Origin of the sequence: Geotalea sp. SG265, assembly GCF_022808985.1 — a bacterium.
Lineage (GTDB): Bacteria > Desulfobacterota > Desulfuromonadia > Geobacterales > Geobacteraceae > Geotalea.
The window spans coordinates 1-115,343 of the sequence record NZ_JAKZFT010000006.1; the positions used below are offsets into that span (position 1 = coordinate 1).

Below are 115,343 nucleotides of genomic sequence, written 5' to 3' on the forward strand. Positions count from 1 at the left end.
CAAACTACCAAACTTATTTCCGACTGTCAACAACTTTTTTTACTTCTTTTTTCTTTCAACCTTCTCCGCTCTCGCGGCGAAGTCCAATCTTATATCCTAACTGCTTTTCCCTGTCAAACTATTTTTTCCACCGGCCAATCTTTTTTTCCACTCAATCTACCGGCCCCGTTCAACAGGAGGACGGTTATAGCAGATCGGTTTTGCCCGGTCAACGTTTTTACGATTATTATATCTTAAGGTTCTACGTTTGCTGAAATGGCTCTTCCTACCTTTGCGCTCGCAAGGCCTTAAAGCGATCGAGGCTCAGAATCATCTTGATTCTGAGCCTCGATTGACGCACATGGCAAGCAATTGCAGTCTGACAGAAACGTTAGGATTGGGAAGCCAGGAGCGCCTGTTCCAAGTCCGCGATCAGGTCATTTGCATCTTCGATACCCACCGAGAGACGGATAAAATCCGGCGTGACACCGCTGGCGATTTGCTCCGCTTCGGAAAGCTGCTGGTGAGTTGTAGATGCCGGATGTATGACGAGGGATTTTGCATCCCCAATATTGGCCAGGTGAGAAAGGAGCTTTACGTTGTCGATGAATTTTTTCCCTGCTTCAACCCCACCCTTGATGCCAAAGCCGATAATAGCACCGGCACCTTTCACAAGATACTTGTTCGCTCGCCCGTGATCCTGATGTGAGGCTAGCCCTGGGTAATTCACCCATGCCACATTTGGGTTCTTTTCCAGCCACTCGGCAATCTTCTGGGCATTCTCCACGTGCCGCGGCATGCGTACATGCAATGTTTCAAGCCCCTGGAGAAATTGAAATGCATTAAAGGGAGAAAGGGCGGCACCCATATCCCGGAGGAGCGTCACCCTCATTTTCAATATATATGCGAGGTTTCCCAGCGCCTCCCAGTATTTCAGTCCATGGTAGGATGGATCCGGCTCGGTCAATTCGGGGAATTTTCCGTTGTTCCAGGGGAATTTGCCGCTGTCGACAATGCAGCCGCCGATGCTCGTACCATGACCGCAGATGAATTTGGTCAGAGAGTAGACAGCAATATCCGCCCCATGATCGAACGGCTTGAATAAGTACGGAGTAGTCACAGTGTTATCGATAATGAAGGGAATCCCCGCAGCATGTGCTATGGTGGCAATGGCCTCGAAGTCGTCCACGTTGTTCTTGGGGTTACCTACCGATTCCGTGTAGACCAGGCGCGTTTTTTTATCGATGGCACGGCGCACGTTCTCCGGATCCGAAGAGTCCACGAACTTCACCGTAATGCCGAGCTTTTTTAAGGTGTAATGAAAGAGATTATACGTCCCACCGTATAGATAGTTGGTCGAGACGATATTTTCTCCGGCCTGGGTTATGTTGAGCACAGCATAGGTAATTGCCGCCTGCCCCGAGGCTACGGCCAGGGCGCCGACGCCACCATCCAGCTGGGCCATCCGCTGCTCCAGCACATCAGTGGTTGGATTCATGATCCTGGTGTAGATATTGCCAGGTTCTTTCAGGCCAAAGAGATTGGCGGCATGCTCGGAGCTATTGAATACATAAGATGAAGTCTGATAAATGGGAACCGCCCGGGACAGGGTTGCCGAATCGGGCTTCTGTCCGGCATGGAGGGTAAGCGTATCGAAGTTAAACTTGGTTTCAGGCATTTTCATTCCCCCTTGGTTAATATCACACATTTTTACCATAAAAAGTGTAAACAATAGCAGCAATTTTTAAGCTTATCAGCAATCTCTTTAGTGCAGATTAATCGGCCCCCGTCCATATAACTCCGTCAAAGCCTTGAGCCGCTTCGCCACAGCATCATTCAGCATATCCGAAGACAACCGCCATGACCAGTTTCCTCCAGCCACCCCGGGAATATTCATGCGGGCATCACTGCCCAGACCGAGCACGTCTTGAAGTGGAAAAACAGCCAAGACTGCCACGGAAGCCAGCGTGGCTCGTACAAAATCCCAGCTGATATTATCAGCCCCAATATTAAGATAGGCGAGGATATCCTGTTTTCCCTTCTCTTTAAGTGTGGCAAACCAGCCGGCAGTGGTGTCGTTGTCATGGGTACCAGTATAGACAACGCAGTTCTGCACATGATTGTGGGGAAGATAGGGATTCGCTGGACCTGAACCGAAGGCGAACTGTAGTATTTTCATGCCGGGGAAACCGAACTTATCCCGAAGCGCCTCAACCTCCGGCGTTATGACCCCCAAGTCTTCGGCTATGAGCGCCACATTTCCCAATTGGCTCTTCAACGCATTGAAGATTGCCTCCCCAGGTCCGGGCACCCAACGGCCGTTCATGGCCGTCTTTTCCCCGGCGGGGACTTCCCAGTAGGCCTCGAAGCCACGGAAGTGGTCAATCCTGACCCTGTCGTACAGAGATAAGTCGTTCCGTACCCGGGCCACCCACCAACTGAAGTCCTCGTCAGCAATCCGTTGCCAATTGTAGAGGGGATTACCCCACAACTGGCCGGTTTTGCTGAAGTAATCCGGAGGGACCCCCGCCACAACCGTCGGCCTCCCCTTTTCGTCCAGGTGAAACAGGTGCGGGTTTGCCCAGACGTCAGTCGAATCGAAGGCGACGAAAATAGGCATATCGCCGATGACCTCAATACCCTTGCTGTTGGCGTATCCTTTGAGACGTTGCCACTGGCGGGAAAACTGCCACTGCATGTACTTTTGCTCGCCGATGGCGCTTCCGAGCTTTTCCGAATATGCAGCCATGGATTCGGACCTGCGCAGAGCGATGTCTTCCGGCCAGTCGCACCAGCTTTTGCCGGGAAAGTGCTCTTTAAGCGCCATGAACAGTGCGTAGTCGTGTAGCCAGAAGGTCGTGTCGCAGAAATGCCAGAATTCTTCCATGCGCTGCCGATCTGCTGCGGCGAAAAAGTTGCCGGCAGCCTTTCGGAGCAGAGCGGTTTTGTATGGTTGCACGAGGCCGTAGTCTACGCGCCCGGACGGCAGGTCGATCTTCAGGTCCCCGGGGCCCACATCACCATCATCGGCCAGCGTTTCCAGTGAGATCAGCAGCGGATTTCCGGCAAAGGCAGAGTAGCAGGAATAGGGTGAATTACCATAGGCCGTCGGTCCCAAGGGTAATATCTGCCAGAGAGTCTGTCCTGCATGGTGGAGGAAATCGACGAATGCGTAAGCTTCCGCCCCGAAGGCACCGATCCCCCCCGGCCCCGGAAATGAAGAGGGATGAAGCAGAATGCCGCTTTTTCTTGTCCGGTACATTTATACTGCCCCTTGTGTTAATTGAATTGGTGTCAACTATGACACAAAGCTGCTATAATGCAAACTTCACAGTAAGACCAAGCCTTGACACCAATGATTGTGAAAGGATTTGTAAAACATGGAGACGGTCAAGACAGCATTGTTCGAAACTCTGATGGAAAGCGCGGTTCCGAACGAATCAGGCGGGTTCACCTTCACCCTGGAAGGGAAAAGCTATAAGATCAAGGATACCCTGGAAATATCCAAGATAGCCCAGGATCACGGCTATATCATCATCTACTGAACAGACCCGAGGAGTTGGTCTACCTGGTGTCCATCAAGAGATTCCGCCTCAAGTAGCGCATCGGCCAGGACCTCCAGCTTTTTTATGTTGGCGGAAACCAGCTCCTCGGCCTTCAATTCAGCCTCCCTAATTATGGCAGCTATCTCCTGATCTATAAGCCAAGCCATCTGTTCCGAAAAGGATTTCTCCTCCGCCAGTTTGCGCCCCAGAAAGGGGTGCTCTTCCCCACGGCTGTAGATCACGGCACCGATCTTTTCGCTCATGCCCCACTGGCAGACCATCTTTTCCGCAAGCTGGGTCACTACTTTCAAGTCGCTCTGGGCACCGGTCGAGAGATCATCGAAGACAAGCCGCTCGGCCACCCGCCCCCCCAAGGCGACGCAGAGCCTGTTGGTCAGATAGGTTTTCGGATAGTGATAGCGATCATCCTCGGGCAGTTGCTGGGTTAGCCCCAGGGCCATACCGTGGGGAACGATCGTCACCTTGTGTACCGGGTCGGTTCCCGGGAGAAGCTTCGCCACCAGGGTGTGCCCCGCTTCATGATAGGCGGTGATCCGCTTCTCGTGCTCCGACATGACGAGCTTCCGCTCCCCCCCCATGAGGATCTTGTCCTTGGCTCTTTCCAGGTCATCCATGGTAACGGTCTTCCAATTCCGCCGAGCCGCCTGGATCGCCCCTTCATTGATGAGATTTTCCAGATCGGCCCCTGTCATGCCGGGGGTACCCCGGGCGATAATGGAAAGATCCACTTGGGGATCCAGCCTGACCTTTCGCGCATGGACCTTCAGAATCTGCTCCCGGTCGCGCAGGTCGGGGCGGTCTATGACCACATGGCGGTCAAAGCGCCCGGGCCTGAGCAGGGCAGGGTCCAGCACGTCGGGACGGTTGGTCGCAGCGATAACAATTACCTCTTCGTGGGGATCGAAACCGTCCATTTCCGAAAGGAGCTGGTTCAGCGTCTGCTCCCGCTCATCATGCCCACCGCCGAAGCCGGCGCCACGGCTTCGCCCCACCGCATCCAGTTCATCGATGAAAATGATGCTCGGCGCCGCCTTTTTTGCATTGCTGAAGAGATCACGCACCCGGCTGGCCCCGACCCCAACGAACATCTCGATGAATTGGGAAGCAGAAATGCTGAAAAAGGCAACGCCTGCCTCCCCCGCCACGGCCCTCGCCAGTAGGGTCTTGCCCGTACCTGGAGGTCCGACGAGAAGGATGCCCTTTGGAACCTTGCCGCCGATGTCCTGGAACAGTTTCGGATTCTTCAGGTAGTCAACCATCTCCTTCAATTCCTGTTTGCTGTTTTCCATGCCGGCCACGTCGTCAAAGGTGACATTGATCCGTTCACCGCTCACATACATCCTGGCACCTGATCGGGCAAAGCCCCCCATCATGGTTCCAGGCCCCTGCCCCTTGACCCCCCGCATCATCAGCCACCAAATCCCGATAATCAGGAGCCACGGGAGAATATAGATGACGACGCTGGCAAAAGAAGATGTCTCAGTCGAAACTGCTGTAACGTCAACCTTCTTTGAGGCAAGCTCAGGCATAAGCGTCGGATCGGTAACGGACGGCAAGACTGTGGTAAAGGCCGAAGCCTGGCGCGTCACCTCTTTTCCCTGGACCTTCTCCACCACGTTCGTTTTGTTGCGGAAAGTTCCCCTGACATTGGAGCCTTTTACAGTGACGCTCTTGATGTTGTCGGCCGCCAGTTCCGCTCTGAAGCGGCTGTAAGAAATGCTATACTCCTGCGTAGTTCCCTGAGTGGAAAAAAGATTGTAGAAAATGTTGAAGAACACCACCAAGGCCAGCATCAGTACTACCGGTTTCCACACAGAAGGCCCCATGTAATACTCCTTGCATTTTCAGTCTACCCGATGATGTTTAGATCGACATTTCGGGCGCTAATTAACAGCTTACCCAGTACTGGCGGTTTTACAAGCAAAACCTGCCTGCCAGACGCGGGTTTCAATCGAGCAGGTACTGTCCGTGGCCGAAGGAAGCGCTTTTCCCCAGGTTAAAATACTGACCGAGCAGCAAAAACGGGTAAAAGCTATCCAATCCCCCTGAAAAGACCACCCTGCCGATGATGCCGCCGAGCCTCCACGCCGCTGGACCATCCTCCCATTCGGCCCAGGCAAGGTTCGATTCTAGGGTTGCGACCAGACAGCTTCGTTCTGCCAGCAATTTAAAATCGCAGTCCATTTCGTCACCACCATAATAGTAGACAAGGGAGGAGACCCTTCTGAACAGAGCCCTGATGAATGTGGAAAACGAAAGCTCGTGCAGGGGATGACCCTGACGCAGCAACAGCAGCGGGGTTATGAAACGCACCAGAACGCATTCGGAAACCTGTCGGCTCCTGCTAATTTCTTCTGCCGAGAAGAGAAACAGGTGATCCTGATGCATTTCCCCCCGATGCTCCATGAGCAGATAGCGGTTCCCCTGGTAGTCCACCGATTCCGCTTTCACCGGGACGGCAAAATCAACACAGGCAGCGGAAAAGGCCTCTATGAAATGCCTGTAATGCTCAGCGGCAGGACCGATCAGCACCATTTCCAGTTCGAAGGATGTCCCTCTGTTGGAGGAAGGATGTATAATGGGAAAATGAAAAACAAAGGGAAAGGAAGGTTTCTGATATCTTTTCAGGGCAGCAGGATCGACAGCCAAAGACTGGGATAAAATCCGATCGTACAGGCAATCTTCGCCATTACGGCAGCCGCTGCAGCTTGATCTACCACAGTCGATACTCCGCCGGAAGGCGCTATCAAAGCGATTCTTCAGGTTAAAGAAGATATACGGCGAGCGAACATTTTTTTGCAGCCGCAGGGTAAGGATTATTTTTGCAAATGTCAAAGCCATGGTTGCACCTGTCTTTTGTGGTTTGCATCCAAAACAGCGCATCCTCCGAAAAATTGTCAATCTTAACCATTGGTTTAAATGCAAAAAGGGCGGATCCCGAGGGGTCCGCCCTTTTTTTTGGTAAACCGATACTTGCTACTTGAACTGGGCTTTCAGATATTCCCTGTTCAGCCGTGCGATGAATTTCACATCGATGCCCTTAGGGCAGGCAGCCTGGCACTCGTAGTGATTGGAGCAGTTGCCGAAACCACATGCCTGCATGGTCTCAACCATGTTCTTAACGCGGGCAGCAGCTTCAACCTGGCCCTGTGGCAGGGCAGCCAACTGGGCCACTTTGGCTGAGGTAAAGAGCATTGCCGAGCTGTTGGGGCAGGCGGCAGCGCAGGCGCCGCAGCCGATGCACTCGGCAGCGTCCATGGCGTAATCCGCATCCTGCTTGGGAATGGGAAGCGTATTGCCGTCGGGTACGCCGCCGGTGTGACATGAGGTATAACCACCAGCCTGGATGATGGTGTCGTAAGCGCTACGGTCAACAACCAGGTCCTTGATGATCGGGAATGCAGTAGCACGCCACGGTTCAATGAAGATGGTATCGCCGTCCTTGAATTTACGCATGTGCAACTGACAAACGGTGGTCCGCTCCTGGCCGCCATGGGGCACGCCGTTGATCACCTGGGAGCACATGCCGCAGATACCTTCGCGACAGTCGTGATCGAAGACGATCGGCTCTTTGCCTGACTTGATCAGGTCTTCGTTGACCACGTCGATCATCTCCAGGAAAGAGTGGTGTTCGGTTATTCCTTTGGCGGTGTAGGTTTCGAACTTCCCGGGGTCGTTGGGCCCCTTCTGCCGCCAGACATTGAGAGTCAGAGTCATGGTTTTGTGTTCGCTCATTATTTATAACTCCTTACCGCAAGATGTACGTTCTCGAACTTGAGTGGCTCCTTGTGCAACTCAGGAGTCTTGCCGTCCCCTTTGTATTCCCAGGCGCCGACATAGCAGTAGTTCTCGTCGTCACGCTGTGCCTCACCGTCCGAGGTCTGGAATTCAGTCCGGAAGTGGCCACCGCAGGACTCGTTGCGGTGGTGAGCGTCACGGCAGAGCAGTTCGCCGAATTCGAGGAAATCGGCAGTGCGGCCTGCATTCTCCAGATCCTGGTTCAGGTCAGCACCGGTACCGGTAACCTTGACGTTTTTCCAGAATTCTTCGCGCAGCGCCGGGATCTTCTTGAGGTTTTCTTCGAGAGATTCCTTGGAGCGGGCCATGCCACAGTTTTCCCACATGAGGGAACCAAGCTCGCGCATGAACTCGGAAACCGTCTTCTTGCCGTTGACGGACAGAAGCTTCTTGGAGTAGTTCTGCACCTCTTCGATGGACTTCTTGAATTCGGCATTGTCGGTGGTGATGCCGGAAGGCTTGACTGTCGCTAAATAGCCACCGATGGTGTAAGGAATGACGAAGTAACCATCAGCCAGACCTTGCATGAGAGCGGAAGCACCGAGGCGGTTTGCTCCGTGAACGGAGAAGTTTGCCTCACCCAGGACGAAGAGGCCGGGGATGTTACTCATGAGGTTGTAGTCTACCCAGAGACCACCCATGGAGTAGTGGGGAGCCGGATACATACGCATCGGCCGCTTGTAAGCGTTCTCATCGGTGATCTTTTCGTACATCTCGAAGAGGTTGCCGTAACGCTCCTTGATGGTGTGCTCGCCAACACGCTTGATAGCGGAGGAGAAATCCAGGTAGACACCGCGGCCGCCTGGACCGACGCCACGGCCGTCGTCGCACTGTTCCTTTGCAGCACGGGAGGCGATATCACGGGGAGCGAGGTTACCGAAGGAAGGATATTTACGCTCCAGGTAGTAATCGCGATCCTCTTCGGCAATTTCGTTCGGATGTTTGCCAAGGTCTTCCTTCTTCTTCGGAACCCAGCAACGGCCGTCGTTACGGAGCGACTCGGACATGAGAGTCAGTTTGGACTGGTAATCGCCCGCCTGGGGAATACAGGTGGGGTGGATCTGGGTGTAGCAGGGGTTGGCAAAGAATGCCCCTTTTTTGTATGCTTTCCAGTTTGCCGTGACTGAACAGCCCATGGCATTGGTGGAAAGATAGAAGACGTTGACATAACCGCCGGTGGCGAGACAGACGGCATCGGCAGCATAGGACTCAAGCTCGCCAGAAATCAGGTTGCGGCAGGTGATGCCCTTGGCAACGCCATCGACCACAACCAGGTCCAGCATCTCGCGACGGGTAAACATTTTCACCGTGCCCGCCTTGATCTGGCGGGAAAGGGCTGAGTAAGCGCCGAGAAGGAGCTGCTGGCCCGTTTGGCCACGGGCATAGAAGGTACGGGAAACCTGCGCGCCACCGAAGGAACGGTTATCCAGGTAGCCGGCGTAGTCGCGGGCAAAAGGTACGCCCTGGGCAACACACTGGTCGATGATGTTGTTGGAAACCTGGGCCAGACGCCAGACGTCTGCCTCACGGGCACGGAAATCGCCCCCCTTGATGGTGTCGTAAAAGAGACGATAGATGGAGTCGCCGTCGTTGGGGTATGCCTTGGCGGCGTTGATACCACCCTGGGCAGCGATGGAGTGTGCCCGACGCGGTGAATCCTGGTAGCAGAAAGCCTGAACGTTGTAACCCAGCTCGCCGAGAGTAGCTGCGGCAGCACCACCGGCAAGACCGGTACCGACTACAATGATGTTGTATTTTCTCTTGTTGGCGGGGTTGACCAGCTTCAGATCAAAGCGGTGCTTGTCCCATGTTTTTTCAATCGGTCCTTGCGGACATTTTCCGTCGAGTATCACTATGAACCCCCTAAAGTTTCAATAATCCGGTTATGATGACCAGTGGAATGGAAACGTACCCAACGAGCAGAAGGCCGGATACGACCTTGCCGACAGCGCCGAAGCAAGGACGGGTCTTGTCGTTGTTCCAGCCCATGGTCTGCAAGAAGCTCTGAATGCCGTGGCTGAGATGAAGGAACAGCATGACCATGGCAGCAGCATAGATAACGGCGATGAGCCCTTTCTGAAAGCTAAGCACGACCATCTTGAACACGTCAGGTCTCTGCAGTGCATCGAAATTGGCAGCCACTCCGGCAGAGATCTCCGGATTGGTAATATGAAGGGTAAAATGGGCCAAGTGGTAAAGAACAAAGAGAGCGATGAGCAGGCCGGTCCAGATCATGGTCTTGGAGGCGAAGGTCGCCTTCAGGTGCTTCTGCACCGCATAGCTCTTGGTGTTTGCCTTGTTGTTCTCCAAGGTTACCTGGATACCGTAAATGATGTGTATTGCCACCCCGGTCAGCATCACCAACCTGAAAATCCAGACCAGGGGGGGGAGGTCATGAAGATGTTTGGCATATGCATTTATTCCGTCGGCACCAAGAAAAATCGATGAGTTGCCGATGAAATGGACGATGACAAAAATGATCAGTAGCTGACCAGTAATCGACATCAAAATCTTTCTTCCCACAGCGTTTTTAAAAAATTCCATAATTTAGTCCCTTTGAGTGAATTGAAAAAGAGTTACTAAGGGGTACGAGGAACCCTTTTGCCGAGATTGCAGGCTCCCTGCTTCTTGCGGCTGACGGTCGATGCCGAAAGCAAGGATAACCTATGAAGGGGGTGCGCGCCATTCTGTTCCGGTGAGCATACCTACCTCCTTCTAAAAAAATTCATAAAATCAAAAGCTTGAGCAAGTGCAACAGCTACATTAAAATATTATAATAGTTCAGAAATGTATACTGTATACTAAACGTCGTTTTATAAAAAATCAACCAAAATTATCCCCCTTTAACTGCTATTTTTTCTCTGTGACCCGTTGTCCGGTTGCATTTTAGCAGTCATTCTGTTAATTCAATTAGGTACTTAAATTCAGCGGAAGTGACTATATGACAAAATTCAAACTTATCAAAAGAGATTCGGGGACTGGTGCCCGGCGTGGACAGCTGGAAACTCCCCATGGCAGGATAGAAACTCCGATTTTCATGCCTGTCGGCACCCACGCCGCCATGAAAGCCATGACTCCCCAGCAGGTTAAGGAGACAGGCGCCCAGATCATTCTCTCCAACACCTACCACCTGCACCTGCGACCGGGCGAAAACCTGGTGGAAAAAGCAGGCGGGCTGCACCGGTTCATGGCCTGGGACGGGCCGATCCTCACCGATTCTGGCGGATTCCAAGTGTTTTCACTGCCCAACAAGCGTATAACCGATGACGGCGCGTATTTCAAGCATGAAATTACAGGGGAGGAAGTATTTCTCGACCCTGCCAAGGCCATCGCCATCCAGGAGGCCCTGGGCAGCGACATTATCATGGCTTTCGATGAGTGCATCCCCTACCCGTGCGACAAGCGCTATGCCGCCCAGTCCACCAGGAAAACCATCCGCTGGGCCGAGGCATGCAAAAAGGCCCAGACAAGGAAGGACCAGGCACTGTTCGGCATCGTTCAGGGGAGTATCTTTGAAGATCTGCGGGAGATGTGCGCCAAAGAGCTGGTGGCGATGGATTTTCCCGGTTATGCCATCGGCGGAGTTTCGGTGGGTGAAGGTCTGGAACTCCTGAAAAAAGTAGTCGGCATGACCGCACCATTCCTGCCGGAGGACAAGCCGCGCTACCTGATGGGAGTCGGGCTTCCCGAGGATATCCTGGAGAGCGTGGAACGGGGCATGGACATGTTCGATTGCGTTATCCCCACCCGCTACGCCAGAAGCGCCACCCTCTTCACCAACAGGGGAAAGATCCGCCTCACCAACAAGAATTACCGAAGGGATTTCTACCCCATCGATCCCAACTGCAGCTGCTATACCTGCCGCAATTTCACCCGCGCCTATATCCACCATCTCTTCAATGCCAACGAAGTGCTCTCGGCGATCCTTGCCAGCATCCACAATGTTCATTTTTACCTGGAAATGATGGCGGGTATTCGCAAAGCCATTGAGGAAGATTGTTTCGCACAGTACAAGCAGGAATTCCTTGCAAGTTACCTGAAAGGGAAGTAGTAATGAAAAAGCCCGTTTTCACGGGCTTTTTCATCGTGACACCTATCGCCACCGTGCCGCCAGCCCCGGTCGTCCTTGCACCAGCGCATCCCTTTCATCGTCATGGTGTCCCCGGTGGTCACAATCGGAATCCCGGCCGGAGTAGCGGTCCGTGTACCGCATGGGCTCTTCATTGCGGCCATGGCGATAGTACCGGATGCGCTCAAGCCTCTGTCTACGCAGTTCCCATGGGAGATCCCGGTAGCTTTGTGCGGCCCATGGCCCACGGCTGCTGCGAGCCTTAAACCAGTAACCGTCACGGAACAGGTAGTAGCTGTCCCCTATGTAGCACAGATCGTAGGGTACTCCCACGGCGACATAGAACCCCAATTGCTCTGGATAGACGAACCTGGCCCGTTCCACCGCCGGATATTCGATCGTCACCGGCAACAGTACCGGCTCCTGATAGACATACTCATCGACACTCGCTGCCCGGTACCGGTCCCCCAGATGAATATTCAGATCCACCCCCACATTCCCCGCATAAACAGTCGATCCGCTGAAAGCAACAACCATCGCTATTACCTGACTTGCCACAATTTTTTTCATATCTCTCTCCTTGTGCGATAATCGCTTCCTTGTGATCCTAAAATATCCCTGATCGACCCTTGTTTACTACGGACATCTATAGCAATCCGACCCGATGTCGGGTCGATGCGGACATTGCCGCCGACAAGATCAGTCTGAAAATCGGCCGGTTACGACTGCTATTGGAACAATCAGGAAGTAGAACTCTTGCGGCCATAATAACCGCCATGGTATGGTAGGCCGGAAAATGTGAAACGGAGAAACAAGATGAATGAAGGTAAAAAAGGCTTTGACCTGCTAATTGAGATAATGCGGAGGCTGAGGGCGCCCGGTGGTTGTCCCTGGGATGCTGAACAGACCCACGAATCCCTCAAGCGCTACCTGGTTGAAGAATGCTACGAGGTAATTGAGGCCATCGACACGAAAGATCCCGGCAACCTGAAGGAAGAACTGGGAGATCTCATGCTGCAGCCGGTTTTCCACGCAGCAATTGCCGAAGAGCACGGTGAATTCACCATTGAGGATGTGCTGGATACGGTCAACGAAAAGTTGATCCGCCGCCACCCCCATGTATTTGGTGAAGAAGTCATCAAAACCTCTGACGAACAGGTGGCAAACTGGGAACGGATCAAGAAATCAGAAAAGGGGGCAGAGCGGAAATCGGCCCTGTCCGGCATTCCTCCCCATCTCCCCGCCCTGATGAAAGCGCACAAGATCACGGAGAAAGCCGCCCGGGTTGGATTCGACTGGGAGCACACGGACCAGGTCTTTGCAAAGGTACTTGAGGAACTCAATGAATTCCAGGAGACCCTGACCGAGGGAAACCAGGAGCGGATGGAAGCCGAGCTGGGAGACCTGCTTTTCGCCATCGTCAATCTTGGAAGGTTTTTATCCCTGGATACGGAGGAAGCACTGCGTAAGACCATCAACCGTTTTATTCGGCGCTTCAGCCACATAGAAGACACCCTCCATGCAGCGGGGAGGACCTTGCAGGAAGCAAGCCTGGAAGAAATGGATATACTCTGGGAAGAGGCAAAAAGAAAGGAATAAACGGGGTAGAATCGGCAATTGTTTCGAGTTTTCAACGCTGTAACTGATTTTCCACAAAACCTGTGGATAATCTGTTAGTAACTTTGTGGACAAAACCATAAATTCATACTTTTCAAAGCCTTTCTGCAATCTGCATATTTTTTAAGCATAGTATTTACTGAAGTAAATTCAAAGGCTTAAGGGCTAGTTACTCTTTTTTTATGGTGTAAACATTCTGCTGATATTGCCGGGGCTTTTTTTGAGAAATTTATCTATCTGCATGTTTATAACTATAATTAACAAAATCTAATCCAACATTATTACCCGCCCCTTTTTATCGAAGGAAAGTCCTTCCATTTTCAGCAGCATTACCTTCGAGGCAACGCCTCCGGCAGCGGAGTAGCCGGTCATGGCGCCTGAAGCACCGACGACTCGATGACAGGGCACGATGATCGGCAACGGATTTAGGGCCATGGCAGTGCCGACCCCCCGGGCAGCACCCTTGCAGCCGAGCTCCGCAGCAACACGGGCATAAGTTCTGACGCATCCATAGGGGATGTCGCAAACAGCTTCATAGACACGCCTCTGGAAAGGGGTAAATCGACTCATGTCCAGTGCCAGCGGGAAGTCCACACGTTCCCCCGCAAAATATCGCTGCAAGAGGTCTGCAGCCCGCTCCGTCAATTCATTGCCGCACTGCGCCTCGGGATAGAGTTTTTTCAGGTGATTCAGCGTTTCTTCCTCCCCCTGTCGATCAAAAGGGAGAAAGACCTCGACAAGGCCGGCGGCACTGGCAACGACGCCACCCGCGCCAATGGGGGTACTGTACAGCGAGTAAAATGGTGCTGCATCTCTTGTCGGTTCGGGCTTGTTCATCGTTTCAAAACCTTTCGCCGCACGAGAGCGGTTGCCTCACGGGCCTCTTCGCATCGCAGCAGATGGGCGAATAGGTAGTAAAGGCCGATTCCTGCTGCGACCGCACCACCAAGGACAACGATCTTGATCGGCTTGTGCCCGTATCGTGACCAGTCCGTAAGGGTCATGAACCAATAAACGACAAGGGACATGGGAAATGACGCCACGACGGCCTTCCCCCCCGCCACTACGATGCTTTTCCCGCCGAAGGGGCCGATTTTTCTCCGCAAAAACCAGATAAGGAGCGCCATGTTTCCCAGGGCGGACAGGGTGGAGGCCAGCGCCAGGCCGCCATGCCTGAGCGGTCCCATGAGCAGCAGACTGAAGCAAAGGTTGAGAATGAAGGCGATGAAAGCGGTTGCAACCGGTGTACGGGTATCTTTCAGCGCATAAAAGGCAGGCACCAGAACCCTGACCAGGGCCACAAAGGAAAGTCCCAGGGAATAATAGAAAAGGGCGATGCCGCACTGCTCTGCCTTTGCGTAATCGAATGCCCCTCCCATGAAGAGGAGGGAAAAGATGGGGATGGAGCAGAGCATCAGGCCGGCCATGGCAGGAATGGTAATAAAAATGGTCAGTTTGAGACCGAAGGCAAGGGATTCCTTGAGGGCATCCATATCACCTGCCGCCGCCTGTCTGCTCATGGAAGGAAGCACCGCCTGGGCCACCGAAACGGTGAAGATCCCCTGGGGAAACTCGAAGAGCCGCTGGGCGTAATAAAGATAGGACACACTTCCCTGGGGCAGGTAGGATGCCAGGATTGCCCCAACCGTAATATTCAGATAATAGACGCCGACACCGAAGACGGCAGGTCCCATGAGCAAAGCGATTCGGCGCATGGCCGGGTGCCGGAAATCGAAGTGCCAGCGCAAGGGGAAACCCTTTCGGTACAATACCGGCAGTTGGAGGAGCAACTGTAGGGTTCCTCCCAAGAGGACACCTGCAGCCAGGGCGATTATAGGCACCTGAAACTGCCTGTGCAGAAACAGGGCACAGAGGATCATGGACAGGTTGAGGAATACAGTGGATATGGCGGGAGTAAAAAAGTGGCGCAAAGTGTTCAGAATACCCATGCACAGCGCCACCAGGCTGACGAAGAAAATGTAGGGAAACATCAGCCGGTTGAGGAGAATGGTCAATTCCAGTTTTGCCGGTTCTGCCTTGAAGCCGGGAAACATAAGATGGACGATCTGCGGTGAAAAAATAGTGCCGAGAAGGGTAACAGCGGCCATGACTATGGTCAGTGCCGTAAAGCAGACATTTGCCAGCTCCCGTGCCTCCACCTCCCCCTTCTGGGTGTACCATTCGGAAAAAGTCGGGACAAAGGCGGAAGTCAGCGCCCCTTCGGCAAAAAAGCGGCGCAGCATGTTGGGGATTTGGAAGGCGGCAAAAAAGGCGTCGGTGGCAAAACCGGCGCCAAAGAGCCGCGAGACGACCATGTCCCGGACCATGCCCATGATGCGAGAAAGGATGGTGGCAAAGCCGAGGACACCGGCGGCCCGGGCTATGTTTTTCTTTTCGGACATAGCTCCTTTCACCCCTCTGCCTGCAGCCGAAAATACTCATCCCGGCACCAGTTCTCCACCTGCACCATGGCCCGGAATGCTTCGCCAAAGTTGCGGCCTATGGTAAAGACGCCATGGCCGTAGACGATCGCTTTTCCAGGCGCGCCGATAACCGGCGGCACCCTTTTGGCAAGACCGCCGGCGCCGATTTCTCCAGCCACCACCGGGGTATCGCCCAGGAAGCGAACCCTGGGGCAATCCTTCCAGCAGTCCGTTATTTGGCAGCCCTGTTCCTGACAACGCATGCTCATGATCACGGAGAATTTCGGGTGACCGTGGAGTATGACTGCCGTATCGGTTGCCTCATAGATGCGCCGGTGAGCAATTAGTTCGCTGGATGCGGTAATGCCGGTAGTGGAGGAATTGTCCATGGGAACCGGATCGATGCAGCCGGCAAGCTCGTCCAGACTGGCGGCAGTCTGGGAGATGTAGATGATATCCCCGACCCGGGCAGAAATGTTGCCGAAGAAGGAATCCACCAACCCCCGTTCGACGGTGTAGCGTCCAACTCGTGTAATTTCCCCGAAGATTTCCCCGGGCGAGGTGAGCGGCGTTTCGGTAAAGCTCAGCCCATCAGGGGTCAGGGGCTGCAGCCAGTCACGGCGAAAGGCCTCGAAGATTCCGGCCTCTTCCGGTAAGAGGAAGCCCCGGTCAAGTACATCCTGCAGATATTTGACGAAGGTGGAATGGAAAATCGAGGAGTAGTTGATGTAGGCCTGCTCGATGGTGACGGCACCGCTGGCGACAATACCGAGTCCCTCGATGATGATCCCCTTGCGATTGCCGAGCATCCGGGCGATCCGGCCGACTGGGTCGCCCCCCAGTTCGTTCCGGCGCAGAAAAGGGATGTCATGCAGGAAGGTGCGGGTTTCCGTATCATTCGGAAAGATGCGCTCCTCAGATGCCGGAGCCCGGCGCACGAGCAGATCGGCAAAGGGAAGTGCCGGCCGGGCGACCACGAGACCGAGGCAATTGAGACGGGAAAGGACATCTCCCGCAAATGTTGCCAGTGCCCCGTTGCCATCGGTGATCAGCACATCGTCCTGGGCGGCAAAGGCGATCTCCCCGGCAACGGCAGAGCGGTCGGCACGGAGCTTGGCGGCATATTTGGCGATCTGGTCTCTCATGGCAGGTGCCCCAGAAAGTCCCCACCGGCAAATGTCCCCTTCTCGGTCAAACCGCGCATTCGGTAGTATTTCTGCATCTCCTCATCAAACCGCTGCCGGTCGATGGGCGCGATTTCGATGCCTTCGCCGCTGGAGCCGGGTTCACGGTAAAAGCGGGGGGGCAAGAGGTCGTCCTTTGCATCGAAGCCATTGGCGCAGTTGTAGAATCGTTCGGTCAGATAAATTCGCTCCCCTGCTTCTTTCAGGGACTGGGGCGAGTACTCTGCCCCGGTGGCCGCAGAGAGCAATTCCGCATACTCCTCGAGCGTCGCGCCAAAAAAGGAGAATTTGCAGGCGACCAGGGAATCGATGGCGGCATTGGTGTCTTCGGCAACCTTGATGATCCGTGCCTTGCCGGAGAAGGAAAAGCGGTCTGTGGGCACCGGCTTTCTCAGGATCTCATGGGAAATGGGATAGGCACGCAGGTGGCAGCCCCCCCGATTGCTGGTGCAATAGGCAAGGGCCATGCCGTAGGCGCCGCGTGGGTCGTAGGCGGGAAGTTCCAGGGACTTGACCGACATGGAGAGCTCAGGCCTCCCCATGGCCTCCGCCACCCGGCGCGAGCCGAGGGCAAGGAGCGCACCTTCCCCCTTTCCGAAAGCAATAGACTCTAAAAGCGGCGAAAGCTCATCAGCCGCCGGAAACCGGCCGCGGATCTCACCCCAGGCGGCAAGGGTCGCAGCGGCGCTGATGGTGTCCAGGCCAAGCTCATTACAGAGGGTATTCGCCTTGACGATGGCATGGAGATCGGCAATGCCGTTGAGGCCGCCGAAATGGGAAACGGTCTCGTACTCGGGAAGGTGCTCCCCTTCGGGGGTGCTCTTCTTGCACTGGATGGGGCAGCCGTAGCAGCCGTCTTTTTTTGCTCCGCAGGCCTTGCGGATGGCGGGCCCCGAATAGTTGCCTGACTGGGCAAAAAAGGTCCTGCCGAAATTTTCCGTCGGTGCCATCCGCCGCTGGCGCATCAGGTCCACCAGGGCCGGTGTTCCATATTCGCCAATTCCCAGTTCGCCGAAAATGACCGGCGATGCCCGAAAGAGGCGCATCACGTCCTGGCGGGCATGGTCGAAGCGCGCCCGATCGGCGACGGCAGCCTGCCCATCCCCGGCAACGACAATGGCTTTGAGCCGCTTGTTGCCCATCACCGCACCGAGACCACCCCTGCCGACCGAGTTCCCCTCCCCCATCATGATGTTGGCATAGAGGACGCCGTTCTCACCAGCCGGGCCGATACAGGCTGTGCTGCCCCCGGTTTTCAGCGCGGCAGCGGTTTTATGAACGCTCTGCCCCCAGAGATGATCGGCGGGCAGAAGCTCCGCCTTTTCTCCCTCTAGGGAAAGCACCGCCGGTCTGCTGCTCTGACCGGAGATGAACAGGGCATCAAGCCCTGCTGCTTTCAGCTGCCAGGCAAAACGCCCGCCGGCCGAGCAGTCGTATATGGTGCCGGTCAGCGGCGAACGGGAGACGACCGCCAGTCGTGCGGCAGTGGGGGCAGCGGTGCCGCAGAGGGGGCCGACGGCAAAGATCAGCGGCATCTGCGGGTCGAAGGGGTCCAGCCGATAATAGTCCCGCATCAGCCGAACGCCGAGCCCGCGCCCACCCAGATATACATGCAGAAAATCGGGAGGGATATCCTCGCGCCAGCAACGACCTTTCGTGAGGTCAACCTTGAGTATTTTTCCAGTCCAGCCAAACATGCAGAAAACCTGTTCTAAGTTCTATGTTCTAGGTTCTTAGCTTTAACCATCAACCACCGACCATCAACCGGCTACCGCCTCACAGGTATTCCTTAAGTCCACGCCTCTCCAGCTCCTCTACCACCTTTTTCACATCCTGTGCCCGCTCTTTGGGGCAAACGAGGAGGGCATCGGGGGTGTTGACGACGATCAGATCGCGGACACCAATCAGGGCCACCGAGCGGCTATCCCCATAGACCAGACAATCATGGGCATCGACGGAGATGACCTCTTGGGCGTTGATGACCACGTGCCCCAGTTGGTCGGCATCGGCTACCTCGGGAATGGCGCTCCAGCTTCCCACATCGCTCCAGCCGAAATCGGCCGGTATGACCTGGACGTTATCCGCCTTTTCCATTACCCCGAAATCGATGGATTCCCCGGATATTTCTCCGTAGATCGTTTCGATCTGGGGCCGCAGGTCGTTCAGTTCCCAGATGCTCTCCGAGAAAACCAGCTTCGACAGGGAAACGGCCAGGGAGGGCATGAAACTGCTGATCCCGTCAAGGATGGTGCATGCCTTCCAGAGGAACATGCCGCTGTTCCAGAAGAAGTTGCCCGCTTCCAGAAACTCCAGCGCCTTCTCCCGGTTTGGCTTCTCCACGAAGCGCTTGACCGGAAAGGGACCGTGGCCGCGCCAGGCGTTTTCGGCCTCGATATAGCCATACCCAGTCTCCGGCCTGGTGGGGGTAATGCCCAGCGTCACCAGATAGCCGTTCATGGCCGTTTCTCTGCCCTGGCTGAGAATCCGGCAGAATCCCGCCTCGTCGGTGATGTAATGGTCGGCGGGAAGGACCGCCATCACCCCATCGGGGTCGTGGTAGGCGATGATGGACGCAGCCAGGCCGATGGCCGGGGCGGTGTTGCGCCCCAAGGGCTCGGCAATGATGTCCACCGGGACCCCCTTGATATATTCCAGTTGCCGCGATGTCTCGTCGGCCTGCATGACGTTGGTCACGACCAGGATTCGTTTCGGCTTCAGCGGCAGGACCCGTTCCACGGTCCGCTGCAGCATTGATTTGCCGCCGAAGACCGACATCAGCTGTTTCGGTGTTTTTTTTCGCGAAAGGGGCCAGAAACGGGTGCCGGAGCCGCCGGCAAGAATGACGATATACATGGTGAACACTCCTTGAAGAAATGGCGTCCGACGATCCAGCTGCAAAGTCTAGGTGCTTGCCCGGGATATGTCAAGGGTAACGGGAGGACTAGGAGGGGCGCATAACCTTTGCCAGCAGCAGGGCAAGTGGAGCGGCGACAATGCTCAGCATGGCGCCCATTTTTGCGGCCCCCTGCACCGCAGGCTCGATGAAAGCCTCGCCGGCCACAAAAAGGGCAACGGTAAAGCCGATGCCAGCGATGATACCGGCCAGCAGCAGCTCCCTGCGCCCCATCCCTTTAGGCAGCCGGTAACCAACGAGATCGGCGACAGCCCCGAACAAAAAAATGCCCGTTGCTTTGCCCAAGATAAGGGAGCACAGGACAATCCAGGTGACAGATCCGACAGCGGTCAGTTCCACTCCGGCGTTGGCCAGTCCGAACATGAACAGGCCGATATCGACTACCACACGCCAGTCATGCTCGAACCGGGCCAGGGTTGTCAGGTCGCCGGGATCGTCTTCGAAGAGATGCTTTTTTTCCCTTGCTGCATGGGGAAGAAGTGGAATGATGAAGACCAGTGCCAGTGCGGGATGCAGGTGGGCGGTGAAGAGCCCGCTCCAGCTCAGCCCGCCGCCGATGATGACATAGGGCCAGTAGCTCTTGATATTGATCCAGCGGAGGATAAGCGCCAGCAGCACACCGCAGACGGTCAGGAGCAACCAGTGGGGGGCGGTCGGGAAATGCGGATCGGGATAAAAAACGGCGATGATGGCCAGGCCGATGGCATCATCGGCAACGGCAAGCAGCAGGAGAAAAGAAACGACCGGGTGGTTCTTGCCGAAAACGAGGCGGGCGGCCAGCCATGCGAAAGCGATATCAGTCGCCGTGGGAATCCCCCAGCCATGGCGCAGCTCCGGAGAGCCGATAAAGTAGTTGATGATGAAATAGACGGCAATGGGGCCAATGACGCCGCCAAGTGTTGCAAAGAGCGGATTGAGCGCCTTTTTCAGCGGGTTGAGATCTCCCCCCGGATGAAAGCTCTGAGTTATCTCCACTGCCGCAATGGCAAAGAACATCACCATGAAGAGGTCATTGGTTAGGAAATGGACGCTGAGACCTGCTATCGACGGCCCATGGATGAAGGAGTGGTAACCTTCCGGGTCGAGGTTGCTCCAGAACAGTGCTGCGACAACTCCGGCCAGAAGCGGTACCGAGAATTCACGCAGCATGTTGAGACGTTTCTTCACTGGGGTTTCCTTTTGGCAGGCAATGGAAAAGCAGAAGATCAGGGAAGCGTTTCTTCCCCGTTGTCCACACGATGATAGTCATCCTGGAGGCGGATGATGTCGTCTTCGCCCAGATACTCGCCGCTCTGGACTTCGATGATGGTCAGGGGGATGATGCCGGGATTCTCAAGCCGATGGGTGGCCCCCATGGGAATGAAAGTGGACTCATTGATGTTGATGAGCTGCTCCCTGCCGTTGCAGGTGATCTTCGCCGTTCCAGAGACGACGATCCAGTGCTCACTGCGATGGTGATGCATCTGCAGGGAGAGACGCTGACCGGGTTTCACCTCGATCCGTTTGATCTTGTAGCTCTTGTTTTCCTCAAGAACGGTGTAGGTTCCCCATGGACGTTCGCCTCGCTCCATTACAGCCTCCTCAGTTTTAGATAGTTTTTCAGTGCTTCGCGCCACGGCTGGAGTTGAAAGCCGGTGTCGCGGACCAGCTTACCGCAATCAAGGGTCGAATAGAGCGGCCGGGGGGCCGGCCGCCCCAGATCCTTCGTCGCCAAGGGGTTGACTCGCATGTCGATCCCCGATTCGGCGAAGATAGCACGGGCAAACTCGTTCCATGAGCAGAATCCGGTATTGGCAGCATGGTAGATGCCGCGGCAATCCTTTTCCACAAGCGCCCTGATGGCCAGGGCCAGATCAACGGTCCAGGTGGGGGAACCAATCTGATCGTCCACCACCGCCAGTTCCTTTTTCTCCGTGGCCAGCCGCAGCATGGTTTCGACAAAGTTCTTGCCATTTACGCCATAAAGCCATTGAGTCCTGACGATCAGGTAATCGGGATTGAAGCGGGCATTCATCTCCCCCGCCAGCTTAGATTCGCCATAGACACTCAAGGGTCCGGTCGGCTCATCCTCCAGATATGGGCTACCTTTACGTCCGTCAAAGACATAGTCGGTACTCACCTGCACCAGTTTCGCGCCAATTTCGCTGGTGGCCATGGCCAGGTGGGCAACCCCTTCGCCGTTGGCCTGCATGGCCAGATCAGGGTTCGTTTCGCAGCCGTCCACATCCGTATAGGCAGCGGCATTGATGACTATCCTCGGCCTGATGCTAAAAAGCACCTTCTGCACCGATTCCAGTGAAGTAATGTCAACATCCTCCAGATCCACGCCCCTGGCGGCGGAACCGAGCAAGGTCATCAGGTCCTGGCCGAGCATCCCCTTTGCACCGACAACGAGAATCATCAGCGCCCCCCGTACATCTTTTCGTAGTAGTCGCGGTAAGCGCCGGAGGTGACCTTCCCGACCCAGTCCTGATTGGCCAGATACCAGTCGATTGTCTCGGCAATGCCCCGCTCGAAGGTATAGGAGGGGGACCACCCCAGTTCCCGGCGCATCTTCGAGGCGTCGATGGCATATCTGCGGTCATGGCCGGGACGATCCTTGACAAAGGTGATCAGCTGTCGATTTTCCTCCGCCATACGCCCGAGCCTGCTGTCAAGCAGGTCGCAGACAAGATTGACAATGTCGATGTTCTTCCATTCGTTGTTGCCGCCGATATTATAGACCTGTCCGAGTCGGCCGGTTTTCAGCACCGTCTCGATGGCTATGGAATGATCCTTCACATGTAGCCAGTCACGTACGTTGAGCCCGTCCCCGTACACCGGGAGCGGCTTTCTGTTCATGATGTTGTGGATCATGAGCGGAATCAGCTTCTCGGGGAAATGGTAAGGCCCGTAGTTGTTGGAACAGCGCGTGTTGAGGGTGGGAAAACCGTAGGTCTCGTGGTAAGCGCGAACCAGGAGGTCGGCGCCGGTCTTGCTGGCCGAATATGGTGAGTTGGGGGCGAGGGGCGTTTCTTCGGTGAAAAAGCCGGTCTCACCCAGGGAGCCGTAGACTTCGTCGGTGGAAACCTGGAGATAACGGAATTCCGGTACAACCTTTGCCTGCCAGTGTTTGCGGCTCTCTTCCAGGAGCACCTGCGTCCCGAGGACATTGGTGCGGACGAAGATTTCGGGGCCGGTAATGGAACGATCCACGTGGGATTCGGCAGCGAAATGAACTATGGCATCGACCTTTTCCTCGGCAAGCAATCCTGCCACCAGGGAGGCATCGCAGATATCACCCTTGACAAAGCGGTAAGAGCTGTTGTTTTCCACCCCTTTCAGGTTTTCCAGGTTCCCCGCATAGGTGAGCAGGTCAAGGTTTATGACCCGGCAGCCGGGGTTGCCCGCCATGAAACTGTTGATGAAGTTGGAGCCGATGAACCCGGCGCCCCCGGTAACGAGAACGGCACGGGGTAAGAATTTATCCGCCATCATTCCTCCTCAATAAGCTCGGATATATTTAAAATAAAGCCATACTAGAACGTCTTCAGTGGCCCGAGCGCCCCCACCCCGGCCAGGGTGAAGGTCACCATGAATTCCCGGTTGTCGGGCCGGTCGCGGTAGGACAAGGTTACCCCCCAGCATTGGTGCTTGTACTCCAGGGCGTAAATAGACTCGAGAAAGTCCCCCTTGTCGAAGGAATAGCGGGTAGTGTAATTGAAAACAAAGGGTTTTACAAGACCCACGCCGATCCTGCCTTCCAGGTACTCAAGGGAATCACGGGAAAAGCGATAGCCGACCCCGAACCGGTTGCCGTTATCACCTTCGTATCCGCCGGCGAGTATCGTCGAGGAAAAGCTGCCCCGGTAGGTGTTGAAGCGGCTGTCCAGGTCAAGGGATATCCGATCCAGGGGAGACAGCCGCCCTTCCACCCGAAGATCGGTCAAGGGGCGCCCTTCGTCCACGAAGGCCAGGAGATCGCGACGCGAGCCGGATATCTGGTATCCCTGACTGAGCCGCAGGAACATAAGCTCCCGATACAGGGGAGTTCCGTCTGCCTGGACAATTTTTCCCGTGATGTAGTTGGCCAGGGACAGTCCGACCACGTTCTGCCCCACCACCCGGTCATCGTAATCGAAGAAAGGGAGCTTATCCTGGTTCCGCTGCTGAACGAAAGAGTAGGCAACCTCCGGAACCAGCAGATGGCGCACCTTGGGCATTGCATTGAGGCCGGTGTCGAATACCCGGGCAAGGCGGGTCGAGACGGCAAACTCGGCATCGGCAATACCTTTACCATGGACGGCGCTTTCTTCTCCCCCGCCGTAAGCATTGTACAGGCGCTGGCTGAACCCGGCAGAAGCCGACATATCAAGAGAACCGGCCTGAAAATAGGAGGTCAGGGTGGGATGCAGGGTGACTCGCTGTCCCTCGGTCCCCTCTTCGCGATAAAAATTGACGGCATCTGCATAAAGGGAGAAGAAAACAGGACTGCCGCCGATCTTGCGCCGGACGGTGGTAAAGGAGACAGTCGGCAGCTTCTGCAGCGTGCCCTTGTTGCTGGCAGCATCCATATTCTCCACGTAATCCAGCTCAGCCGTCAGCACATGGTCCTGCCAATGCTTTGTCAGCGCAGCTCTCGAATCCAGGTACTGCCGGTTGTATTCTCCGGCATCACTGGCAAAATCCCGGTAAAAATCACGGTCGCTGACCAGATTGATGTCGGACCTGAAGGTAAGAGTGTCGGGGGCGGTATCCACATGCCGCTCAATGAGCTCCCCCCTGAACCGTGATTGGGAGGTGTCGTAAATGCCGTAACCGGAAACGGCCCCTTCCCTCCCCCCTTCAGCCAGATAGCGGTAATCGACCCCCACCCCTACTCCCCGTCTGGTCTGGATGTCCAGATTAATGGTCGCATCCTGGCTCGGAGTCATTGCCCAGTAAAATGGGAGATCGAGGTAGAAACCTTTTTTGGTCGAATTGCCCAGGCGTGGAATGAGCAGGCCCGACTGCCGTTCGGTCTTGGCTGGAAAGACGATGTAGGGGAGATAGAGGAGCGGGATGTTCTTCACGTAGAAAAGCACGTTGCTGCCGGTAGCATATTCCTCCAGGGTAAGATCCAGGCTGCGGGCGGTGAAGTGCCAGCTGGGAGAATCGCCGTCACAGGTGGTGAAGGAACCGCGCTCCATGCGGTAGTCGGCGGTTCCCGTCTTGCTCATGAGGCTGCTGCGGATGTGGAAGTTCGGCTTCTTGAGAAAAAGGTAGCCGTTTGTCACCTCTCCCTGCTGGGTCACCGTATTCAGCCTGACCCGGTCGCCATGGAGCACATCGTCCCCTTTTTCCAGAAGGACATGGCCCTGCGCAACGGCTTCCCCCTCGTCCTCACGGAAAAGTGCCCGGTCCGACAGCAGCGTAACGCCGTCGTACCTGATGCGCACATTGCCCTCGGCTTCAAAGGACGAACTCCGTTCCCCATAGGAGAGGCTGTCAGCCGAAATATGCACCGTGCCCGAAGGTGAAACCTCGGCGGCAACGGCGGAACCAACAAAGGCAGCGAAAAGCGCGATGGTACACAAAAACGCAGAAAGCTTCATAGGGACTCTGACCGGTGAATGGGCTGGCACTTGGCTCTCGTTACTGATCTAGCCACGAAAGGGCTCGAATGGTCGGGAAAGGATGATGGAACGTGCTTCGCCCACGGTAAAAAGGGAGCCACAGACAAGGATCAGGTCCTCAGCACCCGCCATGCTGCAGGCAGTCGTCAGCCCCGCCTCGACGCTCCCCCCATCGCGGGCTGCGACACCCTGTCCGGCGCAGAATTCGGCAAGCTCACTGGAAGGAAGGGCGCGCGGCAACCGGGGAGCCACGGCAATGACCTCATGGGTAAGAGGCAGAATCGGGCCGAGAATGCCGCCCAGGTCTTTGTCTCCCATGACGCCACAGACAAGCAGCAGGCGTCTGTGAGGGATTTCCACAAGCGCCTCTGCTAACGCCCTGCCACCAGCCGGATTATGGGCGCCGTCAAGGAGGATGCGGGGGGATGAGCTAATCAGCTCCATTCGGCCCGGCCACTGAGCCTTTTCCATACCGGCAGTCATGGCCGCCGTCGGCATGGGGAAGTCTCCCTTGCCAAGGACCTCCACTGCGGCCAGCGCCGTCGCCGCATTGAATCGCTGATAGCTGCCCCGAAGCCCAATGGTCACCCCATCCAGCGAAACGGACATTCCCCGGTAGAAAAGCTTGTTCTCTCGCCATTCCCCGTGGAAATCTTCTCCGCAACAATAAAGAGGGCTGTTCAGTTCATGGCAGCGCATCCTGATTTCGGCCGCAGCGGCGGGTTCCTGGCAGGAAATCACCACCGGCCGCGAAGCCTTGACGATACCCGCCTTTTCCCTGGCAATAGCGGCAACGGACGAGCCTAGATATTCGCTGTGATCGAGGGATATGGAGGTGATGACCGAAAGAATGCCCTCCAGGGCATTGGTGGCATCGAAGGTTCCCCCCATACCGGCTTCCATGACGGCCAAATCCACCTGCTGCTCGGCGAAATGGAGGCAGGCCATGGTGGTGACCATTTCGAAGAAGGTTGTCTCCGCCGGTGCCGCCGCCATCACTTTCCGCCCCAAACGGACCACATCCTCCTCGGCAATCTCCCTGCCGTCGACACGGATCCGCTCGGTGAAGCCGATCAGGTGCGGGGAGGTAAAAAGACCGATATGATAGCCCCCCTCCCTGAGGATCGAAGCCATCATGCATGAGGTGGAGCCCTTGCCGTTGGTGCCGGCCACGTGTACGGACTTGAAGGCTGACTGGGGGTTGCCCAGGGACTGCAGCAGGGAGGAAACCCTTTCCAGTCCCGGCCTCATGCCGAAACGGCCAAGGCCGTATATGTGGTCAAGCATCTCCCGGTAAGTCATTGCAGGGCGGAATTATAGGGAAAGCAGGGTGAAAAGTCCACAGATTTAGGGTTTTTATGGAGAGGTGAAACAACGAAAAGCCCCTGTCCTTCACATCTCGGGAAGGCAGGGGCTTTCGCCTCTGAAAGGCCGCTTGCAGCATTTACTGGCGATACAACATCTTCAGTATCTGGGAAAGCTTCTGGCGCATATCCTTGCGCTCGACGATTATGTCGACCATGCCGTGGTCGAGGAGGTACTCGGCCCGCTGGAAACCGGCGGGGAGCTTCTGTCGGATGGTCTGTTCAATGACCCGTGGCCCGGCAAAACCGATCAGTGCCTTGGGTTCGGACATGTTGATATCCCCCAGCATGGCGAAACTAGCGGTAACGCCGCCGGTGGTGGGATCGGTGAGGATGGATATGAAGGGAAGGCCTTTTTCCTTCAGCTTGGCCAGCGCCGCGGAGGTCTTTGCCATCTGCATCAGGGAAAGGATGCTTTCCTGCATCCGTGCCCCCCCCGATGCCGAGATGATGATCACCGGCGTGTGTTTCTCGATGCCCCGCTCCACAGCCCGGGTTATCTTCTCGCCGACAACGCTCCCCATACTCCCCCCCATGAAGGAGAAATCGAAAACGGCAACCTGCAGCGGCGTCCCGTCAATCTTTCCCTCGCCGCAGATGATGGCGTCCTTGGAACCCCCTTTGGCAACGGCTGCGTTAATCCGCTCCTGGTAGCTCTTCGAATCCTTGAAGTTGAGACAATCGACCGATACCATGCCGGCATCGTGTTCGGCAAAGCTGCCTTCGTCCAGCAGGATGGCCAGTCGCTTCCGTGCCGATATGCGAAAATGGAAATTGCATTTGGGACAGACATTGAGGTTGTTCTCGATGTCTTTGGAGATGATGACTTCGCCGCAGCTCTGGCATTTGGTCCAGAGACCTTCCGGAACCCGGACCCTCTTTTTTTCGGTGGTCGCCTGGACCCCGTTGCGTTTACTGAAAAAGCCCATTTTTGCCCTCGTTTATGGTAGCAGCTGCCGGTATGTTTTAATAAGAGTGAAATGTCTAATACCAGAAAGGAACTGCCACGTCAATTGTAAAGGAGACGAAGAAACCAAAGGAGTGAGACGGTCAGGTGCCGGCTCAGGCCGACATGCCTGCCTTAAGGGCAGAAACCATGGAAGACAGCCGGGCATGGAGCTCTTTGCCGTTGAATTCCTCGAACTGTTTCACCAGTGCGCTGCCGACAACGACACCGTCGGCAACAGAAGCAATGGCGCCTGCCTGGGCCGGATCGGAGATGCCGAAGCCAACGACGACGGGCAAGGGTACCCGTCCCCTGATCTTCTGCACTTCGGAAAAGACAGTGTCGGCTACGCTGGACCTGGCACCGGTAACACCGGTAACCGAGACATAGTAGATGAAACCGCTGCCAAGGCGGGCCACCTTCGATATCCGCTCCTCGTCTGAAGTGGGGGTGAGAAGAAAGATGACGGCCAGACCGCTCCTGTCGGCAACGGCCTTGAATTCGGACGCCTCTTCAGGGGGCAGATCGACCAGCAGAACCCCATCCACACCGGCAGCAACGGCATCGGCAATGAATCGCTCGACCCCATACATGAAGATGGGATTGTAATAGCCCATGAGAATGATGGGAATATCGGTTTTTCTGCGCACTGATTTTACTGTGACTAAAATTTTTGGCAGGGTGGTGCCGGCTGCCAGGGCCCGTTCAGAAGACAGCTGAATTGTGGGACCATCGGCCATGGGATCGGAAAAGGGGACACCCAGCTCGATGAGATCGGCACCCGACTTTTCCAGATCGAGAATCAGCGATTCGGTGGTTTCAAGGTCGGGGTCACCCGCGGTGATAAAGGTGACCAGCGCTTTCTTTCCTTTTCCTGCCAGGGCGGCGAAGGTATTGTCGATTCTGCCCATAGTACACTCTCCGGATTACGCGGTTTCTTCCAGTTCCACTATTTCCTCGGCATTCACCTTGAACAGGGACATCTCTTCGCGCAGAACTTCAATCTGGCGGAAGAGACCGGATACAGCCTCATTCATGGCACTGGTTGCCTGCAGGTTGATGTGGGTTGACTGCTGAATATCTTCAACGGCAACGACAATCTGCTCGCTGCCGCGGTTCTGCTCGTCGCAGGCCCGTTTTATCTGTTGGATCATTTCGGTGATGTTTTCCGTGGATTTGGCTATGAAGCCCCCCACTTTGCTCTGCTCACGCGTAGACGAGCGAACCTGCGCCGTAAGGGTCTTCATCTTCTCGACCGCCGTCATGATCAGTTCGCTCCCCTGCCCCTGCTCCCGAGTGGCCTTGGCAATCTGCTCCACCATCTCCGACACCTGCTCCATGGCTTCGCGAATCATCTGGCTTCCCTTTGCCTGTTCCACCGTGGCTCGCGCTATCTCATCCACCTGTTCGGTTGCCTTCTGGACACCACCGACGATCTTTTCCAGCGCTTCGCCCGATTTCTGTGAAAGGAGCTCGCCGTCGGCAATACTCTTTTCCGCCTGCTCCATAGCCTGCACTGCCCGGCGGGTCTCATCCTGGACCGCCTTGATGACCTGGGCAATCTCCCTGGTGGAGCTGCTGGTGCGCTCAGCCAGTTCCTTTATCTCGTCGGCGACAACGGCAAATCCCTTGCCGTGCTCTCCGGCCTGTGCCGCAATAATGGCCGCATTCAATGCCAAGAGATTGGTCTGCTCCGCAACCTCGTCGATAACCGAAAGGATGGCGCCAATGTCGTTCGCCCGCCCGGAAAGGGTGTCGATCACCTCATAGGTAATGCGGGAGGAACGCTTGATCTCATGGATACCCTCGATGGTTGCCCCAACCGCTTCCTTGCCGGTTTCGGCATCCTTACGGACTTCATCGGAAATGGCCGCCGTCTCCATGGCATTCCGCTCGACCTGTTTGATGGTGCTGTCCATCTCCATTACAGAAGAAGCGGTTGTCGTCGCCACATCCAGAAGGGTCACCACCCCGTTGCCGATCTGCTTGACGGATGCGGCCATCTGGGTGATGGAGGAACTGACGTCTTCCACGGAATGGGAAAGGGTTTCCACATTCTGTGCAACCTCCTCGACACTGGCAGCCATTTCCAGGATTGAGGAAGAGCTTTCCGACGCCGAAAGTGAAAGGCTGTCAACCCCCTTGGAAACACCCTTTACGGAGGTATTGATCTGGGAAATCGCCGCGGAAGTGTTGTTGACGCTGTCTGCCTGTATTCTGGCGGAATCGACGACCTTGTGGGAAGATTCGCTGATGGTCCCGGAGATGGAGGTAAGCTCGGCAGCGGACCGATTGACTTTTCCGACGACAATGGAAAGTTTTGCCGCCATCACATTGAAGTCGGCACCCAGCTTTCCAAGCTCGTCGCCGGAATCGACGGTGATCCTGGTAGTCAGATTGCCGTCTGCCCCCTCGTCGAGAGCCTTTGCCATGGCATGTATGCGGGTAACGATGTTCCTCGTGGTCTTGACGCCAAGGAGGATACCGAGAATGACGGCGGCGACGATGACAACCACGAAGGCAATCACTGCGGTTGCCTGTATTTCATGGATCTGCTTGTCCGCCTTGGTCATCTGGCTTCCGACTTCGAGAAGAAGATCATCGGTGTCGGCCTTGGCCTTTTCTATGGCATCATTGATATCTTCCTGGGCAAGCTTGTTGAGCTTGTTGTCTGCCAGGGCAGCCATGGCCGTCTGATCCACCACGCCCGGTCTGACGCCCTTCAGCAGCGCCTCCTTGTGGGCCAGCAGTTCGTCAGCCAGCTTCTCGACCTCTTCCCAGCTGGCAAGAGCTGCCTTGGTCCGCTGTTCAACGACGCTGCCGGGCTTGGCAGCCTTGATGCCCAGCTTTTTATTCCCTTTGAGCATGGTCTCGCACTGACTGCGGAACAGGTCCCGCTTCATGCGATAGTCTTCGGCGTACTCCTCGAATTTCTCCGTTTCGGCGCGAACCATGGCTGCCTGCATAAGGCTCACATGGCAGTATTTCTGCGTCACCCCCATCAGCAGGACCAATTTCTGCTGGCTGGCCAGGTTCTGCATGATGTTCTGGATCTGATCCCCCATCCTTTTCATGCTCCAGGTGCCGAAGGCGCCGGTCAAGGCAACGATCAGGGCCATGATCAGGAAAGAGCCCACCAAGCGATAGCTGAGTTTCATATTTTTCACGTGGAAACCCTCAGATTTCGAAGACTTTGCATCGTACAGGAATGTTTTTATTTTCAGCGTTCGGCTTCGTTGAGCAGGTAGTTCATCAAATCAACGGTTGCCTTGACCTCGGCCTTGTTCATGTTCGAGTCCGGTTTGCGCAGCATCTTGATGCCATATGCCTTGGTGGCATTCCGGTCGAAGATCTGGCCGGAAATAGGCGCAACCCCTGTCTGAATGGCGACAATGGTCCTTTCCAGCGTATGGCACTTCACACACTTCACCCGCATGATCTCATAGTTGGCTTTCATTGCCGACGGAAATCTGGCGGGGTCAAGCCGCATGCTGTCTCCTTTGCCGATTACCTTCAGGCCGGCATGGGCAGCGGTTGTGGAAAGACAGAACAGAACCAGAAGTGAAAGGATCTTTTTCATTGTGCTAATTCCTCCGCATTACTTCGTATTGGTCGTTTTCAGAAGGCGTATGTGACACCGGCAAGTGCTATCCTCGATATGGCCACTGGAGCGTCTTCGTACCGGTATTCGAGGGTCAGCTTGACGTTCTGCAGGGGGGTGTAGGCGACGACAGGCACGTAACGGCGAGTTATGCCCACTCCGTCGTCCTGATATTCGTAACGAAAGAGAAGAGCGGCATTGACCGGGGAGCCCAGGTAGTATTCCGCTTCGGAGCCGATAACGACGGAATCGCGCTCCACGGGGGTAAAGCTGCTGTAATCGGGATTTTCGTCCCAGCCGTGAACGCCACTCACCTTGATCCGCAGCCGTTTATACTGTAGGTCCATGTCCCCCCCGGCACGATAGAAGCGGTTCTGCGCGCCGATGCCCGTATCATCGAAGGTGTTGCGCCCCGCATAACCGAAACCGCCGAACGTCACCGTCAGGTAGTCGAAGATGCTCTCGTTTTCCAGGTCCATCTCAGGCTCCTCACCATGGAAGTCCGTCCCCCCCAGCTTAACCGAAATATGGCCGTACCCTTCTTTGCGATCCTGGCCATCCCGATCGACGATGCCGCCGGCGACGAAGACCCGCTTCCAGAGTATGGCATTGGCCTCAAGAGCGTCCTGACTGGATGTCTGGGTAAAGCGGCTGGGGAATACCCCGGCGACGCTGAAGGACAGGGGCGCCAATGTGGAAGCGGTGGTAATCTTGTTGTTGGACTTCCACAGGTTCAGCCGCGGCTCGAAGCGACCGAACTTGATGTTGAACGGGGTGTCCAGCAGATTTCGCCACTGGATGAACAGCTCATGGAGATCCCTGTCTCTGCCGACACTGTCCTGGGCGTGACTGCTGAGGATAAATGAGGCGTAAAAGCCGGCCTTATCCCTGAACGCGCCGCCGCCGTTGAGGACAAAGGTCCGGGTGGCGAAATCGAACTTGTGATTGTCGGCGGCATCGTTGTTATAGACAATGTTCTGGGTAGCCCTGAAGGAAACGGGAAGAAGCTCGGGAATACCGGCAAGCCAAAGCCCCTCGTTGCCCTGCACCTTCTGTTCAGGAGCTGTTTTCCCGTCCACCTGGCCAGTAGCGGCCTGGGATTTCAGCTGCGCCAGCAGTTCGGGGTCCCCCTCTCCGGAGACCGCGGCGCCGGCGGCAGGCGCAGGTGCTTTAGTCTCGGATTTCTTAACCAGCGGCACATAGCTGTTTCTCTGGAAGGCTTCTCCGTACTCGTTAAGTTCCGGGTATATGGTATGACAGGTGGAACATTCAGTTTTATGCTGACGGCTGAAAGCAGGTATGGCATGGGCACTGTCGACATTCACCAGTACGCATGCTGCTGCAGTCAACAAGAGCAGGGCAATCGCGGCACGGCTTTGCATGTAACATCCTCCTGTCAAATTAAAAACATCAAATTAAACCCATAAAGCTTTTAAACATGCGTCATTTAAACAAAAAATGACGCAACCCACTATTACAATATTGCATCATGTAAGTCAACTGCCGTCCGTGTCCTCTAAGAAATTTATTTACTAAAACAGTTATCTACCTTATATTTTCCCCTGCTTGACAATTAACAGTAACTATAGTGTCGCTTTTTGATTAAAGGAGGCAAATGAATGAGAGTCTTTTATCCTTTAACGCTGCTTTTATTCTCACTGCTGTTTTTCTTGACAGCTTGCGGCAGCGACAATACTGCCAGTCTGACCCAATCGACCTTTGCAGCCTCCGAAAAATGCATCACATGCCACAACGTCTCCCGTGCCGTTTCAAAGGTGACTGGCGCCAAAATCACCGATGAGTGGGCAAGGTCGGCACACGGGGCATTGCATGGGGCAAGCTGCATTGACTGTCACGGCAGCGGCAACGGTCATCCCAGCAACTGCGGGGGGTGCCACGGCGGCTCGACGACCGCGGGTCTCGAATTTCACAATCCAGAGAAAGCCGCCATGTGCTACAAATGCCATGGGCTCTCGCATCCGGAAGACGTTATGCTGATCAACGCACCGCAACATTTTGGCAACATGACCGCAAGCATCAGCAACGTCCGTGGCCGTGCCTCCTACGTCAGCTCCAATTACGTCGGCAACTGCCGTAAATGCCACAATCCCCATGATCCCTCCACTGCCATGAGAAATGGACGGCAATGGGCAAGGAGCGGCCACGGCGACACTGTCGGATCGCCGCGCACTGCATATGATTTCAAGACCAATGGAACTTATCAGCCGGTGAATACAACATTTGATAGGAACTGCGTCCGCTGCCACACCACCACCGGCTATATCAACTTTGTCAGTTCCGGTTTCGCGGTTCAGCAACCGTTTGCCGGCCCCGGTTATCAGGTGGTCCAATACCCCGCAGCTTCAAGCGATAAAACAAAAGAGGTAACCGCCTGCAATGCCTGCCACGACGATGGCAAAGGCAACGCCTATGGCTTTAAACTCAGATCGGTGCCCCAGGTTCATATCTATTACAACTACTCAGGAGCAAGTACCGCCACTAACCCTGGATCAAGAGCTGTTTCCCTTGCCACGGGTCTTCCGGTCAAATTCAATAACAATGTTGTTACTTACCCCAATGCAGGCCCTTCCAACATGTGCATCAGCTGTCACACGGGCAGAGGCTACGGCAACATGATCAAGATTGCAGCTGGAGCACCTTACTTTCTCAACTTCAGCACCGGCACCAGCATCGGCGGCTCACATGCATTCCCCGGTGCCGCCACTTTATTTCAGATAATCGGTTATGAATATGCAGGTCGCGATTATCCGTCAGCTGCGCCCCTCCACAGCCAGGTGGGAATATCGAACACCAATGCTACCGGCAACCTTGGCCCTTGTATTACCTGCCACATGAACAGTACCGAATCCCATTCTTTCAGGCCTGTGGCATTTTCTACCGAGCCCACTGAGACCGACCCCTCAGTGGGTGTAATCGGGAGCATCAGCAGTCAGACCTGTGTCAAGTGCCACACCGGTACCAATGCCTGGACTGCAAGCACGCTCCAGGAAAAGCGTACAGGTTTCCAGGCAGCAATCACCGTACTTTACGCCACGTTCTACAAAAAGGGGGTTGTTGTTTCCAGAACTGCAACAAGCTGGGGGATACCGACAAACTACAACTGGAACAGACTCTACGGCAGCACAAGCGGTCCGGATACGATGGGGGCCTATACCAACTACAACGTCCTGAAAAGCGACTGGGGTGCCTACGCTCACAATGATCGCTACGTCAAGCGCCTCATTTACGACTCCATCGACTGGCTCAATGATGGGGTGCTGAACAACGATGTGGAAGCGGCCATCAACAGCCTCACCGTCGGCAAGAGCCCGTGGAACAGCAGCGTTAATTACTCCGGCGCATCGCTCCTCACGGTACAGCAGAATGCAATCCGATACCTTCTTGGAGGCCCTGGCGGCAGTAGGCCATAGAACTAATTTACAAGCTGAAAAAGCCCGTCTTTCAGGCGGGCTTTTTCTTTTCCGGTTCGATTCCAACTGATCAGGATTGAGCTTTTTTCATCTCCAACTCTTCCCACCGTGCATACTTGCCCGCAAGTTCCTGCTCCAGCTTCGAATAGTCAGCTGAAAGCCCTGAAATTCCCTCTGCTGATTTTGCGTATTCAAGAGGATTCGCCAGTTTTGCCTCAAGAGCGGCCTTATGCTGCTCAAGCTCTTCGATCAACGGCTCCAGCTTCTCCAGTTCGAGCCGCTCCCCAAATGTGAGCCCTTTCTTCTGTTTTACCTGCTCACGGGGAGTAGCCTTGGCCGGCCTGCGCTCATTCCCCTGGGCAGCGCTTTTTTCTTCCAGCCGCGCCTGCTCCTGCATGTCGCGATAATGGCTGTAGTTCCCCTCGTAAAAGACCGCCTTGCCGTTGCCCTCAAAGGCGAGGATGCCGGTGGCGACCTTGTCGAGGAAAAAACGGTCGTGGGTGACCATCAGCACGCAGCCGGGGAAATTGGCCAAGGATTCATCGAGCAGTTGCAGAGTTGGGATATCCAGGTCGTTGGTCGGTTCGTCCAGGATGAGCAGGTTCGCATCCTGCAGCATCAGCCTGGCAAAGATAAGGCGGCTTTTCTCTCCTCCGGAGAGGGTGGCTATTTTACGCCTGCGGTCGGAAGGGGAAAAGAGAAAGTCTTCCAGGTAGCCGATCTTGTGCCGCTTTGTCCCGCCGAGCTGCACATAGTCCCCTTCGCCGAGAAAATCATAAATGGTCTGTTCCGGATCGAGCACCTCCCGTGTCTGGTCGAAATAGGCGATGCGCGTCTTTTTGCCGACAACGACGGAGCCACGGTCGGGATGCTCCTCACCCATGATCATCTTCAGGAGTGTGCTTTTCCCACAGCCGTTGGGGCCGATGATGCCGATCCGGTCTCCCCGTTTCATGAGGAAGGTCAGCTCCGTCAGGAGGGTTCGCGAACCGAAAGATTTGCCCAGGTCATGGAATTCCAGGACCGTTCCGCCGAGGGTCGCGTCGGTGGTGAAGGCAATCCTGCTGTCCTTCACCTGTTGCACCACATTCTTTTCCTGCAGGGCCTCATACCGGTCGATACGCGCCTTCTGCTTGGTGGTTCTGGCCTTGGCTCCCCGCCTGATCCAGGCGGTTTCCACGCGCAGCAGGTTCAAAAGACGTGACCGGGACTGCTCTTCCCGGAGAAGCTGCTCCTCCTTCTGCTCAAGATAACTGGTATAGCCGCCGCTGTATGAGGAGATGGCGCCAGCATCCAGCTCCAGCATCCGGGTGGCCACCTGGTCAAGGAAATACCGGTCGTGGGTTATGAGTACCACTGCGCCGGGATAGTTCTTCAGGTAGTCCTGCAGCCATTGCGTGGTATCGGCATCCAGATGGTTGGTGGGCTCGTCGAGCATGAGCAGATCCGGGCCCTCCAGGAGCAGTTTTGCAAGGGCCACCCGTCGCTTGGTGCCGCCGGACAGCTCCGCAATCCGTTGGCCCGGCTCGGGAAGCTGCAGATGGGTCATCATTTCTCCGACGCGATAATCGGTGTTCCACCCGCCGTGATGCTCGATCCATCCCGACAGCTCCCCCTGCCTCTTCAGCAGGCGTTCCATGTCTGCAGGGCCAGCTGCCATCCGGGCAGACAGCTCGGTGTACTCCGCCATGGCCTGACGGATTTCCCTCAGGCCGCGCTCTATCTCTTCTGCAACGGTCAGCTCGGGATCCAGCAACGGTTCCTGGGAAAGGTAGCCCGTGGTGGCGCCCCGCTTCATGGCGATGGTGCCCCCTTCACGGTCTTCCATCCCCCCGAGGATCATGAGCAGGGTCGATTTACCAGCACCGTTCCTGCCGATCAGACCGATCTTTTCATCTTCTCCAACGGCAAAAGTGACATTATCGATGATTTTTCGGGCACCGAAACTCTTTTCCAGGCCCACCACATCCAATACGTTCATCTTCTTATCTCTCAAAAAACGGTTCACACGTGAATTCTAGGTTACAAAAGGCAGTCGCGGCATCGTCCGTTCACTCTGTCGCCACAGCTGCGGACCTTGCGGTGCCGCCCATATCATAGCGCACGATGCTCGAAGTGGCGGATCACCTTCGCTCAACATACGGCGGGCGTCCGCTCGCCGCTGTAGCTCGTCGCTCACTCCCGATGCCACGACTGCCTTCCCGGAAATGTCTTAAGAACCTCAAAAAAAAGTTGGGCGGACCCTTTCGGACCCGCCCAGCTTAGCACATTCAGGTTGTCGGCGACACCGGATTTCTTTTCCGGCTATGAAGGCCGTTCAACCTTGTATTGTTTTGCGTTTGCTTCTTTGAGCCCCAGCTTGCCCAGCTCGTCGAGGATCTCCCTGCGGAACTGGCGGCGTCTTACCTCGTAGGCATTTGCAGCCGGCCCCACCCCGCAGTATAATTTTTTCGCCCTCACCAAGTCACCCTTGGCCATAGACACCTTGCTCAGCAGTTCCCTAACTGCGGCAGAGGCACATTTTTCATCGTCGGCCATGTCCTCCGGCTCATAGCCATGGCTCTTGGCCCTGCTAGGCATCAATTGCCAGACCCCCAGCGCCCCCTTATGTGAGACGGCCCTCGCCGAAAGGCGATGTTCCCCAGTTTCCGCCAGGGCGATCTCTGCGAGATCCATCGGCATGAATGAAGTCCCAAGTGTTTTCAAGTAGCAAAGTGCGGCCAGCCAGCGCGCCCGCTCCGGACTGGTCCGGCGGGCAAAAGCTGCGGCTATGGCGGGCACCTGGCGTCTTCTTTCTTCCAGGTTTATCCCCTTTTCCATGACCTTGCGAATCTCGCGATCGAGCTCCGTATCTCCACCAACAACAGGCGTTTGTGCCTGGTTTACGTGGGACTTGTCGCACGATACCCCCATGAGAAGCATTGCTGCCATAATCAAAATTGTTTTTTTCATAATAAAGAGTGTCGGTTTTATCAGGCTTTGCCGGCTGGTCCAATGCGACCCTCAGAAGTTCCAGTATCGTTTCCGGCCAAAATCTCCTTTCTTTGGATTTTAGGATTAAGCAACCCTAATTATGAGTGGATTATAATAGATCAGACTTTATTTGCAAGCGGCAATTTTTCATGCCCCATTTAAACGCCAAAAGGACCCGTTCTATGGGTCCTTTTTTCTCTCACCTGTCGTTATGGCAGGGTGCAACCTTATACAATAAAAAATGCTGTTTGCAAAGCAAAAACTGGCTTTATCTTTTAAAATCAGTCACTTACAAGAAACAAACTGCGGTTTACAATGAAACGCCCATAACTCCGGCAACGGTGTGGATATCCTTATCCCCCCTGCCCGAGAGACAGACGACGATGGTCTTTTCCGGTGGAAGCTTCGGCGCCAGTCTCATGACATGGGCAATGGCATGGGATGATTCCAGAGCCGGCAGAATTCCCTCCTCGCGGGTAAGCAGTTTGAACCCCTCCATGGCCTCATCGTCGGTTACCGATACGTATTCCGCACGCCCGGAATCCTTCAACCAGGCATGCTCGGGTCCTACGCCGGGGTAATCGAGCCCGGCGGAAATGGAATGGGCATGGGCTATCTGGCCGAACTCGTCCTGGAGCAGATAGGTCTTGTTGCCATGGAGGACACCGACCGTTCCCGCAGTGAGAGTGGCCGCATGCTTGCCGGTCTCTATGCCGTAGCCTGCCGCTTCGACACCGATCATCTTGACATCGGCATCGTCAATAAAGGGATAAAAGAGGCCGAGAGCATTGCTGCCGCCGCCGACCGCCGCCACCAGGTAGTCGGGCAGCTTCCCTTCCACTTTCAGGTGCTGCTTTTTCGCCTCTCGACCGATGATCGACTGGAAGTCCCGCACCATCTGGGGATAGGGATGGGGACCGGCAACGGTTCCGATTACGTAAAAAGTGCTCTTCACATGGGTCACCCAGTTTCGCATTGCCTCGTTCATGGCGTCCTTGAGGGTGGCGGTTCCAGCCGTAACCGGCGTCACCTTTGCGCCTAGAAGCTTCATGCGGAAGACATTCAGGGATTGCCGCCGGATATCCTCTTCCCCCATGAAGACCTCGCATTCCATGTCGAAGAGGGCGGCGATGGTTGCCGTGGCAACGCCGTGCTGCCCGGCTCCGGTTTCGGCAATGACACGCTTCTTCCCCATGCGTCTGGCCAAAAGCCCCTGGCCGATGGTGTTGTTGACCTTATGGGCGCCCGTGTGATTCAGGTCTTCACGCTTCAGATAGATTTTCGCCCCTCCCAGCTTCCTGGTGAGCTTTTCCGCAAAATAGAGCGGATTGGGCCTCCCCACGTACTGGCGCAGGTAATAGTCGAATTCTTCCTTGAACTTTCGGTCCTTTTTATAATAATTATAAGCCTGCTCCAGTTCGAGCAGGGCCGGCATCAGGGTTTCCGACACGTATCTGCCGCCGAACGGGCCAAAATGACCTTTGTTGTCAGGTAATCTCACACGAACCTCCTGCTACTGGGAATAAGGGCTGCATCATAGCCCCAGAATCGAAAATTTGCAAGAACGGCAACGGGAGTCAGAAAATGGCCGAGAACACAGGATTTCACATCGTGCTGGTGGAACCGGAAATTCCCCCGAACACCGGCAACATTGCCCGCCTCTGCGGAGCAACCGGGACCACACTCCATCTGGTGGGGAAACTGGGCTTTGCCACCGATGATAAAACGCTCAAGAGAGCAGGGCTGGATTACTGGAGTGAAGTGGATATCCGCTACTGGCCCGACCTGGAGACTTTGCAAGCAGCTTACCCCGAGGGGCGGTTCATCTATACCAGCAAGAAGGTGGCGAAGAGCTACGTGAACCTGGCATTTACACCGGGCGATTTCATCGTTTTCGGCAAGGAAACCATGGGACTACCGGAAGAGCTCATCGCCGCAAACCCGGAAACCTCCGTGCGCATTCCCATCTTCGGCAAGGTCCGCAGCCTGAATCTCTCCACCTCCGCAGGCATCGTCCTCTACGAGGCCCTCCGCCAAACCGGCATGTTAGCGGATAAATAAGGAACACGCATGCTGCCCAAAGCCATACTGTTCATGAACCTGGCCCTGATCTTTTACACTTACGCCGTTTTCAGCGGCAGAAAGCAGGGGCTGCACCGCAAGCACTTGCTGGTCTTCGGCATCGGCCTCTTTTTCGATTACCTGGGCACGCGACAGATGAATCTCTTTGCCATGGCCTATGGGAAAGCGCCGCAGTGGCACAATATCACTGGCATCTCGTCTCTCGCAGGCATGGCCTTCCATTTCCTCCTTGCGCTGATCGCCTCTTGCCTGAACCGCGCCGAGGTCATTAACCGCACCTTCCATCGTGTCAGTCTCACCATTTACAGCCTCTGGCTCATGGCCTTCGCCAGCGGCGCCATTTCAGGCATGAGCAGGCTGACCCGACACGAGTGATTCAATACAGGTCAGCTAGCTCGCCTGCCGGCAACAAAAAAGGCGCCACATTGCCTGAGGCGCCTTTTTTTCCCATCTGAACATATTAGCTTATTTCTGATTAATGGCCGACAGCCGCCACTGGTTGTTTCCCACCGGTCTGGTGAAGGTCCAGTATTCCTCGAATTTCACCGGCTCGGTCTTGCTGCCCGATACAACCGCTCCAGTAGCATCGTCGGTGGTGTAGTCCAGAAGGTTGGCGTAGATGAGGGCGGTGATGAAATCCTGGCCCGACTCCTGCCAGACTTCGGCAATTTCCACGGTACGCACGGCAATGTTTTCCAGGCGGTTCACCTGCCTGTCGCGCAAGAGGCGGTCCACATCCTCCTGCAATATCCGTCGCATCTCGTCCGTAAGAATGCCGCCGACCGGTGAAAGGTCCCGGTTCATCCAGGCACCCTGGATCTTGAAGAACATGTCCATAACCCCATCGTTGAAGCGCTGCTCGTCGAAGGAGGGGTCCATCTGCCGGACATGGGAGAGGCCGGTGGCTACCAAGTCGGAAGCTGATTCCTGACCCTGATAGGCACTGGAAATGGGCGTTACCGTTCCCCCCTGATAGCCGGTCTGCCCATATCCTGCCGGGGCAGCCTCACGATTTTTTTTTACAAAGCGGTAGATGAGATAACCGATCCCCGCCAGGAGCAGTATCTCGAACAGGCCGATACCGCCTCCTCCCATGGCTCCGCCGCCGAAGCCAAGGCTCCTGAAGAGCATGCCGCCGAGCATCCCCCCCATGATCCCGCCGGCCATGCCGCGCAGGAAGCCTCCCGCCGGTTGCTGTTGATAGGGTGAAGGATTGTAGGTCCCTCCGACCGGATTTGTGGGCCCGGCCTGGTAAGGGCTAGTCCTGGTAGAGGGACTGGCGGGCAGGGAATAGCTGCGCGATCCGCGGCTCCCCATGGATCGCCCTCCCCCGACTCTGGCATCGGCTGCCGGTTCCATAAAAGTCAGTGTCAAAAGCGAAAGAACTGCCAGGACTGCCATTGTTCTCGCTGTCTTTTTCATGTGTTTACTCCTTTTAGTATCAGCTGTGGTGCTTGCAGGAAATGTTATTTGTTTTTCACCTCGTTGAACCGTTCAACGGCATAGTTCCAGCCCGAAATCACCCCGGCCAGGTCGTTGTCCGCCCTGTTGAGACAGGACAGCACACAGTCGCGGTAGTCTTTCATCCCTTTGGTGTACGTGTCCACGTCCTTGCCTGCCTTCTCCATTTCCTTGGCATCGGCCCGATCGGAAGGGAGCTCCGGTTTCGCAGGCTGTTTGCAGAAGCAGTCTGCTGACGCCAGCCCCGCGGAGAATAACAGCAACAGCAAAATGGTCAGGTTCCGCCACTTCATATAAAATCCTCCATCAGCAAGAATATGCCAGCTTTTCGCGCACGAATTCACCGATGCCGCGAAGCGCACCCCGGATTGCCTCGTCTTTGGGGAGCGTGGCCGACAGGGAGTCGATGTACCCTCGTTCTTCCATTATCCGGAACGAGGTGGGAAAATTCAGGTCGTAGGCCCACGAGAGCTGCAGCAGCTTGAAGTCGTTGAGGGTCTTCAGCATGGAGAGGCTCACCATGCGCCGGTCGTTGACCATCGCCAGCACGTCAGAGGAGTATCCGGGAAGGTCGGAGAATCCCAACCCCACCGCCGAGGCCCGCTCGGCCTCAGGCATGGCATAAAATTCGATGAAGACCCGCCAGATATCCAGCTTGTCCGCATCGCGTATCAACTTGAGAAACAGGGCCTCTTCCCGGTCCAGATTCGGTGGAATCATGAAAACGTTGTGCAGACTGACAGCCTTCAGGACGATCGCCCGCTCCGTTTCCCCGAGGGAGGCCAGGACCTCTTTTTCCCGAAGTATATCGGCCCCAAGGGCAGCATGGTTGATGGAGTCGCTGTCCTTGAAGGTCCGGTAGCGACGATACTGCTCAAAACGCCCCACATCGTGGAATAAGGCGATGATCTCGGCAGTTTCCCGCTCTTTTCTGCTTAAGGATTCGCCATCGGCAATGGAGAGGATATTTTCGCAGACCTTGTGGGTATGGTATTCCTTGAGGGAGATATTGCGCTGTTCCTTTTCATCAGTAAAGGCGAAGGATCGGCAATAGTCGGCAAACCAAGCCCTCAGCGCCAGGATCTCCGGCCGTGCTGCTTCCACCCGGTTCACCGTTTGTTCTGTTCCGACAGTTTCAAGACTACTCATTTCTGCTCTGGCCGTCCAGGTACTTGAAGAATTCCCCCATGACCTTGTCTCCGTCGCCGCACTGATAGGAGACGACATTGCGCAGGTGGGCGAAAGAATCCGCATCGATCTTGCTGAACTTGATGGCGATGCCGCTTTCATCGGTCCTGACAATGGCCCCGGTCGCATTGATGGCGAATTCGGGGTCCGCTCCCCCGAGACGAACGGAAATATCCACAGGGAGATCGTCCGCTAGCTTCTCGGGCGTTTCCAAGTACAGCCCCTGCAGACTGATATTTCTCATATGGCCGGTGATGGTCTTTCCCGCCTGAGTCACCAATACATCTATGGTAAAGTTGACCCGGGAAAAATTGCGGTGGTTCACCATGGTCGACCTCCTTCAGATCCGTCTCGGGCATCTTGGTCAGGAAGTGGAGCTGTGGGTCCCGGAGGATCCTTTTCGAACACAAACACGGTAGCATAACAGTGATGAAAGTTCCACAAGCAATAAAGGAAAACCCCCAGCTGCAACATCGCCCCGTTTTCCGGGTTTGTGGCAGGTGGGGGTCGCTGGCATTTCATCTTGGCATGGGAAGATCAGTCGTCGAAATTTCCCGCCGGCCCTTTGTCTCCGCCGATGGTGGCAGCCCGTTCTATTATCTTGCCCTCGGTCCACCGGGCCGGGTCTTCTATGCGTCCCACTTTCGGTCCCACGTCATAGGAACCGGCCTTGAGGATGGCCTGGATCGCCAGAGGGGCCGTATCCTTAGAGTTGAGGACCTCGGTGATCATTTTGTAGGCGAAGTCTTCCACCCGCTTGGCCATGCGCTCCCGGACCTCTTTCGGCTGGGCCAGCAGCTTGTTTTCGAAGGGGAGGTTGAGGCTCTTGTAATCACCTTTCTTCCACCCTTTTGAATCCGCGTAGGCAACCATCTCGGCCCACATCTCCTCGGTGACCCCTTCACCCTTGACCTTGATGAAGTTGCCGCTCGCATCCAGCTGGGCATTGCCGTAATCGTTCACCTCAAGCCCCCAGGAGATCATCTGCAGCGCCGTGGCAACGTTGGCCTTAGTGGTTGCAGTATTCTTCCCGATCTGGCGCAACCTTTCCGAACTGTTGCCGGAAGTGCCGTGCTGGGCGCCGGAGACCTTGTATTTCTCCAGCGCCTTGTGAATCTCGGCGGTCAGCCCCACCTGGATGCCGGCGTCGCTCGCCTCAAGACCGTGAGTGGTGCCGTTGTTGAGGGCGATCCAGTCGGGAAAGATGTCGTGGGCGTTCAGCCCCTGAATGAGGAAGAGCGCCTCGGGAACCGTGGAAAGCCCCTGGCTCCCCTTGATCTCACCAACCTCTGTCTCAAGACCTGCCCAGGCAGGGATCGAAGGGTTTATGGCGAGGTTGGCCAGCAGGTTCTTGTCGTCGGGGAGATGGGAGGCATCGATGGCAATGGAGGTGATCCCCGCCTCGAACATGGTCGGAACCTCGACTTTGGCCTCGGCAAGATCCTTATCACTCTTGATGCCGTAGTGGTCCGCATGGATGGCGACCGGCACGGTTATGCCCAGCTCGTTGCAGACCGCATCCACCTGACGGGCCATGTTCCAGTAGTTGACAGGGCAATAGGCGGATCGTCCCCCTTCCGATTTGGCAATCTCGATGATTACCGCCGCATTCGCACGCTGGGCCGCTGCCAGGACCCCCCTGATGACGAAATGGTTTCTGCCGTTGGCAGCCAGAGCAATGGCGTTACCCTTGGCCAGCATTGCCCGGTCTATAACCTTGCCGCTCACCAGGAGCGCTTTTGAATTGGGGAACAGCTTTGCCACGTTGGGTGGACGGCCAATCTCCAGTGCTTTTGTAAAATCCGAACCGTTTGCCATATCGCCTCCTTTTAGTGTTATTTAAAGACTTTTATGTAAATAAAAAAATGAGCTTTTTATAGCACGTAACAAGCTTGCGATCAAGGATTAACCGGAATACACACCCTTTGAGACGGGATTGGGGAAGCAATCAGTTAATTAAGCTTTTCATATTTTAGGACCGATAACCAAAATGTCAACCAGCAGTCAACCGTATCACCCAGCGCACATTGCGCCGTATCAGCCAGCGCCGTAATTCATCAAGCAGCAGGATTGCCACTGCAAAAGGCCAGGCTATCAAAAGGTCCCCCACGGGGAGCGACGCAGTGCCGAAAAGCAGATGCAACGGCGGCAACTCGATGATGGACAGCGCCAGGACCAGCGTGAAAAAAATGCCGAGCCACAACCGCGTGTTGGAAAAGAAGCCCTGCTGCAGCAGTGACTGCCGCTGAACCCTTCCGGCAAGGACATTGGCCAACTGGCAGAGGACTATGGCCGCAAAAAAGGCAGCTATTCCCCGCCGGTAGAGCTCCGTTTCCGCCGGCAGTGGCGTTCCGTAATGCCAGCCCCCTGCGAGGAGCACGGTAAAGTAGGCATAGAACCCCGCCGCAGCTTCGATCGTCCCCTTGAAGCCGTAGGCGAGAAAAATGAGCCGGGCATTGACCAGCCGTTCCGACCGGGAGCGGGGGGGAAGCTGCATGATGTCCCGCTCCGACCGTTCTGAGGCAAGGGCAATTGCAGGGAGCATATCGGTTCCCAGGTCTATGGACAGGATCAACATCACCGTCAGCGGCAGGGGAATGCCGAAGAGAAGAAACGCCAGGTAAGGTACCACCTCAGGGACCGCATGGGTGACCGTATAGGCGATGGACTTCTTCAGGTTTTCGAAGATGGTGCGCCCCTCCTTGATGGCCGGAAGCAGGGTGGCGAAATTATCGTCCAAAAGGACCATGTCAGCCGCCTCCCGGGCCACATCCGTCCCCGAAAGCCCCATGGCGACCCCGATGTCCGCCTGCTTCAGCGCCGGCGCGTCATTGACTCCGTCACCGGTTACCGCCACCACATGGCCATGGCGCTGCAGGGCCTGGACGATACGCAGCTTCTGCTCCGGAGAGAGACGGGCAAAGATGACTTCCTTCTCCTCCAGTTCCCAGTCGAGCATGGCATCGCCCATGTCCCTCAGTTCCTTGCCCAGAATCAATTTTGGATTATCGATGGTCACGATGCCGATCATCCGGCCGATAGCCAGGGCGGTAGTCTGGTAATCCCCCGTCAACATGATGATACGGACTCCCGCGGTGCGGATCGCCCGCACCGCATCGGCAACACCAGGGCGTGGCGGGTCGAACATGCCAACAAGGCCGATGAAAATGAAGCCATCCTTCGGCAGATCACCGTTTGTCCAGGTCTCCCGAGTTTCAACCTCGCGATAGGCAAGGAGCAGCACCCGTTCTCCCTTGCCGGCGAACTCCTCGTAAGCCGCAAGATAGGCCTTTCGATGGCTTTCCGTCAGGGGCTGGGGCGATCCATTGATGAGAATGCTGTCGCACAGGGCGATGGCCAGATCCGGTGCCCCCTTCAGGCAGGCAAGCTGTTTCCCCGCGACATTGTTGATAGTCATCATCATCTTTGTGGCAGCGGTAAAGGGCTCCTCATAGAGGCGGGGACAGCTCTGTTGCAGGGAGGTCACGTCATGGAATTTTCTGCAGAACGCCAGCAGCGCCCCCTCGGTCGGATCGCCCAGGTAGCCGCTCCCCTCGTCCTGCTTCAAATGGGCATTGTTACACAGGCTCGCCACCAGCAGGAACTTTTCCAGCTCCTCCTTCTCCAGCTCAGTGTCCACCTCCGTGTGAATACATTCGTTGAGAAAAAGCCTCTTCACCTCCATGCTGTTGCAGGTCAGAGTGCCGGTCTTGTCGGTGCAGATCACCGTAGTGCAGCCGAGGGTCTCCACCGATTCCAGGTTCTTGACCAGTGCTTTGTTTTCCGCCATACGCCGGGCAGCGATGGAAAGGGAGAGGGTGACGGTTGGAAGCAGCCCTTCCGGAACATTGGCGACAATGATGCCGATGGCGAAGATCAATTTGCTCAACAGGGGGTTCTGCAGGATGAATAAACTGACGATAAAGACGCCACAGCCCATGACGACGGCGATGAGGGAAATGATGCGGGTGAAATGGCGAATCTCGTTGCGGATGGGAATCTCCCGCACCGACACTGCCTGGGTCAGGTCAGCGGCACGCCCGATCTGGGTCTTCATGCCCGTGGCAAAAACCAGCGCCCGCCCCTGCCCCGATTGAGCCATGGTCCCGGAAAAAACCGCGTTGCGGCTCTCCAGGAGATGCTTGTCCGTGGGATAAGTCGTCCGCAGCTGCGGTTCGGATTCCCCCGTCAGGGAGGCATTATTCACCTTCAGTTCCGAGACCTCCACCAGGCGGGCATCCGCCGGCACCTGATCCCCTTCCTCCACCAGAATCAGATCGCCCCTGACCAGTTCGGCAGCGGGGATCTGCCTGAGCTCGCCCCCCCGGATGACCTTGGCCATTTGGGGAAGCATGTCCCGGAAGGAGGCCATGATCTGCTCGGCCTTGTGTTGCTGAAAATAACTGAAGGTGCCATTCATCAGCACCACCCCCACCAGGGCGATGGCGATGAAGATATTGCCTTGACCAGGTTGAAGCCATTCGGCGGCAAAGGAGAGTCCTGCGCCGATCCAAAGCAACAGGGCGAAAAGGTTGGTCATCTGCTTGAAAAACTTGACGAGTTCCCCTTCCCGCTTGTGCTGGATCAGGCTATTGGGCCCCTCTTTCTGCAGACGGCGGGCAGCCTCAGCAGGATCGAGCCCCCGTTCGGCGGAGGTGCCAAGCCTGCGGCAAAATTCTTCAATGGCAATCTGGTGCATGAAACCGCTTCCACAACGATAATGAAATCCAGCTCAATTCTACACCCTTATGTCCAATAGTCATGGTACGCGAGTAAAATTCCCTTCTCCTTGCAATAGCTTTCACCGCTCTCTATAATGGGCGCAATTTCCCCAGGAGTTTTGCTTTGCCAAGAACCGTTACCTTTGACCAATCCCTTCTCGACAGTCATTTGCTGGTGGATGTGCGCACCCCGCTGGAGTTCGAGGAAGACCACATCCCCAGCGCCGTCAATGTGCCGCTCCTGTCCAATGACGAGCGGGTAGAGATCGGCACCCTTTACAAGCAGACCGGCCCGAAGGAGGCCCGTATCCGCGGATTGGAGCTGACCGCCCCCCGCTTTCCCGAGCTGGTTGCGGAAATAGGCAGGCTTGCGGCAGGGCGGCCGATCATGGTCTACTGCTGGCGCGGCGGGCTGCGCAGCAAGACCGTCACCTCCATCCTTGATCTGACCGGTTATGATGCCGTTCAACTGCAGGGAGGTTACAAGGTTTACCGCAGCCACGTTCTGGCATATTTCGACGATTTCCAGCCCCCCGCCAGGCTGGTGGTCATCCACGGCATGACCGGCATCGGCAAAACCCCCTTCATCCTTGGCCTCGACCGCAACCATTTTTCCGTCATCGATCTGGAAGGGCTCGCTGCCCACCGGGGCTCCGCCTTCGGCGAGCTGGGGCTCGTCCAGGACCCATCCCAGAAATGGTTCGAAAGCCGGCTCTGGGATGCCCTGCGCAAGGTGCCCGCCGACAAGCCGCTCATCGTTGAAGGGGAAAGCAAGCGGATCGGCCGGCTGTCCCTCCCCGGCAACATGTACGAAGTGATGCAGGAGAGCACCAAGGTCTGGTGCCATGCGTCGCTGGAGACCAGGGTGCAGCGGCTCATCGACGAATATGGCCGGCAGGAGTTCAAGGAAGGGATGGCGGTGGCCCTTGAAAGAATCAGGAAGCGGCTTGGCGGCGACAAATACGCCGAGATTGCAGATTACCTGGAACGGTGGGAACTGCAACCCTTCATGGCCGAGCTGGTGAAGAACTACTACGACAAGGTCTATTACAAGAACCGCGATTGGGTAGAGGACTTCAAACTGTCACTGGAAGATTACCAGGCTGCCGAGGAGGAGTTGAGGGGGTTTCTGGAAATGCGGCCGTCAGAGAGAAAATGACTGTGATAAGAAAAGAAGCTATTCTTATTTCCTTTGTGGCCATTTTGCTCTTCCTTTACTGGATGCCATTCGCCGCCGGGCACCCCTTGGTGGACGGCGCAGCTGGAATGGTCTTCTTCATCTCCCTGCCACTGCTTTCCGCCATCATGCTTTGGCTGGCCAGAAAGCTGTGGCAAGCAAAGCGCAAACGCTAGGGCGAGAAGTGTTGACCCTATTTACCCATCATTGACATATAGTATCATTATTGATACCATTTCGTAACCATGACGAATCTGATGGACATCGTTGAACTGATGCGCACCAATCCTGCCGGGGTTCGCTTTGCCGACCTGTGCAAGGTGTGCGATCATTATTTTGGAGAGGCACGGCAGACAAGCGGTAGCCATCGGGTCTATAAAACCCCTTGGATCGGAGACCCGCGGGTGAACATCCAGAACAGCAAGGGAATGGCAAAGGTCTACCAAGTCAAGCAGGTGCTGAAAGCAATTGAGCGGTTAGAGGTGGAAAATGGGATGTAAAAACGACAAATTTACTTACCGGGTAACATGGTCGGAAGACGATGCAGAATATGTGGGACTTTGCGCCGAGTTTCCCAGCCTGAGCTGGCTTGCCCGGACACCGGAAGCGGCACTGAAAGGAATACGCAAGCTGGTCAGCGATGTCGTTGCCGACATGCTCACAAGCGGAGAAGCGATACCAGAGCCAATTTCCACCAAACATTTCAGCGGCAAATTCATGGTCCGCGTGCCGCCAGAGGTACACCGCCAATTAGCAGTTGAAGCTGCTGAGGCAGGAGTCAGTCTTAATCGCCTGGCCAGTGCCAAGCTCAGTCATTGATTCAGACCCGCCATCACTACCTGTCCAGCAACTCCCGCACCTTCCTGGCCAGCTCGGGGGGTGAAATGGGCTTCATGATCAGTTCGATCTCCTTATCCAGAAGACCTTTTTCCTTGATGAGATCGGCGGTGTAGCCGCTGATGAACAGGACCTTCACCTGGGGGGCGAGTGCCAGTATCTCGCGGCAGGCCTCCGAACCGTTCTTCTTCGGCATGATCATGTCCAGCAGCACCAGATCGATACTGCCGCTGTTCTCCCGGAAGATATCCACCGCCTCCTGCCCGTCCCTTGCCGCCATGACCCGATAGCCGAAGTCCCGCAGGATGCATCCCTCCATGTCCCGGATCGCCTGGTCATCCTCGGCCAGCAGAATGGTCTCGCTACCCCCCTTGGGCCGGGCCGGCAAGAGCTTCGCTCCCTCCATTTCACAGGGTTTGATCAACGGCAAGTAGATTCTGAAGGTGGTGCCGATCCCCGGCTCGCTGTAGACCTTGATGTAGCCGTTATGCTGGGTGATGATCCCGTAAACGATGGACATGCCGAGGCCGGTCCCCTTCCCCACCTCCTTGGTTGTGAAGAAGGGATCGAAGATGTTTTGCAGGATCTGCTGATCCATGCCACTGCCGGTGTCGGAGACATTTATCACCGCATAGTGACCGGGTCTGCCGAAGCCGTACAGGGAGATGAAGGATTCTTCCATTTCCTGCAGCTCGGTGGATATGGCCAGCTTACCGCCGTCCACCATGGCATCACGGGCATTGGTCGCCAGGTTCATAAGCACCTGATCGATTTGGCCGCTGTCGGCGCTGATACACAGTTGGCCCCCATGGAGAGATGTCTCAAGCTGAATATCCTCACCTATGATCCTTTTCACGATTTTCATCACACTTTCGATCAAGGAGTTCAATTCCACCGGCCGCTGTTTCATCTCCTGCTTGCGGCTGAAGGCCAGGAGCCCTTTTGTGAGCTGGGCGGCCTTTTCGGCAGCGGCAATGATCTGATCCAGGTTGCCCTTGAGGGGATCATTCCCCGCCATTTTCATCTGGGCCAGATTGCCGTAGCCGATGATGACGCTGAGCAGGTTATTGAAATCGTGGGCTATTCCCCCTGCCAGCTGGCCAATTGCCTCCATCTTCTGTGCCTGGCGCAGCTGCTGTTCCAGGTTTTTCCGTGCCGTGATATTTTCGATGACGGTGATGTAATGGACCGGCTCGCCCCTCTCGCCGCGGGCCAGGGCCACTGCCATATGCCCCCAGACAATCGAGCCGTCTTTGTGGAGGAAGCGCTTTTCCATTTCGTAGGTGGTGGTTTTCCCGGCCAGGAGCAGCTGCACCTGCTCCTTGTCCAGGTCCAGGTCATCCCCGTGGGTGATATCACCCAGGGCAAGCTTCTGCAGTTCTCCGGGGGCATAACCCAGGGCGTCGCACATGCTGACGTTGACCCGCACCAACTGCCCGTCCAGAGCCACATGGGCAATGCCCACCGCTGCCAGTTCGAATGCGTTCCGGTATCGTTCCTCGCTTTCCAGAAGGTTTTCCGCCGTTCGCACCAGTGTGGCGGTCCGTTCCGCCACCAGCGCTTCCAGCGAGGCCTCCCGCTCTTCCAAGGCACACCGCTGAATATACAATTCACAGAAAACCCTGACCTTGCTCCGCAGGATCGCCGGAGCCAAAGGCTTCAGCAGGTAATCGACGGCCCCGGCATCATATCCCTTGAACTGGCAGCTCAGGTCTTTCATGCCGGCCGTGACGAAAATGATGGGAATGTGCCGGGTCTTGGGGTTGGCCCGCATCAGCTCAGCGGTCTCGAAACCGTCCATCTTCGGCATCTGCACATCCATCAGCACCAGGGCGAAGTCCTGCCTCAGCGCCAGCCGGAGTGCCTCGTTGCCGGACAGGGCCTTGACCATGGCCAATCCCAGGTCCCCAAGGAGCGCCTCAAGCGCCGTCAGGTTCTCTTCCCTGTCATCCACCAGCAGAATGGAAACCGTGTGCGTTCGCATCGGATTTCTCCTTGTGGCCTTTGTACTTCCAGCCAACTCTTCCACCGCTCTCCCCCAACCCTTCATGAGGGCCCCAGCGCCGCCAGTTTCTGCAGCAGTTCAGGCAGATCAGTCAGTGTGACCACATGATCGGCGACAACGAGACTCAAAGCATATCCGGGCATTGACGCTGCCTCGGCATCTGCCGGGTCCTGGATGATGGCCGTCCCGCCGTGGGCCTTGATGAACTGCAACCCCCGCCCGCCGTCGGTTCCTGCACCGGTAAGAATAACGCCGATTACCGACGGACCGAAAGCGAGGGCGGCCGATTCAAAGAGCACATCCACCGAAGGGCGCGCGAAATTCACCGCCTTCTCGGCGGAAAGGGAGAGGCTGCCGTCGCTTTCCACCAGCAGGTGGTAGTTTGCCGGGGCAATATAGACATGCCCAGCGTTGATAACCTCCTCCTCGTCTGCCTCCTTGACCCGCACGAGGCACAACTGATCCAGCAGTGTCGCAAGGCCGTTTCCCGAAATCGGGCTCATGTGCTGGACAATGAGGATCGGCAGAGGAAAGACAGCGGGCAGTGGAGCGAGTACCCTTTTCAGTGCCTGCATGCCGCCGGTGGAAACCCCCATGACGACGGCCCTGAACATACTTTTGCCTTCGTCACAGGTAGCGTTTGACATAGATACGGGTACCCCGTTCGAGCTCGTCATAACTGCCGGCTATCTGACGATTTTCCAAAGTCTCCTTGGTGCCGAGACAGAGAAAGCCCCCTGGAAGGAGCGCACGATCGAAAAGGCGGAGCACCCGCTCCTTCAGGGATGCCTTGAAATAGATCAGCACGTTACGGCAGAACACCATGTTCATCTCGCCGAAATCCGCATCCACCGCCAAGTTGTGGGCGGCAAAGACGATATCGTTCTTCAGAGCCGGCATGAGCATGGCATGGTCATACCGCGCCGTGTAATAGTCGGCAAAGTCCCGACGTCCGCCACTTTTCTGGTAATTTTCCGTAAAACGCCGCATATCCTGCAGGGGATAGATACCCTCCCGCGCCTGGTCCAGCACATCCTCGTTGATATCGGTGGCATAGATCCGGTATCGCCCTCCCAGCCCCTCCTCCTGGAGGAGGATGGCCATGGAGTAAACTTCCTGACCGGTGGCGCAACCCGCATGCCATATCTTGACGAAGGAATAGGTCTTGAGGCGGGGTGCGACCTGCTCACGTAATGCCCTGAAGAATAAGGGATCACGAAACATCTCCGAAACATTGACGGTGATGCCGCGCACGAACTGGTCGAAGAGGGCGCGGTCCCGCAACAGCTTGCCCTGTGCCTCAGAGAGACTGGCAAAGCCCGAGCCGGCAAGCCACACCGTCAACCTGCGCCTGATGGAGGCTTCGGCATATTCGCGGAAGTCATACCCATACATGCGGTAGATCGCCTCAAGCAGCAGATCGCTCTCTATGGCGAATCGCTCGTCGTTTTCCATGGTTCAACCCTTTTGATACAGCCAGACCCGCATCAACGACAGGAGTTTTTCCACATCGATCGGTTTGGCGATGTAATCGCTGGCACCCGCCTCAAGGCATTTCTCCTGGTCCCCCTTCAGGGCCTTGGCGGTCATGGCGATTACGCTGAGCCTGGCGAAGCGGGGATCTCTGCGGATGGTCCTGATTGTTTCATAGCCATCCATCTCCGGCATCATGATATCCATCAGCACCAGGTCCACATCGGGATGCTCTTGCAGGCGCACCAGGGCCTCACGGCCGTTTTCCGCCTCGACCACAATCATGTGCTTCTCGGCCAGAATGCTGGTGAGGGAAAAGATATTGCGCATGTCGTCATCCACCAGCAGGACCTTCTTCCCTTCCAGCATGGTTTCCTTGTCCAGGGAGGCACGCAGCATGCGCTGCTTGTCAGGATTCAGGGAGCTCTCCACCTGGTGCAAAAAGAGCGTCACTTCGTTCAGCAGCCGCTCGGGGCTCTTGGCCCCTTTGATGATTATGCTTTCCGTGTAGTGGCGCAGCTTGATCTCTTCTTCGTGGGAAAGGCTCCTGCCCGAGTGGATAATGACGGGAAGACGCCGTTTTTCATCCTGCTTCTCGATATGTTCCAGGAGATCGAACCCGGACATGTCGGACAAGCTCAAATCAAGAACCATGCAGTCGAAGGTTTCCCGCGAGAGCTGGGTCATGGCTTCTTTACCGCTTCCTGCCACGCTGATTACCACGTCACGCCCTTCCAAGAGGGCTACCAGCCCCTGGGACTCTGACGGGTCGTCCTCGACTATGAGCAGTTTCCGGAGGGAACGGGAAATTGCGTTTTCTATGGTGGCAAACAGCTCGGTCAACTGGGTCGGGTTGACCGGCTTTGTAACGAAGCCGATCGCCCCCATGGCCATGGCCTTCTGCCGGTCCTCAAGGCAGGTAAGGAAATGGACGGGGATATGGCGGGTGCGGGGATTCTCCTTGAGGAGCTGCATTACCCCCCAGCCATCCACGTGGGGGAGCATCACGTCCAGTATGATGGCGTTGGGCAGATAGTGGTCGGCAAGGTACAGGCCCTCCTCCCCATTTGCTGCAGCCAGAGCGGCAAAGCCCCGTTCCCTGACCATTTCCATGAGAATGCGGGCAAAATTCATATCGTCTTCGATAATGAGAATGCTGCGCTGTCCCTTTTGGAGTTTTTCCCGATCATCGGCCAGGGTCGAAGGGGCCGGCACGGTGAGATGTCGGGGAGGCTGCCGCTCCGCACCCTGGAGATGAGCGGACTCAGGCACCACCCTATCGGCCTCCGCTTTGTTCGCCGGCATGCCTGCCGGCGGAGTCAGCGGTAAATAGACGGTGAAGACGCTCCCTTCCCCTTCACGACTTGCAAGGGTAATTTCCCCCTGCATGGCGCGGGCAAGCTGCCGCGAGATTGAGAGGCCGAGGCCGGTGCCGCCGAACTTGCGGCTGGTGCTGCCGTCCCCCTGCTGGAAAGCGTTGAAGACAGGCTCCTGCTTATCCAAAGGGATACCGATGCCGCTGTCCCTGACTGCAATGGCCAGTGCCGGCATCGTCAGGGGATTTTCAGCCGGGGGCGCAATGGCGATGGTCAACTCCACCCCCCCTTGTTCGGTGAACTTGAAGGCATTGGAGAGGAGATTTTTCAGGATCTGCTGGGTCCGCTGCACATCGGTAACGATTTTTCCCGGTACGTCGGGTGCGCCGGTAATCCGGAAGTTGAGCCGCCTCTGTTCGGCCAACGGTCTGAACATGGTCTCCAGTGGCTCCAGCAGGTCGGGCACCGTCAGCTCCTCGAAGTGGAATTCCAACCGGCCCGCCTCCACCTTGGAAAGATCCAGGATGTCGTTGATCAGGTTAAGGAGGTCGTTGCCGGCATCGTTGATAGTGCAGGCGAATCCCACCTGCTTCTCAGTGAGATTCCCCTCCTTGTTGTCCATGAGCAGGTGGGAGAGAATCATCAGGCTGTTCAGGGGCGTGCGCAGCTCGTGGGACATGTTGGCGAGAAACTCGGACTTGTAGGCGCTGATTCGTTCAAGTTCTTCAGCCTTCCTCTGCAGCTCCTTGCTCGCCTCTTCCACCTCCCGATTCTTGTTCCGAATCTGCTCCCGCTGCTGTTCCAGCATCTGGGCCCGCTCCTCAAGCTCCTCGTTGGACTGCTGCAGCTCCTCCTGCTGGACGCGCAGCTCTTCGGTCTGCTGCTGGGTCTGTTCCAGAAGTTCATTGACCCGCTGCCGGGAAATGTTGACGCTGATCCCCACCGCGAGCCCTTCCATTACCGAATCGAGCAGCCGCAGCTCCTTCTCGGCAAACGCGTGGAATGCACCCAACTCCACGACCCCCATGAGGGTGTTGTCGTGTACCAGTGGAAGTACCGCCACATTACGCGGCACCGCTTCCCCCAACGAAGAGGCGATGGCCAGGTAATCGTCGGGAACGTTGGCAAGACAGATCATTTTCCGTTCTCTGGCCGCCTGGCCGGCAATCCCTTCCCCCAGACCGAGTCGGTCGTTCAGGTTCTTCCTACGGGTGAAGGCATAAGTGGCAACGATGCGCAGCATATTTTCACGGGTATCGTGGAAATAGAAAGTACCGACACCGCAATCCAGGTACCTTGCCAGGAAGGCGAGCACCTTCTCGGCCATTTCCGCCATGGCCTGTTCTCCCCGCAACAGGGCGTTCAGCTCGTTCTGCCCCGTTTTCAGCCAATCCAGGTCCTGCTCCACCTGCCGGTTGTGCCGCAGCGAGTCGGTCATCCGGCGAAAGGCGCCATCCAGCGACAATTGTGATTCCTCCAGGTTACAGACCGCTCGGGTCAGGTCACCGGTCTCGTCCCGTTGAATGGTGGAACGGTCCACCTGGATGGGTGGGGTATCGGGCAGGTCGCGACTCAGATCACCGGAGGCAATACCCTCCGCAAGACGGGACTTTTCCATGGATGAGCCGGACATGACGAGGAGAGCATCGAGGATAGCCGTTATGGGCCGGACAATACTCCGGGTAATGTATGAGGCCATGATGAATCCGGCCGTTACCGCAAACAGCACCATGACGATAAACCAGCCGATGCGGGAATGGAACAGGTTGGAAGCCCATCCCCGTTCCTCCTTTGCATGGGCCATTTCCATACGAATCAGCTCTGCCAGGGTATCGTCCAGCTTCTTGAAAATCTCCCGCCCGTCTTTTTCCAGCACCGCATCGGCCTCCGGTGCCCTGTGTCCCCTGGACAGCCTGAAGACCCGTTCCTTGACCACGAGATATTCAGGCCAGATCTTTTCGAACTGGCCCACAAGCTCCATCTCCCGCGCATTCAGCTCCATCTTGTGATACTTGTCCAGGACTTCAGCTATGGACTTTTCATTTATCCGGGTCTGGGACGCTACGGTATCCTTCACTTCCTGGCTTGGGGTCAAGGCGTAGCGGTAAACCCGCCGGTAATGGTAAAGCACATCCACATAGAGCTGATTGGCCAGGAACACCGACTGCATGCTATTGTTGTACATTTCATCAAGGGTGTCGTCCATGCTCCGCATGCCCTGGACCCCGATGATGCCGATGAGGATGGAAAGAACAATGATCACGGAAAAGCCGCAGGCAAGCTTCTTGCCTATTTTCAGATTGGCGTACCATCCCATGCTGCGCCCCCCCTTTCGGGCCTGAACAATGAAGCCAGTTCTGCCACTGGTCTACTTATCGGCAAGATCAGTCAAATTTACAGTTTTTGATAAAGGGGATTTTTTTCCGGTGGACAAACTGAATATGGAGGGACATAGAAAAGTATCGTTTAGGGAAGGATGGTAAGGAAGAAAATATGAGTTGATTGATGGGAGAGGAAGCAGTTATCAGGGGAAAACCATTCGCTCCCTGGCCAGCTCCAGGAATTGCCGCGCCAGCTGCGGCCCCTTGCCCTCTTCCTCATGTTTGAAGAAAACAAAGATGTCCTTCCAATTTTGCTCCTGTAGCCGATTTATGCAGGCCTTGAGCTCCTGGTGGCCATAACCGGGCCTGCGCAGCCTGAGGTAACCCCAACCAGCAGTGGCAACGAAAGGCACCTGCAGATCCCCCTCTTCCTCGGCAATGCACAGCGCCGCCTGATGTTTATGCAGCAGGTCGAAAACCTCATTCACGAACCAGGATGCGTGCCGGAATTCGAATGCCATACGGCTCCGGGGCGGCAATAACGACAGAAAATCGGCCAGCCTCGGCAGATCCTTTTTCAAGCCCGGCGGTAACTGGAACAGCAGCGGCCCCAGGCGGTCCTTCAGCGTTCCTGCCACCTCCAGGAGATAGGATAGCGAATCGCCGGCATTTTGCAGCCGCTGCACGTGGGTGATCCGTTGCGGCGCCTTGAGCACGAATTTGAAATCGGCGGGAACCTGGCTCGCCCATGCCTCCAGAACCGAAGCCAGCGGCATCCGATAAAAAGTGTTATTGATCTCCACTGCCCGGAAACGCTCGGCGTAAAAACGGAGCATCTCCCTGTCGGGCAGCTCCCGCGGGTAGAAAGTGCCCTTCCACTCCTTATAGGAATATCCGCTGGTGCCGACATAGAGGTTCATGTGCCCCCTTTTTGAATCCGGCTTCGGATTTCACCACGGTAAATAAAGTTGATGGCATTTCACTAATCAATGAAACACCACCGCCGTCTCCCCTTCCGCGTAAACCTGAATGGATATCCTATCCTTCTGCACCATGACGTCATTCAGCCTCAAGGTCTTGATGCTGCCGTTGAGGAAGACGTCTTCCGCCAGGTTCACCTTGGCCATGGCCTTGCCCGCCACCTCTCTCGCTTGAACGATCCGCCGGGTCAGGTCCATGTTGAGCTTCTCTTTGATGGTGCTCCTGATGGTGCCGTGGAGGAACCAGTCGGCCGATTGCAGGAGCAGGCTTTTCGTCTGCATCTCGAAATCCACATCTTCAACGGAAAAGACGTTGGTCTGGGCATTGAACGATGGTTTACAGGTGAGATAGAAGGTCCCCTCCAGGTCACCAGTCGTCACCACCTTGACCAGCAACCGCTCACCGTTGCCATACAGGTCCAGGTCCTTCAGCACAACCTTTCTGCCGTCGCTCCCTATTTCCCTGTCGATCAGAAGCGGCCGGGCAATGGTGCGGAGGTCCTGAAAATGCAGATCAGTATTGAGCGCGATACGGAAAGTGCGGTCGGCGCCGCCAACCAGCTTGAGGTTGGGTAGGGGAAGCGGCCGGCGAGCCGGCGGGTTCGGTCCCACCACTAGATCGGCATAGGACTTGAGCCCGACACTGAGCCGCACCCGGTCTTTCTCGGCGAGAAGCGGGTAGAGGAGCACCTCCTGGGGGGTGATGGCCATCCAGGCGTTGTAGTTCTTATCCACAAGCACCGGCTTCTGGGCCGCATTCCAGGCCTTTGCCGCCTGCGCCCTGAGGGGGAACTGCTCGTTGAGCTTCCGGTTGAGCTGGTCGGAAAGAATGTGCTGCACAGGTTGGGTGGCACTTTCCACGACACTGCGCGGCCTGATGGAAATGGGACCGATCCTCAGCTCCTCGGCCAGCAGATCGCTCAGCCCCACATAATAAACCTCGGCCACCATCCTCCAGTCGGAGGTCACCGTGGCGCTGACCTTGAATTTCAAGGCGCCGGCCACGGCAGGGGTCTTGAAGATGCCGTAGCTTAAGGAAAGGGAAACGGGAATGGTCAGATAGAGGTAGTTGCCGGCGGCGCTGACGGCAATGGGGCCGGTGCGCGCAATGTCGGCAGTGAGCCCACTGGTCTTGGTGGAACCTCGGTACAGCTCCTTTGGCACCACCCGGTTGATCATGGCGGCCAGCTCGGCGGTGGATGCCTCGATCCCCACGTTGAGCGTTGATATCTCACGCTTCAACTGGGTACGGCACGCCTCATCCCGAGGGGGAAGCGCATTGAGGGTGGTACCCCTGGTGGACTGGGTCTTGAGGGCGGCCATGGTCTCGGAGAGGGAGGCGTTGCCCGCGCTGCAACCTACCAGGGCCGAGAGCAGAAAAAGGAGAAAAATCTTCATCAATGAGTGCATGGCCGACTCCTGGGGAAATTCGTGCTGCCATTCGCCCTATTCATATAGCACAGCTGCCGCGCCTTGGCATTATTTTCTCCCTTGGCAGAGGCAAAGGCCCGTGCATTCCGGCAAAAATTCTTCTCAAAGGTTCCGTTCAGCCGGCAAAGTGAAGTAAAAGACGGAACCCCGGCCCGGTACCGATTCGACCCAGATCCTTCCCCCGTGCCGTTCGACGATCTTCCTGCACGATGCCAGGCCGATACCAGTGCCCGGATATTCCTCGCTGGTGTGCAGGCGCTGAAATATCTGGAAGATGCGGTCATAGTGCCGGGATTCGATGCCGATACCGTTGTCGCTGACGGAAAAAAGCCATTCGTTCCCCTCCTGCTTCGCTGAAACGTGCACGTGAGGCAGGATATCGGGCTTTCGGTACTTGAGGCCATTGCCGATGAGGTTCTGGAAAAGCTGGACGAGCTGGTTCTCGTCCCCCGGTACGATGGGGAGAGGATCATTGTTCACCGTGCCTCCCGATTCCTCAATGCGCTGTTCCAGGTTGGTAACCGCCGCCTTAAATGCCGCATTGGTGTCCACAGATGCAAACTCCACCTGCCGCGAAATGCGGGAAAAGTTCAACAGACCCTCGATGAGCTTCTGCATTCTGCCGGCCCCGTCGGCGGCATAGCCGATGTAGGTCCTGGCCTTTTCATCCAGTTGGCCGCTGTACTTGCGCTCAAGCAGGCCGAGATAGCCGGCAATGGTCCGGAGCGGCTCCTGGAGGTCGTGGGAAGCGAGATATGCGAATTGCTGCAGCTCCTGGTTAGACCTCTGCACCTCGGCAAGGAGCCGCTCCCGGTCCTCTTCAGCCTCCTTGCGTGCGGAGATGTCCTCGGCGATATTGATGGAGTATTCGGGCAAGTTGCGGGGACCCGGTTGTGCGGAGCGGGTAACGCGCACCCAGATGAGGCCGCCATCCTTCCGCAGGTAACGCTTCTCTAGGGAATAACTCCGGATGCTCCCCTCCATGAGCATCCGGTAGCGGCTCAGGTCCGGTTCATGATCCTGTGGATGGGTAAAGCTATCAAAGGATTTCCCCAGCAGTTCCTCCTCCGTATAGCCAAGGGTCTCGCACTGCCTGGAATTGGCCCGCTTCAGCCTGGCCTGGGGATCGAAAAGACTGATGCCCACCGCGGCATTCTCAAAGATACCCCGGAACCGGGCCTCGCTTTCCCGTGTTTTCTCCGACCAGTGATCAATCAAGGTCCCCATCCGATAGATGAGGCAGGAAAAAATGGCAATCCAGGAGAGAATCAGAACGGTCGTGCCAAAGTTGTGTTCATAAAGATGATGCCATTCCCCCTGCAGCCGAAGCCATCCAAGTATGACAGGAATTATCAGCGCCGCAGGCAAAAACCTCCTGATCACCATTCCTCCAGGATCGGCGGAGGTAACCCGCGCCATGAGCCCTTCTGTTGGACGGAAGCAGAGCAGCCCGATGCTGAATAAGAAATTGCCTACCGTTGCCGGCAAGGCAATGACCGTGAACCGTGCAGCTCCATAGAGCCCCTGCACCCCGTACAGGTAGCCCAGCATGCCCATCACCGCCAGAAAGTTCATGATCAGGGCAAGTGCCTGGGCAGCCCCGGCGGATCCCTTCCTCTGCCTCAACAGAAGCAGCAGGGACAACCCGGCAAGGGTATAGGTAATGGCACCGGGCGGCCCCATGCGGTTAGGATGGAGAAAACCGACGGCCCCGGGCGCCTCCTGGGCAAACATCTCGTCGATGCCAAAATCAAAGGTGAACAGGTGCTCCAGAAGGGTAAGAAAACCAATGGCCATCACCACGATCGCACAGCCTCGCGCCAGCCAAGGTCCTTTCCTCCCCCCCACCTCACCAGCCATCATTATCAGCGCTATCGCTGCAAGAAAGAGACAAAGTGCAGCATTGGTCTTCATGGTGATCTGGTAAAGCCCACGGGTGGCCATGACGCCGGAAAACCAGGCGATGAGATGATAACCGCCGATTGCCGCAGCGACCAGTCCTGCGGCCACCGCAGCAAGCCTGAAGCGGAGTACGGTCTTGTCGCGCCGATCCATCAACGCCCCTCTCCCTCTTTGGCCGGCAGGGTGAAGAAGAAGGTAGATCCTTCTCCCAGTGTGGATTCTACCCAGATCCTCCCTCCATGGTTTTCCACGATTTTCTGGCAGATGGAAAGGCCGATACCGGTCCCCGGGTAGTCTTCCCGATGATGGAGGCGCTGGAAGATGACGAAGATCCGCTCGTGGTACTGGGGCTCGATGCCGATGCCGTTGTCGTGCACCCCGAATATCCACTGCTTCCCCTTGCGCACGGCGGAGATGTGGACCCGTGGCGGAACATCCTTCTTGCGGTATTTGACGGCATTGCCGATGAGATTCTGTAAGAGCTGCAGCAACTGTATTTCATCCCCCGGCACTGTTGGCAGCGCTTCATAGGTAACTTCAGCACCGGCTTCCTCAAGTGAAAGCCGCATGTTGTCCAGGGCCTGCTGCATCACCGATTCCATCGCTACCGGGGCCGGAGGTCTTTCGCTCCGGCCGACGCGGGAAAGGGCAAGCAGGTCGTCGATGAGTGAGGACATGCGGTGGGCCGCTTCGACCATGTACGAGATATAGGTATCCGCCTTCTCATCCAGCTTCCCCTGGTAGCGTCGCTGCAGAAGCTGTGCATAGCTGGTCACCATGCGAATCGGCTCCTGGAGGTCGTGGGACGAGACGTAGGCGAACTGCTGCAGTTCGGCGTTGGACCGCTGCAACTCGGCAATAAGGCGCTCACGCTCATTCTCGGACTGTCGCTGGGACGAAATGTCCCGGAGGGTGAGCAAGCCGACGAAGGGCTTTCCCCGCCCATCGCGAATGAGGACCCCGCTGAAACTGAAGGTTCGCTGCCAAGGCTTTTTCCTCCGTTTGACAACCAGCTGGTACTCGCGAAACTCCTCCCCGCGCAAAATCCGCTTGATGGGCAATTGCTCGACCGGCACTGGCTTTCCATCCAGCTGCAGCAGTTCGTAGACCTGGCCCAGATTCTGACATGAAGCAACATCGTCCACCTGGCTCTCGTACCCGTACATCTGCAGGGCAGCATGGTTCCACTGCAGACCTTCGCTGGGCGGGTCTATGAGAATCAGCCCCTCTCCAAGGTTTTCGACGACGTTCTTCAGCCGGTACTCGCTCTCTTCCAAAGCATGGTACAGAATGGTTTTTTCCAAAGCTGAAGAGACTAGCCCGATGGCATTCCCGATGCTGACCAGGGTTTCATGACCGGCATCCACTTTGCGGTAGAATTGGGTATGCTCTGTGGAATTACCGACCGCCAGCAGGGCTTGAGGAGGAAAATTGCTACCCAGTGGGAAAATAAAAAATTCATCCAGGTAGGCAAGTGCGCCGAATGCGCTCAGTTCAGCGTCTTCCGAACCTGCCGTGCATACAAGGAATTCCTCGCCTCGTGCGAAAGATGCCGGCAAAGGCCCGTCACGGCCGATAGTAAGCGCTGCCACACAACTTTTTTCCTTATCGTCGTAATAGCCGGCCAGGGCTGCGACCCGGTAATCGTCGCTATCACCACTGAATCTCAGGGCTATTGCCCTTTCATAGTCAAGGTTGCAGGTGAAGTAGTCAACGGTATGCCGGAACATCTCCGAGAGCTCAACCGTCTCGTTAAGGGCTTTGTTCAATTCATACAGATCCTTGTACTCCTTGAGCTGGGCGTCCAGTTCCTCCTGATACCGGTAGAGCCTGCTCTCTGCCTTGACCAGCCGTTTTACCTGTTCGGAGAGGGTCTTGATTTCCTGCCGCAGCATTGCGACCTGATCGTCGTTGCCGGGCGGGATATGGAAATCGTCTTTTTTCATGCCCTCTCTCTCGCTCGCGCCGTTCAGTAGATGGCGGTCACCACGGCGGTGAAATTGTGGAGGCAATTATTGCAGTTGACTGGGCCGATTTCGCCATAGGTATAAAATCCGATCCAGGGCACGTCGTGCCCGATTCTTTGCTGGAGCGAGGCGATCAGCTCGTTTTTCTCCTGCTCCCGGAAGACAGCCTTCCCCCGACCCATGCACTCGAACTGCATGACGAATTTGGGCTGCCGTCGTCCCATCTGCTGCCGGATGCGGTCGGAAACCGAAAAAAGTCCATGGCGAATCAGTTCTTTGTCGCGACGAAGAATCCACAGCTCGGTTCCGTCACGCACGTCGGACTGGATGGTCACGCAGCCTTGCCGGTCATCCATGGCCATCATGTAGCGGACAAGGAAATCGCCGTACTCTTCCCTGATGGCTGCGGGAGCCCTGAAGCCCAGGCAGAGATTCAGGGAGATCTTGTTCCACTGGCTCATCCAGTCTCCTTCCACATAGTCCTTCAGGAGTTCGAGAACAGGCATGCCGTCGATTTCATAGATGATGTTCCCTTTGCTGCGAGTGATGACGTGCTTCGTCCCGACCGGGACGCAGCCGTGGTTGATGCCGCAGGTGATGCTGCCACGGCCCGACATGACGACGCAGGAAATCCCTTCGGAGAAGGCCTCGTCGTCATGATACTGGTAAGTTCTGCGGGTGACCCAGTTGTCGGCGGCCAAGCCGCCGAAGAGGCAGAGACCATGTCCGTCCCCAAGGCTTTTTTCCAGGGCTGCCCTGAAGGGGTCGAAGTCGATGACGAATCCGTCGATGAAGAGAAAGCAGCATATTGTTTCGGTGCTAAGCCACGGTTTGATCGCTGCCGCCAGCCGACCGCCCCCGAAATCCGCTTCCTGGCCGATGTCCTTCAGGCGGGTGTTGCGAAAACGGAGTTCGTCGGATTTTATGGCCATGACACAGACACTGAAATTTGTTTCTGCGGCCACCCCGTTGGTGATTATCCCTTCCCCGGAGCATCCGGCCAGGGGAGCGTTCCCGGTTGCCTCACGCACGGCACCAATGAGCTGTTGCTGATCGTATCCGACGGTCGCAAACACGAAGACGAAGTCAGGGGCCCCGATACCCTTCTGCTCAAGAGCCTTAAGAGCAGCCTCCCTCCCTGCTTCCCTTGGATTTCTATTAAAGCTGTGTCCAACTCCTGCCACTGTTGTCATGACGCATCCTTTGCCGGAGGCCTCAGCTCCGCGCCTTCCTGCTTATCCCCTACCGGAAGTGTGAAGAAGAAGGTCGAACCACCACCAGGTTTCGACTCGACCCAGATCCTTCCGCCGTGGCGCTCGACGATCTTCTTACATGTGGCCAGGCCAATTCCGGTGCCCGGGTACTCATCCTCGGTGTGCAGGCGCTGAAATATCTGGAAGATGCGATCGTAGTGCTGACGTTCGATGCCGATGCCGTTGTCTCTCACGGCAAAGAGCCAATGGGCTCCAGTCTGCCTTGCCGACAGATGAACCTTTGGAGAAGCACCCGGCTTTCTGTATTTTAGGCCGTTGCCGACCAGGTTCTGAAGAAGCTGGACCAGCTGAATCTCGTCGCCACGCACAACCGGCAGGGGGGTTGCCGTCACCCGCCCCCCAGATTCCCGGATTCTCTGTTCCAGATTGGCTGTCGCGACGGCAAAAACTGCATTCATGTCGACCGGTACCAGCTCTGCCTCCCGGGAAATGCGGGAATAATTAAGCAGGCCATCGATGAGCCTCTGCATCCTCCTTGTCCCATCGACAGCATAGTTGATATAGGTTCGAGCCCTTTCATCCAGCCGGCTTCCATACTTGCGTTCCATCAGTGCAATGTAACCGGAAATCATGCGTAAGGGCTCCTGCAGATCATGGGAAGCAATGTAGGCGAATTGCTGCAGTTCCTGATTCGAGCGCTGTACCTCCGCCAGCAGCCGGTCCCGCTCCGCTTCGGAGCGTCTGCGCTCGCTGATGTCCTCGATGACGGCTATCTCGTAATCAGGGCGCCCGGCGGCCGTCCTTACCAGGGAGAGAGTCAGTCGCGCCCAGACATGATGTCCGTCCTTGTGGATAAAGCGCTTTTCCACGCTGTAGGCCTCAAGCTCGCCGACGGCCATGCGGCGGAATGGAATGAGATCCAGGTCAACGTCCTCTGGGTGGGTGATCTGGGGCCAGGGAATCGCCTTCATCTCATCGGAGCTGTAACCCAGCATCCTGCAGAAGGCCCCATTCACGTCAATCCAACGGGCATCGGCGAACCTGACTCTTCCCATGCCGACGGCAGCATGCTCGAAAAATGAGCGGAATTTCTCTTCGCTGGCGAGCAACGCATCCTCGTTTTGTTTCCTCTCCGTGGTCTCCCAGGCGGTGTTCAACAGCCCCCAGCCCTCATCTCCAGGAAGACGGACACGGTAGAGCGACCAGCTGAAGTAGCGCTTTTCAGGAGGACCGCCGGGAAAGCGACTGATCTCGTAGGCTTGATCATTCGCAATGTATGGCTCACCCGTCTCCAGCACCTTCAGGAAAATATCCTTGAGCGCCGGTATTTCCGGCCACACGTCCGGAAAGTTCCTGCCGAGAACCTCCCTGCCCGAGGCGATCTGGCTGTAGGCGGGATTGATCATCTTGACGCGCAACTCAGAACCTTGTGTGATCAGTACTGCAGCAGGTAAACTGTAGATAACCGATTCCAGCAGCTGGCGCTGGGCCTGAAGCTCCTCCTCCGCCCGCTTCCGCTCGGTGATATCCTGAAGGCTCCCCCGGATACCCGTCACCCGCCCCTCGGCATCACGCGTCGCCTCGCCCTGCACGGTTATCCACCGTGATTTGTCCGGGCATAACATGAGGAGATCCAGCTGGTACGGAGTCCCTTCCTGCAGCGCACGGTCTACGCATTCCTTCAAACGGGCCATATCCGAGGGTGAAAAAAGATCCCCATGCCGGGCAAAAGAGGGCGCCCCTTTTGAGGGATCGAACCCGCAAACGCGGTAGGTCTCTTCGGACCAGTACACGGTATCCGTTGCCGGCTCCCAACTCCAGCTGCCCACGCGGGCAATGCGCTGGGCCTCACGCAACTCCACCTCCTTCGCCTTCAACTGCTCCTCGCTGGCCCGTAATGCCTCCTCGGTCCGTTTCAGCTCTGAAATATCCTCTTTAACGACAACGAAGTTGGTGACCTTGTCGTTCTCATCCCTGCCGGCACAGATGGAAATGGTCTCCCAGTAGAGTTCACCGTTTTTTCTCCGGTTGACCATCTCCCCATGCCACCCACCCTGTGCAAGTACCGTCTCCTGCAACTGGGCGCCGGGGCCCGGTGCTGCCTTTTCGCACTGCAAGGACCAGAGGCATTGACCTATTGCTTCGGCTGGCTCATAGCCGGTCATTTCAACAAACCTGTCGTTGACAAACTCGATGTTCCCTTCTGCATCGGCCATCAACACAGCAACAGGAAGGCGAACCAGGCCCCGGTACAACCGCCGGAGTTTTTCCTGTGCCGTCAAAACGTCGCCTGCATCTTTCGCCGGAGGACCCGACATTGCAGTTACCTCGCTCAAGTAGGGGTGAAGGCGCAAAAACTTAATCCTATTTAATTTTAACGCCCCAGCATTGAAGGGCAATGGCTAATCGGCCTGTGGCGAGTCTGTTGCTGCGGTAATGGTAAAGTCATCGGGGGGAATACAGAGTAGGAAATTTTGCGCCGGCGTCGGTGCGCGGCCGCTCTGACTTGTGATGGGAGCGGATGTACCGAAAGGATTGGACGGGCAGGAACAGGTCGAGATCCGACACCGTCACCTGCCCGTATTCGGAGGGTAAGCTACTTTTTCATATCGATGCCGTAGCTCTTGATCTTGCGGTGGAGATTGCTCCGCTCAAGCTCGATGGCCTCGGCAGTCTTGCTGATGTTCCAGTCGTTTTCCTCAAGCTTCTGGACAATGAATTCCTTTTCGAATTCTTCCCTGGCCTCGCGCAGTGAGCTCAGTTCCAGGGCGCTGCCCTGTTTGCCCCCATCCCGCTGCCCTTCGTGGGCACCGATATAGGGAGGAACCTGGTCAGCGGTTATGGTGCGCACCGGGCTCATGATAACCAGGCGCTCGACGATGTTCTTTAGTTCGCGCACGTTGCCGGGCCACTCGTAGCGTTTCATCAGTTCCACCGCTTCAGGAGCGATGCTCTTGCGGTCGCGCCCTTCCTTCCGGCAGAAGTTGTCCAGGAAGTGCTCGACCAGCAGAGTGATGTCCTCCTGCCGTTCCCGGAGAGGCGGGACGTGGAAGGGCACCACGTTCAGGCGATAAAAAAGATCTTCGCGGAAGTTGCCCGACCGGATCTCCTCCTCCAGCACCTTGTTGGTGGCGGCAATGATGCGCACATCCACCTCCACCACCTTGTTGCCGCCGACCCGTTCGAATTTCCGTTCCTGGAGGATGCGCAGCACCTTGGCCTGGGTTTTCAGGGACATATCGCCGATCTCGTCGAGAAAGATGGTGCCCCCGTCGGCCAGATCGAATTTTCCCTTCTTCTGGGCGACGGCGCCGGTAAAGGCTCCTTTTTCGTGTCCGAAGAGCTCCGACTCGATCAATTCCTCAGGAATTGCTGCACAGTTGATCTCGATGAAGGGCTTGTCCCCCCGCTGGCTGCCGTAGTGGACGGATCGCGCCACCAGCTCCTTGCCGGTGCCGTTTTCGCCGGTAATGAGAACCGAGGCATTGGTGGGAGCGGCCAGCCGGATATGCTCACGCAACTGCTTCATTGGAGCCGAATCGCCGATCATCTCATGATCCTTGAGGACTATGCTGCGCAGAGAAGTGTTCTCCTCCTTGAGCCGGCTCATGCTGATGGCGTTATTGACGCAGAGAAGGACCTTCTCCAGGGAAAGGGGCTTTTCCACAAAGTCGTATGCGCCCATTTTCGTGGATCTGACTGCGGTCTCGATGGTGCCGTGACCGGACATCATCACCACCGTCAGGTTAGGATAGAGCTCCTTCAGTTTCTGCAGTGTCTGCATCCCGTCCATGCGCGGCATCCAGATATCCAGCATCACCAGGCTCGGCATCTCCTGCTGGACCATGGCGAGAGCCTCGACCCCATCCACGGCAAAAACAGTCCTGTAACCCTCATCTTCGAGAATCCCCGCCACCGAAGTACGGATGCTCTCCTCGTCGTCCACCACCAATATTGTTGCGCTCATTACAACCTCAGGTTCTATGTTCTATGTTCTATGTTCTATGTTCTATGTTCTAGGTTCTATGTTCTAGGTTCGAAGTCCTGTCACCTGTCACCTGTCACCTGTCACCTGTCACCGTTTAATGCCTATTTCCTCGGCAAGCGCCTGCCAGGCAGACAGGCTCCGCTCGATCATGGCCTCGTCCACACAATAGGCGATGCGGAAGAAACCGGGGGCGCCGAAACCCGCTCCAGGGACGAGAAGGATGTTGTGTTTCTGGGCCGCCCGGACGAATTCCACATCATCGGCCAGGGGAGACTGGGGAAAGAGGTAGAAGGCCCCGTCGGGCTTGACCATCCTGAAACCCATGGCCGTCAGGTTGTTGTAGAGCAGGTCCCGCTTCCGCTCGTATGCCCCCATATCCACCGAGGCATGCTGCAGCTTGGCCACCAGCCGTTGCATGAGGGCCGGTGCGTTGACAAAGCCCAGGGCGCGGTTGCAGAAGACGGCTCCTTCTATGAAGAGGTCGCCATGTGTCATGCGCGGGCTTGCCACCAGGAAACCGATCCGCTCGCCGGGCAGGGCCAGGTCCTTGGAATGGGAGGTGACGATGACCGAGTTGTCCACGGCGTTGAAGATATTCGGCACTTTTCTGCCGTCATAGGCAATACGGGAATAGGGTTCGTCGGAGATGACGTAAATCTGCCGCTCCAGCTCCCGTTCCTTTTTCTGCACCAGGTCACCGAGCTGTTTGAGGCTTTCTGCATGGTAGATGACGCCGGTGGGATTGTTGGGGTTGTTGATGATGATGGCCCGGGTCTTGCCGTTGATGGCGGCCTCGATGGCGGCCAGGTCCAGCTGGAAGGTCTTGCGGTCGGTCCAGACTTCGCGGGGGACGCCGCCGTGATTGTCGATGTAGAACTTGTACTCGACGAAGTGGGGGGTGAGGATGATGACCTCTTCGCCAGGGTTGAGGATGGTTTTGAGGACCACATTGAGGGCTCCGCTGGCGCCGCAGGCCATCATGACGTTGGCGGCGGTCACCGGCTGCCCCGAGGCACCGGCGATGAACTCGGCAACCGCCCGCCGTGTCTCTTCGTACCCGGCATTGCTCATGTAGCGGTGCATACCATGTGGCGGGTCCTGGGCCAGGGAGCGGAACTCGGCGTAGAATTCCGCCGGCGGATCTATATTGGGATTGCCCAGGGTGAAGTCATAGACATTGTCGGCACCATGGATCTTGCGCAGCCGCTCCCCTTCCTCGAACATCTTGCGGATCCACGAAGCGCTCTCTATGGATGCCTGAATTTTAGTCGCTATGGCCATGACCGCCCCCTTGTGTGTTGTTTGTGCAACACATTTAGCATATTCATCAGCGGGGGGCAAGGGTAGTTTTTACCAGTACCTCCTCCATTTCTTTGTGAATATGGCCGTTAGAGGCGCATATGCGGTGGTTGTAGACGGAGTACGGCTCGCCGGCATGACCGGTGACACGTCCCCCCGCCTCGGTGACGAGCAGCTGCCCGACGGCCACATCCCACGGTTTCAGCTTACATTCCCAATAGCCGTCCAGCCTCCCCGCCGCCACATAGGCCAGATCAAGGGCTGCGGCGCCGAAGCGGCGTACGGCACGGGCGGTCATCTGAAAGGTGGTGAAGTTGGCGAAATTGTTTTCGTTTTCCCAGGTCCGGTCGTAGGGAAAGCCGGTGGCCAGCAGGCAGTTTTTCAGGGGCTTCCGGGAAGAAACGGAGAGGCGCCGCCCGTTGAGGAAGGCTCCCTCCCCTTTCACCGCAGTGAAAAGCTCGTCCATCATGGGATGATAGATGACCCCCAGTTGCACGACCCCCGCCATCTCCAGGGCTATGGAAACGCAAAACCATGGGAAACCGTGGGCATAGTTGGTGGTCCCGTCCAGGGGATCGATGATCCATTTGCAGGGCTTGCCGACGGCGGCGTAATCGTTCTCTTCGGCAAGGATGTCGTGGTCGGGAAAATCGGCGCGGATGGTCTGGACGATGAGCGCCTCGCACGCCTTGTCCACTTCCGTCACCAGGTTGATCTCCCCCTTGAATTCTATGTCATGGTGGGACCAGAGCCGGTCCTTCTGCATTGCCCCTGCAGCCCTAGCGGCACGGACGGCGGTTTCCAGATATGTTTGCATGGCTGTTCCTCCTTTTCGGCAATGGCTGCCATGCTAAACCGTTAGAAAAGATAAAGCAAGGAGCAAGAGGATACTTAGGACAGCACCAGGGAAGGAGAATCTGGCTGGATTATGGAAGCGGGAAAAGGAGAGTGAAAGTGGTGCCTTCGTTGACGATGCTTCTCACGGAGATGGAGCCGCCGAGACGTTCAAGAATGTTGCGGGCGATATAGAGGCCGAGCCCGGTTCCTTCGCCTGCTGCCTTGGTGGAGTAGAATGGCTCGAAGATTAGGTCGATTTTTTCGGAGGGAATACCTTTGCCCGTATCGGCAATGTCCACCGCCAGGCGGTCACCGGCGGCAGCAGTTTTCAGCAGCAGGGTTCCCCCTTCTTCCATGGCCTGAAAGGCGTTCATGATCAGGTTGATGAAGACCTGCTTGAGCTTGTTGGCGTCGGCGGCAATGGGAGGAAGATCGAAATCCTTCTCTTCGATGACGGTAATGGAATTCTTCCGGGCTTCGTAGCGGAGGAAATCCATCACCTCCTGCAGCACCAGGTTCACGTCCGCTTCCGGGTCCGTCTCGGCATCGTTGCGGGCAAAGGAGAGAAGGCTCCTGGTAAAGAGGGAGAGACGCTGGGCCTCAGTGCCGATCCGCTCCACCATCTCCTTGACGAATTCGGGAAGATCTTCTTCCCGCAGGATCATTTGGGATGCGGAGACAATGACCGACAAGGGGGAGTTGAGCTCGTGCACCAGCCCTGCGGAGAGTTTGCCCAGCTCGGCCATCTTCTCGTTGAAAGCGAGCTGTTCCAGGACCTGCTCATCCAACAGCAGGCCATCGGCATCGGTTGTTTTTCCCAGTATTTTTCCCATTTATTTCCCCATGACCGGGGCACTTGTGGCCGATATTCCTTTGGCATAAGCCGTGCCAAAGGATTTACCTTGCAACTTCGGCATGTTACTGCAGCAAATGACCATCCGGAAAGCCTGCCCGCCTAAATTAAAGGCATATTTTGCACAAAAATCATGCATGCAGCTGAAGATTATCCGGGAACTCAGTGGAAATAACAGGCAGTCGCGACATCGTCCGTTCACTCTGTCGATACAGCTGCGGACCTTGCGGTGCCGCCCGCCAAATGGTGCCCGATACTTGAACTGGGCGGGTTGCCTCCGTTATACATGCGGCGGGTGTCCGCTCGCCGCTGCAGCTTGTCGCTCACTCCCGATGCCACGACTGCCCTCCAGGGGAATGTCTGAAATCAAAAAAAGAGGCCGCCTCCCGGGGGGAGACGGCCTTTAATGCATGGCAGGGGATGGTATTAATTGTAGGCGCTTTCCGAATGCTGCGTCTGGTCGAGGCCCATGATCTCGTCCTCTTTTTCCACTCTGAGGCCGACGGTCTTGTTGAGGACGAAGGCAATCACCAGGGTGACGACGAAAGCGTAGATGCCTGCCGCGCCGACAGCAACCAACTGGGTAACGAACTGCTTGATGTTGCCGGAGAGAAGGCCGGTTGCCCCCACGGTGGCAAAGATACCGGTGAGAATGGCGCCGGTAGTACCGCCGATGCCGTGGACGCCGAAGGCATCGAGGGAGTCGTCGTATTTCAGTTTTGCCTTGAGCAGGACGCCACCGTAGCAGACGACGCCGCCAATCAGGCCGAGGATCAGCGCGGCTCCCGGTTGAACGAAACCGGCTGCCGGAGTGATGACGACCAGTCCTGCCACGACACCGGAACCGAAGCCCAGTGCCGACGGTTTGCCGGCGTGGATCCATTCGGCGATCATCCAGGAAAGGCCTGCAGCTGCCGGGGCAATGGTGGTTGTGGCAAAGGCCAGGCCGGCCAGACCGCCTGCTGCGTCGGAGCAGTTGACACCGACGATTGCGGAACCTGCGTTGAAGCCGAACCAGCCGAACCAGAGCATACCGACGCCGAGCATGGTCAGGGGCAGGCTATGGGGTGCCATCCGCTCCTGGGGAAAGCCGTGGCGCTTGCCGAGGAAGATGATTGCCGCCATGGCCGAAATACCGGAAGAGAGATGAACGACGGTACCACCGGCGAAGTCCAGTGCCCCCTTCTTGAAGAGCCAGCCGTCCACCATCCACACCCAGTGGGCCAGGGGGTCATAAACCAGCGTGGTCCAAAGGAGAACGAAGAGGCAGTAAGCGGAAAACTTGATCCGTTCGGCCAGAGCGCCAGAAATGAGGGCGACGGTGATCATGGCGAACATGCACTGGAACATGGCAAACACGTACTCCGGAATCGAGCCGGGCTCGGTGGTCACATTCTGGAAAAGCGCATAGACCGGATTGCCATCCTTAAAGGTGATCAGGCCGTTAAGCAGGGCCTTGCTGGTATTGCCAATGAGTCCCATGAAGGCATCGGGTCCGAAGGAAAGGGAATAGCCGATTACCGCCCATTGCACGCCGACGATGCCCATGGCAACAAATGAGTGCATAATGGTGGAAAGAACGTTCTTGCTCCGGACCATGCCGCCGTAGAAGAAGGCCAGGCCCGGAATCATGAAGAGGACCAGTGCCGACGAAGTGAGAATCCAGGCGGTGTCGCCGGTGTTCAGCACCGGATCGACATTTTTCGGTGTCGCAGCAGCGGCAGGTGCAGCAGCGGGAGCTGGTGCCACAGCCTGAGCGGGAGCGGCAACGGCAGATGCAGCTGAGGGCGCTGCCGGGGCTTTGGCCGGCTCTTCAGCCATGACTGCAACCGGAGCCATCAGGGTCGCAGCAACCAGAAGCAGTTTGATGAAAGAAAGTTTGATCTTCATAATAACCTCCACAGTCTGTTTATATATCTAAATTGCCTCTGTTCCTCTTTCGCCGGTCCTTATCCTCACCGCCTCATCCAGGGGGAGGACAAAGATCTTGCCGTCGCCGATCCTGCCAGTTTTCGCCGTCTCTTCGATGGTTGCGATGACTTTCGCCACCTGTTCATCGCCGACGACTATTTCCAGCTTTACCTTGGGAAGGAAATCGACCACATACTCCGCACCCCGGTAAAGCTCGGTGTGCCCCTTCTGTCGGCCGAAACCCTTCACCTCCGTCACCGTGATCCCCTCTATTCCCACTTCGCTCAAGGCATTCTTCACTTCATCGAGCTTGAACGGTTTTATGATCGCTTCTATGAGTTTCATGGTCTTTCTCCCGTATGGCATCTTTCAGGTCCCCGCTAAAGAATGGGGGCAGTGAGCCCCCGATAACAATGAGGAGACCCGCCAGGTTAGAAATTGATGTCCAGCTGCGTCGTAAATGTGTCCGCAGTATTTTTCGCGTTATATATGTCGTATCCCAGGATCAGGGAGATATTCGGAGTAAAGGACCAGGCGACACCGAAGTTGAGGGCACCGAGGGAATTCTTGCCGCTCTGGTAATCGACGGCTGCCCACAATTTATCTGAAATCTCGCTCAGGGTGCGGTCCCAGGAAAGCAGGACGCCGTCGTTGTCGGTGCGGCCATCCTCAAGGCTCAGCAGCACGTCCCTGTTGCCGTTGTAATAGCCCGCGGAAAGTCTTCCCAGCACCGGCACCGTTTTCGCGGCCAGGGCATAGAGTACGTTCTGGTTGGTCACGTTTTTCTTGGTGCCGATACCGTATCCTCCCACAGCCAGTGCAGGAGAACCGGTAAAGAGAGCACCTTCGGGAGTGCCGAGCTTGGCATTGAAATAAATGGGATGACCGTCAGCAGATCCAGCGGTGCTGATGTAATCAACACCGATCTCCATTTTCAGCTTGTCGAAGGGGAGAACGCCGACCCCGAGCCCCAGGTCGTAGGTATTGCCCCCCTTGGTGGTGGAAGTGCGCACATAGTTGTCCACATCCAGATGAACCTGCTTGAAGTCCCTCACGTCGGTGGAAGGAATCCAGATCTGCGTTGCCGGGGTTGCCAGTGCCATGCCGGTTGCCGCCATGGCCAGCGCCATTGCCATCAAAATAATGCTGGTGATTTTTTTCATCTCATACTCCTTTGTAATGATCATAAAATTGTACATCGAAATAGTGCCTTCCTAACGCTCCCCCTTTCCCTGTGCTGAAAATAAAAAGGCGCCTCTCACCAGAAGGTGAAGAGGCGCCATTGCCGTCACATCAATATGCACAACGTTGTGCACCTTTTTAAGTGACTTAAGAGCACAAGCCGTGCCACCCTAAAAACCAGCCTCACATACTCATTTTTTCGGGCACTTATGTTGACATAGTGAATTTTTAATAATAAACAGACGAATAGTGGGAGGCATGCGGGGAAGGCTCTGACTACTTTTTAGGCAATAACTGAGCAAAAACCATCATGGCAGGATCAATTGAAAATGACATAGGGCACCGTATAGTTGATAAGAAGACAGTAAAGGAACGATCGGGAGGCACGGTGAATCCTAACGGTCCTGATCAACGAAGGCCGGGCATTGCCAACAAGATCAGGCGAGCACTGGTCGGTGCCCCGAAGCAACTCAACGACCCGGCGCTGTTCCACAGGATGTCGCTAATTCCGGTGCTGGCCTGGATCGGCCTTGGCGCCGATGGCCTGTCTTCCTCGGCTTATGGGCCGGAAGAAGCCTTCCGAGCCCTCGGCACCCACACCTACCTGACGATAGTGCTCGCACTTGCCACAGCAGTAACGGTCTTTGTCATCTCCTATGCCTACGCCCGCATCATCGAGCACTTCCCACATGGAGGCGGAGGCTACATCGTCGCCACTCATATGCTGGGAGAACGGGCCGGTGTGATCTCGGGCAGCGCGCTCCTCGTCGATTATATTCTTACCATCACCGTCTCCATCGCCTCCTGTACCGATGCCTTGTTCAGTTTCCTGCCCCTGCATTTCCACGGCTACAAATTGGGAACAGCCTGCTTACTGACCATATTTCTGATCGTCCTCAATATTCGCGGCATCAAGGAATCGATCTTTGTCATGGCGCCAATTTTCATGGTTTTTGTGGCGACCCATCTGCTCATGCTCCTTGACGGCCTGTTTACCCACAGCGACCGCTTCGCGCCGATGGCGGCGGATTTTCAGCACGGCCTCAGCCAGGACCTTTCCACCATTGGCTTCCTCGGAATAACACTACTTTTCCTTCGTGCCTACTCATTGGGAGGCGGGACCTATACCGGTATCGAAGCCGTATCCAACGGATTGCAGATCATGCGGGAGCCACATGTCAAGACGGGCAAACGGACCATGGCCTATATGGCTGTTTCTCTCGCCTTCACCGCAGGCATCCTGTTCGTCTGCTATGCATTGATTAACATCAGACCTGTCGAGGGGAAAACACTCAATGCAGTTCTTGCCGAACAGTTATTCGGCGACTGGCCCTTTGGGAACGTAATTGGTTTCATCACCATTCTGTCGGAAGGAGCACTTCTTCTTGTCGCTGCACAAACCGGCTTTGTCGATGGGCCGCGGGTCATGTCAAATATGGCCGTTGATTCATGGTTCCCCCATCGCTTCGCCGCCCTTTCCGAGCGCCTCACCATGCGCAACGGCATCTTCATGATGGGAGGCGCCGCCATCGTCCTCCTCATCTACACCCGTGGGTCCGTGTCAGCCCTGGTGGTCATGTACTCCATCAACGTTTTTGTAACATTCTCCCTCTCCCAACTGGGCATGTCTCGTTTTTTCGTGGAACACCGGGAAAAAGCCCCCAAATGGAAACAGCATCTGACCGTACACCTGGTAGGTCTTGCCCTCTGCGCCACGATTCTCGTCATCACCACCGTGGAAAAGTTTGCCGAAGGGGGATGGCTGACCCTGGTCATCACCTCTCTGGTGATCGGGCTATGCTACCTGATCAGGAGCCACTACGTGCGGGTGCGCAGAGGCATTGCCCAGTTGGACGAGAGCCTGCTCGACTTTCCCACCAGCGGCCCGGTCAATACCGCCCCCCTCACCCCCAACGACTCCACCGCAATCCAGCTGGTCGGCGCCTATAACGGCTTCGGCATCCACACCCTGCTCTCCATCGTCACCACCTTTCCCGAAACCTACAAAAACATCATCTTCGTCTCTGTGGCGGTCATCGATTCGGGATCGTTCAAGGGCGTGCACGAAATGGAGGCACTGGAGGACTCAGTAAAAGAAGGACTGGAGAAATACGTGGATCTGGCCCGAAGGCTGGGATTTGCCGCCGAGTACCGCATGGCCACCGGCATTGACGTGGTGGAAACCGCCATAAATTTATGCATGGAGCTTGCAGCAGAATTTCCACGCTGCACCGTTTTCTCAGGACAGCTCACCTTCAGACTTGAAAAGTTCTACCACCGGATGCTGCACAACGAGACTGCCTTCGCCATCCAGCGGCGCCTGCAATGGGAGGGGATAACGACCGTAATCCTGCCGATCAGGGTGAAGATATAAAGAGAAATGCGTGATCAGTCATTCGGCGCATTCTCGTTCCACTTGTGGCAGCCGGAGCACCGTTGCGGCCCCCTGGTCATCCGGGTGTGGCATCCCTTGCAGTTGCCGTGTCCCCACTCCTTGCCGAATCCCTTGATTCTGCCCGGTTCTTCCGTGTGGCACTGGAAACAGGTCTCCGTGTAGTTCATATGGTTGAAGTGATTGAAACGGACCTCGTTTTTCATGGGAATGACTTCGGATACGGCAAATGCGGGGGTTGTCGCTAAGAGCAGGCAGAAGATGAGTAGCGGGACGGGGTTCATGAGCAACTCCTGTAGTCGAAATACGGGGCGCCTTTTATAGCACGAAAAAACGAAGAAAAAGAAGCCTCTTTTTGTGTCCTGCTCTTCTGCACATTTATATCACCTAACATTTCCTAAATTTTATCGCAGTTTTGGGTTGATTTCGACCTGTTGCATGGAGTAGAAAAGTATGTTGCACAAGAACAGAAAATGAGCAGCGAAATCTAGGGAAGCTTTGACAGATCGCTCCAGACCAGCAACGGGGCCGGCTTTGAAAAGCCGGCTTTTTTTATTTGCCGGGCTCTGTCTGCTTCGGGAGTGCCCGTGATCATTCTCACCATCAATTGCTGGAGCTTTTCAGTACGGTATCAGCTCTTCGACTGGGACAACAACAAGGTCCTGGCCGGGGGCACTGTAGAGCGGGTCATCATAGGCGATTCCTACTTCGACCATGAACTGCCCGGTTCACCTGCCGTACGCATCGAACAGGACTGCCCCGATCACCGCACCGCCATAGAACTGATCCTGAGAACCCTGACCAGCCCCGAACTGGGTGCTCTGAACAGTGTTTCGCAGATAAACGCCGTCGGTCACCGCGTCGCCCATGGGGGTGAAAAATTCACCCACTCGCTGCTCATCGACAACGAGGTGATGGACGCGGTACGGGAGATGGTCCAGCTGGCTCCCCAGCACAATGCCAATAATATTGCCGGAATCGAAGCCGCACAGGAGCTTCTGCCCGGCATTCCCCATGTGGCCGTTTTCGACACCGCCTTTCATCAGACCATGCCCGAACATGCCTTCATCTATCCCCTCCCCCACGAGTGGTACGAGCAATACGGCGTGCGCCGGTACGGTTTCCATGGCGCATCCCATCTCTTCGTCTCCCGCCGGGCGGCGGCACTGCTCGGCAAACCAGCCAGCCAGTGCAACATGATCACACTCCATATCGGAAAGGGGGCGTCCCTATGCGCCATCAGGAACGGTGCCTCCATCGACACCAGCATGGGGCTGACTCCCATCGAGGGAGCGGCCATGGGAACCCGCTGCGGTGACATCGACCCTGGCATTCCCCCCTTCATCATGCAGGAGAAGGACGTTTCACCCCGGGAGATGGACACCATCCTCAACATGAAAAGCGGCATGCTCGGCATCACCGGCAGGTACAAGGACCGGCGCGACATCATCCGCGAGATGGAGGACGGGGACGAGCGGTGCAGCCTTGCTTTCCGGATGGAGGCCTACCGGCTTAAAAAATATATCGGCGCCTATCTGGCTGCGGTCGGTCCGTTGGATGCGCTGGTGTTTACGGCAGGGGTGGGGGTCATGGCCTGGCAGATCAGGGAAGAAACGCTGGCGGGGCTGGAGATTTTCGGCATCGTGCTGGATAAGGAGGCGAACCGCAGGGCTGTTTCCCTGGAGACGGAGATGGATATTTCCACCCCTCAGTCGAGGGTAAAGATATTCGTCATCCCCACCGCCGAAGAGTTGGTTTTTGCCGAAGATACCGCTGCCATCCTAGCCGGTACCTACACTGATCCGGCCCATTTCCCCTACTCTTTCGCCCAGGCCGACTTCAAGCGGACCTACCATCTCCCCGATTCCAATCGCAGGGCGGCCGGTAAGGATTAGACCGAAAACGGTCCAGGCCGGAAACAAAAAAGCCGGAAACTGCTGAAGTTTCCGGCTTTTTCTTTTCTTTCCAATTGCAGTTCTTACCTCTTCAGCCCCGCCAGTCGTAAAAAGTTCATGAGCAGGCAATGGGAAGCGGCTTCGTACTCCGCAGCACCGGTAGCGAAATCGGCAACGAGATCCTTGCTGCATGCGATGGTTTCAGGGGTCCAGCTGATCCAGTTCTCGATAGTTGCATGATCAACTTCCGGGTGAAACTGCAGCCCATAGGCATTGGAGCCGAAGCGGAAAGCCTGGTTACGGCAAGCGGATGAAGAGGCAAGCAGTTGCGCCCCTGGTGGAATGGCAAAGCTGTCGTTATGCCATTGGAAGGTGGTGAACTGCCGGCTGATTCCCGTGAAGAGGGGATCTTTAGCGCCGGCGTCGCTCAGTTCTATGGCAATGGTTCCTTTTTCTCCCCAGGGAGAATTGCAGGCAACCGCCCCACCGAGGGCTTGGGCGAGAAGCTGTCCGCCAAGGCAAATGCCGAGGAAAGGCACTTCTTCCTGAACGGCACGGGCTATGAGTTCCAGAACGCCGGCGAGAAAGGGATAACGGCCAACCTCGTTGACCCCCATCGCCCCACCGAGGACGATGACGGCATCCACCTGGCCAAGGTCGGGAAACGCCTCGCCGGCATAGGCGTGGATCGTTTCGTAGTCGATTCTAGCCTCTGCAAGGTAGCGGGCATAGGTGCCGAGGGATACTTCCGGGTCATTCTGGATAACAAGCAGCACGGGAACCTCTAAGAAAAACCTTCAGCGGCAAATGCTTGAGAACTCGCCAAGTGAGGCATAGCGATTACATCGCAGCTCAGAATGGTGAGCGTGATGCATGCCGAACTTTTACGGATTCGTCCTTAAGCCTTCGGCTACGAGTTCTGCGATATCCTTAACACGCACCCCACCCGCCTGCTTATCCTTCAAGCCATCCTCGAACATGGTCATGCAGTAGGGGCAGCTGACGCAGATGGTATCGGGGTTGGTGGTAAGCGCTTCACCGACCCGATTCAGGTTGATCCGCTCGCCGTTGAATTCCTCCATCCACATGCGGCCGCCGCCTGCGCCGCAGCAGAAGGAGTTTTCGCGGCTGCGCTCCATTTCCTGCGGTGCGCTTCCCGTTGCCGTCTCAATGACCTGCCGTGGCGCGTCGAAGACGTCGTTATGGCGTCCCAGGTAGCAGGAGTCGTGGAAGACGATATTTCCCAATTCCTTCACCTGGTGGTTCAGCTTCAGTCGTCCCTGGCGCAGCAGCTGGTCTATGAACTCCGTATGGTGGATGACTTCGATCTCCAGGCCGTACTGGCGATAGTCATTCTTAAAGGTGGTAAAACAGTGGGGGCAGAGGGTGATGACCTTGGTGATGCCCTTTTCTTGGAACTGTTTCACATTTTCCCTGGCTATCTTGTCAAAGACGAACTCGTTGCCCAGCCTGCGCAGACTGTCTCCGCAGCAACCTTCCTCTCTGCCCAGTATCCCCCAGGAAACGCCGGCGGCATTGAGGATGGTGGCCAGGGCCACGGTGATATGCTTGGCACGGGAATCAAAGGAACCGGCACACCCTACGTAGAAAAGATATTCTGTCTTCCCCTTTTCGAAGGGCTGGACGTTCATGGTGGAGACCCATTTGGTCCGCTCCGACGGTGCAATCCCCCAGGGATTGCTGCGCTGCTCCATGTTTTCGAAGAGGTTGAGGAGCTCCTCCGGAAATCGGCTCTCCATCTGCACCAGGTGGCGGCGCATCTTGATGATCTTCGGCATCTGCTCGATCATGACCGGGCAAGCCTGGAGACAGGCACCGCAGGTGGTGCAGGACCAGATCGTCTCCTCCGTATTGGTCCCCTCCCCCTCCTCGCCGATGAGCGGCACCACCGGTTTGCCCCCCGCCTGCATCAGTGGTCCGTTATCCAGCAGGTTGGTCTTGATGGCATGGATTACCTGGCGGGGATTGAGAGGTTTTCCGGTATTGGTGGCGGGGCAGGCGTCCTGGCATCTGCCGCATTCGGTACAGGAATAGCCGTCGAAAAGATCTTTCCAGGTGAACTGGTCAACCCGGGCCACACCGAACTCGTTCCCCTTGACGAACTCCTCCCGTGGCTGGGTGTTTGCCTTGCCCAGGGTTTGAAAGAAACAGTTGGGAATGGCGGTGAGGATATGCATGTGCTTGCTGTGGGGGAGAAAACACATGAAGGCCAGCAGCACCACGGCATGGACCCACCAGCTGACGGCGGCGAACGTAGCGAGGAGCGAAGGGTAAGGTGCCATGAGCTGTGCAACAAAGGCTGAAACGGGCATATAGGGAGCGGCCTCGGTTTCTCCCATGGCAATTTCGGCGCCGTGGAAGCCGAAGTAAGCCAGCATGAGGATGCCGATGAAAGCGAGGATGAGGAAGGCCTCGGGGCTGCGCGCCTTCACATACTGGGTGCTCAGGTATGGCGGTGGTGAAAATATGCGCCGGGCGAAGGACAGGGTGATGGCGATCAGGGTGAAAACCGAGACCAGGTCGAAGGCAAAGAGCAGAAAATGATGGAGCGATGCCGGCAAAGTGGCCAGTCCCAGTTGTGGGAAGGCGCCATGGATGATGAACTCGAGATTGGCGATGAGGAGAATGACGAAGGCCCAGAAAATGACGAAATGGTTGATGCCGAACGGCTTCTGCACCACCCGTTTCTGTCCGAAGGCATAAAGGAGCATGTCCCAGATGCGCAGTCCGGGGTTATCGTAGCGATTTTCCTCCCGGCCTAGGGTTATGAGGCTGAAGCGCCGGTAGCAGCTCCAGGCGAAGAAAACCAGGGCAGCAACGAGTATTATGGTGAAAAGTATCGGATTGGGTGACATGGGTGTCCTCATTCTTTTAAGTGATTACTGAATCGAGGTTCTGGCTTTTAATGTCAGTTTGCGCCTCTTGCCGCCTTCATCTCCCGCAGCAGGTTGGTAAAGGCCGGTACGATCTGGAAAAGGTCGCCGACGATGCCGTAGGTGGCCACCTCGAAGATGGGGGCTTCCTTGTCCCGGTTGATGGCGATGATGACGTCCGAATCCTGCATCCCCACCAGGTGCTGGATGGCACCGGAAATGCCGCAGGCGATGTAGATCTTCGGCCGGACGGTCTTGCCGGTCTGCCCCACCTGTCGCTCCTGGGGCATCCATCCCGCGTCCACGGCGCTTCTTGAGGCACCGACCACCCCGCCGAGCTCATTGGCCAGTTCCTGGAGCATGGCGAAGTTTTCCTTGCCCATCATACCCCTGCCGCCGGAAACGATGAATTCGGCACCAGCCACGTCAACCTGGTCTTTTTTCTTGTCGCTGATGATCTCCAGCACCTTGACCAGGATATCCTCTTCCCGGACCGGGCAGGTTTCGCGGATGATTTCCCCCGTCGCGCCGGTCTTGTGCTCGGCCATGGGCATGACGTGGGGACGAACCGTGGCCATCTGGGGGCGGAACTTATCACACATGATGGTGGCCATGATATTGCCGCCGAAAGCGGGGCGGGTCTGCATGAGGTTGCGCTTGTCGTCAATGGCGAGGCCGGTGCAGTCCGCGGTTAATCCCGTGCCGACTACGGTAGCCACGGCACCGGCCAGGTCGCGCCCAAGGCCGGTGGCGCCCATGAGGATGATCTCCGGCTTGTACTTCTCGATCAGGTGGTTGATTCCCCTGAGATAGCTTTCGGTGCGATAGTAGTGAAAAACCGGGGCATCCATGAGATAGGCCTTGACGGCGCCGTAGGCAAAGGCCTCGCGGCAAAGATGCTCCACGTTCTCGCCGATTACTACCGCGGCGAGTTCGACACCCAGGGCCGCAGCCAGCTCTTTCCCCTTGCCCAGGAGCTCCCAGGATACCTTGGCCGCTTCCCCCTCAGTCTGCTCCACGAAAACCCAGACCCCCCGGTACGCTGCCAACTTTTTCGCCAGGGCGGCGGCCTCTTCATCAATTTCCTCTACGGCCGGAGCGCCCTGTTTCATAATTTCATCGAGGATCTTCTGCTCTTCGGGAGTGAAGAACATCTCGATGGCCTGGGCGGGGCAGACCTTGACGCATTTTACGCAGCCGATGCATTTATCCTTATTGATGACCGGCTCGCCCGCCTCGTTCATCTCGATGGCATCAACCGGGCAGGAGCTCTGGCAGCGGGCGCCGCAGGCAATGCACTTGCCTTCCAGGACGCAGGCCTTGCCGCGCGGTTTTTTCAGGGGTTTTTTGATTTCTTCAGTCATGTAAGCCTCTTAAACACAGTTCGAAGTTCGAGGTTCTAGGTTTATCTTCACTCTTCACCCTTCACTCTTTTAAAGTGAGAGCAGATCCTTGCTCAACAGCTTTTCCACCAAGAGCCGGGCGGTTTGCTTCGGGTCCTTGATCCCTTCGCCGATGATCTCCCCCTTTTCCCGCTCAGGAGAGAAGATCCGGCTCACCCAGGTGGGTGACCCCTTCAACCCGATCTTCTGCTCGTCCAGCTTCAACACTTGGTTGTTCCATACCTTGACCTCCGCATCCACCGAGGCAAGACGCATGGGAACAGTGGGATAGCGGGGACGGTTCAATTCGCGCACCACGGTCAGCATGGCGGGTAGCGGCGCTTCGACGATCTCGTGCCGTCCTTCCAGCTTGCGCCTGACACGGATCTTTTTGCGCACCGGGTCAAATTCCTCGATGCGGTCGATGAGGGTAAGCTGGGTGAAACCGAGACGGGTGGCGATTCCGGGACCGACCTGGGCCGTATCACCGTCGATGGTCTGCTTGCCGCAGATGACCAACCCCACCTCTTCCTCTTCCGACAGCTTGCGAATCGCGGCAGCCAGAACGTTGCTGGTGGCCAGGGTGTCGGCACCGCCGAAAACGCGGTCGCTGAGCAGGATCGCTTCATCCACCCCCAGAGCCAGTGCTTTTTTCAGGGTAGCCTCCGCGTTCGGGGGTCCCATGGAGATGGCGGCAGCCCGGCAGCCGAAGCGGTCCTTCAGGCGCAGGCTTTCTTCCAGGGCATGGGTATCATAGGGATTGACGATAAAAGGAATGCCTTCCCGGACCAGGGTGTTGGTGACCGGGTCTATCTGCACCTGGGTAGTGTCCGGGACCTGTTTGATGCAGGCGACTATCAGCATGGAAAAACCTCGTGGCAATGGAATGGGCACATCAGATAAAAGGTCGTCCGGCAATTCCTGGAAGGAACACCGGATGATTCTAAAAACGCTCTCCTTGGGCGCTCAAGGCCACCATGGCTCCCAAGGCTATTTTTTGGGCAACGGGGGATATTAACAAAAACATCGCCGAGACACAAGCACTGAACTGCTTACAATTTAAGCAAATATTTTTAGTTTTAATAAAAAAATATTTGCGTCTCGGGCCAAAACCGTCCTGTCAAAGCCATTGCGCAATGATCATCAATAAAAAACATATGGCAGCACAATCGCACAAAAAAGAGGCATTTGCCTGCTTTTTCCTCAGCTTGCCAGGCTTTTAATGGTACCTCGTTTTGCCGCAGCGGCAACAGCAAATCCTGAAATCAGCTTCAGGAACAGTACCTTATGAGTGCACTTGCGGCAAGAACCACTGCCCGGGGAATGGCTTTATTACATAATATCTTTCAAAAGGCTTGCCATGACCGTTATCCGGTACTCAATTGCTGAAAACAGCTCTTGCCCGATAAAGTGTTTCTTGAATTATCAACAGCCACAATCTATTATCGTCCGTCAAGGTCGTTAAATCCGAGGTACCGGGGGTGGATGATGAAATCGCGCATCGTGGCTTTACTGGTGTTCATTCTGGGCTGCAGTACACTTGACGCTTTGGCGCTGGAAGCTGCCGGCAACGGTTCACAGCAGCCACAGGTCAAAAAACAGGTGGAGGAGCTGCAGAAGACATTGCTTGCGGACAAGGAAATCGTGGCGCTGATCCTCATGCTCAAGGACAACCCCGAGGTCCAGGCGCTCCTTCAGGATCCCGACGTTGTCTCGGCAGTGACCAATGGGGATGTGGAGGCACTGACCGGCAACCCGCGCTTCCTGGAACTGCTCAACAATCCCCAGGTGCAGGAAATCCAGAAGCGGGTGAAGCGGTAACAGCCTTGGAGGGGTGCCTTTCCCCGTCCCATACCTTCCCCGGTTGCATGTTTTGATGACCGTAGGGCTGTGAAAGTGCTACACTAAACGACTATGAAAAAGAGGAAAAAGTTTCTCCTTCCGGTGTTCTTTGCAGTCTTGATGGCTATGGGCCTGTCCGCTGCCATACCTGCTTTTGCTGCCGTCAGCGTCGAAAGCGAACGCACCATCATCGTCGGCGGCGACCGTGACTATCCCCCCTACGAATTCATCGACAAAAACGGCAATCCAGCCGGTTATAACGTGGACCTGACCCGGGCCATCGCCGCGGTCATGGGCATTAAGGTCGCATTCCGCTTCGGGGGCTGGTCGGAGATACGCGCTGCCCTCATGGACGGCCAGCTTGATATTCTCCAGGGAATCTCCTACTCCGATGAGCGGGCAAAGATTCTCGATTTTTCCCCGCCTCACACCATAATTCATCACGCCATCTTCGCCCGCCGCGAAACACCTGTCGTCTCCTCGGTTGATGGCCTGCGGAACAAGGAAGTGATCGTTTTTCGCGACGGAATCATGCATGAAATGCTTACTGGGCGTGGCTTCGCCGGCAATCTCCGCACCACCGACACACCTGCCGATGCACTGCGCATGCTCGCCTCCGGTCAGCACGATTATGCGGTGGTCGCGATCCTCCCCGGCATGTACCTGACCCGGGAGCTGCATCTGTCCAACCTCGTGCCCGTGTCCCAGAGTATCGCCGCCCAGAGATACTGTTATGCCGTAAAAAAAGGGGATGAAGAGCTGTTGACCCGCTTCAGTGAAGGGCTCGCCATAATCAGGAAAACCGGGCAGTATCAGGCGATCTACGATAAATGGCTGGGGGCCCTGGAGCCCCAGCCGCGGCTTTCGTGGGAAAAGACGGCGAAATACGGCAGCATGGTGCTGATACCGCTCCTCATCATCCTTGCCGGCACGGTCGTCTGGTCACGCACCCTGCAGAAGCGGGTGGCACAGCGGACGGCTGAGCTGGCCCAGGAAGTGAGCGAAAAAAAGCAGGCGCTGGAAAAGCTGCGCCTTCACCAGGACAAGCTGATCCAGGCGGACAAGATGACCTCCCTGGGCATCCTCGTCGCCGGCGTTGCCCATGAAATCAACAACCCCAACGGTCTGATGCTCCTCAACATGCCCATTCTGCGGGATGTGTACCGGGATGCCGGAGAAGTGCTCGATGAGCACCTGGAGGAAAAGGGGGATTTTACCCTGGGAGGGCTGCCCTATACCCGCATGCGCCGGGAAGTACCGCTGATGATTGATGAAATGCTGGAAGGGGCACAGAGGATCAAGCGCATCGTCGAGGAACTGAAAAACTTCGCCCGGCGGGAAGATGCCACCGTTGCCGTTCCCTTCGACCTGAAGCCGGTGGTTATGGCAGCGCTGCGCCTGGTGGATCCCACCATCCGCAAGGCGACCAATCGCTTCCAGGCCGACCTGGCCGATGATCTCCCCCGGATCAGGGGCAACCCCCAGCGCATCGAGCAGGTGGTGGTCAACCTGGTGCTGAATGCCTGCCAGGCACTGCCGGCCCCCCATTGCGGCATTATGCTCCGGACCTTTCGGGATGCGGAGAGCGGAGCGGTGGTGCTGGAACTGCGCGACGAGGGCACAGGCATTGCCGCAGAGCACCTCTCCCACCTGACCGATCCCTTTTTCACCACCAAGCGGGAATCGGGGGGCACCGGTCTGGGATTGTCAGTCTCTGACGGCATTATCAAGGAGCATGGGGGAACCCTCACCTTTGCCTCCGTTGCCGGCGCCGGCACTACCGTTACGCTTACATTTCCCCCCATGGAGGAGCTGCCATGACACAGCAATCTTACCCCCCGTTCGCCGTTCTTTTGGTGGATGACGAACCGGCTTGGCTCCGTTCGGTGAGCATCACCCTGGAGCGCTCCGCCGGCATCAGCAACATCGTTACCTGCCAGGACAGTCGAAAGGTCATGGAAACCCTTGCCCGTGGAGATATAGGCCTGGTGCTCCTGGACTTGACCATGCCCCATGTGCAGGGTGAAGAACTGCTGTCGTGCATCGGCGAAGAGTACCCAGAAATCGCCACCATCATCGTCAGTGGCATGAACCAGGTGGAAACGGCAGTGCAGTGCATCAAGCTGGGCGCCTTCGATTATTTCGTCAAGACGGTGGAAGAAGACCGGCTGGTGAGCGGCGTGCTGCGTGCCGTCCACATGCTGGAGCTGCAAAGGGAGAACCGGGAGATGTCGAGCCGGATACTTTCGGGAAAACTGCAGCATCCGGAAGCTTTTGCCAACATCGTTAGCAACGACCGGGCCATGCTCGCCATTTTCGCCTATATCGAGGCGGTGGCGGCGAGCCCCAAACCATTGATGATCACCGGGGAAAGCGGCGTCGGCAAGGAGCTCATCGCCCGCGCAGCCCACACCCTGAGCGGCTGCACCGGCCCGCTCGTCTCAGTGAACGTGGCCGGTCTCGATGATAACGTCTTCGCCGACACCCTGTTCGGCCACGTGCGGGGTGCCTTCACCGGCGCCGAGCACCCCCGTCGCGGCATGGTGGAGGAAGCCGCCGACGGCACCCTTTTTCTCGATGAGATCGGCGATCTGAGCATTCCTTCCCAGGTGAAGCTGCTGCGCCTTTTGCAGGAAGGGGAATATTTTCCCCTGGGAAGCGACCGGCCAAAACGGTTGAAGGCGCGGATCATCGTCGCCACCCACCGGGACTTGGCAGCTAAGGAAGCGGCAGGCACGTTCCGCCACGACCTCTACTTCCGGCTGCGCACCCACCATATTCAGGTGCCGCCCCTCCGGGAACGGAAAGGGGATCTGCCGCTGCTGCTCAATGCCTTCCTCGCCGATTCGGCACGCACCCTGGGCAAACGCAGACCCACGCCCCCCAAGGAACTGGTCAGCCTGCTCAACACCTACAACTTTCCCGGCAACGTCAGGGAACTGAAAGCCATTGTCTTCGATGCCGTCAGCATCCACAAGGAACGGGTCCTTTCCATGGAGAGCTTTGAAAAGGCCATCTGCCACGGCGGAAAGGAGAATATCGCCACTGCTGGCCCCCATAACCCCTTTACCGGCCTTGAGCGCATTCCCACCTTTTCGGAGGTGGCGGAACTGCTTGTGGATGAAGCCATGGTGCGGGCCTGCGGCAACCAGACCATCGCCGCCCGGCTTTTGGGGATCTCGCAGCCGGCATTGAGCAAGCGGCTCAAAATTCGCCGCTAGCGATCCCGCCAAGGGTCATAACCATGGTTATCGTCATAACTTTTGTTATGACAAGGCCAAATCCTTTCCGACAGCGGTTTCCTCACTCTACAGCTTTCATCGCCATAACCTTCGTCATACCCCTTCATTGTGTCAACTCTTTTTTAAAACCATGTTTTCTCTGTTTATCCGGCAGCTTGCACCCCTCCCCCGTGTTGGTATCCCTCTTGCTCTCTTAGCTGTGTTTGCTTGTTTTCCAAGGGCTTAAGCAGCACCGTTCGACAATGGCACATACCATTACAATAGAAGGAGAGACGAACATGGAGGGTAAGAAGTTTCACCAGACACTGTATTTCAGAGTACTCGTTGCAATCGCACTGGGCGTGGCGGTCGGCTATTATTTCCCCGATACCGGTGCGCAGATGAAACCTCTGGGTGACGGCTTCATCAAACTGATCAAGATGATCATCACCCCGATCATTTTCTGCACCGTCGTCACCGGCATCGCCGGCATGGACGACATGAAGAAGGTGGGACGGGTCGGCGCCAAGGCCATCCTCTATTTCGAGGTGGTCACTACCTTCGCCCTGGCCATCGGCCTGTTCCTGGTCAAGGTCATCCAACCGGGAGCCGGTTTCAACGCCGACCTCACCAAGCTGGATACCAAAGCGTTGACAACCTATACGGCAACCGCGGCCAAGGGGCAATCGACCGCCGATTTTCTCCTCAATATCATTCCATCCAGCGTTGTCGATGCCTTTGCCAAGGGGGACATTCTCCAGGTGCTCCTCTTCGCCATCTTCTTCGGCTTCGCCCTATCGGCCCTGGGAGAAAAAGGCAAGCCCATCTATGATTTGATCGACCGGGTGGCCCATGTGCTCTTCGGCGTGGTCGGCATCATCATGAAATTCGCCCCCATCGGTGCCTTCGGCGCCATGGCGTTCACCATCGGCAAATTCGGCCTGGGGTCCCTCTCAAAGCTGGGAATGCTCATGGGGAGCTTCTACCTGACCTGCCTCATCTTCATCTTCGTCGTTCTCGGCACCATCGCCCGCATCAGCGGCTTCAACATCTTCAAATTCATTCGTTACATCAAGGAAGAGCTGCTCATCGTCCTCGGCACCTCGTCCTCTGAATCGGTACTGCCCCGCATGATGAGCAAGATGGAGCGCCTGGGCTGCACCAAATCGGTAGTCGGTCTGGTCATTCCCACCGGTTATTCCTTCAACCTGGACGGCACCTCCATCTATTTGACCATGGCTGCACTCTTCGTCGCCCAGGCCACCAATACCCCCCTGACCATGACCCAGACCCTGACCATCCTGGCGGTGCTCATGCTCACCTCCAAGGGAGCGGCCGGTGTCACCGGCAGCGGCTTTGTCACCCTGGCGGCCACCTTCGCCGCCATTCCGACCATTCCCGTGGCAGGGCTGGCGCTGATTCTGGGGATTGACCGCTTCATGTCGGAAGCGCGGGCACTGACCAATCTTGTCGGCAACGGTGTAGCAACGGTGGTCATTTCCCGTTGGGAAAACGAGCTCGATACGAACCGGCTGCGCATTGCCCTTGATGGTCAATCGGAACCGGCCATGGCGATGGACATGGAACCGGACCTGTCGGCAGAAGAAGCCTAGCCTGCTTGCAAGCGCTTTAAACAGCCTGTTAAAGGCCCTCACCCAGTCATTCTGGAGAGGGCCTTTTCTTTTTCTTGACCGAAACCCGGCATACATAGTAAACCTCGGGAACCTGAACGGGGAGGTATACTATGCACCTTGACCATTTCACGCTCTTCGATGCCCATTTCCACATCATCGACAACCGTTTTCCCCTGGTGCCGAACCAGGGCTACCTCCCCGAAACCTTCACCTGCGATGACTATCTCGCCAGAATGCAGGGATATCGGCTTGCCGGTGGGGCCGTGGTCTCCGGGTCTTTTCAGGCATTCGACCAGAGCTACCTGGTGGATGCCTTGAAGAAGCTCGGTCCAGGCTTTGTCGGTGTCACCCAGTTGCCTGCTTCGGTCTCCGACGATGAGCTCCTGCGCCTGAACGAGGCCGGCATCCGCGCCGTGCGGTTCAATCTGAAAAGGGGAGGATCGGAGGATGTCCGGCACCTGGAAAGGTTTGCGCACCGGGTATATGATCTGGCGGGCTGGCATGTGGAGTTGTATGTGGATGCCCGGGAACTAGGCGCACTGTACGAAACGCTGGTGGGTTTGCCCGCCGTGAGTATCGATCATCTGGGGCTCTCCGACGAAGGCTTTCCCACCCTGCTCAAACTGGCCGAACGTGGTGTACGGGTCAAGGCAACCGGTTTCGGCCGGGTCGATTTTACCGTGCCGGCAGCCCTTGAGAAACTGTACAACGCAAACCCGCAGGCCTTGATGTTCGGCACAGACCTGCCCTCGACCAGGGCACCTAGGCCATATACGGACAACGATCTGGGGCTGGTGGTGGAAACGCTGGGCGAAGAACAGGCAAAAAAGGTGCTCTGGAATAATGCCGCCCTCTTTTACGGTCTCATCCCATAAACACCCGTGATATGAAAAGCATCGCCATCATCACCGCCCCCCCATTTCAGCCTTGCAAATGGCGCTTCGATCTTTTACCATTCCTGGCATTCATTGGGAGGATTCATGGATTTCGGCGTTTTTTTCAGTACCTTCGGCATCATCTTTCTTGCAGAGCTGGGGGACAAGACCCAGCTGACCGCCATGGCACTGGCGACGAAATATCCTTGGAAAAAGATATTTGTCGGTATCGCAACGGCCTTCGCGTTACTAAACGTGGGCGCAGTCCTCATCGGCCAGGTACTGTTTTCCTATCTTCCCCTGCTCTGGATCAAAATCGTTTCCGGCATCCTCTTCCTGTTCTTCGGCATCACCACCTTAAAATCAGCGGGGTTCAGCGAGGAAGATGAGGAGGCGGAAGAAAAGCAGCTGCAGACAAAAGGGCCGATCGCCACTTCCTTTGTCATGATCCTGCTGGCGGAGCTGGGGGACAAGACCCAGCTGGTAACCACCAGTCTTGCGGCACAACATGATTCGACGGCGGCTGTTTTTGCCGGGTCAACCCTGGCCCTGTGGATCGTCTCGCTCATCGGCATCTTCGTCGGCAAACAGCTTACCCGCTTCGTCTCCCTTTCCACCATCCATAAAGGAGCCGGCTGCCTCTTCCTTATCTTCGGCGTCGCCATCCTCTACCAGGCATTCTGATCCCCCTGCCTCAGGGCCGGATCCTTGTCGTCACAGACATTGCAATTTGGCTGACGGGGGCTTACAATTTCATAGATTCGTCATTCCCGGCTGTTGAAAATTTCCTCCGGCTATCCAATGTCCGACAAACACATAGAAAAGATATTCCTCTATCTCCTGGCACTGTCACTCCTCCTCCATGTGGCGGTGTTCGCCCTCTTTATGCTGATGCCCCAGGAAAAGCAACCCCAGAAGCAGGAACCGTACATGGTGGAATTGCAGGACCTGCCGGAGCTCAAGCCACCGGCGCCCCAGGAGCGGAAAAAGACGCACCGGCTGGCGGAAAAAGAGCGGCGGGTGCCGAAGGAAATCGCACCAAAGGGAGAGAGGGAAATCGAGCGGCCAGCAGCAATCCCGCCGCCATCGGCGGTAAAGCCGGGGCAGCAGCCGACAAGGGGAGAGGTACGGACGGCGCAGCGGCCGGAACGGGGTACGGTGCCCTATCAGGAAGCCCCGCGGGGGGAGAGCCTTTTCAAGCCCAGAAAACAGGAGCAGCCCTCCCTGGCAAAGCTGTTCCCCGGCGCCGGCAAGATGGCCAGGATCGAGGAGAGCTATCGCAAGAAGTACGGACCGGAGGTGGAAGACGGGGAAACGTCGTTTCTCAATACGGACGACATTCTCTTCGGCTCATTCCTGCGCCGGTTCGAAACGGCCGTCTATGGAGTGTGGCGTTACCCTCAGGAGGCGGCCCGGCAGGGGGTCCAGGGGGTAACGCCGGTGAGGATCACCTTCAACAGGAAAGGTGAGGTCGTAAACGTGCAGTTGCTGGAAAGTTCGGGAAGCAGAATTCTCGACGAGGAGGTTCTGCGGACCCTGCGCGAAATCGGCAGGATCGGATCATTCCCCCGGGGCTATACCAAAGATACCTTCAAACTGATTGCCTTCTTCCAGTACATCAGCAGCTCCAGCGGCATGCGGGGCACGCTCCACTGATTACCCTTTGATGCAATCCAGCCGTTCCCGCAAGAACTTCTCGAAATCACCGTTGAATTCCTCCCGCTTCAGTGCCATATCCACCGTCGCCTTGAGAAATCCCAGCTTGTCGCCACAATCGTGACGAATGCCTTCGAAACGGCAGCCGTAAATGGCCTCATCCCTGGCCAGGGTCTTGATGGCGTCCGTCAGCTGGATCTCTCCACCCTTGCCCGGCTCCTGCTTTTCCAGGATGGGAAAGATATCGGGGGTGAGGATATAGCGGCCGATGATAGCCAGATCGGAGGGGGCGTCTTCCTGCTTCGGCTTTTCCACCATATCCACCACTTCATAAACACGATCGGAGATGGTATTGGCGGCTACGCAGCCATAGGAAGAGATATTCTCCATGGGCACCCGCTCCAGCGCCAGAACCGGCCCCCGATACTTGCGGTACACATCCAGCAGTTGCCCTAAGCACGGTTTTTTGCCGTCGATAATGTCGTCCCCCAAAAGGACGGCAAAGGGCTCGTTGCCGATGAACTCCTTGGCGCAGAGGATGGCATGGCCCAGGCCAAGGGCCTGTTTCTGCCGCACATAGAAGATATTCACCATCTCGGCGATATCCCTCACCTGGCTGAGCTCCGCATCCTTCCCCTTGTCGTAGAGCAGCGACTCCAGTTCAAAGGAAATATCGAAATGGTCCTCGATGGCTCGCTTGCTCCTGCCGGTAACGAAGAGGATCTGCTCGATTCCCGAGGCGACCGCCTCCTCGACCACATACTGCACAAGCGGCTTGTCTATCAGGGGCAACATCTCTTTGGGGGTGGATTTTGTCGCAGGAAGAAATCTGGTGCCGAGGCCGGCAACGGGGAAAACAGCTTTTTTAACAAGCATAGGTGGTCGCTCCTGGGATAGTTTTTTTACTCTTTACTCTTCACTTTCTTGACCGATTCCAGAATCTGCGGAATCAGGTCCTCTCTTCCCATGGCCATGATGTGCAGCCCATGGCAATGGGGCTTGCAGGCTGCCGCAAGTCGTGCAGCAATTCGGACACCGGCAGCGGTCGGGTCTGCGGCATTTTCAAGCTCATTAATCAGGGCTGCAGGCACGTTTAAACCGGGGATGTTTTCGGTCACGTACCGCGCCATTGTTGCCGATTTGAGCAGCAGAATACCGGCTATCACCTTTACACCGTGAGGTTTTACCGCGCAGGAGAAGAACGCGAGACGCTCCGGGTCGAATACGGCCTGGGTCTGGAAAAAACTTGCCCCGGCCGCGGCCTTCTTCTCCAGCTTGAATGTGGTCAGTTCGAAAGGCTCCGCTTCTGGAGCGGCGGCGGCACCCACAAAGAACGCCGGTTCCCCGCTGACCCTTTTCCCTGCCAGGTCCCGCCCCTCGCCAAGCCCCTGAATTGCCTGCAGCAGCTGTACCGAGTCCAGATCGAAAACCGGCTTACCCCCGCGGTGGTCGCCGAAGGAGATATGGTCGCCCGACAGGGCAAGGACATTGGTGATGCCCAGGGCTGCCGCCCCAAGCAGGTCGCTCTGCAGGGCAAGCCTGTTCCGGTCGCGGCAGGTTATCTGGTAGATCGGCTCGATCCCTTCGCGCACCAGGAGAGCCGCTGCAGCCAGGGGAGAAATGCGCATGGACGCCCCCTGATTGTCGGTGACGTTGACCGCATCCACCAGTGGCGCCAGTTTTCGGGCTTTTTCAAGAAATTCACCGCAGTCGCATCCCTTGGGGGGACAGACCTCTGCGGTCAGGACGAATTGACCTGCCGCCAGTTTTTCCTGCAGCCGGGAGATCATCGGGCGGTCTCTTTCTCCAGCTTCAGGTTTCCCGGTTTGAGCATCCTGGAGAAATCCTTCTGCGGCACGATCTTCTTCAGCTTTTCCAGTGCCCCCCTCGACCTGAGGCGCTCGAATATCTGGAACCAGACACACTCCCGTTCATTGTCCGTTTCGCAACGGCCGTTGTCCATTCCCCCGCAGGGGCCGTTAAGCAGCCCCTTGGGGCAAACCGTCACGGGGCAGATGCAACCGGTCTCGGTAAGGATGCACTCGCCGCAGAGGGAGCATTTTTGTTCGAACTGACCGAAACGGCGGATATTGCCGAGGAAGAGGGTGTTAAGACCGGCGACGGTCTTTTTCGGCGTGCTCGCCGAGACGGACTGGATGCCGGCGCCGCAGGCGAGAACCAGCAGCGCATCCGCCTCGTCCACCATTTCCTTTTTGGCGCGCAGATCACGACCCGACCGCAGCATGTGGCAGGCTTCGTCGATGATCACCGAGCCGGTCACATCCTTTCCGGCGGCTATCAATGCCTCCTGCATCTGCCAGACTTCTTCCTCACCTCCCGCCTTGCAGACGGTGGCACACTTTGCACAACCAATGAGAAAAATTTTACCATCATTGGCGAGGGCGGCAAGGATTTCATCCATGGATTTCTGGTGGCTGACTATCATATCGAAAACCAGTCGGTGGTCGGCAGTCGGCAGTTAGTGGATTAAATCGCCGGCTATCCACCTCCGTCTTACGGCCGCTTACCGTCTCTTCGCCGATTCCAAAGTGTTGTAGAGGAGCATGGTTATGGTCATCGGCCCGACACCGCCCGGAACCGGGGTAATGGCAGCTGCACGGGCAGCGGCTGCCTCATATTCCACGTCCCCCACCAGCTTTTTCTCGCCGACGCGATTCACTCCTACGTCAATGACGACGGCCCCTTTCTTGATCCAGGCCCCCTTGATCATTTCAGGCTGTCCCACAGCGGCAATGACCACATCGGCCATGGCCACCTTGGCGGCCAAATCACGGGTTTTGGAATGACAGAGGGTCACCGTGGCATTCTGCTGCAGGCACATCATTGCAACCGGCTTGCCGACAATGTTGGAGCGGCCGACCACGACCACCTCCTTGCCGGAAAGCTCGACCCCGGCCTCCTTGAGCATGACCATGACGCCGTAGGGGGTGCAAGGCTGGAAGAGGGGCTTGCCGATGACCAGCCTACCCACGTTGTAGGGATGGAAGCCGTCCGCATCCTTTTCCGGCGAGATCGCCTCCAGGACTTTTTCGGTGTTAATCTGTTTAGGCAACGGCAACTGGACGAGGATACCATGGATCTTCGGGTCCTTGTTGAGTTTGTCCACCAGCTGCAGGAGCTCTTCTTCAGTCGTTTCCACAGGGAGTTTGTACTCATCGGAGAATATTCCCACGTCCTTGCAGGCCTTTTCCTTCATGCTGACATATACCTTGCTGGCCGGGTCTTCACCCACGAGCACGACCGCGAGACCGGGAGTTATGCCCCGCTGTGAAAGTTTTGCCACCTCTGCAGTGATTTCTCCCCGGATTTTTGCCGCGATTGCTTTGCCGTCTATGATGGTCGCCATTGATGCGCTCCTTTCTGGACTGGTTAAAAAATGAAAATGATAAGTAAGAGTGTAGGGTTTGTAAAGAATTTTCAGATAGAAACGGGCAAAAAAAATCCCCCGTCGCCGGAGGATTTTGCTGCCCTATGCGGGCTAGCTTTGCAGGTCTGCTAAGCGGCAGACGGGCACCCGGCACAGCTGCCGCCGGACGGGCAACTGGGCGCATCGGAGTTTTTGCTGCTGCTATAGCCGTCGTTGTACCATCCCCCACCCTTGAGGGAGAAACCTGACTGGGAGATCAGCTTCTGCACAGGTCCCCCGCAGCTGGGGCACTCGCTGGCAGGCTCATCAGAGAACTTTTGGCGCAATTCGAACTTATTTCCGCAGCTGGTGCATGCATATTCGTAGAGTGGCATTTTCCTACAACCTCCTTTTTCATGAATCGGCACAGTTAATATAGGTACTCGTGGTCCGTTTTGTCAAGTCACCCTGTCATTTTTTCAGTCATGGCAAAGAGCAGGCGCGACCGGTAAATGATGCCGATCACCCGGTTTCCCTTTACCACCGGTAAACGCTGGAAGCGGTGCTTGACGAACAGTTCGGCTATGTCGGCAACACGGGCATCCTCCGTAACGGATATTGCCTGTCGCTCCATAATCTCGGAAACAGCCAGCGCCTTGATCGCCTCACAGCGTTTGGAAAAAAAAGACTCGTCCACTTTTTCCGCCGCCGTCATGGCGGCTTCTCCGATAAGGGCAGTAATGACGCTCAGGGGGGTAAGGATGCCGGCAAGACCGCCGCGCTCCGACAGGACCACAAGCCCGGGAGCCGCATTAATGAAGCTTTCGTCGCCGTAGTTGTCCTTCAGCATCTGCACCGCCTGGGCAACCGTAGCACTTGCGGTAATGACCGGAACGTCGGAAACCATGATATCCCTGGCTTTCATACTCTACTCCTGCACTGCTGATTGTTTTACCAGTGAAAGAACGGTTTCCTTGGAGACACCTTCGATCCTGATGGTCTTGTGGCGGGATTTTGCCCCGGCAGCGAGCGTCACACGGGATTTTGCCACACCGACAGCCTTGGCCAAAAGCTCGATACAGAGCTTGTTGGCGGCGTCCTCCACCGGCGGTGCAGTGAGTCTGAGCTTCAGCTCGTCCCCCTGAATACCGCAAATCCCATTGCGTGAGGCGCGGGGTTGCACGTGAACGGTAAAAATTACACCATCGGCTGTTTCGGTAATCTTCAGACTGTCTGTGTCGCTGTCATTCTTCATTGATGGAGAGCATCTTGTAGTGGGCATCGAGAAGGGACTTCAACGAGGTCTCGAACTGGAGTTTTTCCCTGCGCAGATCCTGGATCTGGCTGTTGAGTTCGAGCAGCTTCTGTTCTGCAGCAGCAACGATTCTTTCACCCTTGAGTTCGGCCTCGGATATGAGCAGCGTCGCCTCCTTCCGGGCGTTGGACTTCATATCTTCGGCAATATTCTGGGCAGCCAGCACCGCATCGCGCAGTTTGGACTCCTGACCTTCCATGGCGGCCATGGCGGCAGCATTGCGGCTCAGCTGCTCCTTAAGCTCAGTATTTTCACGCAGCAGCCCTTCCATCTCCTGGGCTACCACCTGGAGAAAGGCGTCCACATCCTCGGGGTCAAGCCCCCCGATCATCTTCCCCTTGAACTGCTGCTGCTGGATATCGATGGGAGTGATTTTCACGGCAACGCTCCCATACCGAACTTCAACCTGTTGGCCAGTTCGAAGATGGAGTTCACCAGGAACTTCTGCATGAAAAAGATCACCAGGAGCACGATCATGGGTGACAGGTCAAGCCCCCCCATGTCAGGAAGTATGCGCCGGACCCGGTAAAGCACCGGATCGGTCGCACGGTAGAGAAAATTGACAATGGGATTGTATGGGTCGGGATTGACCCAGGAAAGAATCGCCCGGGCAATGATGATGTACATGTAGATATTGAGCGAGAACTCAAGAACATAGGCAATGGCATTGAGGAAATTGGCAATAACAAACATCGGCGCCCCTTTTTGCTTTAATAAAGCACAGATTTTTATACAGAAAAAGGGAAAAACTGTCAAGGACGGCAACCCGAAAAACCATGCAGTGAGAGGCGTCACACCCGCTGAATGTATGGAATCATTACAGGGCAACCACTTCCTATCCTAGATATAACTATTTGAAATTGTTCAACTTCACCAGATATTCCACGCAATACATGAAGCTCCCCCTCTGTACGGAATCGTTACAGATTCTAACACCGAGGGCAAAATTTCCAGCAAAATCAGTCTATTGCCCTTTGGTATCCCAATTGCTACCAAATTCAATGGACAGCAAAGGTGCGACGACAGATGGAAGCCATATGCGAAATTTCCCTTAAGGAGTCGTGAACATGAAAAAAACCGCCGCGTTAGCCTGCTTTTTCCTGTGCTTGTTACCGGCCTGGGTGAAGGCAGAAGATCCCTCATCTTCGACACGACGGGACTACAGCTTGAGCCGGCCAGCAGAGGAAGAGGCCCTGGCAGCAGAGGCACGTGTCAATGATGAGGAACTGGTCCGGATCGCCGGGCATGGCCTTGAAACTGCCATTCCCATGGCTGTGCTCCCCTCCGCCAAGCTGGAAATGGCAGCATCCAGGATAAAGCTCTGGGACGAAGCGGATAAGGGAATATCCAACAGCGGCAATTGTCTCCAGAGAGTTACCCTTTCCACCATCGGCAACAAGTAGAGGCTGCTCTTCCCACAGCAACCATGGATAATCCAAAAAGGAGGCCGATCCCGCTTGCCCTGCATCGGGACCGGCCTCCTTTTTGGATAAGCCTGCATATTTACTGGGGCACGACCTCTACGCTGACAACCTCGGCGGAAAGGAATGCTCCATTGGCGTCTACAGCCTGAAAATTCTTTGGATCGTTCGGATCGGCGGAATTGCGGTAAATAGCGAAATCAGATATGGCAGGCGCAGTCCCTGGGGCGATGTCGCAAGTGATGGTCATAAGCTCTCCACCGGCGGTAAAACCGTAAGGATTTCCCAGAGCTATGGTAATCATTCCCCGGGCACCCTGGGAGGGAGGAGTATATGCCACAGAGAAATGTGTATCGGCGGGCATCGTACTGGGGATAGTCACAACACCGGTCAAGAGTTCTTTTATCTCCTTTGAGGTTATATAATCCGCCCTTAGCGTAACACCGGCAGGCAGTACCAACGCCACCGTTATACCCTTGATAACGGTGTTAGCCCCCTCCTTTGCAGTGGTCATAACCTTGACCGCTTTTATCGTACCGCCGGCGTTTACCAGATTGGTGTCCTCAATTCTGGTGACGCCGGTGGCATTTTTGTCCGAGCTTAGAAAAGCGGCCAGAGCCGTCTTGAAGGCATCGGCGGTCTCAACCGACATGGTGCCGTCCGCAATATCGCCGCTCAGGGTATTCAAGGTGCCTGCCAGCGCTCCTGCATCAGCTTTGGCCATCTGTGAAATGGCAGCCAGGGCCAAGGTGTAATCCCTCTGCCTCTGGCCGACTCCGGACGTGAAACCGACCGGCGTCTGATCAGGCTCCACCGGCTTCGTGCCGATGATGTCCACCCTGAACATCTCCGAAACCAATGCGTTTGCCGCTGTTACATCGGTGGCGGCAAGTTCCTTCCCCCCCTGCTTAAGCGCCAGGACTTTTCTTGCGGCAATTTCCGTCAGAGGGGTCACCGAGGCGGTATAAATCCCCGACGGATTGGCAATGACGGCCCGTAACGGTTGATCTTCGCCGATGGTCAACACGGAGCCGGTCGCTTCATCCAAATAGGAGCCGGTCGCCTTGATCAGGTAGATGCCGTTGTAGGACCCGGTAGTGCTGGTTTTGAAAGCGCTGATGCGCGCCGAATAGTTGCCGAAGGCATTGACACTGGAGGTTCTGAGCAATGTCTCGGTGCCGTCCGTATTGAGGGCGTAGATCCGCACCGTGCCGTCCTTGAACAGCCCCTTGGCAATGACGCCGGTAATTTTGGTGTCCGTGTTCTTCGGCTGGTTGGCTGACGTCGCATCATTGTTGGGATTGCCTGTGAAACCGCCGAAACCGCAGCCGGCAAGGAGGGAGGCCAACAGAAACAACGTTGTCATTATCATTCTCTTTACGTTCATACCTGCAACACTCGCTTTCTTTTCATTTTGCCGGGGCCTCCAGCGTAATCAGCTTCACCGCCGCCTGGAGAATGACGACAGCATCACCGATGTTGATCCTGCCGTCGGAGACCGGTTTGCCGTTAACCAGCGGTGCGACATCACCGTAGATCAGGTGCTGGTCGGTCTGGGTTATCAAGCCGCTGGCAATCTGCAGCGCAATCAGGGCATCGAGGACATCGACAGTCTTGTCCTGGTTTATATCCCCCCAGGCAGGAGCGGCAAAGATGATGTTTCGCTGAATGCTGCTCTCATTGCCAGCTGCATCCTTTGCCGTCACGAGAATATGGTAGACCCTGCTGTCCGTAAAGGTGACCTGCTTCTCAAAGGTCTGCACCGCCTCGCCGGCGACAAGGGAAACCGGCTCGGCATCCCTGTCATCCTGCTGCACCGTCACGGCTACGTCGCTCAGGGCGTCGGCCACGGTCCCCTTGATGGCCATGATGTGCAGGTTGGTTCTCAGGTCCTGGGCAGGCTCGGTGATGGCCAGGGTCGGTTTTTGGTTGTCGTAGGTAACGGTCCTCTTAAAGGAACTTTCATTCCCCGTCTGGTCCCGTCCCGTTATGATCACCGTATTCAACCCTTCGGCGAGATTTGCCGTCGCGGTAAATTTCGCACCGGTGATGGAAGCCGACTGAGAATCAACGGGTGCCTGATTTCGATCGTAGACCGTCACCTGGATGGTGGCAGCGGTCTCCCCTGTGATATCACCTCCGATCTGCACAAACGGCTGGTTGGTCTTCAGATTGTCCGCCGGGGACGTGATGGTGAGGTTCGGGCCGATGGAGTCGTAGTTGATGGTCCTGGTATTGCGGGTCTGGTTCCCGGCCCGGTCCCTAGCGATCAGCTCCAGGGTGTTGGCGCCCATGCTCAGGGTGACGACCTGGCTGAAAGCCCCTTTTCCGTCAATGGGGATTTCTCCGGAACTGCTCGTTCCTCCCCCAGTGTATTTAATGGCCAGAGAAACTATGCCGTTGGCATCGGTGACCGTCCCTGAGATATTGAGCTCGGCCACATTGGTATTGGTGCCATCGCGAAGGGTGGAGACATCCAGTACCGGAGCAGTCAGATCCACCATCCAGGCCGCGGTAGAGGCACTCCCTTCGGCCTGCCAATTTCCGGCACTGTCCCTGCCGATCACCGATACCGTATGTATCCCCTCGGCAAGGGAAGTCAATGTTACGGGGGTAGAAACGACCGTTTCACCGGAATAGACACCCTCATCAACCTTGTACCGGTAGGCAGTCACCTGCTCCCCGCCGATGGTGAGCGTCGCGCCGGCGGCATTGGTGGGGTTCGGCGGAATGCCGCCGATGATGGCTGCCGGCGGAACAGTATCCACCTCCCACCGTACCTCGGTACCCGTTGTCTGCCAGTTTCCTGCGCTATCCCTGCCGAAAACGGTGACCGTATGGATGCCGTCAGCGAGAGAGACCTGCTGGATCGGCGTGGCGACAGGGGTTTCGGCGGGGAAATCCTGCGAATCAAGGGTATACCGGTAGGAAACCACGTCATCGCCGCTAATGGTCAGTGTCACGTCGGTATCACGGGTTGGCTGGGTTGGGGCGCCGCTGATGACGGCGGTAGGGAGGATCAGGTCGATAATGGTCTGAAAGCTGCCGCTCGCAGACCAGTTGCCCGCGTCATCCCGCTCCTGCACGTAAAGGGTGTGCGTCCCCCCTGTCAGTGCCGCTGCCGGGGTAAAAGTTGTTGCATTCGTCGGAGAACCGCCGCCGGAGAAATCACCGCTGTCCAGAGTGTAGCGGTAATTGCCGTTCCCGCCCCCTCCCCCGGCCCAACTCCAGGTGGGAATAGGATTATTGGTCAGTGCCGCCCCGGAGACCTGGGGAACCCCAGGGGGGGTACGGTCGATGGTGATGGGACCGGCAGCCACGGCGGTGACCTGCGACCTGCCGTCGGCGATGACGCCGTAGACGTAATAGATCCCATCGGGAAGGGCGGATGTATCCCAGGTGTAGCTCGACATTTCCTTGGCGATGCCGGTGGCGATCTGCGTCCCACCAGTGCCGCTTGCATCGGGGGCATGATAGAGGGTGATGAAGGCCGGGCTGTCCGGATCGGCGGCAGTCCAGGTGATGGTGTAGGAATTTCCATTGGTCACCGGCACGCCTGCACCTGGAGCGGTTATGGCCATGCTCGGCGCGATGTTATCGCCGGCCTTGTTCTTGACGATGAATGAGCTTACCGCCGACCATCTGCTGTAGTCGCCATGGCTGTCCTTGGCCCTGGCAGTCCAGTAATAGCGGGTGTTGTCCACTAAGGGAGAGGAAACCGACCAACTCATATTCTTGCTCTCCCCCCCAGCCACCTGGCTCATGGAATTGAGAGTGCTGTCGCTATAAACAGCGAATTCAATAGTTAGCGGATCCTGATCCACATCAGTGGCCTTTACCGTCAGGACCGGGGTCAGGCTGTCGACCTCGCCGTTATCTACAGGGGAGACAACTGTCGGCATGTTGGGCGCATCATTCCTGATGTTGATAAAGAAGCTCCCCTCCATCCACTGGCTGTCAGCCGTTCCGTCGCTTGCCTTTACGCGCCAGAGCCAGGTGGTGTTGTCCCTCAGGGGTTGCGGAGTCCAGGCGGTCGTCCCGGCCCCTTCGGCAACATTTGCGGCTGCCTGCTTGTCCGGGCTGTCAAAACTGTTTTTCGTATCGATCTCGAAGGTGTAGGTCAAAGGCCCTTTGATGGGGTCGGGATCGGTTGCATTATTGACCACGAGAATAGGCGTAAGGACGTTCACCTCATTGACGTTGGGGGAGCCGTTTGCAGGTGCGCTTAATGTGGGCACCGTTGGGGCATCGTTGGCGGTGTTGATGAAAAAGGAAGAGGTGATGTAGTTACTGGCATTCCCATGCTGATCCACGGCCCGGCATCTCCAGAAGTACCGGCTGTTGTCGGCTGCTTTCCCTTCGGGAACCAGCCATTTGGTACTCCCTCCAGCACCCTGGGCAATGTCCTTGCCACTGGCCACAATGTTGCCGTCGGCGAAACCCTGATCCGTTGCCAGATCAAATTCATAGGTGAGGGTATCCTGATCCACATCGGCACTATTGGTAATAGTGAGCTCCGGTGTCCGTGAAGACACTTCAGTGCCGGCGGCAGGATAGCTCACCGCCGGATCGCTCGGTACCTCCTCCATTGTGTTAACGAAGAAGGTGGCGGTGGGCATGAAATTGCTGCTCATGTAGCCGTCGCCTGTTTTTACATGCCACGAGTAGACGGTGTTATCGCCTGTAAGGGGCGGCGACACGGTATAGGAGATAACACCGTTTTCGGTGGAAATTCCTTCACCGTTAGCCAAAAGGACCGGGGGGTCGCTGGTGGTAAAAACCTCGAAAGTATAGATAACCGGGTCGCCGTCCGGATCGATGACCGCATTAACCGAGAGTTTCGGGGTCAGCGTCGAAACCTCTCCGGATGTATTGGCTCCCCCACTCGCCGGGGCATTGATAGTCGGCACACCGGGCGCGCTGTTGGAGGAATCGAGCCGAGTAAAGGCCGCGGTCTTGCTGCTGTCGGCCAGGCCATTGCCCGCCAGGTCGGTGATCCCTTTGCCGGTGATAGTATACTTAACGCCGATCTCTTGTACCGTGGTGGTAAGGCGGTAGCTATTGGCTCCCGCCGAAGTTACAGACGTTACGGTAAGACCGTTGTCTGCCGGATAATTGGTATATTCATCCGCGCCTTTCACATTCTCGCTGAAGGTCACCACCACATGGGTCGAATCAACATATGTAGCCGTGGCGTTCATTGTCGGCGCCACCGTATCAATGACGATGGCTTTGCCGTCGGCGATATTTTTGCCCGATGGAACCGCCGGATTAGTGGCCTCGTTGCCTGCTCTGTCGCTGATTGTACCGGTGATGCCGGTTATAGTCAGATCACCTGTCCCCTGCCCCGCTTCGATGCTGTATGTCCCGTTGAATGCCGCGGCCCCGATCAACGCCCCGGTGTTGAGAGATCCGCCCGAATTGAGACTAATGGTCAGGCCGTCAGAGGAAACAGGTTCGCTGAAGGTAACGGTGATATTAATCCCTTCTCCCGCCTTATACGCCCGGTCGTCGGATGTGGAGGATGCTGAAATCACTGTCGGCACAACCGTATCGATGACAATAGCTTTGCCGTCGGCGATGTTATTGCCCCCCGGAACTGCCAGATCAGTGGTTTCGTTGCCTGCACCATCACTGATTTTACCAGTGATGCCACTTATGGTCAGATCATTGGTCCCCTGCCCCGCAGCGACGGTGTATGTACCGCTGAATGCCGCGGCCCCGTTCAATGCCCCGGTGTTGAGAGATCCGCCCGAATTGAGACTAATGGTCAGACCTTCGGAGGAGGCCGGTTCGCTGAAGGTAACGGTGATATTTATTTCTTCTCCCGCCTTATATGCCCGGTCGACGGATGTGGATGACGCTGAAATCACCGTCGGCACAGCGGCATGAATGTCGGGAACTAGCGAGAAAACAGCGAATGCAATTAGGATACACAACCAGATTTTTGTACTGTTCACTTTACCCCCTCCTGTCAGATAACAAGAGAAACAAGAGTTCAAGGTTCAGGGCCTGTCGCTGCACATCACGTCCCGATCGTCATGCATCCAACCGAGGCGTCAACAATTATATCTTTCAAATTAAAATTTACAAATTTTTTTGCGCTTTTCTTCCTTGCCCAATCCCTTTGAAAAGGCAGTCGTGGCGTCGGGAGTGAACGACGAGCCACAGCGGCGAGCGGACACCCGCCGCATGCTGAACTAAGGGGGATTCGCTACTCTAAGCACCAAGGGCCATGATGCGGGCGGCACCGCAAGGTCCGCAGCTGTGGCGACAGAGCGAACGGACGACGCCGCGACTACTTTTTTTTCCACGCAGTACCGGAGGGCCAAAAAAAATCCGCTCTTATCATTGACATCCGTCCACCATTGAACTAATTTAATCAATCAAATTAATTTAAGCTAATTTTACCACGGAGGGATTTGATGCCTGGACATGGAAAAACCATTACTGCCTGTGCCTGGCTTGCTTTGATGCTGTTGTCCATAAACGCCTTGGGTGCGGAATCCCCCATCCCCAGCAAAGGAAAGAACCAGCCTGAGCAGGATCGGAATACAGTCTCCGGCAAAAGAGTTAGCGAAAAGAAGGCAACTGCCGAGGGAGGCGAGGCAAAAAAAGAACTACGGGCAGAAGCGCAGACAAGCCATGTACACGAGCCGCCGGTCGGACAGCCGGGAGAGGCAAAGGCACCGGATATCGCCCCCATTTTCGATCAACCGGGGGTATTGACCCCCAAGGGAACCCTGGTACTTGAGCCGTCCCTTCAATTTTCCAATTCCTCCTCCAACCGCGTGGCGCTCAGCGGCTATACCATCATTCCCTCCTTCACCATCGGCCTCATCGACGTGCGCAACGTCAACAGCAACACCTACGTTGCGGCCCTCACCACGCGCTACGGCATTACCAACCGGCTGGAATTCGAAGCCAGGGTCCCCTACGTATATCGTTCCGATTCAACCTCGTTCGAACCGACCACCGATCCCAATACCGGCAACAGGATACCGGCCAGTGTTTTCAGTGCCGACGGCAAGGGGCTGGGGGACGTGGAATTCGGCCCTCGCTTTCAGTTGAACCAGCCGGGGGGTGAGGGTCCCTATTTAATAGCCAGTCTGCGGGTAAAATCGGTCACAGGAAAGGATCCCTTCGAGGTCCCCACCGCCTCCAACGTCACCAGCCCGTCGGGGGTACCGCTGCAGACGGAACTACCCACCGGGTCCGGCTTTTGGGGCATTCAGCCCGGCATAAGCGCCATTTTTTCTTCGGACCCGGCCGTATTTTTCGGCACGGTCAGCTATATGTGGAATATGGAGCGAAAGGTGGAGGGCCAGGGAAGACTGGATCCGGGCGACACCATCGGTTTCAATTTCGGCGTGGGGGTGGCGCTCAATGAAAAATCCTCCTTCAGCATCGGCTATGACCACATCGTCCTGGGCAAGCCGAAGATCAACGGCACCGAAATACCGGGTTCGATCATCACCCAGGTGGGAAGCCTCCTCTTCGGCTTCTCCTACAAGCTGACCGAGAAGACCTCCGTCAATTTCTCCATCGGCGCCGGCCTGACGCCGGCCGCATCCAACGTGCAATTGACTCTGCGCCTGCCCACCAGCTTTCTGCTGACGGGCAAATAGATCTTAAACGTGTACTCTGAAATGCTCCCAATCCAGACTGGGTGCCGCGGCCTCGGTAGTGAGCGACCGAGCTCCAGCGGCGAGCGGACACCCGCAAGGCGTAGAGCGAAGAGGTACATCCGCTAACGGCTATTCTTTTTTGAATTAAGAGCCTCCGCTAGGTCCGCAGCTGGAGCGACAGAGCAAACGGACGAGGTTGCGGCACCCCTTCCACAATGTGCAATAAACAAAAAAAAGCCGTCAGTCCCAAAAGGTGACGGCGGCTTTTTGTTGATGCCTTTATCGGCATTAACCGTTATTTCATCGCATTGATCAGCTGTTCATTCATCAAGGACCGCAGATTCATTGTGCGGTATGTATTGAGAACGTTAACCGTGGCATCTATGCGGGTAACGTTCTTGATTGCTGCAAAATCGAGGCTGTTCTGGATGAAGGTAAACAGGCCGTCCCGACCACCGGCCATATCGACGGAATTGCCAGTACCCTTCTGGATCATCATGGTCCTGTCGGCCAGAACGTTGCCCGACAAAACCTGGCTCGACTCTCCCCCCAGCAGCGGGACGTTCAAGGTACTGGTGGCCTGCAGTATGCCGTTGATAAAAACAGCCCTCTCGATTCCGAAAGAGACCTCCAGGCCGTCCCCGGTCTGGTAGCCACCGCGGATCAGCTCAAGCTCTCGGGAGGCAAGGGCGCTGCAGTCCCTGCATTCCGCCCAATCCCCATGAGCCGTACTTGTAGCAGACATCACTAGTGCCAACAACAGGGCAATTTTCCACATTTGGTCTTTCCCCTTTGGGGTCATCGCAATACTCCCGGCAGCATCAAGGTCACCGTGGCGAGTTCCCTGGGATTCAAGGCCAGCCCCAGCGGCGCCTTTTCCTTGACCTGCCATTCCCGATCGCGGTTGAAGTGGTTTTTCGCTACATTCTTTTTGTTCAGTATGATGAAAATGAGTCCGTTCCACATGGACTCGAATTCGGTGCGGGGGATGGTCTTGGCCCCCACGGCAGGGTCCGAGATCAGCACCGAGCCGTCCGAAACACCTTTTATGACGACGAAATGCTTGTACCCCCTGATGTTGATCAGCACAATGGCCGGCACACCGATTTGCGACAGCCGGTCGAGGGTGACCTTGTAGCCTGCCGCCTTGTAGCCGTGCTCCTCCAGGTAATTCTTCATATCCAGCAACGAAAAGCCATCCCTGCGGATTTTCTCCTTATCCCCCTTGTCGAACATCTCCTTGAAAATGTCCTGTTCCGAAACGGGCTCTTCGTAATTATAGGTCAAAAGCGTTGCCAGCGCCGCCGATCCGCAGCTGAAGTCATACTGCTGGTGAACGGTGGTGCGGAAACGCGCTTCCTTGATGCTCGTTACCTTTACGGTAAAAGCGCCGCCGGTCACGCCGGGGACAAGTATGGTGCCCGCCTGGCCCAGCGCTATCGCATAAACAAATGGAAGCAGAGCAGTAAAGGCAATGAGCAGCTTCATAGGCCTCACTTCACCGTCAGGTTCATGATCAGGTCGTTCTGGATCAGGACCTGGTTGCCCGAATTCTGGATTACCGTCACCAGCCCGCTCGCCTGGGCAAAGGCATTGCCGCTGATGCCATTGGTGCCGGAGGAGAGATCCGAATTCAAGATGCTGTTGCCTCTTGTCTCCCCCGTCTGCGATGCCGTGCTCAGCTGCATGTCGATCTGGTCCACGTTCATGCCCTGCCGGCCGGTCGTGGCATCCAGGTTTTCGTTTGATAGGGATTGCCCCGGCTCAAAGTCGGCCGTGGCCACCATTTCCCCGACGGAACCGGAGCCGACCTCAATGGCCGAAGCCCCTTCAGCCAGAAGAGTGCCGGCTGAGAGGGCCAATACGGCAAAAAGGGCTTTTCTCGATCTTCGCATTTTCCTGCCTCCTTTTGGGAACTGCTGAAATTAAGGCCAGGGGAAAAAGCTCCCGGTGATGCGCTGGGCACCACCGGGTGGAAGGTGAATTTACTGCCTGTTGACCTGGACGTTGACCGACTGCTGTACCAGAGAGCTGTAACCGGTGTTCTGGGAGATGACAGTGATACCGGTCGCTTCCAGCTCTCCATCTAAGGTGTTGTTGCCGGTAAGGGGGAGCTCAGTGAGTGTGGTTGCAGGCTGAACGTTGCCGGACACCGTGCCGTCGAGCTCGCTTGAAGCGATTTCCACGTCAATATCGCCGACGGTCAGGGTAGTGGTTGTATTGTCGCTGTTGGTGGTGTTGCCTACATTTTCATTGACCGTGGCCGTGCCACTACCGTAAATGGCTGCACTATGATCCTGGGCCTTGTTGTTCAAGGAATCTTCGGTGGTGCTGACAACTGCGTTTCCGCCGGAATTGACGGCAACGGAGCCCTCTTCGGCCTTTGTATTGATACTTTGGTCGACGTTGTTGCTGTTGGACATGGAAGCGGTGGCGCCGGTGGTTGCTGCCACGCTGCCGCCTTCGACTCCATCGATATAGGCGTCGGTTTCCTCATTCTTGGCATCACCACCGATGGCGGCAACGGCTCCCTGTTCGGCCTCCTGCTTGGCAGCATCACCGTTCAGAGTAGCAGCACTCCCATCGTTGGCAGAGTTTGTCTTCGTCACTGATTCGTCTTCTGATTTGTCGATCAATACCGGACCCACGTTGAGATTTTTCGAGCTGTCGTTTAAAGTCGTGTTGGTGTCATTGGAAATGGTGTTGTGGCTGGCAAGATCCACGTCGGCCTGAACTTCAACATCGGTTGTTTGGACTGGGACTGGATCATCATGGTTCGCGAACGCCTGGCCGCTTAGCCCCAAGGCAGAGACTACCGCCAATGTCATAATAACTTTTCTCTTTTGCATTTTCATAACATCCTCCTAGAAATAGATTTTTGCAAGGCGCTCTGCCGTTGCTCTATCCTTTCATATGGCAATTGATGTGCCATGTTTAATATTTATTTTTTAATAACTGTAATGACGAGGTTTTTTTCTTTCTCGCCCTGAATTGTCGTTCTGCCGAAGAACCGATTTGTAAAGTTTGTTAAAAATATGTGATCCAACTACTGTTACGCCGGTGTCACGCGGCCGGATGAATCTTGAATTTACAGCTGCTTAGCCCCGAATGGGGACAGACAACCTGTAAAGTTCTGATACACCGGCCTCGCTAGGGTCACTGGATGCCGTATATTTTCATCCGGCGGTAGAGGGTGGGACGGCTTACCCCCAAAAGCTTGGCAGCCGTTGAGATGTTGTAGTTACAGCTTTTGAAGACCTCTTTGATCTTCTCTTTTTCCAGAACAGCCACGGCACTACTTAAATCGCCGGCGCCGGTTTCCATTCCCGTTTTCACCGTATCCAGCATCAGGTCGGTCGGGGTCACGTACCTGCCCGCAGCCATGACGATGGAACGTCGCACCTTGTTGATGATCTCCCGGACATTTCCAGGCCATTCGTAGGTATTGATTGCATCGACGGCCTCCTTGGTGAAGGATTTCGTCAGACCGCTCTCCCGGGAGAACTTGTTGAGGAAGTACTTGGCCAGGATGACCGTATCTTCGCCCCGTTCCCGCACAGGGGGTAGATGGATGCTGAATTCGTCGAGACGGTAATAGAGATCGCTGCGGAACTTCCCTTCGGCGATGGCCCCGTTCAAGTCACGGTTGGTGGCGGCAATGACCCGCACATTGACCTTTTTCCCCCCCACTGTCCCAACCCTTTCAACGATCTTGTCCTGGAGGAAACGGAGCAGCTTGGCCTGGAGATTGGCGGGCATGTCGCCGATCTCGTCGAGAAAGATGGTGCCGCTGTCCGCATACTCGAACTTGCCCTTCTTAGTGGCGTGGGCTCCGGTAAAGGCGCCTTTCTCGTGGCCGAATAGCTCCGCTTCCAGGAGATTGTCCGGAATGGCGGCGCAATTTATGGCCACAAAGGGCTTGTCCTTGCGCGGGCTCCGTTCATGGATCGCCTGGGCAGTAAGCTCCTTGCCGGTGCCGCTTTCCCCCAGGATCAGCACCGTCAGATCCGTCGGGGCCACCTTGCGAATGTTGGCAAAGACCTCCAGCATGACCTTGCCGGTACCGACAAACTGGTCGATGTCATCACTGCCGTTTACCTTGAGTATGTCGCTGTCGATAAAGCTGGCCACCTTTTGCAGCTGGTCCGCGTCGAGCTGCGCCAGGCCCCCGTTAACCCGGTTCAGGAGGCAGGTCCTCTCATGGTAGTCCAGGTAGCCCGGATGGAAATCAAGCCGCCAACCGCAACTGGTGCAGACCGGCGGCAGGATCCCATATCGCTCGCCGCAGAACGGACAGCACTCCCGGTCGGTGAGATTGTCGGCAATGAACTGCCAAAGACGCCCTTTGGTCAGGCGGTCCATGCCGGTAAATCTCACCCCGTAGCCCAGGCCGTCCTTCCTGACTATGTTTCCCCGATGCTCGAAAAGCCCCTGGCCGAAAAGATCATACTGCACCAGAACCGGCGTATCCAGGCCGACCTTGTCGCGGAATTGGAGAGGTAATGCCTTGAAAAAGGCGCCGTCTAGACCGATGTCCCTGATTTCAGCTTCGATCTTTGCCGAAGGAATATCGAGCTTTGCAGGAAGAATCGCTTTGATCCGAGGACTCTGGCGCGGCATGGGCTTCTCCCATCACATTAGAATATATTTATTAGTGTAACGAATTTTATCACACCAGGTCATTTATTCAATGGAGGGAAAAGCAGGAAAATTATGGAGAAACCGTCGTTATTGGATCAATCGGGTAAAAAAAAGTTCGTCTGATTTCAGAGGAAAGCAGTCGGGGCGTCGGGAGTAAGCGATGAAGCCGCAGCGGCGAGCGGACACCCGCCGCGTGTCGAACGTGGGAGGGTCCCGCCTGTTCAAGCATCGTGCGGCATTACAGGAGCGGCACCGCAAGGTCCGCAGCTGGGGGGACAGAGCGAACGGACGACGTCGCGACTGCCGTTCTTTTCCCAGAAATCCCCGGAAGAACCTGAAAAAGCCGGAGGCTTGTCAAGCGAGCGTCTTTCGAAAGCGCCGTACGGAAAAGAGGAGTATGACCAGACCGAGGACCGCCAGTGGAGCCAGTTGAGTCCAGAGGATCGAAACACCAACCCCCTTGAGAAAGATGCCGCGGATGATCACCAGGTAGTAGCGGATCGGATTGAGGAGGGTAAGCCACTGGATTGGGGTGGGCATGTTTTCGATGGGGAAGGCGAAGCCGGAGAGGAGCATGGCGGGGAAAATGACCATGAAGGCACTCATCATGGCCTGCTGCTGGGTGCGGCTGACAGTGGAGATAAGCAGTCCGATGCCCAGTGAACTCATGAGAAAGAGTCCGGTGGCACCAAAGAGTAGCAGGAAACTCCCACGGATGGGAACGTCGAACCAGTAAGCTCCCACCGCAGAAATCAGCCCCACATCCACAAAACCGATGATGACGAAGGGGATCGTCTTGCCCAGGATGAATTCGGTCTTTCTGATGGGGGTGACGATGATCTGCTCGATGGTGCCGATCTCCTTCTCCCGAACGATGGCCATGCTGGAAAGGAGCATGGTGATGATGAAGACGATGTTGGTGATGACCGCAGGGACATAGAAGTTGCGACTTTCCAGGTTGCTGTTGAACCAGGCCCGGCTTTCGAGCCTCACGCCGCCGACAGGCTCGGTACGCCCGAATGCCGCCAGCTGCTGCCGCTGGAGGTCCTCCGAATATTTGGCCGTTATTCTGGCCGCATGGCTTAAAACGATACCGGCGGTGTTGGAATCGGTGCCGTCGAGGATCAGTTGGACGGGCGCAGTCCTGCCGCCGGACAGGGTACGGCCAAAGCCGCTGTCGATACGCAGCACCGCCTTTGCCTTGCCCCGGTCAACCACTTCCCGGACTCTTTCTTCACGGAGGATATATTCCCTGACGTTGAAGTAGCCGGAGGAAACGAAGCGGGAGACCAACTCCCGGCTCTCCGTGGTGTTGTCCCGGTCGTAGACAGCGGTCGCCACATTGCGCACATCCGTATTGACGGCATAGCCGAAGACGATGGTTTGCACCGCAGGCACGACGAAGATGATGAAGCGCATGCGGCGATCCCGCAGCACCTGGATGAATTCCTTGATCAACATGGCTTTCAGCCGTTCCAGCATATATTTCCTATCCATTACCGCAGCCGGTCAGGCTGCTGTGGCTTCGGGAGAGAGTGACAGAGCCACAGCGGCGAGCGGACACCCGCCCATGATGGAACGGAGGCGCATTCGCGGCAATCGGTTGCGCGCTCCTTGACAAAAAAAGATACTGCAAGGTCCGCAGCTGTGGCGACAGAACGAACGGACGAAGTCGCAGCAGCCGCCCTTCGCCCTTCGCCCTTCGCCCTTCGCCCTTGACTCTTCACTCTATCTTCTTCTTCAGCCTCGCCACAGAAAGAGCCATGACCGCCACGCAGAAGACGGACAGAAAGGTTGTCTCCACCGCCAGGATATCAAGCCCCACGTCCTTGAGGTATATCCCCCTGATGAGTACGACGAAATAGCGGGCCGACACCAGCCGCGTCACCAACTGGATGGGTATGGGCATGTTCTCGATGGGGAAGATGAAACCGGAAAGGAGAAAGGCCGGAAGCATGGTCGCCACCAGCGCCAGCTGTGAAGCGACCAATTGGCTCTTGGTGACGATGCTGATCAGCATGCCGAGCCCCAGCGCCCCCAACAGAAAGAGAAGCGACAGGGCAAAAAGCAGCACCAGACTTCCCCGGAGCGGTATGGCAAAGAAAAACTCGCCGACGATGACGCAAAGGATCAGGTCGAGCAGACCGATGGCGAAATACGGCAAGAGCTTCCCCAGAATCAGTTCTGGACCGGTCACCTGGGTAGCCAGGAGTTGCTCCATGGTGCCGTTCTCCCATTCGCGGGCAATGGTAAGGGAGGTCAGCAGCGAGGCGATGACCATCATGACGATGGCAATGAGGCCGGGAAAGATATAGTTCTTGGAGACCATGTCGCTGTTGAACCAGACCCGCGGCCTGAGATCGATGCCGGCACGGGAGGAGGGGGTCCCCATCCGCGCAAGTTGCTCCAGAACCACCTTGCGGGAATAGCTGCCGGTTACCGCCTCGGCGTAGCCCAGAGCAAAGGTGGCAGTATTGGGGTCGCTGCCGTCCAGGATGGCCTGCACCGCCGCCGCTTCGCCCTTTTCCAATGAGCGGGCGAAATTCCGGGGAATAACCAGGGCAATCAGCGCCGTGCGGTCGTCTATGGCCTGCTCGATCTGTGCGTAGCCGGTTGCCCGGCCTTGCAGTGCAAAAAAGCGCGAGCCGGTGAAGCCGCTGACGAACTCCCGGCTGGCGGGGCTGGCGCTCTGATCCCAGACAATCAGAGGGACCCGGTCCACATCCAGAGTCAGAGCATAACCGAAGAGAAAGAGCATGATCATCGGTATGGCAATCCCCATGGCAAGGCTGCGCCAGTCGCGGAAGACGTGGAGGAATTCCTTGCGGGCAATGGCCCTGATGCGCTGAATCTTCATAATTCCTTTCACCCCTGTGGCAAGGGGGGGCAGGGGATTTAATGGGTGACTACCGTCTGAATTCCCGCTGGGGCGACTCCTGCCGGTCCCGCAGCTCGATCAGGGACACGAAGACATCCTCCAGGGACGGAGCGATCTTCTCCAGCCGGTCGGTGGCAACCCCCTTCCCGACCAGGAGCGCCTCCATGGCGGCAAGGGATTTTTCCCCGTCGCGGGTCACCACGTGCAGCCCGTTGCCGTAAAGGGCGGCGTGCTTCACCCCCTCCAGGGCTTCCACTTCCTCCATCAGGTCCTGTGCTCCGGGGCATCTCAGCTCGATCACCTCTTCGGTCATGAATTCGGTCTTCAGCTGGGCCGGGGTGCCCAGGGCGATGAGCTGCCCCCGGTAAATCAGCCCCAGCCGGTCGCAGTATTCCGCTTCATCCATATAGTGCGTGGTGACGAAGACCGTGGTCCCTTGCTCTGCCATACGGTAGATGAGATCCCAGAAATTGCGGCGGCTGGCCGGATCCACGCCGGAGGTGGGCTCGTCGAGGAAGACGATGGGGGGCTCGTGGAGAATGGCGCAACCCAGTGCCAGCCGTTGCTTCCACCCCCCCGAAAGAACCGAGGCCGGGCTGGTGCGATGGGCTTCCAGCCCGGCCATGCGAATCACCCAGTCCTTGCGCTCGCCCTTTTTCTCCGGGGAAAGGCGGTAGATGCCGCTGTAAAAATCGATGTTTTCTTCCACCGTCAGGTCTTCGTAGAGGGAAAAACGCTGGCTCATATAGCCGATGTTCTTCTTGATGGACTCGGCCTGGGTAACGATGTCGTAACCGGCAACGGTTCCCGAACCGCCGCTCGGGGGGAGGATGCCGCAGAGCATGCGGATGGTGGTGGATTTACCCGCTCCATTGGGGCCGAGAAAGCCGAAAATTTCCCCCCTGGCCACATCGAGGCTGATCCTGTCCACGGCAATGAAGTCGCCGAAGCGTTTTTCCAGGTCGTGCAGGGAAACGGCCTGATCATCGGGCTTCGCCATGACGCTCCTCTCCCATGACGGAAATGAAAACATCCTCCAGGGACGGCTCGATCTGCCTGACAGATACCGGTTCCATCCCCTCTCCCCGCAAGAAATCCCGCACCAGCAGAGTGGTCTTGTCCGGGTCGTCGCTGACGATGTGCAGACGGTCGCCGAACAGGCCGATCTCGTGGCCTTCCAGCTTACGGCGCAGGATCTGGAAGGTTTCGCGGGCATTGCCGGCAAGCACTTCCAGAATTACCCCCCGCATCAGCCCTTTCAGCTCCTGGGGAGTGCCGCAGGCGACCAGTTTTCCCTTGTGGATCAACCCGACCCGGTTGCAGCGGTCCGCCTCGTCCAGATAGGCGGTGGCAACGAAGATAGTGACTCCCTCCTTGAGCAACTGGTAAAGGATGCGCCAGAAATCGCGCCGGGAAACGGGATCGACACCGTTGGTGGGCTCGTCCAGGAACAGCACCCGAGGAGCATGGATCAGGGCGCAGGCCAGCCCTAGCTTCTGCTTCATTCCACCGGAGAGGTTGCCGGCACGCCGTTTCTTGAAGGGAGTGAGATTACTGAAGGAAAGCAGCCGGTCGATCTTTTCCTGCCGCCCTTTCAGGGGCAAGCCGTGAATATCGGCAAAAAAATGAACGTTCTCCAGCACCGTCAGGTCCGGGTACAGGCCGAAACGTTGGCTCATGTAGCCGATGCTCCCCTTGGCCGACTCGGCCTCCCGCCCCACATGCTTGCCCATGACCCAGGCATCCCCGGAACTCGCATCCATGATGCCGGTAAGCATGCGCATGGTGGTGGTTTTTCCCGCCCCGTCCGAGCCCACCAGGCCGAAAAGCTCTCCCCCGGTCACGGCAAGATTCAGGTTGTCCACTGCGGTCAGCTCACCGAAGCGTTTGCTCAGGTTTTCAGTTCGTATGGCTTCCATCTAAGAGGATCTCCGCATCGGCGGGCATGCCCGGCTTCAGGTCCATCCGGGGGTTGGGCACGGTAATCTTGATGCGGTAGACCAGCTTGACCCGCTCCTTTTCGGTCTGCACGTTTTTGGGGGTAAACTCCGCCTCCGGCGAAATGAACGTCACCCTGCCCCGGTAGCTCCTGCCGGGATAGGTATCCACCTTCACCAGCACCGGCTGCCCCACCTTGACCCGTCCCAGGTCGGTTTCGCTGATGTAGGCGCGCAGCCAGGTATCGGTGATATCCCCCAGGGTGACGATCGGGCTGCCGGCTGCCACCAACTCCCCCGGCTCCGCATGCTTGGACAGCACCAGACCGTTGATGGGTGCAGTCAAGGTGGCATAGCCCAGCCTCGTTTGCGCTTGGGCCAGGGCTGCTTCCGCCTCCCTGAGCCGCCCCTTCGCCTGTTCGATCCGCTCCCGGCGAGGACCTTTGCGCACCAGAGCAAAAGCCTCCCGTGCCTCCCGGGACGCCGCCCGGGAGGTCTCGAAGGCCGCTCTGGATGCGTCCAGTTGCCGCTGGGAGATAACTTCCCTGGCAAAGAGAGCCTTGTCCCGCACATATTCCTTGTCCAGCCGGTTCGCTTCCGCCTCTGCCCTTACGACAGCCGCCTGGGCCTGGGCCACCTCCTCGCGGCGCGAACCGGCCTCAAGCTCAGCCAGCGAGGCCTGCATCACCGATCTTTCCGCTTCGAGGCGTGCCACCTCATGGCTCAAATCCTCAGGTTCCAGCAGGGCCAGAACCTGTCCG

Annotated in this window: 98 protein-coding genes (1 of these 98 running past the window's edge); 22 read left to right on the forward strand and 76 right to left on the reverse strand. The window is 56.5% G+C overall.

Translation table 11 applies throughout. From position 1 onward, the window contains the following. Window positions 1-370 precede the first annotated feature (370 nt). Together ML541_RS08630 and malQ are read right to left on the reverse strand one after the other, a co-directional pair. Complete coding sequence (locus ML541_RS08630; protein WP_243372331.1) at window positions 371-1,657, reverse strand: O-acetylhomoserine aminocarboxypropyltransferase/cysteine synthase; 1,287 nt, start codon at window positions 1,655-1,657, stop codon at window positions 371-373. Window positions 1,658-1,744: 87 nt separating this feature from the next. Continuing rightward, a complete protein-coding gene (gene malQ, locus ML541_RS08635; protein ID WP_243372333.1) occupies window positions 1,745-3,241 on the reverse strand; it encodes a 4-alpha-glucanotransferase in 1,497 nt (498 codons plus the stop codon). Window positions 3,242-3,359: 118 nt separating this feature from the next. On the opposite strand from malQ, the gene ML541_RS08640 reads away from it, so the two are divergent. Beyond that, window positions 3,360-3,524 carry a hypothetical protein gene (locus ML541_RS08640; RefSeq protein WP_243372334.1) on the forward strand — a complete coding sequence of 55 codons (165 nt, stop codon included), beginning with the start codon at window positions 3,360-3,362 and terminating at the stop codon, window positions 3,522-3,524. On the opposite strand, the gene ftsH is transcribed toward ML541_RS08640, so the two are convergent. The 5 genes from ftsH to ML541_RS08665 form a co-directional block, all read right to left on the reverse strand. Beyond that, a complete protein-coding gene (ftsH, locus tag ML541_RS08645; RefSeq protein ID WP_243372335.1) occupies window positions 3,518-5,371 on the reverse strand; it encodes an ATP-dependent zinc metalloprotease FtsH in 1,854 nt (617 codons plus the stop codon). The two genes, ML541_RS08640 and ftsH, sit on opposite strands and share 7 nt — an antisense overlap. A gap of 121 nt (window positions 5,372-5,492) precedes the next feature. Then, window positions 5,493-6,386 carry a CRISPR system precrRNA processing endoribonuclease RAMP protein Cas6 gene (gene cas6, locus ML541_RS08650; RefSeq protein WP_243372336.1) on the reverse strand — a complete coding sequence of 298 codons (894 nt, stop codon included), beginning with the start codon at window positions 6,384-6,386 and terminating at the stop codon, window positions 5,493-5,495. Window positions 6,387-6,521: 135 nt separating this feature from the next. After that, window positions 6,522-7,280: a succinate dehydrogenase/fumarate reductase iron-sulfur subunit gene (locus ML541_RS08655; RefSeq protein WP_243372337.1), complete on the reverse strand. Its 759-nt coding sequence runs from the start codon at window positions 7,278-7,280 to the stop codon at window positions 6,522-6,524. Then, window positions 7,280-9,196, reverse strand: a complete 1,917-nt coding sequence (locus ML541_RS08660; RefSeq protein WP_243372338.1) for a fumarate reductase/succinate dehydrogenase flavoprotein subunit — start codon at window positions 9,194-9,196, stop codon at window positions 7,280-7,282. Before ML541_RS08660 ends, ML541_RS08655 begins: the two co-directional genes overlap by 1 nt. A 10-nt stretch (window positions 9,197-9,206) precedes the next feature. Then, window positions 9,207-9,887 carry a succinate dehydrogenase cytochrome b subunit gene (locus tag ML541_RS08665; protein WP_243372339.1) on the reverse strand — a complete coding sequence of 227 codons (681 nt, stop codon included), beginning with the start codon at window positions 9,885-9,887 and terminating at the stop codon, window positions 9,207-9,209. A gap of 397 nt (window positions 9,888-10,284) precedes the next feature. On the opposite strand from ML541_RS08665, the gene tgt reads away from it, so the two are divergent. Next, the gene (gene tgt, locus ML541_RS08670) at window positions 10,285-11,394 is read left to right on the forward strand and encodes a tRNA guanosine(34) transglycosylase Tgt (protein ID WP_243372340.1); all 1,110 of its coding nucleotides are present in this window, start codon (window positions 10,285-10,287) and stop codon (window positions 11,392-11,394) included. Window positions 11,395-11,436: 42 nt separating this feature from the next. On the opposite strand, the gene ML541_RS08675 is transcribed toward tgt, so the two are convergent. Continuing rightward, on the reverse strand, window positions 11,437-11,982 hold the full coding sequence (locus tag ML541_RS08675; protein WP_243372341.1) for a hypothetical protein: 546 nt from the start codon (window positions 11,980-11,982) through the stop codon (window positions 11,437-11,439). 246 nt (window positions 11,983-12,228) lie between these two features. Here ML541_RS08675 and mazG point away from each other — a divergent pair, with 246 nt between their 5' ends. Next, the gene (mazG, locus tag ML541_RS08680; RefSeq protein WP_243372342.1) at window positions 12,229-13,011 is read left to right on the forward strand and encodes a nucleoside triphosphate pyrophosphohydrolase; all 783 of its coding nucleotides are present in this window, start codon (window positions 12,229-12,231) and stop codon (window positions 13,009-13,011) included. Window positions 13,012-13,296: 285 nt separating this feature from the next. Here mazG and ML541_RS08685 read toward each other — a convergent pair whose 3' ends face one another. From ML541_RS08685 to ML541_RS08760, 16 genes are all read right to left on the reverse strand, one after another. Further along, window positions 13,297-13,866, reverse strand: a complete 570-nt coding sequence (locus ML541_RS08685; protein WP_243372343.1) for a methylated-DNA--[protein]-cysteine S-methyltransferase — start codon at window positions 13,864-13,866, stop codon at window positions 13,297-13,299. After that, a complete protein-coding gene (gene murJ, locus ML541_RS08690) occupies window positions 13,863-15,431 on the reverse strand; it encodes a murein biosynthesis integral membrane protein MurJ (protein ID WP_243372344.1) in 1,569 nt (522 codons plus the stop codon). The genes ML541_RS08685 and murJ overlap by 4 nt, the downstream gene beginning before the upstream one ends. A gap of 8 nt (window positions 15,432-15,439) precedes the next feature. Next, window positions 15,440-16,597 carry a class II aldolase/adducin family protein gene (locus ML541_RS08695; protein WP_243372345.1) on the reverse strand — a complete coding sequence of 386 codons (1,158 nt, stop codon included), beginning with the start codon at window positions 16,595-16,597 and terminating at the stop codon, window positions 15,440-15,442. Beyond that, a complete protein-coding gene (locus ML541_RS08700; RefSeq protein ID WP_243372346.1) occupies window positions 16,594-18,333 on the reverse strand; it encodes an aldehyde ferredoxin oxidoreductase family protein in 1,740 nt (579 codons plus the stop codon). The genes ML541_RS08695 and ML541_RS08700 overlap by 4 nt, the downstream gene beginning before the upstream one ends. A gap of 79 nt (window positions 18,334-18,412) precedes the next feature. Then, the gene (locus ML541_RS08705) at window positions 18,413-19,489 is read right to left on the reverse strand and encodes a mannose-1-phosphate guanylyltransferase (RefSeq protein WP_243372347.1); all 1,077 of its coding nucleotides are present in this window, start codon (window positions 19,487-19,489) and stop codon (window positions 18,413-18,415) included. A gap of 88 nt (window positions 19,490-19,577) precedes the next feature. Continuing rightward, complete coding sequence (locus tag ML541_RS08710) at window positions 19,578-20,717, reverse strand: Na+/H+ antiporter NhaA (protein WP_243372348.1); 1,140 nt, start codon at window positions 20,715-20,717, stop codon at window positions 19,578-19,580. Window positions 20,718-20,755: 38 nt separating this feature from the next. Further along, the gene (locus tag ML541_RS08715; RefSeq protein ID WP_243372350.1) at window positions 20,756-21,121 is read right to left on the reverse strand and encodes a cupin domain-containing protein; all 366 of its coding nucleotides are present in this window, start codon (window positions 21,119-21,121) and stop codon (window positions 20,756-20,758) included. Further along, a complete protein-coding gene (gene rfbD / locus ML541_RS08720) occupies window positions 21,121-21,951 on the reverse strand; it encodes a dTDP-4-dehydrorhamnose reductase (RefSeq protein WP_243372352.1) in 831 nt (276 codons plus the stop codon). Before rfbD ends, ML541_RS08715 begins: the two co-directional genes overlap by 1 nt. Beyond that, window positions 21,951-23,024 (reverse strand): dTDP-glucose 4,6-dehydratase, encoded by a 1,074-nt coding sequence (gene rfbB / locus ML541_RS08725; RefSeq protein WP_243372353.1) that lies wholly within the window; start codon window positions 23,022-23,024, stop codon window positions 21,951-21,953. Before rfbB ends, rfbD begins: the two co-directional genes overlap by 1 nt. A gap of 44 nt (window positions 23,025-23,068) precedes the next feature. After that, window positions 23,069-25,123 (reverse strand): LPS assembly protein LptD, encoded by a 2,055-nt coding sequence (lptD, locus tag ML541_RS08730; RefSeq protein ID WP_243372354.1) that lies wholly within the window; start codon window positions 25,121-25,123, stop codon window positions 23,069-23,071. Window positions 25,124-25,171: 48 nt separating this feature from the next. Further along, a complete protein-coding gene (locus ML541_RS08735) occupies window positions 25,172-26,431 on the reverse strand; it encodes a folylpolyglutamate synthase/dihydrofolate synthase family protein (protein ID WP_347710795.1) in 1,260 nt (419 codons plus the stop codon). Window positions 26,432-26,588: 157 nt separating this feature from the next. After that, window positions 26,589-27,437 carry an acetyl-CoA carboxylase, carboxyltransferase subunit beta gene (gene accD / locus ML541_RS08740; RefSeq protein ID WP_243372356.1) on the reverse strand — a complete coding sequence of 283 codons (849 nt, stop codon included), beginning with the start codon at window positions 27,435-27,437 and terminating at the stop codon, window positions 26,589-26,591. A 133-nt stretch (window positions 27,438-27,570) separates the two neighbouring features. Next, complete coding sequence (trpA, locus tag ML541_RS08745; RefSeq protein WP_243372357.1) at window positions 27,571-28,365, reverse strand: tryptophan synthase subunit alpha; 795 nt, start codon at window positions 28,363-28,365, stop codon at window positions 27,571-27,573. 15 nt (window positions 28,366-28,380) lie between these two features. Continuing rightward, window positions 28,381-30,621, reverse strand: coding sequence for a HAMP domain-containing methyl-accepting chemotaxis protein (locus ML541_RS08750; RefSeq protein ID WP_243372358.1), 2,241 nt, complete (start codon window positions 30,619-30,621; stop codon window positions 28,381-28,383). A 53-nt stretch (window positions 30,622-30,674) separates the two neighbouring features. Further along, window positions 30,675-31,034, reverse strand: a complete 360-nt coding sequence (locus ML541_RS08755) for a cytochrome C (protein ID WP_243372359.1) — start codon at window positions 31,032-31,034, stop codon at window positions 30,675-30,677. A 38-nt stretch (window positions 31,035-31,072) separates the two neighbouring features. Beyond that, window positions 31,073-32,437: a hypothetical protein gene (locus ML541_RS08760; RefSeq protein ID WP_243372360.1), complete on the reverse strand. Its 1,365-nt coding sequence runs from the start codon at window positions 32,435-32,437 to the stop codon at window positions 31,073-31,075. A gap of 237 nt (window positions 32,438-32,674) precedes the next feature. Between ML541_RS08760 and ML541_RS08765 the strand changes: the two genes are divergently transcribed. Beyond that, the gene (locus ML541_RS08765; RefSeq protein ID WP_243372361.1) at window positions 32,675-34,486 is read left to right on the forward strand and encodes a cytochrome c3 family protein; all 1,812 of its coding nucleotides are present in this window, start codon (window positions 32,675-32,677) and stop codon (window positions 34,484-34,486) included. 70 nt (window positions 34,487-34,556) lie between these two features. On the opposite strand, the gene ettA is transcribed toward ML541_RS08765, so the two are convergent. The 3 genes from ettA to trpB all read right to left on the reverse strand — a co-directional run bounded on the left by ettA (window position 34,557) and on the right by trpB (window position 38,960). Further along, entirely contained in the window at window positions 34,557-36,467 is a 1,911-nt protein-coding gene (ettA, locus tag ML541_RS08770; protein ID WP_243372362.1) for an energy-dependent translational throttle protein EttA, read from the reverse strand. A gap of 323 nt (window positions 36,468-36,790) precedes the next feature. Further along, the gene (locus tag ML541_RS08775; RefSeq protein ID WP_243372363.1) at window positions 36,791-37,438 is read right to left on the reverse strand and encodes a transglycosylase SLT domain-containing protein; all 648 of its coding nucleotides are present in this window, start codon (window positions 37,436-37,438) and stop codon (window positions 36,791-36,793) included. A 331-nt stretch (window positions 37,439-37,769) separates the two neighbouring features. Continuing rightward, complete coding sequence (trpB, locus tag ML541_RS08780; protein ID WP_243372364.1) at window positions 37,770-38,960, reverse strand: tryptophan synthase subunit beta; 1,191 nt, start codon at window positions 38,958-38,960, stop codon at window positions 37,770-37,772. A gap of 83 nt (window positions 38,961-39,043) precedes the next feature. Between trpB and ML541_RS08785 the strand changes: the two genes are divergently transcribed. Then, entirely contained in the window at window positions 39,044-39,520 is a 477-nt protein-coding gene (locus ML541_RS08785; protein WP_243372365.1) for a tRNA (cytidine(34)-2'-O)-methyltransferase, read from the forward strand. A gap of 9 nt (window positions 39,521-39,529) precedes the next feature. Beyond that, entirely contained in the window at window positions 39,530-39,916 is a 387-nt protein-coding gene (locus ML541_RS08790) for an HsmA family protein (RefSeq protein ID WP_243372366.1), read from the forward strand. Window positions 39,917-40,006: 90 nt separating this feature from the next. On the opposite strand, the gene ML541_RS08795 is transcribed toward ML541_RS08790, so the two are convergent. From ML541_RS08795 to ML541_RS08820, 6 genes are all read right to left on the reverse strand, one after another. After that, window positions 40,007-40,963 carry a Tim44 domain-containing protein gene (locus ML541_RS08795; protein WP_243372367.1) on the reverse strand — a complete coding sequence of 319 codons (957 nt, stop codon included), beginning with the start codon at window positions 40,961-40,963 and terminating at the stop codon, window positions 40,007-40,009. A 44-nt stretch (window positions 40,964-41,007) separates the two neighbouring features. Beyond that, window positions 41,008-41,295, reverse strand: a complete 288-nt coding sequence (locus ML541_RS08800) for a hypothetical protein (protein ID WP_243372369.1) — start codon at window positions 41,293-41,295, stop codon at window positions 41,008-41,010. A 13-nt stretch (window positions 41,296-41,308) separates the two neighbouring features. Next, window positions 41,309-42,151 (reverse strand): HD domain-containing protein, encoded by an 843-nt coding sequence (locus tag ML541_RS08805; protein ID WP_243372371.1) that lies wholly within the window; start codon window positions 42,149-42,151, stop codon window positions 41,309-41,311. Continuing rightward, window positions 42,144-42,518, reverse strand: a complete 375-nt coding sequence (locus tag ML541_RS08810; protein WP_243372372.1) for a PilZ domain-containing protein — start codon at window positions 42,516-42,518, stop codon at window positions 42,144-42,146. The genes ML541_RS08805 and ML541_RS08810 overlap by 8 nt, the downstream gene beginning before the upstream one ends. 209 nt (window positions 42,519-42,727) lie before the next feature. Continuing rightward, window positions 42,728-44,008, reverse strand: a complete 1,281-nt coding sequence (locus ML541_RS08815; RefSeq protein WP_243372375.1) for a class II fructose-bisphosphate aldolase — start codon at window positions 44,006-44,008, stop codon at window positions 42,728-42,730. A 175-nt stretch (window positions 44,009-44,183) separates the two neighbouring features. After that, on the reverse strand, window positions 44,184-46,889 hold the full coding sequence (locus ML541_RS08820; protein WP_243372377.1) for an HAD-IC family P-type ATPase: 2,706 nt from the start codon (window positions 46,887-46,889) through the stop codon (window positions 44,184-44,186). A 146-nt stretch (window positions 46,890-47,035) separates the two neighbouring features. On the opposite strand from ML541_RS08820, the gene mnmH reads away from it, so the two are divergent. The 4 genes from mnmH (at window position 47,036) to ML541_RS08840 (ending at window position 48,907) form a co-directional block, all read left to right on the forward strand. Next, entirely contained in the window at window positions 47,036-48,070 is a 1,035-nt protein-coding gene (gene mnmH / locus ML541_RS08825; RefSeq protein ID WP_243372379.1) for a tRNA 2-selenouridine(34) synthase MnmH, read from the forward strand. Further along, a complete protein-coding gene (locus ML541_RS08830) occupies window positions 48,067-48,264 on the forward strand; it encodes a hypothetical protein (protein WP_243372381.1) in 198 nt (65 codons plus the stop codon). The genes mnmH and ML541_RS08830 overlap by 4 nt, the downstream gene beginning before the upstream one ends. Before the next feature lie 69 nt (window positions 48,265-48,333). Continuing rightward, the gene (locus tag ML541_RS08835) at window positions 48,334-48,588 is read left to right on the forward strand and encodes a toxin HicA (protein WP_347710796.1); all 255 of its coding nucleotides are present in this window, start codon (window positions 48,334-48,336) and stop codon (window positions 48,586-48,588) included. Then, complete coding sequence (locus ML541_RS08840; RefSeq protein ID WP_243372385.1) at window positions 48,578-48,907, forward strand: type II toxin-antitoxin system HicB family antitoxin; 330 nt, start codon at window positions 48,578-48,580, stop codon at window positions 48,905-48,907. Before ML541_RS08835 ends, ML541_RS08840 begins: the two co-directional genes overlap by 11 nt. A 16-nt stretch (window positions 48,908-48,923) precedes the next feature. On the opposite strand, the gene ML541_RS08845 is transcribed toward ML541_RS08840, so the two are convergent. The 17 genes from ML541_RS08845 to ML541_RS08925 form a co-directional block, all read right to left on the reverse strand. Continuing rightward, entirely contained in the window at window positions 48,924-50,909 is a 1,986-nt protein-coding gene (locus ML541_RS08845) for a response regulator (protein WP_243372386.1), read from the reverse strand. A 62-nt stretch (window positions 50,910-50,971) separates the two neighbouring features. Further along, window positions 50,972-51,544: a chemotaxis protein CheB gene (locus tag ML541_RS08850; protein WP_243372387.1), complete on the reverse strand. Its 573-nt coding sequence runs from the start codon at window positions 51,542-51,544 to the stop codon at window positions 50,972-50,974. A gap of 13 nt (window positions 51,545-51,557) precedes the next feature. Beyond that, complete coding sequence (locus tag ML541_RS08855; RefSeq protein ID WP_243372388.1) at window positions 51,558-52,385, reverse strand: protein-glutamate O-methyltransferase CheR; 828 nt, start codon at window positions 52,383-52,385, stop codon at window positions 51,558-51,560. Window positions 52,386-52,388: 3 nt separating this feature from the next. Further along, entirely contained in the window at window positions 52,389-56,036 is a 3,648-nt protein-coding gene (locus ML541_RS08860) for a response regulator (RefSeq protein WP_243372389.1), read from the reverse strand. Window positions 56,037-56,243: 207 nt separating this feature from the next. Continuing rightward, window positions 56,244-56,960: a DUF72 domain-containing protein gene (locus ML541_RS08865; protein ID WP_243372390.1), complete on the reverse strand. Its 717-nt coding sequence runs from the start codon at window positions 56,958-56,960 to the stop codon at window positions 56,244-56,246. A gap of 66 nt (window positions 56,961-57,026) precedes the next feature. Continuing rightward, window positions 57,027-58,430, reverse strand: a complete 1,404-nt coding sequence (locus tag ML541_RS08870) for a DUF4403 family protein (protein ID WP_243372391.1) — start codon at window positions 58,428-58,430, stop codon at window positions 57,027-57,029. 123 nt (window positions 58,431-58,553) lie between these two features. Then, window positions 58,554-60,506 carry an ATP-binding protein gene (locus tag ML541_RS08875; protein ID WP_243372392.1) on the reverse strand — a complete coding sequence of 651 codons (1,953 nt, stop codon included), beginning with the start codon at window positions 60,504-60,506 and terminating at the stop codon, window positions 58,554-58,556. Beyond that, complete coding sequence (locus tag ML541_RS08880) at window positions 60,506-62,299, reverse strand: ATP-binding protein (protein WP_243372393.1); 1,794 nt, start codon at window positions 62,297-62,299, stop codon at window positions 60,506-60,508. Before ML541_RS08880 ends, ML541_RS08875 begins: the two co-directional genes overlap by 1 nt. 23 nt (window positions 62,300-62,322) lie before the next feature. Further along, window positions 62,323-63,513: an FIST N-terminal domain-containing protein gene (locus ML541_RS08885; RefSeq protein ID WP_243372395.1), complete on the reverse strand. Its 1,191-nt coding sequence runs from the start codon at window positions 63,511-63,513 to the stop codon at window positions 62,323-62,325. Beyond that, window positions 63,510-65,852 (reverse strand): PAS domain S-box protein, encoded by a 2,343-nt coding sequence (locus tag ML541_RS08890; protein ID WP_243372396.1) that lies wholly within the window; start codon window positions 65,850-65,852, stop codon window positions 63,510-63,512. Before ML541_RS08890 ends, ML541_RS08885 begins: the two co-directional genes overlap by 4 nt. A 278-nt stretch (window positions 65,853-66,130) precedes the next feature. Then, on the reverse strand, window positions 66,131-67,501 hold the full coding sequence (locus ML541_RS08895; protein ID WP_243372397.1) for a sigma-54 dependent transcriptional regulator: 1,371 nt from the start codon (window positions 67,499-67,501) through the stop codon (window positions 66,131-66,133). Window positions 67,502-67,609: 108 nt separating this feature from the next. Next, window positions 67,610-68,803 carry a pyridoxal phosphate-dependent aminotransferase gene (locus ML541_RS08900; protein ID WP_243372398.1) on the reverse strand — a complete coding sequence of 398 codons (1,194 nt, stop codon included), beginning with the start codon at window positions 68,801-68,803 and terminating at the stop codon, window positions 67,610-67,612. Window positions 68,804-68,849: 46 nt separating this feature from the next. Then, window positions 68,850-69,638, reverse strand: a complete 789-nt coding sequence (locus ML541_RS08905) for an inositol monophosphatase family protein (RefSeq protein ID WP_243372399.1) — start codon at window positions 69,636-69,638, stop codon at window positions 68,850-68,852. A gap of 109 nt (window positions 69,639-69,747) precedes the next feature. Beyond that, window positions 69,748-70,491, reverse strand: coding sequence for an ATP-binding protein (locus tag ML541_RS08910; protein WP_243372400.1), 744 nt, complete (start codon window positions 70,489-70,491; stop codon window positions 69,748-69,750). Between the two features lie 446 nt (window positions 70,492-70,937). Next, the gene (locus tag ML541_RS08915; RefSeq protein WP_243372401.1) at window positions 70,938-72,401 is read right to left on the reverse strand and encodes an ammonium transporter; all 1,464 of its coding nucleotides are present in this window, start codon (window positions 72,399-72,401) and stop codon (window positions 70,938-70,940) included. A gap of 27 nt (window positions 72,402-72,428) precedes the next feature. Continuing rightward, entirely contained in the window at window positions 72,429-72,767 is a 339-nt protein-coding gene (locus ML541_RS08920; RefSeq protein ID WP_243372403.1) for a P-II family nitrogen regulator, read from the reverse strand. Between the two features lie 86 nt (window positions 72,768-72,853). Next, window positions 72,854-73,585 carry a hypothetical protein gene (locus ML541_RS08925; RefSeq protein ID WP_243372404.1) on the reverse strand — a complete coding sequence of 244 codons (732 nt, stop codon included), beginning with the start codon at window positions 73,583-73,585 and terminating at the stop codon, window positions 72,854-72,856. Between the two features lie 407 nt (window positions 73,586-73,992). Between ML541_RS08925 and ML541_RS08930 the strand changes: the two genes are divergently transcribed. Further along, entirely contained in the window at window positions 73,993-75,978 is a 1,986-nt protein-coding gene (locus ML541_RS08930; protein WP_243372405.1) for an APC family permease, read from the forward strand. Window positions 75,979-75,992: 14 nt separating this feature from the next. Here the strand turns inward: ML541_RS08930 and ML541_RS08935 are convergent, their stop codons facing one another. Beyond that, window positions 75,993-76,280: a cytochrome c3 family protein gene (locus ML541_RS08935; RefSeq protein WP_243372406.1), complete on the reverse strand. Its 288-nt coding sequence runs from the start codon at window positions 76,278-76,280 to the stop codon at window positions 75,993-75,995. A 303-nt stretch (window positions 76,281-76,583) separates the two neighbouring features. On the opposite strand from ML541_RS08935, the gene ML541_RS08940 reads away from it, so the two are divergent. Further along, a complete protein-coding gene (locus ML541_RS08940) occupies window positions 76,584-77,891 on the forward strand; it encodes an acetate kinase (RefSeq protein WP_243372407.1) in 1,308 nt (435 codons plus the stop codon). A gap of 83 nt (window positions 77,892-77,974) precedes the next feature. Here the strand turns inward: ML541_RS08940 and ML541_RS08945 are convergent, their stop codons facing one another. The 4 genes from ML541_RS08945 to ML541_RS08960 form a co-directional block, all read right to left on the reverse strand. Beyond that, entirely contained in the window at window positions 77,975-78,667 is a 693-nt protein-coding gene (locus tag ML541_RS08945; protein ID WP_243372408.1) for a type 1 glutamine amidotransferase, read from the reverse strand. A 108-nt stretch (window positions 78,668-78,775) separates the two neighbouring features. After that, on the reverse strand, window positions 78,776-80,767 hold the full coding sequence (locus tag ML541_RS08950; protein WP_243372409.1) for a (Fe-S)-binding protein: 1,992 nt from the start codon (window positions 80,765-80,767) through the stop codon (window positions 78,776-78,778). 53 nt (window positions 80,768-80,820) lie between these two features. Next, window positions 80,821-82,149, reverse strand: coding sequence for an electron transfer flavoprotein subunit alpha (locus ML541_RS08955; protein WP_243372410.1), 1,329 nt, complete (start codon window positions 82,147-82,149; stop codon window positions 80,821-80,823). A 69-nt stretch (window positions 82,150-82,218) separates the two neighbouring features. Then, window positions 82,219-83,031 (reverse strand): electron transfer flavoprotein subunit beta/FixA family protein, encoded by an 813-nt coding sequence (locus ML541_RS08960; RefSeq protein ID WP_243372412.1) that lies wholly within the window; start codon window positions 83,029-83,031, stop codon window positions 82,219-82,221. Window positions 83,032-83,144: 113 nt separating this feature from the next. Here ML541_RS08960 and ML541_RS08965 point away from each other — a divergent pair, with 113 nt between their 5' ends. The 8 genes from ML541_RS08965 (at window position 83,145) to ML541_RS09000 (ending at window position 91,395) form a co-directional block, all read left to right on the forward strand. Further along, complete coding sequence (locus ML541_RS08965) at window positions 83,145-83,390, forward strand: hypothetical protein (RefSeq protein WP_243372414.1); 246 nt, start codon at window positions 83,145-83,147, stop codon at window positions 83,388-83,390. A 265-nt stretch (window positions 83,391-83,655) separates the two neighbouring features. Beyond that, a complete protein-coding gene (locus ML541_RS08970; protein WP_243372415.1) occupies window positions 83,656-83,988 on the forward strand; it encodes a hypothetical protein in 333 nt (110 codons plus the stop codon). A gap of 147 nt (window positions 83,989-84,135) precedes the next feature. Continuing rightward, entirely contained in the window at window positions 84,136-85,830 is a 1,695-nt protein-coding gene (locus ML541_RS08975) for a transporter substrate-binding domain-containing protein (protein ID WP_243372634.1), read from the forward strand. Beyond that, the gene (locus ML541_RS08980; RefSeq protein WP_243372416.1) at window positions 85,827-87,230 is read left to right on the forward strand and encodes a sigma-54 dependent transcriptional regulator; all 1,404 of its coding nucleotides are present in this window, start codon (window positions 85,827-85,829) and stop codon (window positions 87,228-87,230) included. Before ML541_RS08975 ends, ML541_RS08980 begins: the two co-directional genes overlap by 4 nt. Before the next feature lie 299 nt (window positions 87,231-87,529). Further along, complete coding sequence (locus tag ML541_RS08985) at window positions 87,530-88,843, forward strand: dicarboxylate/amino acid:cation symporter (protein WP_243372417.1); 1,314 nt, start codon at window positions 87,530-87,532, stop codon at window positions 88,841-88,843. A 131-nt stretch (window positions 88,844-88,974) separates the two neighbouring features. Further along, the gene (locus ML541_RS08990) at window positions 88,975-89,739 is read left to right on the forward strand and encodes an amidohydrolase family protein (RefSeq protein WP_243372418.1); all 765 of its coding nucleotides are present in this window, start codon (window positions 88,975-88,977) and stop codon (window positions 89,737-89,739) included. 105 nt (window positions 89,740-89,844) lie between these two features. Beyond that, window positions 89,845-90,423, forward strand: a complete 579-nt coding sequence (locus ML541_RS08995) for a TMEM165/GDT1 family protein (RefSeq protein ID WP_243372419.1) — start codon at window positions 89,845-89,847, stop codon at window positions 90,421-90,423. A 117-nt stretch (window positions 90,424-90,540) separates the two neighbouring features. After that, entirely contained in the window at window positions 90,541-91,395 is an 855-nt protein-coding gene (locus ML541_RS09000) for an energy transducer TonB (protein ID WP_243372420.1), read from the forward strand. On the opposite strand, the gene galU is transcribed toward ML541_RS09000, so the two are convergent. From galU to ML541_RS09045, 9 genes are all read right to left on the reverse strand, one after another. Beyond that, complete coding sequence (galU, locus tag ML541_RS09005) at window positions 91,396-92,271, reverse strand: UTP--glucose-1-phosphate uridylyltransferase GalU (RefSeq protein ID WP_243372421.1); 876 nt, start codon at window positions 92,269-92,271, stop codon at window positions 91,396-91,398. 26 nt (window positions 92,272-92,297) lie between these two features. Beyond that, window positions 92,298-93,185 carry a methylenetetrahydrofolate reductase gene (locus ML541_RS09010; RefSeq protein WP_243372422.1) on the reverse strand — a complete coding sequence of 296 codons (888 nt, stop codon included), beginning with the start codon at window positions 93,183-93,185 and terminating at the stop codon, window positions 92,298-92,300. Next, entirely contained in the window at window positions 93,182-93,841 is a 660-nt protein-coding gene (locus tag ML541_RS09015; protein WP_243372423.1) for a methylenetetrahydrofolate reductase C-terminal domain-containing protein, read from the reverse strand. Before ML541_RS09015 ends, ML541_RS09010 begins: the two co-directional genes overlap by 4 nt. Before the next feature lie 78 nt (window positions 93,842-93,919). Further along, on the reverse strand, window positions 93,920-94,762 hold the full coding sequence (folD, locus tag ML541_RS09020; protein WP_243372424.1) for a bifunctional methylenetetrahydrofolate dehydrogenase/methenyltetrahydrofolate cyclohydrolase FolD: 843 nt from the start codon (window positions 94,760-94,762) through the stop codon (window positions 93,920-93,922). Window positions 94,763-94,911: 149 nt separating this feature from the next. Further along, complete coding sequence (locus ML541_RS09025) at window positions 94,912-95,157, reverse strand: zinc ribbon domain-containing protein (RefSeq protein WP_243372425.1); 246 nt, start codon at window positions 95,155-95,157, stop codon at window positions 94,912-94,914. Between the two features lie 68 nt (window positions 95,158-95,225). Then, complete coding sequence (locus ML541_RS09030; RefSeq protein WP_243372426.1) at window positions 95,226-95,687, reverse strand: CBS domain-containing protein; 462 nt, start codon at window positions 95,685-95,687, stop codon at window positions 95,226-95,228. A gap of 3 nt (window positions 95,688-95,690) precedes the next feature. Next, on the reverse strand, window positions 95,691-96,017 hold the full coding sequence (locus ML541_RS09035) for a DUF167 domain-containing protein (protein WP_243372427.1): 327 nt from the start codon (window positions 96,015-96,017) through the stop codon (window positions 95,691-95,693). Continuing rightward, entirely contained in the window at window positions 96,007-96,456 is a 450-nt protein-coding gene (locus ML541_RS09040; protein ID WP_243372428.1) for a DivIVA domain-containing protein, read from the reverse strand. The genes ML541_RS09035 and ML541_RS09040 overlap by 11 nt, the downstream gene beginning before the upstream one ends. Continuing rightward, window positions 96,453-96,770, reverse strand: a complete 318-nt coding sequence (locus ML541_RS09045; protein WP_243372430.1) for a YggT family protein — start codon at window positions 96,768-96,770, stop codon at window positions 96,453-96,455. Before ML541_RS09045 ends, ML541_RS09040 begins: the two co-directional genes overlap by 4 nt. A 374-nt stretch (window positions 96,771-97,144) precedes the next feature. Between ML541_RS09045 and ML541_RS09050 the strand changes: the two genes are divergently transcribed. Beyond that, on the forward strand, window positions 97,145-97,480 hold the full coding sequence (locus tag ML541_RS09050; protein WP_243372432.1) for a hypothetical protein: 336 nt from the start codon (window positions 97,145-97,147) through the stop codon (window positions 97,478-97,480). A 100-nt stretch (window positions 97,481-97,580) separates the two neighbouring features. Here ML541_RS09050 and ML541_RS09055 read toward each other — a convergent pair whose 3' ends face one another. Then, window positions 97,581-98,864, reverse strand: a complete 1,284-nt coding sequence (locus ML541_RS09055; RefSeq protein ID WP_243372434.1) for a hypothetical protein — start codon at window positions 98,862-98,864, stop codon at window positions 97,581-97,583. 43 nt (window positions 98,865-98,907) lie between these two features. After that, window positions 98,908-103,458: a Ser-Thr-rich GPI-anchored membrane family protein gene (locus ML541_RS18970; RefSeq protein ID WP_243372436.1), complete on the reverse strand. Its 4,551-nt coding sequence runs from the start codon at window positions 103,456-103,458 to the stop codon at window positions 98,908-98,910. Between the two features lie 465 nt (window positions 103,459-103,923). Between ML541_RS18970 and ML541_RS09065 the strand changes: the two genes are divergently transcribed. Next, on the forward strand, window positions 103,924-105,126 hold the full coding sequence (locus ML541_RS09065; RefSeq protein ID WP_243372438.1) for a transporter: 1,203 nt from the start codon (window positions 103,924-103,926) through the stop codon (window positions 105,124-105,126). 295 nt (window positions 105,127-105,421) lie between these two features. Here ML541_RS09065 and ML541_RS09070 read toward each other — a convergent pair whose 3' ends face one another. The 10 genes from ML541_RS09070 to ML541_RS09115 form a co-directional block, all read right to left on the reverse strand. Next, window positions 105,422-105,904 (reverse strand): hypothetical protein, encoded by a 483-nt coding sequence (locus ML541_RS09070; RefSeq protein WP_243372440.1) that lies wholly within the window; start codon window positions 105,902-105,904, stop codon window positions 105,422-105,424. 20 nt (window positions 105,905-105,924) lie between these two features. Then, entirely contained in the window at window positions 105,925-106,614 is a 690-nt protein-coding gene (locus tag ML541_RS09075) for a C39 family peptidase (protein WP_243372442.1), read from the reverse strand. 5 nt (window positions 106,615-106,619) lie between these two features. Continuing rightward, window positions 106,620-107,021, reverse strand: coding sequence for a hypothetical protein (locus ML541_RS09080; RefSeq protein ID WP_243372444.1), 402 nt, complete (start codon window positions 107,019-107,021; stop codon window positions 106,620-106,622). A 90-nt stretch (window positions 107,022-107,111) separates the two neighbouring features. After that, window positions 107,112-107,975 carry a hypothetical protein gene (locus tag ML541_RS09085; protein ID WP_243372445.1) on the reverse strand — a complete coding sequence of 288 codons (864 nt, stop codon included), beginning with the start codon at window positions 107,973-107,975 and terminating at the stop codon, window positions 107,112-107,114. Window positions 107,976-108,282: 307 nt separating this feature from the next. Beyond that, window positions 108,283-109,746: a sigma 54-interacting transcriptional regulator gene (locus ML541_RS09090; protein ID WP_243372446.1), complete on the reverse strand. Its 1,464-nt coding sequence runs from the start codon at window positions 109,744-109,746 to the stop codon at window positions 108,283-108,285. 375 nt (window positions 109,747-110,121) lie between these two features. Then, on the reverse strand, window positions 110,122-111,249 hold the full coding sequence (locus tag ML541_RS09095) for an ABC transporter permease (RefSeq protein ID WP_243372635.1): 1,128 nt from the start codon (window positions 111,247-111,249) through the stop codon (window positions 110,122-110,124). Window positions 111,250-111,490: 241 nt separating this feature from the next. Then, on the reverse strand, window positions 111,491-112,624 hold the full coding sequence (locus ML541_RS09100; protein WP_243372447.1) for an ABC transporter permease: 1,134 nt from the start codon (window positions 112,622-112,624) through the stop codon (window positions 111,491-111,493). Window positions 112,625-112,673: 49 nt separating this feature from the next. Next, complete coding sequence (locus ML541_RS09105) at window positions 112,674-113,645, reverse strand: ABC transporter ATP-binding protein (RefSeq protein ID WP_243372448.1); 972 nt, start codon at window positions 113,643-113,645, stop codon at window positions 112,674-112,676. Continuing rightward, on the reverse strand, window positions 113,629-114,564 hold the full coding sequence (locus ML541_RS09110; RefSeq protein ID WP_243372449.1) for an ABC transporter ATP-binding protein: 936 nt from the start codon (window positions 114,562-114,564) through the stop codon (window positions 113,629-113,631). Before ML541_RS09110 ends, ML541_RS09105 begins: the two co-directional genes overlap by 17 nt. Next, window positions 114,545-115,343, reverse strand: the 3' portion of a protein-coding gene (locus tag ML541_RS09115) for an HlyD family efflux transporter periplasmic adaptor subunit (RefSeq protein WP_243372450.1). It continues 197 nt past the right edge of the window; the window shows 799 of its 996 coding nt (coding positions 198-996); its start codon lies beyond the right edge, outside the window; its stop codon occupies window positions 114,545-114,547. The genes ML541_RS09110 and ML541_RS09115 overlap by 20 nt, the downstream gene beginning before the upstream one ends.

Bases quoted from the DNA above. Each gene is read 5' to 3' on its own strand.
- ML541_RS08910 (WP_243372400.1), bottom strand. From the start codon at position 70,491: ATGGGAAAAATACTGGGAAAAACAACCGATGCCGATGGCCTGCTGTTG.
- ML541_RS08985 (WP_243372417.1), top strand. From the start codon at position 87,530: ATGGAGGGTAAGAAGTTTCACCAGACACTGTATTTCAGAGTACTCGTT.
- ML541_RS08965 (WP_243372414.1), top strand. From the start codon at position 83,145: ATGGCTCCCAAGGCTATTTTTTGGGCAACGGGGGATATTAACAAAAAC.
- ML541_RS08735 (WP_347710795.1), bottom strand. From the start codon at position 26,431: ATGCTTGACCACATATACGGCCTTGGCCGTTTCGGCATGAGGCCGGGA.
- ML541_RS08820 (WP_243372377.1), bottom strand. From the start codon at position 46,889: ATGCACCAGATTGCCATTGAAGAATTTTGCCGCAGGCTTGGCACCTCC.
- ML541_RS08905 (WP_243372399.1), bottom strand. From the start codon at position 69,638: ATGCAAACATATCTGGAAACCGCCGTCCGTGCCGCTAGGGCTGCAGGG.
- ML541_RS09085 (WP_243372445.1), bottom strand. From the start codon at position 107,975: ATGCAAAAGAGAAAAGTTATTATGACATTGGCGGTAGTCTCTGCCTTG.
- ML541_RS08925 (WP_243372404.1), bottom strand. From the start codon at position 73,585: ATGAAAAAAATCACCAGCATTATTTTGATGGCAATGGCGCTGGCCATG.
- ML541_RS09100 (WP_243372447.1), bottom strand. From the start codon at position 112,624: ATGAAGATTCAGCGCATCAGGGCCATTGCCCGCAAGGAATTCCTCCAC.
- ML541_RS08760 (WP_243372360.1), bottom strand. From the start codon at position 32,437: ATGCAAAGCCGTGCCGCGATTGCCCTGCTCTTGTTGACTGCAGCAGCA.
- ML541_RS08805 (WP_243372371.1), bottom strand. From the start codon at position 42,151: ATGAGTAGTCTTGAAACTGTCGGAACAGAACAAACGGTGAACCGGGTG.
- ML541_RS08865 (WP_243372390.1), bottom strand. From the start codon at position 56,960: ATGAACCTCTATGTCGGCACCAGCGGATATTCCTATAAGGAGTGGAAG.
- rfbB (WP_243372353.1), bottom strand. From the start codon at position 23,024: ATGGCGGATAAATTCTTACCCCGTGCCGTTCTCGTTACCGGGGGCGCC.
- ML541_RS08975 (WP_243372634.1), top strand. From the start codon at position 84,136: ATGGGCCTGTCCGCTGCCATACCTGCTTTTGCTGCCGTCAGCGTCGAA.
- ML541_RS08775 (WP_243372363.1), bottom strand. From the start codon at position 37,438: ATGAAAAAAACAATTTTGATTATGGCAGCAATGCTTCTCATGGGGGTA.
- ML541_RS09055 (WP_243372434.1), bottom strand. From the start codon at position 98,864: ATGACAACGTTGTTTCTGTTGGCCTCCCTCCTTGCCGGCTGCGGTTTC.
- rfbD (WP_243372352.1), bottom strand. From the start codon at position 21,951: ATGATTCTCGTTGTCGGTGCAAAGGGGATGCTCGGCCAGGACCTGATG.
- ML541_RS09030 (WP_243372426.1), bottom strand. From the start codon at position 95,687: ATGAAAGCCAGGGATATCATGGTTTCCGACGTTCCGGTCATTACCGCA.
- ML541_RS08955 (WP_243372410.1), bottom strand. From the start codon at position 82,149: ATGACTGAAGAAATCAAAAAACCCCTGAAAAAACCGCGCGGCAAGGCC.
- ML541_RS09045 (WP_243372430.1), bottom strand. From the start codon at position 96,770: ATGTTTGTTATTGCCAATTTCCTCAATGCCATTGCCTATGTTCTTGAG.
- mazG (WP_243372342.1), top strand. From the start codon at position 12,229: ATGAATGAAGGTAAAAAAGGCTTTGACCTGCTAATTGAGATAATGCGG.
- ML541_RS09035 (WP_243372427.1), bottom strand. From the start codon at position 96,017: ATGAAGAATGACAGCGACACAGACAGTCTGAAGATTACCGAAACAGCC.
- ML541_RS08705 (WP_243372347.1), bottom strand. From the start codon at position 19,489: ATGTATATCGTCATTCTTGCCGGCGGCTCCGGCACCCGTTTCTGGCCC.
- ML541_RS08920 (WP_243372403.1), bottom strand. From the start codon at position 72,767: ATGAAACTCATAGAAGCGATCATAAAACCGTTCAAGCTCGATGAAGTG.
- ML541_RS08895 (WP_243372397.1), bottom strand. From the start codon at position 67,501: ATGAGCGCAACAATATTGGTGGTGGACGACGAGGAGAGCATCCGTACT.
- ML541_RS09025 (WP_243372425.1), bottom strand. From the start codon at position 95,157: ATGCCACTCTACGAATATGCATGCACCAGCTGCGGAAATAAGTTCGAA.
- ML541_RS08685 (WP_243372343.1), bottom strand. From the start codon at position 13,866: ATGAACAAGCCCGAACCGACAAGAGATGCAGCACCATTTTACTCGCTG.
- ML541_RS08665 (WP_243372339.1), bottom strand. From the start codon at position 9,887: ATGGAATTTTTTAAAAACGCTGTGGGAAGAAAGATTTTGATGTCGATT.
- ettA (WP_243372362.1), bottom strand. From the start codon at position 36,467: ATGAACGTATTGGATGTGGTGGGCCTGGAAAAGAGTTTCGGTGCCCGA.
- ML541_RS08790 (WP_243372366.1), top strand. From the start codon at position 39,530: ATGCTGCCCAAAGCCATACTGTTCATGAACCTGGCCCTGATCTTTTAC.
- ML541_RS08915 (WP_243372401.1), bottom strand. From the start codon at position 72,401: ATGAAGATCAAACTTTCTTTCATCAAACTGCTTCTGGTTGCTGCGACC.
- ML541_RS09065 (WP_243372438.1), top strand. From the start codon at position 103,924: ATGCCTGGACATGGAAAAACCATTACTGCCTGTGCCTGGCTTGCTTTG.
- ML541_RS08890 (WP_243372396.1), bottom strand. From the start codon at position 65,852: ATGTCGGGTCCTCCGGCGAAAGATGCAGGCGACGTTTTGACGGCACAG.
- trpA (WP_243372357.1), bottom strand. From the start codon at position 28,365: ATGGGCAGAATCGACAATACCTTCGCCGCCCTGGCAGGAAAAGGAAAG.
- ML541_RS08765 (WP_243372361.1), top strand. From the start codon at position 32,675: ATGAGAGTCTTTTATCCTTTAACGCTGCTTTTATTCTCACTGCTGTTT.
- ML541_RS08860 (WP_243372389.1), bottom strand. From the start codon at position 56,036: ATGGGATGGTACGCCAATCTGAAAATAGGCAAGAAGCTTGCCTGCGGC.
- ML541_RS09015 (WP_243372423.1), bottom strand. From the start codon at position 93,841: ATGATAGTCAGCCACCAGAAATCCATGGATGAAATCCTTGCCGCCCTC.
- ML541_RS08885 (WP_243372395.1), bottom strand. From the start codon at position 63,513: ATGACAACAGTGGCAGGAGTTGGACACAGCTTTAATAGAAATCCAAGG.
- ML541_RS08935 (WP_243372406.1), bottom strand. From the start codon at position 76,280: ATGAACCCCGTCCCGCTACTCATCTTCTGCCTGCTCTTAGCGACAACC.
- galU (WP_243372421.1), bottom strand. From the start codon at position 92,271: ATGCTTGTTAAAAAAGCTGTTTTCCCCGTTGCCGGCCTCGGCACCAGA.
- ML541_RS09110 (WP_243372449.1), bottom strand. From the start codon at position 114,564: ATGGAAGCCATACGAACTGAAAACCTGAGCAAACGCTTCGGTGAGCTG.
- malQ (WP_243372333.1), bottom strand. From the start codon at position 3,241: ATGTACCGGACAAGAAAAAGCGGCATTCTGCTTCATCCCTCTTCATTT.
- ML541_RS08855 (WP_243372388.1), bottom strand. From the start codon at position 52,385: ATGGAAAACGACGAGCGATTCGCCATAGAGAGCGATCTGCTGCTTGAG.
- ML541_RS08675 (WP_243372341.1), bottom strand. From the start codon at position 11,982: ATGAAAAAAATTGTGGCAAGTCAGGTAATAGCGATGGTTGTTGCTTTC.
- ML541_RS08785 (WP_243372365.1), top strand. From the start codon at position 39,044: ATGGCCGAGAACACAGGATTTCACATCGTGCTGGTGGAACCGGAAATT.
- ML541_RS08815 (WP_243372375.1), bottom strand. From the start codon at position 44,008: ATGGCAAACGGTTCGGATTTTACAAAAGCACTGGAGATTGGCCGTCCA.
- ML541_RS08990 (WP_243372418.1), top strand. From the start codon at position 88,975: ATGCACCTTGACCATTTCACGCTCTTCGATGCCCATTTCCACATCATC.
- ML541_RS09090 (WP_243372446.1), bottom strand. From the start codon at position 109,746: ATGCCGCGCCAGAGTCCTCGGATCAAAGCGATTCTTCCTGCAAAGCTC.
- ML541_RS08950 (WP_243372409.1), bottom strand. From the start codon at position 80,767: ATGTCACCCAATCCGATACTTTTCACCATAATACTCGTTGCTGCCCTG.
- ML541_RS09050 (WP_243372432.1), top strand. From the start codon at position 97,145: ATGAAAAAAACCGCCGCGTTAGCCTGCTTTTTCCTGTGCTTGTTACCG.
- ML541_RS08995 (WP_243372419.1), top strand. From the start codon at position 89,845: ATGGATTTCGGCGTTTTTTTCAGTACCTTCGGCATCATCTTTCTTGCA.
- murJ (WP_243372344.1), bottom strand. From the start codon at position 15,431: ATGTCCGAAAAGAAAAACATAGCCCGGGCCGCCGGTGTCCTCGGCTTT.
- ML541_RS08800 (WP_243372369.1), bottom strand. From the start codon at position 41,295: ATGAAGTGGCGGAACCTGACCATTTTGCTGTTGCTGTTATTCTCCGCG.
- ML541_RS08845 (WP_243372386.1), bottom strand. From the start codon at position 50,909: ATGCGAACGCACACGGTTTCCATTCTGCTGGTGGATGACAGGGAAGAG.
- ML541_RS08640 (WP_243372334.1), top strand. From the start codon at position 3,360: ATGGAGACGGTCAAGACAGCATTGTTCGAAACTCTGATGGAAAGCGCG.
- ML541_RS08830 (WP_243372381.1), top strand. From the start codon at position 48,067: ATGACTGTGATAAGAAAAGAAGCTATTCTTATTTCCTTTGTGGCCATT.
- ML541_RS09000 (WP_243372420.1), top strand. From the start codon at position 90,541: ATGTCCGACAAACACATAGAAAAGATATTCCTCTATCTCCTGGCACTG.
- ML541_RS09075 (WP_243372442.1), bottom strand. From the start codon at position 106,614: ATGAAGCTGCTCATTGCCTTTACTGCTCTGCTTCCATTTGTTTATGCG.
- cas6 (WP_243372336.1), bottom strand. From the start codon at position 6,386: ATGGCTTTGACATTTGCAAAAATAATCCTTACCCTGCGGCTGCAAAAA.
- ML541_RS08810 (WP_243372372.1), bottom strand. From the start codon at position 42,518: ATGGTGAACCACCGCAATTTTTCCCGGGTCAACTTTACCATAGATGTA.
- ML541_RS09010 (WP_243372422.1), bottom strand. From the start codon at position 93,185: ATGATCTCCCGGCTGCAGGAAAAACTGGCGGCAGGTCAATTCGTCCTG.
- ML541_RS08880 (WP_243372393.1), bottom strand. From the start codon at position 62,299: ATGAAAAAAGACGATTTCCATATCCCGCCCGGCAACGACGATCAGGTC.
- ML541_RS08850 (WP_243372387.1), bottom strand. From the start codon at position 51,544: ATGTTCAGGGCCGTCGTCATGGGGGTTTCCACCGGCGGCATGCAGGCA.
- lptD (WP_243372354.1), bottom strand. From the start codon at position 25,123: ATGAAGCTTTCTGCGTTTTTGTGTACCATCGCGCTTTTCGCTGCCTTT.
- ML541_RS09080 (WP_243372444.1), bottom strand. From the start codon at position 107,021: ATGCGAAGATCGAGAAAAGCCCTTTTTGCCGTATTGGCCCTCTCAGCC.
- tgt (WP_243372340.1), top strand. From the start codon at position 10,285: ATGACAAAATTCAAACTTATCAAAAGAGATTCGGGGACTGGTGCCCGG.
- ML541_RS08695 (WP_243372345.1), bottom strand. From the start codon at position 16,597: ATGAGAGACCAGATCGCCAAATATGCCGCCAAGCTCCGTGCCGACCGC.
- ML541_RS08900 (WP_243372398.1), bottom strand. From the start codon at position 68,803: ATGGCCATAGCGACTAAAATTCAGGCATCCATAGAGAGCGCTTCGTGG.
- folD (WP_243372424.1), bottom strand. From the start codon at position 94,762: ATGGCGACCATCATAGACGGCAAAGCAATCGCGGCAAAAATCCGGGGA.
- ML541_RS08795 (WP_243372367.1), bottom strand. From the start codon at position 40,963: ATGAAAAAGACAGCGAGAACAATGGCAGTCCTGGCAGTTCTTTCGCTT.
- ML541_RS08970 (WP_243372415.1), top strand. From the start codon at position 83,656: ATGAAATCGCGCATCGTGGCTTTACTGGTGTTCATTCTGGGCTGCAGT.
- ML541_RS09070 (WP_243372440.1), bottom strand. From the start codon at position 105,904: ATGTGGAAAATTGCCCTGTTGTTGGCACTAGTGATGTCTGCTACAAGT.
- ftsH (WP_243372335.1), bottom strand. From the start codon at position 5,371: ATGGGGCCTTCTGTGTGGAAACCGGTAGTACTGATGCTGGCCTTGGTG.
- ML541_RS08875 (WP_243372392.1), bottom strand. From the start codon at position 60,506: ATGGATCGGCGCGACAAGACCGTACTCCGCTTCAGGCTTGCTGCGGTG.
- ML541_RS08840 (WP_243372385.1), top strand. From the start codon at position 48,578: ATGGGATGTAAAAACGACAAATTTACTTACCGGGTAACATGGTCGGAA.
- ML541_RS08835 (WP_347710796.1), top strand. From the start codon at position 48,334: ATGACGAATCTGATGGACATCGTTGAACTGATGCGCACCAATCCTGCC.
- ML541_RS08960 (WP_243372412.1), bottom strand. From the start codon at position 83,031: ATGCTGATAGTCGCCTGCATCAAACAGGTCCCGGACACTACCCAGGTG.
- ML541_RS09095 (WP_243372635.1), bottom strand. From the start codon at position 111,249: ATGCTGGAACGGCTGAAAGCCATGTTGATCAAGGAATTCATCCAGGTG.
- accD (WP_243372356.1), bottom strand. From the start codon at position 27,437: ATGGGCTTTTTCAGTAAACGCAACGGGGTCCAGGCGACCACCGAAAAA.
- ML541_RS08980 (WP_243372416.1), top strand. From the start codon at position 85,827: ATGACACAGCAATCTTACCCCCCGTTCGCCGTTCTTTTGGTGGATGAC.
- ML541_RS08630 (WP_243372331.1), bottom strand. From the start codon at position 1,657: ATGCCTGAAACCAAGTTTAACTTCGATACGCTTACCCTCCATGCCGGA.
- ML541_RS08655 (WP_243372337.1), bottom strand. From the start codon at position 7,280: ATGAGCGAACACAAAACCATGACTCTGACTCTCAATGTCTGGCGGCAG.
- ML541_RS09105 (WP_243372448.1), bottom strand. From the start codon at position 113,645: ATGGCGAAGCCCGATGATCAGGCCGTTTCCCTGCACGACCTGGAAAAA.
- ML541_RS08870 (WP_243372391.1), bottom strand. From the start codon at position 58,430: ATGCACTCATTGATGAAGATTTTTCTCCTTTTTCTGCTCTCGGCCCTG.
- ML541_RS08700 (WP_243372346.1), bottom strand. From the start codon at position 18,333: ATGTTTGGCTGGACTGGAAAAATACTCAAGGTTGACCTCACGAAAGGT.
- ML541_RS08755 (WP_243372359.1), bottom strand. From the start codon at position 31,034: ATGAAAAAGATCCTTTCACTTCTGGTTCTGTTCTGTCTTTCCACAACC.
- ML541_RS08715 (WP_243372350.1), bottom strand. From the start codon at position 21,121: ATGGAGCGAGGCGAACGTCCATGGGGAACCTACACCGTTCTTGAGGAA.